Below are 115,343 nucleotides of genomic sequence, written 5' to 3' on the forward strand. Positions count from 1 at the left end.
TAATAAATAGTTTACATAATAAGACTATAGAAATTAGGAATAAGAAAAAGTGGCTTAGAAGAATTCAATCTAAAAACAAGATGCTAACGAGTCTCAAAAGTTAGTAAATTAGCATCATGAAGCCGTGGCGTGTTAGAGAAGAAGAGCACCGTATTTTGCTGGGTAAGCCTGATGAGTTTACTTTTAAAAGGTGGAAAAGAGGTAACGTAACAGCGCTAGAGTGTGATGTGTTAGTGCGAATTCCTTATGTCATTGGTATTTATAGAAATTTAGGAATACTCTTCTCTGAAAGAGCACAAGCCAAAATGGTTCAATAAGTCAAACGAAGCTTTTGGCGGCTCAACAGCGCTAGGTTTCATACTACTCGGACAAATGGAGAGTTTGCGCGAAGTGAGACATTATTTAGATGCGCAACTTTGATTTTATATGATCACGACACCTAGAAAGCCTGTATATCATTCAGCTTTGGAAGAAAAAATTATCGCACCTAACTCTCGTCCAAAACTCTCTGATCCAGCTATATCAGGCAGTCTATAACGCCTCATATGTGGCCCTTTATCATGTGGTCTTGGAGGGGCGATAGAGTTTAATCTATTAGCAAACGCCACCAATCTAGTTAAAACTATTATGTCAGGATTCTTTTTCCCTAGCTCTATGCGACCAACACGATTCGATGATTCAGAAGCTGATTCATATCCCCATTCCAAATTGAGTGAACGATATGAAAATTGTTATGGCACAAAACCCAATCAAAACCATTAGTAACTATGCCACGTACGCCATCCTCTAAATACTTCTCAATATGCTCCGGTGCAATGTTCTTATTCGCACGCTTTGCTTCAATCATAACGACTGGCTTTTCATTATCAAGTAATGCAATGTCAACAGACTGAGAAGTTCTATGCGCACTAGTCTGATTAAACTCAAAGTACGGTTCCAAATTAATTGCCGTGTTAGCAAAATCTACTATTGGAGCAATCACGCGGTACATAGACCACCTTTCTGATTTCTGTGGCTTTACGAGATGAGTTATTAGTGCTGAAATCAGTTCGTCTACGTTCTCCAAATTTTCGCCTTACTTATGTTGGGTTGCTTTATTTCTTTCTATTACTGGCATTAAGAAATAAGCACATTCAAATTGAATTTACAATAATAGCTTTATTACATAGTTATCAAGTAGTCCTGAAGAGTAGTCCACTCTAACCTCATAGTAACCGCCATTATTGTCACTTCTAGAAATTTATCATTCCACTTTTAAGAACACCTTTGAAAAAAGATAGAGCTTATTCAATTAACAAGAGCCACTGCTCAAATTGCTTAATAGTAGTTTCATGCTTTCTTTTTAAGCCCAATTCAGAGCACATCTCTTCTACTGGATTTGAGCTATTATTAGTTTTAGCAAAAGTAGCTAACCCAAGCGCTTCCTCATACGCAAGCTCTTTCCAGTTTCTCTCGTATCCAAACGCATTTAGACCTCGCCACTGTATTAATTCACACATATCCTCAGGTGATGGCCAAATCGTTGGTGAGTAGCCTTCATTTTCTTTAATTCCTGCCCATGGGGTTAAAAGCTCACGAATATAATCAACTTGCTTTTTACTTGTTCGGGTTAACCCATGTAAATTCGCAACCTCTAAAGCAAGCGTATGCAAGGTGATGCCCGGCCTTTCTTTTAAAGTTTCCTTCGCTATGTTTATTAAGCGAGCTTTATATTCCGTTTTAAAATAATTATTTGCATCGAATTCATTATTTACCAATTGTTCTGTGCTTTTAGATGAAAAACTTTCGTTTTCATTCGATATGGTGGTGCCGCTCTCCATTTTCATTTTTTCATTAAAATTAGGGTTCACTTCTGCTTCTACTTCTACTTCTGCTTCTGCTTCTGCTTCTGCTTCTGCTTCTGCTTCTGCTTCTGCTTCTGCTTCTGCTTCTGCTTCTGCTTCTGCTTCTGCTTCTAACAGTCTGTCTTTCTCTCTTTCAATATCAAGTATTTCTTTCAACTTAAAATCTAGTTTTTTAATAGCTGCTGCTGCATCAACAAAATAATCTGTCGACCATAGTCTAACGATATTCCAGCCTAAGCTTTCGAGTATAATTTTCCGAACTCGATCTCTATCCCTAGCAGCTGGGGAACTATGGTATGTATCACCGTCACACTCAACTCCAGAAATGTAGCAACCGGCTTTGTCTGGGTGAAGAATACCTAAATCAACTTTAAATTTACTGACACCAACTTGTGTTTGTACTTTCCAACCCAATTGCCGTAAGTCGTTTGCCACAGCTTGTTCAAAATCACTATCAAATTGATTAACTCCATATTGAGCAGTGACAGTTTCCGCAAGTGATATTGGGCCTCTTTCAGCAAACTCTAAGTAATGCTTTAGATGCTCAATGGCAGTGGAAGATGTACGGCTTAAATCAATCATTGAAGAGCTAAAGCTACTAAATACCACGACCTCTGTCGTTGCCCGAGTAATAGCTACATTTAGCCTGCGTTCACCACCTTGTTTATTTAGCGGGCCAAAATTCATACTCATAGTCTTCGCATCAGGTTCAGTAGGACCGTAACCTAAGCTAAGCATGATAATATCTCGCTCATCCCCTTGTACTGACTCTAAATTTTTAACAAAAACAGGTTCACTTATTTCTGATTCATGGAAAAACTTTTCAATATCAGGTTTTTTTCGCCTAGCATCATCTAACAAATCTTCAATAGTGCGTTGTTGCTCACTATTTAATGTTACGACACCTATTGATTGTTTTTGTAATTGCTTATCAAGTAAACGTCTTGTAATTTCGTGAACAACGGCTTGTGCCTCTTTAACATTATTTCTGCCTTTACCTTTTGCATATAGACCATTAACTTTATGCAAGGAGACTGCTGAATCTTTTGTTTCTGATGAGGGATAAGTCACTAATGAGTTTTCGTAATATTTACTATTTGAAAACGCAATAAGAGTCTCGTGTTTGCTACGGTAATGACCCATAAGCCTTTTGAGTGGTAATCGTGCAGCCAAAGCTTGATCTAAAATAGACTCAAGATCTTCTTCATCAGGGGCATCTGATGTACCAGCTGAGAAAAAATTTGTTGGAGGCATTTGCTTTGGATCACCAACAATAATAACATTACGACCTCTTGCAATAGAGCCAACTGAGTCCCATGTTGTCATTTGCGACGCTTCATCAAAAACAACTAAATCAAATCCTTTGAAATCTGCTGGCAAAAATTGAGCTACTGACAGTGGCGACATCATCATGCATGGTGTTAGCTCTAGCAATGACTCGCCTAATTCATTGATTAAAGAACGAATTGGGATATGCCGAGTTTTCTTCTGAATCTCTTTCGCTAACACACCAAAACGCTGATCATTTTTAGAATCTTTTATTTCCTTATTAGGTGTTCTGTTCGAAGCAAGTGCAATAATATATTCACTGGTTACCTTTGCTATTTTTTCATCTAACTTACAAAAAGCCTCAATTGTAGCTTCATGGGTTGAAGCTTTAAACTCTCTTAGTATATGACTTTCATCAATCATAAGCGGGGCCAACCAGCTATAATAAGCCAACTGAAATTGCTCTAATAACTCTGAAGGTGTTACAACACCGGTGCTTAATGCTTGCTCAACAGTCTCAAGACCAAGACTACAAACATCAGCTCGTGCGCTGACCCACTCACACCAGCTTTTTAACTTTGTTCGATTTTTGGTGACTGTAGCCAGTGACTGGCTCAGTTCAACCAAATTTGAATCCAAAGAAACGACAATATTAAAGTCGACTAAATCTTTTTGTACTTTTTCGAATTGATTATATGTCGAGTTAAATTCACCTAATGTTGAAGCCAACAGTGAATTATCTAAATAATCTCTGCCATCTACGAAATGTTTATTTATAAGGATAAGAATATTTGTTGGATCATTTGAAAGAGGAAAAACTTCATTTAACTTAGCTTTCACTAATCTACCAAATTCAGCTATAGTTATTAACTCTTCTGAAGTTGTTGACCAGCCTTTCCAAATATTCATATTTTCAAGCTCAGTTACATCTTTAATAATTCCTTCAGCAATATCTTTGGCTTGTAAGAGAGTCGGTAAATCAGATAAATTATTAAACTTATGAAATCCTAGGCTTTTTGCTTGCCCATTGATCTTCCACTTAGCAAAAACAGTTTTGAACCGACTATTACCCGCAGTCTCATATTTTGAGTTCCACTCTCTAATTGGGGCAGTTAATAATAGCTTTTCCGTTATCGAACTATCTTGTTTACTAATTAATTCATCTAGCTTTTCTTTGCGTGTAGCAATACTGTCTATTAACTGCAACCGTTCATTAAAACCCGACTTCAAAACAAAAGAAATATTACGGGCCTTAGCTAACTCTTTTAAATCATGTAATGACTTTAAGGCAGACAAGCTTTTACCGGTTATATCAGGAGCCTTTAATTCTAAAAGAGCTAAAATAGCATTAAATTGCGTGGAGATACCCCCAAACTCAGTGAACCATTCACCAATTTTTTGCACAAGCTGACTTTGCCAAGTATTTGACCATGAGGAAGCATTCACACAGGAAAAACTGGCAATATCAAGATCATGAATATCATCAAATGCAATTTTAAGCTGTAAAACTGCATTATCTAATGCATCTAGGTCATTTTCTAATGTTTTATCAGCACCTAGTTCAAGAGGCCAATCTAAGCTGAATTTAATATTATCTTTGTTCAAAGCCAATTTAGAAATTGCGTCACGAACAGAAATACCAGACTTGGATTTTTTATGAAGCTCCCTTACATAATCATTCAACTTTTCTTTTTTATTTTTTAGATCTGAAATATACGTAGCCCATATATGAGGGTTTAAGCCTTCTCTGAAATCCCACGCTTGACCCAGTTGATCTAATACAGCTTTTTTGTTCGCTTTATTACTATGTAACTCTAAACAAAGATGATCCAATCCAACCTTTTTCAGCCTTTTATATACAACGTTCAAGGCCGCCATTTTTTCGGCAACAAATAATACTTTACGTCCTTTACCTATATTATGAGCGATAATATTAGCAATGGTTTCTGACTTACCTGTTCCCGGAGGGCCTTCAAGAACAAAATCTTGCTCTTTTGCAGATGCATCAACGGCAACTAATTGAGAACTATCGCAATTTAAAGGGGTAAAAACTTCAGCAGGATCTATAGTATCGTCAATTTTATGCTGTTCAACAAACTCTGCTGTTTGAACATACGCTTCTTTTGGATTGTCGACTAAATGCTGAACAAATTGATTTTCTTTTAAAACTTCTAACCGATCTCTTAAATCTTTCCACATTAAATATTTTGCAAATGAAAAAGAAGATAGAACCAGCTCTTCGACTACTTCAAAACCTTGCTGCTCACTCACTGCTTGCCTGACTTTATACCAAATAAGAGGAACATCTATCCCGCTATCGTCTTCAGGTAAATCATTTTTAAATTCATTTAAGTTGATATCGTGCTCAGATAATAAAAACTCAATCAAAGTAAGATTAAAAATCGGATCTTCACCTTGTACTTGCTCTACATAAATAGGAGCTCGTGCACTTTTACGAGTTAAATTCACAGGTATTAATATCAATGGAGCTTTGAAACTTCGGCTATCATCCGCGTTCTCTTTCCATTTCAGAAAACCCAGTGCTAAAAATAAAGTATTTGAACCACTTTCTTCTAAATCATTTTTTGCCTTTCTAAAAAGCTCAATAGCACTCTTCTCAACTCGCTTCGGTGGCTGGTTAGCTAACAAAACTTTATTTTTTAACTGGTTTAAAGCGTATTCTTTATGAATCTCTGAACCTGTTTGGAAGCGAAATAGTTCACTGTCACGATCAGAGTCAAAATATGGGCTCTCTTGCGTTGATAAAAACTTAAATTTAGTCCCATCAGCTAACATATCTTCCATATTCGCTATGTCTGGACAAAATAATTTAATTGATACTGATCTCTCATTAAAGTTTAATAATCGGTTACGTTTAGTTAAATCAAGAAGTTTCCTACACCATGAGTCAATGCGTGTCTCTGGACTATCTTCAACTATACGTTCTTCAGCTCGCACTGGTGGTAAAGGAGGAATTTCAGGCAAAACAAGCTCTATACTTTCACTTGTAGATTCACTTTCGATTCGTGCCTCCTCGATTGTTGATAATGGCTTTATTGACTGCGATCTTGCTTGAGCAATATCTAAAACCATTACAAACTCTTCTTCTTTATCCTCACCGAGTAAATTACGGGCGTATTCTTTAGCCTGTTCAAAAGTTACAACAGAGGCATTTGTTACAAGCGTGGTTTCAAATAAAACCAAATCTCTATTATCGAAACGCTTTCTTATATCTTGAGGATCGTCATTACAAAGAACAGGAAGCTTTTCGTCGATAAGCCATGCACCAGCAAATGCATGCCCTTGAGTAATTGCAATTACTGGGTTTAAACCTATAGCCTCGATACAGCTAGCAAATAAAATCGACGAATCTAAGCACGCAGTCATTTTTGATTGACTTATATCAGCAGCTAGGCGAATTCGCTGACCCGTTTTAGCAAAACCTTGTGGTGGACTAACATATGCAATTTTTTCCTGAAAAATAACGTTCCAGAGTGCTGCCAGCATTAAATAAGGCTTCTCTCTAGTATTAGACTGATACCCATCTACAGAACGCCCATGGCCACCAGTCTCTAATACAGATGCAACTTTTCTAACTAAAGACTCTACATATAAACCATTTGGCTTAACGAAAGCAGCAAGTAAATCTGGTTGGCGTGTTTCACCCCCCCAAAAGCTCGCAGGTAAGACGCTTACGTTATGCACACTCTCACTTAATACTTGTCCATCACTATCCAATAATTCAAAATTAAGGTGTAAAAGGACTTCCTCTGTTAAGCCAAATAATGTCTCGAAAGGAAATTTGAGTTCTTTAGGTGGTAACTTAACTGAATGACCTGAAATGACTTCATCAATAAGCCATTCACTCGTAGTTAACCAGCCGTCAATAGCACATAATCTCAATTTGAGGTTTCGAAGAACTGATTTGTTATCAGACTCAGGTACCGTGATTTTGATGTCACGCAGCACTGAATATGCATTTTGCTGAGCAGCTAATGAAAATGTTGAAATAACATCAATATCTAATTCGATTTGCTCTGGTTTGAGTGTATCAATTTCTTCCATGAGTAGTTGTAATCCCTTGTTCTTACTTGAATAGCAATAGTATATTTAACCAATGTAACTAGAACATTGTAATTGGTCAAGAAGCGTGCGACATACAGACTGAATACTATCTCATAAGTAAAAAACAATAAAATTAATAAAATATTTTTTGGAATATAAAAACGTTTAGGAAAAGTAAGTTAGTCCAAAGTGCATAATGAATGATGTGATTTCATATGTAATTAATCGATTTAAGTCAGTTATATTAACTGCTGACTATTGCCTGAAATGTGTAGCTCCTAAGTGCCAATAGCAGACTTTCAAGATGTGCATCTGAAACTCTGTTGGCTGGGGCCTTCAACTTAACCAACTTTTTGACGTAGATCGGATAAGTGGTGAAGCCACGCCATCCGACAAAAATGATGAATTTACTAGAAATAATCCGACTTACCGCGTTACACTCTCACCGCTTTTTATAAATGGCGCCCGCTTTTTACGCGTCCAATCCAGTGGAGGCTGTTCTTTGCCAGTAATGATGTTTGATAAACTTGTTAGCATTCTATTTTAAGAGCTTTGAAAATAAACTTTTAAAGTCAGCATTGTTTGAATCAATGGCTGATTTAAGCTTGGTCGTACCTGAACCATCTCCGACTTCAGTGTTTATTAGTGTAATTATCTCATGCCTTATAGTATTAAGTTTAGAGCCAATATCTTCATCAATAAACCACCTTAACAATGATTTTTTATCTTCACTAAATTCTGTAGATTTAGCTCTAAAGTCCATCATTAACTTTATTACTTCAGCGTTTTTAATTTCAATTTTTTCAGATACTGAATCACTTGATACAACATGAAACTTATCTAGCGAAGCAACCATATTTTTGGTTGCATCCATTAAATTGGAATGAAAAAGATCATCTTTTACTGAGGGATCAATAAGGTTAAGTAAAGCTGAACGATATTCACTAAAATATTTAATATATTCTAAAGCCGCATCTTTTTTTCGAGTTAAATTGAGGTCATCTAAGTGCTTTAATCGATTTAAAGCGACTGCAATAAAACCTCCAACCATTGCCATAAAAGGAACTGCGTATTGTGGAATAGAAAGTTCGGCTAATTGGCTTGATATAAAACCACAAACAAAAATCAAAATCAGAACAAATAATATCTCTTTTGTCGACATTTTATAAATACTCTAAATTATGAGAAGCTTTCAAGAATGTTAACGCTTAAATAACGGGCTAAAAATAGTTGGTTAAAATAGCGAGGCACGAGCGAAGTCAACTGTTTTTAGTCCTGTTGATTTGCCTATATCACGATACGACACTACGTTATTGAATTAGTAAGACAAGGGTTGTCATCTACAACTTTTGAAAAACCTTTTAAATCATACTCATAGTATCTAACAGAATTTGGGTCTTTTATTTCAAGTAACATTGTCGTGCCATTAATCATTCCGTCAATAAATTGTTTATTAAACGATGAAGCTATTATATAGGTATTTTTTCCGGATGCTCCCCGAACTTCAAAAGCTTTTTCTTTATCAAACCGAACCATTGCTTTTGGATTCGATTTAGATAAGGCCGGCATATTTAGGAATAATATTCCTGCACTGTTAGCTCTGCATAATACAAATAAATTCTGACTTTTATTACTGTATATCACCTGCTTTTCATCAGTCATCTTATCTTCTTTATAGATGACTTCCCAAGTTGTTGCATACGATAAACTAGAGAATAAGATGCAAGTGGTGATAAATATAATTTTTCTATACATTAAAAACGTCCAAGTTTATTGAGTTGAAAATATGCAAGTAAAGCTCCGCGCATATTTCTGCCGACGCTACACTCATTTATCTACCTTACATAGTTTTAACAAATAACCTAAAGCATTGCTACCACTAAGTTTTTTAAAGCTTTAAAGTAAAGTTTAATAGAATAATATGCACGCGTCGCTTATTTTCCTGAATATACGCGTAAAGAGCAGTTTAACCAATAAATTAGCGACGATATTAAGCAAATATCAATGTCCGGTTATCGCTCGAGGCGGACTTCGCCAAAGTACCAGAAGCAGACGTTTAACAACTTTCTAAAAATTTGTTTTATGAAGTGCAGCAATTTCCCATCCAGAAAATTCAAGACCATCATCAACTAAAAAGCTGCTTGGCTCGAATTCCATTGGGTTAACACCTGACATTATAAGTTTTTGTATTTTATCTTTTTGTTCACTCGTTAACGTCTTCCACCATAAAGGTGAAGTAAAAGTATTTTCTGCTACTGCGAAAAAGAACCTAATTAGTGCGCTAAACATTTTACTTTCATCTATGGCCAATAGTGAATTAATGAAGCCTAAAACTTTTTTTGATTCTTTTACCCAACTAAAAACTACATACCCTTTCCCGTCACTAGAAAATGAATTGAAAATTAGTTGCTGAGCATCAACACTTAAATCTCCTAAATCTTGAATAAAGTTGCCAGAAAAATCACTTATTGGTGCAACAATTGATGAAACAGCCACAGGCATAGGTTCTGACGATTCGATAATCAGATGAGATAAATTACCAGTTGTGTTACCAAGAAGTTGATCATCAAGTTGATGCTTTAGCTCGGAAAGCTCCTTGATAGCAGCATTAATCCCCAGCTTTTGATCAGCTGCAAACTTCTGCAGGAACATCTGCTCTAATGGTTGCCTACCTCTATCACCACCTTTAATAAACTCAGATGTATTAAGCATGCTCTCTTTAGCATACAGCTCTTTTGCAACTGAACGGTACATCAGAGCTAAACATTGCTCTTCATCTCCAACAAACACCCTGTCTTCTATACAAGCAAAAAGCGTCTTATCATGAGTAGAACAAAACCCTTTAAACGTCGAAGCTTGATTAATTCCGATTTTCTCTGGGATTAATTTACCTTTATTTATCATTATATTTGGTAAGTTTATTTTTAAGCCCAATACATGGTTACTTTCATCTGCAATTTCTTTCAAGCTACCGCTTTTCGATATGGTATGAGCGTTAATAATTTTTTTACTACATTCATGTTTTAAATCAGGCGAAACGTAACATAATTTTCTTGATGAGTTTTTCTTTGTATGCCCAATTGCTTCACCTTTACTAATAGGAGCTTCATTTTCACGACCATAATGGCAATGTTTAAACTTCTTACCAGAATTACACCAACACTTTTCATTTCGTCCTATTTTCATGTATTCCCACTCACTTCCTGTCTGCTTGCAAAATATGTGATGATTGAACCAAATCTCTTACAATTTTAAAATGCGTAAATCGTACATATTTCTGCCGATATCACGCTCATTTTCTACTTTCTACAGTTTAAACAAATTACCTAAGATATTGCTATCAAATGCAATTTAATATTTACAAGTAAAATTAAGGATATAAGTACGCGTTTACTCATTTCTATGAATATGCGCAAAGAGCTGTTTAACCAATCAATTAACGACGATATTAAGCAAATCTCAATGTCCGGTTATCGCTCATAACGGCCTTACTACATTTTTAGTATCAGATAGCGTGGCTTTAAGGGCACTCTTTTAATATGTACTACAACAAAAAAGTGCTCTCCGTACTGTATTAAGTTCAAAAAAAAGATACTGGATTAACGTATAAGCCTTACTTAAATTCCAACACCTATGAGAAAAACACAAATTAGGTAAAAATCACCTCCTCTGTAGCCCTTGCCACGCATGGCTCTCCATTCCAGCTCTGTGAGAAACCATTCCAAACCCGAATGAGAAAGAACAAAAAAAAATTAAATTGTACAAAAAAATAGCAAAAAAAGGCTTGCACTAAACAACTGTATAAACTACTGTATATAGGTACTGTATATAAACCCAGTGAGTGAGATAACTATGTTACAGCCAATTACAATTAGAACCGTTAAAAGCTATCAACAAGACACGCAAAGTGAGTCTGTGAATTTGATTCAAATTGAAGATGAAATATCGGCAACGTTTGAATTATTAAAAGTGTTGCATCACTATAATAGTTCGAACGCATGGACATTACTTATAGCGCCGGACAATGTGCCTAGCAAGGCATTACTTGATTCGTGCTCTATTGATACCAGTAAGTTATTGGTGATTAGGCAAAAGCATTTAGTGAACTTAGAGTATGTATTAAATTCGGCATTAAATAATGGTAATTTTGCCGCAGTTATTACCTGGACAGACATAGTAAAAAATAATCAAATAAATAACTTATCGTTAAATTTAACTAAAAATAGCGCGAAACTTTATTGTTTTACAAAGCACGCTAAATCTCAGGCAATACCACTTACTCAATAAGCTTGATAAACTAGCGTTTTATTTAAAATAGTTAAATTATGACGCAACCATCGAACTCACTTTGTTTTTGTGGCACTCAGCACTCTTTTGCTGATTGCTGCGAACCTATAATTTTAAACAACCGCCAAGCAATAAACGCAGAACAATTAATGCGCTCTCGCTACAGTGCTTATGTGTTAGAAAATGCACAATACATTTATGAAACCTATGCCAGCACTGTTCAATCTGAAAACCCTATAAATGAAATAAACGACTTTGCCACAAGTTGTCGCTTTGTAGAATTAAACGTGATTAACGCTGAAGAAACCTCAGACACCACGGCTATGGTTGAGTTTAAAGCTTTTTACTTTTACGAAAACTTATTTTGCCAACTCCACGAAAAGTCACAGTTTATAAAAGAGCAATCGCAATGGCGCTATTTAACCGGTGAAATAATCCCCGTTGCAGATAAAAAAATTGGACGCAACGATAACTGCCCATGTAACAGTGGAAAAAAATATAAAAAATGCCACAGCCAATAAAACGTACTTTTTATAATGTATTTATACTTGGCATGCCCTTAGCGTTAATAACTTTATAGCCCATTTATTGCTTAGCATTATTTAAGTAAATACAGGCTTTTTATACTTAAAATAAATTGCGAGCATGATTATTTGCTCGTAAAAACCACAATTAGCGGACAAGTGTCCTTGTCAAGTGCTGCAAAAGCATATTTACCCTAGCCGATGCCATGCAATTGTTGTAAAATACGCGCGTTTCTAAGTAAGCACTAAGCAACTATTTTGAGGAAAACCTGTGAGCGAACAAAAACAGTCTCTAAGCTATAAAGACGCGGGCGTAGATATCGACGCTGGTAATGCACTTGTAGAAAGTATTAAAGGTGTTGTTAAAAAAACTCGTCGTCCTGAAGTTATGGGCGGAATTGGTGGTTTTGGCGCACTTTGCGAAATCCCTGAAGGTTATAAGCAGCCTGTATTAGTTGCTGGTACAGATGGTGTTGGTACTAAATTACGTTTAGCAATCGATCTTAAAAAACACGATACTGTGGGCATAGATTTGGTAGCAATGTGTGTAAATGATTTAATTGTACAAGGTGCTGAGCCTCTGTTTTTCTTAGATTATTATGCAACTGGAAAACTTGATGTAGATACAGCGGCCGATGTTGTTACAGGTATTGGTAAAGGCTGTGAAATTTCGGGTTGTGCGCTTATTGGCGGTGAAACAGCTGAAATGCCAGGTATGTATGAAGGCGAAGATTACGACATGGCTGGTTTTTGTACTGGCGTAGTTGAAAAAGCCAATATCATTGATGGCACAAAAGTAGCGGCTGGCGATCAACTTATTGCTCTGGCATCTAGCGGACCTCATTCAAATGGTTTTTCTTTAATTCGTAAAGTGCTTGAGGTTTCAAATGCAGACACGAATCAAGTAATTGACTCAAAAACACTGGGTGAGCATTTATTAGAGCCAACACGTATTTACGTTAAGCCTTTATTAGAATTATTTAAGCACGTTGATGTGCATGCCCTTTCGCATATTACTGGCGGCGGTTTTTGGGAAAATATTCCTCGCGTATTACCAGCATCGGCTAAAGCCGTTGTTAAAGGTGATAGCTGGCAGTGGCCAACCGTATTTAACTGGTTACAAGAAAACGGCAACATAACAACACACGAGATGTACCGTACATTTAACTGTGGTGTAGGTATGGTGTTGGTTGTTCCAGCAGATAAGTTAGAGCAAAGCTTAACTTTATTAAAAGAGTTGGGTGAAAATGCTTGGCATATTGGTGAAATACAAGATGCTGTTGCAGGCGAAGAGCAAGTTGAAATTGTAGGTGGTGCTAAGTAATGGCACCGACTCGCTTAGTTGTATTAATTTCAGGAAGTGGCTCGAACCTTCAAGCCATTATAGATTCCTGCAAAAATGGCGAGATAAATGCGCATATAGCGGCTGTGATCAGTAATAAAGCAGACGCTTATGGGTTGGAGCGTGCAAAAAAAGCGGGCATTCCAACTGCGGTATTAAGCCATAAAGATTTTGCAACGCGTGAAGCTTACGATGAGCAATTATTACATGTAATTGATTCTTTTGAACCAAATCTAGTTGTATTAGCTGGATTTATGCGTATTCTTACTGGTAACTTAGTGCAAAAATATGTTGGAAAAATGTTGAACATTCATCCATCTTTGTTGCCTAAGTACCAGGGGCTGAATACCCACCAAAGAGCAATTGATGCAAATGATGCGTTTCATGGTGTTAGTGTACATTTTGTAACGGAAGAGCTAGACGGTGGTCCGGTTATTCTGCAAGCAAAAGTAGCGGTGTTAGAAAACGATACCGCAGAAACACTTGCTGCACGAGTACATGAACAAGAGCATATTATTTATCCTTTGGTGGTCAAATGGTTCAGTGAACAACGACTTTCGATGGAAGCAGATTATGCAGTTCTTGATAAAAAACAACTTCCCGCCCATGGCGCGCACTACCCATAATAAAAAATTAAGTGCCTTGCTATTGTTAGCGGGCACTTTACTTCCAGGTAGCCTTATAGCAGGCGAATTAACACAATACGAAGCAAACTATGACATTTTACGCAAAGGAGAACGTCATGGTGAAGCAACTCGCGAACTAAAAAAACTGGCTGAGAATAACTATGAGCTTACGTATCATAGTAATATTGAATGGATGATCTTTTCAGATTCGCGCCAAGAAACATCACAATTTACTTTTACAGAGGGCAAAGTATCACCCTATCATTATTCTATGCTACGTACAGGCACAGGCCCTGACAAAGATTATGATATTAAGTTTGATGTTGAAAACAAAAAAGTTACCAGTTCAACCAGTGAATACCCTTTAAAATGTGAATGGACTGATGAGTTTCAAGATGCAATTTCGTATCAAGTTCAAGTACGTGAAGGCTTAAAAGCCGGTGAAACCAATTTTTCTTTTCCATTAGTTGATAAAAAAGGTAATCGTCGCGATTATAATTTTGAAGTGATTGGAACCGAAATGATTTCGTTACCTATTGGTAATATTGATGCTGTTAAGGTAAGGCGTTTATACGACAATGATAAACGCCAAGCAATTGCGTGGTTTGCCCCAGAAATGGATTACATGCTAGTGCGTATGTGGAAAGGTGAAAAAGGGGTTGAACAGTTTGAAGTACAAATGAATTCATTCACTGTTACATCAAATTCAGTAACGCCCTAATAGTTTTAAATTGTTATTATTTTGCAGCAAAAAACGCGATTTACATCGCGTTTTTTATGGGCGTTATATTAATTCACCCATTTTAAACAACGCAAACTCACCGGGCTCCATTTTTTGCCAACGCTCATCGTTTGTTAACGGACGCGTTGCGATGACAGTTACGACATCTTTTGGGGTTGTTTCTTTTTGAAAATCAATCACTACATCGGCGTCTATTAATGTTGCTTTGCCAAACGGTGCTCTACGAGTAATATGATGAAGGTTGTTAGTGCAATAAGCTAACACATATACCCCATCGCTCAGTAACATATTAAATACGCCCTTTTCTCTTAACGTATGAGAAAGCTTGGCAGCATAACGAAATACCGAGGCCATATTACTTGGCTTTTTAGGGTATTTTTCACGAATTTTATCAAGTAACCAACAAAACGCGAGCTCGCTATCTGTATTGCCTACGGGACGGTAATATTCGGGTTTTAAGTCGTGATAATTTGAAAGTTGCCCATTATGAGCATAAGTAATTTCACGCCCCCATAACTCACGTGTAAACGGGTGTGTATTTTCTAAACATACTCGCCCTCGATTGCCTTGGCGAATATGGCTAATAACCGACACACTTTTAATAGGATACGCTTTTACAAATTTTGCTATTTCTGACTCACAGCTCGGCTCAGGATCTTTAAACGTTCGACAACCTTTGCCTTCATAAAAAGTAATTCCCCAACCGTCTTTATGAGGACCGGTATTACCACCGCGTTCAAGTAGACCCGAAAAACTAAAACAAATATCTGTTGGTACATTGGCCGACATGCCAAGCAATTCACACATTAATTAATAAACCCATTAGCAAACCAGTATTAACTTAAAGCTATCTCTAACTTAGCTTTCATTTACAGCAGTGCAAAACTGCTCTTAATTTGCATTGTCAAACATAAACATTAGCAAGGCAAGAAGGCATATTAATTTGTTGCCTCGTTTTAATAAAATTTGTCTATTTATTAATAAATATTATGTGTAATCTACTTGAAAGTTACGCTTTGTGGCGCTACTCTAATCAAGGTGGTCTGACCTCTAATAAGGAATAAACAATGACACTCATATTTACACTCGGTTTAATCGCGCTGCTTAGTGCTGCGGTTTACCACAGAGCAAGTTGGAATACCGCGGTTGGTATTTCGGCAGCTACTCTATTAATAGGCACCTTTGCGGGTGCTTTTGGTTTTATCAGTTGGTTGATTTTTTTAATCATCGCAGTACCTTTATCTGTAACCGGTATTCGCCAAGAATATATAATTAAGCCTATTTTTAAAACATTCAAAAAAATTACACCGACCATGTCTGATACTGAAAAATCAGCAATCGATGCAGGTACAACCTGGTGGGAAGCTGATTTATTTTGTGGTAATCCTGATTGGAATAAATTACATCAATACCCAGTGCCTAAGCTTACGATTGAAGAAAAAGCGTTTTTAGACGGGCCTGTTGAGCAAGTGTGTGGAATGTTAGATGACTGGGAAGCAACCCATGAACTCACTGATTTACCACAAGATGTATGGCAATATTTAAAAGATAATAAATTCTTTGCCATGATCATTAAAAAACAATATGGCGGTTTAGAGTTTTCTGCTTTTGCTCAATCGTGTGTACTACAAAAACTAACGAGTAAATCGACACTGCTTTCATCTATTGTGGGTGTTCCAAACTCTTTAGGTCCTGGTGAATTACTACAACATTATGGTACCACTGAGCAAAAAGATCATTACCTGCCTCGTTTAGCAAGTGGCCAAGAAATTCCTTGTTTTGCACTTACCTCTCCAGAAGCGGGTTCTGATGCTAGTTCGATTCCAGATTATGGTGTCGTGTGTAAAGGACAATGGAATGGTGAAGAAGTTGTTGGTGTAAATCTAACATGGAATAAACGTTATATTACGTTGGCACCAGTGGCCACCGTATTAGGACTTGCATTTAAATTACAAGATCCCGATGGTTTATTAAGCGATAACAAAGAGCCGGGCATTACCTGTGCCCTTATACCTACCGACACACCAGGTGTTGAAATTGGTCGTCGTCATTTCCCATTAAATGTGCCGTTTCAAAATGGCCCTACACGCGGTAAAGACATTTTTGTACCACTTGATTACATTATTGGTGGCCCAGAAATGGCTGGTCAAGGCTGGCGCATGCTGGTTGAATGTTTATCTGTCGGTCGTGCTATTACATTGCCGTCTAATTCAACAGGTGGCATTAAAACAATTGCATTAGCAACCGGTGCGTATAGTCGTATTCGTCGTCAATTCCGTTTACCTATTGGTAAAATGGAAGGTGTTGAAGAGTCGCTGGCTAAATTAGCAGGATATGCTTATAGCTCAGATGCAGCAGTGAGTATGTCTACTGGCGCAGTCGATTTAGGTGAAAAACCGTCGGTTGTGTCGGCTATCATCAAATACCATTTAACAGAGCAAATGCGTGATTCAACCATGCATGCAATGGACGTACTTGGCGGTAAAGGGATTATGCTTGGGCCAAATAACTACCTTGGTCGAGGCTATCAAGGTGCCCCAATTGCTATCACTGTAGAAGGTGCAAATATATTAACTCGTAATATGATCATTTATGGTCAAGGTGCGATTCGTTGTCACCCATTTGTACTTACAGAGTTAGGTGCATGTGAGATTGAAGACCGTGAAGAAGCACTAAATGTATTTGATAAAGCGCTAACAGGTCATATTGGGTTTACTATTTCTAATTTAGTGCGTACCAAGTGGCTTGCGTTAACGGGTGCACGCTTTACCAGTGTTCCGTTTAACGATGACACGGCGGCATTTTACCGTATTGCTACCCGTTTTAGTGCCTCACTTGCGCTAATGTCTGATATTAGTATGGCTGTTTTTGGTGGCTCTTTAAAACGTAAAGAACGTATTTCAGCTCGCTTAGGTGATTTACTTAGTTACTTGTACTTAGTTTCTGCAACGCTGAAACGTTATAACGACGAAGGCCGTAAAGCTGAAGATTTACCTTTAGTTAAGTGGAGCTGTCAAGATCACTTATATCACTGTCAACGTGCATTAGCAGATTTAATAAACAATATGCCATCGGCACCACTACGTGCGGTATTAAAATTATTGTTATTCCCATTAGGTCGTCCAGTACGTAAACCCACTGATAAGCTAGAGCATAAATTAGCACAGTTATTACAAGTACCGAGTGAAACACGTAACCGCTTAGCTAGCTATGTTTACCTAAAAGATGAGCCACTTAACTTAGTTGGTCGCCAAGAGCAAACTCTTAAAGAGGTACTTGCTGTTGAGCCACTATTTGACAAAGTGTGTAAAGAAAAAGGGATTAAACTTCCTTTCTTCCAACTTGATAAAGTAGCGCAAATGGGCCTAGAGGCGGGTATTTTAAGCCAAGCTGAAGCTGATAAACTAGCCGCAGTAGAAAAAGCTCGTTTAGATGTGATTAACGTTGATGACTTTGACCCTGCCGATTTATTAGCGGGTAAAGCGGCTGTTAAAAACAGTACCGCAAACTCAGAGCCGGTGTAACGTTTTAAGTTACTCTCCTGCTTTGTAGTTAGTTATACTCATCAAGCCAGCGCTCTTTGCGCTGGCTTTTTATTTTTAGTTCATTATTAATTAAAACGTGATCGATCATGCAATACAATTTCGTTATTTAATGCAAGGCGTGCCCTTCTAATCGATGCAAACCTATTTAAACTCAAGATGACTGGTTTTATAAATTAATAATACGCGGCGTATGCCAATAACATGGTGGTTATTAGCATCCACACTAACCCATAATATCTAGGCTTTTTCACTGCAATGTATTGCTGTAGTAAACACCAAGTTAGTGAAAAAACTAACAGTAAAAAGTCAAAAGATTTAAACAACGTAAAAAAGCCAATAACAGTAATAAACTGCAATATTAAGCTTGGGATAAATTGACTAAAAAAGAATACGGACTGTTTATTTTGCATAGTAAAAAACAGTCGGTATCGTTTAAATAGTTCAGAGCAGTCGAACTGAAGTGAACTACTCAATAGAACCAAAAATGCAAGTGATACCATGCTAAATATTGCGGCTAAATCAAAGCGCTCCTGAAGCAATACCCTTGATGCCATAAATACACATATTAAAAATGTGCTACGCCAAACTAACACCCAACTATAATGAGCAAAATACAATAACCAAAATCCAAGTAACGAGTTAACACTTAACCTAGGGGTAAAAGAAAGCGGTGTAATAAAAAGGCTGAGGGTAAACAATGCTAAAAAGCCACACTGATAAATTAATGGATTTATATTAATTGGAATAACAACCCAAATTGCCGTTAATATAAAACCATAGGTTAATGCTTTAGATTTATATAAACACAACACACCCAAGGCACACTGTAAGAGTATAAATACAATAAAATGTGGCGCCCTTACCCACTGGCTTATATTAAGGTTAACAGCAATAACAAGGCTTACCACAAGTAAGTAGTGACTTAACAACAACAGCTTTAAATCCATAACGATAAGCCAGCTTTTTTTTACCAAGGTGAGTTGAAATGTACGTTGAGACGAGTTTTTTATGGCTGCTTTGACCACCGTTAACATAACACTTTGCAATAACAAATAAAGCCAAGCCATTTGAGCACCGTATTGGGGTGCATCTATGCTATCGATAATTTTTCCTAACCCCAGTAATAAGGTAAACACAATCCCTAATACCGAAGAGCCCAATACAATTAAAAATAATAGGCCAAAGCTTTTTAATTGTAATAGAAGTTGTTTAAGTTGCGTTGTATAGGCTTGATAGCGATAAGCCATAAAGGCACGATATTGCCCAAACAACTGTTTTTTATGCGCCATCATAGCGGCTCACATTTAAAACCATGTTCAATAAACACCTCGGGTTCATGGCAGGTAATAATAATTTGTCCATTAGGCTTATCAATCAAATAAACATCGAGTAAATTTAAAAGATACTCAATGCTATTTTGATCCATCGCCGCACTCGGTTCATCTAAAAATAAATAGGGCGCACCGCGCATAAGGGCAATGATTAACTGGCATTTTTTTTGATTACCCGACGATAATGCATCAAAACGCGTATTTAAAAATGCATTAAAGTTAAAACCTGTTATTAATGCTTGCGGCCATTCACATCCGATTGTATTTATAGACAATTCTATTATTTGTTTAGACGTTAAAAAATCAGGTAATGCAATACGATCACTCGCAATAGCCACTGATTTTGTAGGTTCAGTTAAAGCGCTACCCGAAAATAAAAAAGAGCCGCTTTGCGGTTTATCAAGCCCTGCTAATATCATAAGTAATGTCGTTTTACCGTGGCCATTAGGCGCTTCAATGCACACCTTTCTATCTGAAATAACCTTGTTGTAATTTTTAAAAACGACATTATTAGAAAACTGCTTATTTAAACCAATGACCTCAATCATAAAATACCCTTTTTAAATTAGTGCAATAAGCCCTGACACCCTCTGTGCCAATAACAGTGCTTTACTCTACATGAAACTACAATAAAGGTAAGTTTTAACAGCTACGGCACTATAATTTAGCCTCACAGCCTATAAACGGGGATAAAAAGTGATATTAACATTACTTTGGAATATTTGATGTATTTGCGACTAATCAGGTAAATTGTATCATTGCAGGTGCACAGGCAACTGCAAAAATACACATTCCACCTCCTTGAATAAAAAAAGTTTGGGAGGTTTTTTAAAAATTACGTGAGCCCACAAAGCTCTAGGCTCAACTAAAAAATTAAACTGCGTAATATTAACTTAAATACTTATTGCGGCTGGCGTGTTAACTTTGGCTCAAATACAGCGAGTACCAAACCAAATACAGCGGCAAATATGCCGATAAATTCAAGCCAACTATTGCCTGCATGTATAATGGTCCTAGGGAGTTTACTGGCATGATAAACACGTTTACCGCCCGCAACTTCTTCAACAAATGATTCACCAACATACTCATCCACTAACTTAAAAATCGGTACTCGCCTAGCCAACATTTCTCGCCCTTTTTTTTCTCTTTTCTCTGGGTTTGACTCAATAATATAATTACTCCAATGAGTAAAAACATTCAAAGGTTCATCTGCTTTGATCACACCGGTTGATTTGTATTCGTAAAAGTGTTCATTAAACAGATAATTTTTATGCCCTGCATAAAATAATGCACAGCCGAAAGATATTAAAAACATAGCAAGGTATATAGTTTTACGCTGCACGGCGGAGCTTTTTACGGCTTTAGTTTTAAACCATAGTTCTACATCGGGAATTTGCATGAGCCTTGTTTTGTCATGACTCGATACAAGGGGCTGCATAAACTCATCAATTGAAAGCCCTAGCGCAACCAATAAAGATCTAAAGATTTCATTTGAAGGGATTGATTTATCATTTTCAAGTTTTGATAAATAACTTTGCTCGATTCCCACTTGCACTGCAAACTCTGGCTGGCTTAATTGTTTAGCATGTCTTAATTGTTTTATCTGTTGACCTAAAGTACTCATTTCTACTCATCCTTTTAAAAGTGAGAGTCGATTCTTGGCTATTCATGTATAAATAAAAAGCTGAATAATAAAGAATATACAGGAATATTAATAGGTTAGTAAAATAGAGTAAATATGAAAGAAAATAGTTAAGACATGTTTAGTTTAAATAGATTTTTATTGCTTGTTATTGAGGAAATAACAAGTGGCGGAGTGGACGGGACTCGAACCCGCGACCCCCGGCGTGACAGGCCGGTATTCTAACCAACTGAACTACCACTCCGCAGTGGTATGTGCATGGGGTAATGCACTTACTAATTTTGTTACGATATCAAGTGGCGGAGTGGACGGGACTCGAACCCGCGACCCCCGGCGTGACAGGCCGGTATTCTAACCAACTGAACTACCACTCCGCAGAGATATCATATTACTTGCTATTACTTAATTTGTTGGCGGAGTGGACGGGACTCGAACCCGCGACCCCCGGCGTGACAGGCCGGTATTCTAACCAACTGAACTACCACTCCAGCATACAAATTTTGTAATATAACAGGGCTTAAATAGTTGGCGGAGTGGACGGGACTCGAACCCGCGACCCCCGGCGTGACAGGCCGGTATTCTAACCAACTGAACTACCACTCCAGCGCATATTTAAACTGTTATTTTTTCTTATTGGCGGAGTGGACGGGACTCGAACCCGCGACCCCCGGCGTGACAGGCCGGTATTCTAACCAACTGAACTACCACTCCATAATAAGAATATGTTTTACAACCATATGTTGTGTAAGCGTTGGCGGAGTGGACGGGACTCGAACCCGCGACCCCCGGCGTGACAGGCCGGTATTCTAACCAACTGAACTACCACTCCAGCTTATACTTACAAATTGTCGAAAATTGGCGGAGTGGACGGGACTCGAACCCGCGACCCCCGGCGTGACAGGCCGGTATTCTAACCAACTGAACTACCACTCCGCATCTTCGTTGCTGTTTAGGTCTCCCTTTGCAGCGGCGTGAATAATACGAACCAGCCCCTACTTCGTCAAGGGCTTTTTTGTTTTTTTATAGGTTTTTTAGTCATCTGACATCGAAAGGTTTAAAATTTCACCTGTTTTGTCATTTTTTGAGCCGTTTTCGTCTTTTTTAATTTTATCTTCAGCGAACAACTCAATTTCACTCTTTGGTTTTTTTGCCATAAATGGCAGTTTTATTTTAGGAAGTAACGTTTTTTTCATTACAAACTTTCTAATGACTAAGTAACCGATTAACAAAATCAGTAAATTACCTGTGACAATTAAGGTGATCATCAATGCAGTGGATATATTTTCAACCGCTTTGGTGTCACTCTTTTCGATGACGGGCGTTACTTGTTCATCAGGTAGGGTACTCACTGGTGGTGGTACTGCGATAATTGGACGGTCTATTTCAAATTTATAAGTTGGCAATGTCGCCATAAACTCTCGATTATTAATATTCGAACCAAATACCGATAATTCAACACTATATCTTCCCCAATCATAATTTTTAATCGCTAGTTGGCGCATAGCCGATGAATTTTCCTCTATGGTAAAGCCTTGTTCTTCATTATTGGGATAAAAAATGCGCCCCTGGATTAACACGGTTTCGGCTTTTAATACTTGGGTATCTAAGTTAATGGTTAAAATATGCTCTGGGGTGTCATTTTCGGCTAATGTAAGGTCATAACTAAACGGGGTGTCTAATAATACAACGGTCGGTTGCACTAGCCTACGCTGTAGCAAAGGGGTTGCGATATATAATTCTGGCGTCCAATGTCCCTCAGGCAAATTAAGTTTAAATTCGCCAGTGAACACACCATCTTTTGCGCGCTCATCAAAACCACGCCCATTATCTTTAAACTTTGCCACCTCTTGCGTGCTTGCACCAAAATTAGCATCACCATTTTCATTGGCGCTAACAAAATCAACCTCTAAGGTAACAACCTCTTGAAATAGGTTAGATTTTACAGGCTCCCCATCATTAAACACTTGCCCTGTCACTTTAACGGTTTCACCACGAAATAGCATGGGAGGCAGGTTTTGCGCTTTTAATGTAATATCACCTAATACAACAATCCGACTGTTAGGTAATATACGCCCTATAACTTGCCAAGGCCCTGCCATTGGTTTGGTAATAGTCACTAAATCGTAACTAGCTTCATCGTACCATTGCAAATTAGGGTTTCTTATAGCTTCGGTTGCAAAATACTTTGTGCCATCAGGGCGAACCAATACAACGGCTGGTGAGCCTGGCTTTCGAAAAAATATTAATGTGATTTCGTCAACTTCACCATCAATACGAAAACGATTATCTAATAAGGGAATTTCATTCTCATGACCTTGGCGCTTTAGCAGCTCTATTTTGGGTGCAGCGGTACTGCTGTTAGAGAACAAGCTAACCAACAGCCAGATCATTATTAAATATATCGATTTCATTTTTTTCCCTTATTCAGTACGCCACAAACATGGGCTACCTTCGTTATTAACGATGTCTAATCTGGCTTCATGCGCTTGAAGTTCTTCAGCACTGGCATGAACAACCACTAATGGTGAGCGGTCACTGCTTAAGCGTCGAATCCCATCTTGCTGTTGTTCTGAGCCATCGCCTTTATTTTGATTTAAATTTAGCTTAGTTTGCCCGCCGGTCATCGCCAGATAAACGTCAGCTAATATTTCAGAATCCAGTAAGGCGCCGTGTAAGGTACGCTTAGCGTTATCTACATCATATCGGCGACATAACGCATCTAGATTGTTCTTTTGACCTGGATGCAAGTCACGCGCCATTTTAAGGGTGTCGAGAACTTGGCAAAAAGTATCCGTTTTTGGATAACCCTGATTAAGTAACGAGAATTCATTATCCATATGGCCAATATCGAACGCGGCGTTATGAATAACTAACTCGGCCCCTTTTATATAGTCAAAAAATTCTTGCGCTATTTGATGATAAAGCGGTTTATCTCGTAAAAACTCATTGGTAATACCATGAACATCAATCGCCTCTTCTTCGATACTGCGTTGCGGATTAATATAAACATGAAAGTTATTACCTGTTAAGCGTCGATTAACCAACTCTACACAGCCAATTTCTATAATGCGGTGCCCTTGTTTTGGGTCTATACCCGTGGTTTCTGTATCTAAAACTATTTGTCTGTGTGCCATATCGAATTTTGCCTGACTCTGGTATCTTTCTATAATCACTTTATTGTACATAATATCAAGGTAAAACAGTGCAAAAAACCGTAGAGATTTATACCGATGGGTCATGTTTAGGTAATCCAGGCCCCGGCGGGTATGGAATTTTTATGATTTATAACGGCCATGAAAAGAAATTAAGCCAAGGTTATAAGTTAACAACCAATAACAGAATGGAAATGATGGCGGCCATTGTCGCGCTAGAATCACTCAATCGTGCATGTACTGTCAATTTAACAACCGACAGTCAATATGTAAAACAAGGTATTGAATCTTGGATTGCTAATTGGAAAAAACGAGGCTGGATGACATCAGCAAAAAAACCCGTTAAAAATGTAGACTTATGGAAACGATTAGACAAAGCCTGTAGCGAACACACCGTGACCTGGAAATGGATTAAAGGCCACAGTGGACATAAGTACAATGAAATTGTTGATGACTTAGCACGCGATGCAGCCGGCAGTAAAGATTTATTAGACGATACCGGCTATCAAGCTTAACGGTTATTTTTTTGCTCACACGGGTTAAAGTGCTGTTTTGACGTTTGTCTAAGCCCTGCCCCCTTTATCGGTGAAAACTGCGGGCGAGCATGCCATTTAGGTTTTATTGGTGTAAGAGGGGCTACTCGTTTTCGGGCTACAAGCATATAAACACTGCCCATTGGTTTTAAGTATTGCTTAGTAAAACTGCGCCAAAATGCAAACCTCGACAACCGACTACCTCTTGCTAGTGATGAGTAAATAAATCGCTCATCACTGATAATTTCAAACCCTAATAAATTTAACCAGTCTTTAACCCTTGCAGGGGTAAAAAATCGTCCAGTCCACGGAAGCTTTTGCTGGCTAAAAGGTAAAAGCTGCGCTAAACCACACAAACTAAATGGATTAAAACCTGTGATCACCATATATCCACCGGGTAATAACGTACGGTGGGCTTCGCGTAATATATGATGCGGATCACTGTGGTACTCTAAACAATGATTTAAAATGCAAGCATCGACACTGTGCTCATAAAAAGGCAGTTCGTCTATATCGGCGATGACTCCGGTATATTCACCCGCTTGAGCAACACAAACTTGGTGTTTAATAGTACTCGCATGCGTGTTTATTTCGGCACTTAAACTCCCCAGCTTTAACATATGGTAACCAAACATACGAGGCAGCCAGCGCTGCATCTTACGCTCTATACCGCTACGTAAATAATCTCCATGCGGAAACTGCTGCCACGACAGTGGCTTTGGACCATCTTGGAAATTCAGGGCTGGTTTCATTTCATTCACTCGTTATACTATGCATAATTTATTACTGTATAGGCCTACTTACCATGGTGCAAGTTAAAGCTATTAAAGCATTTTCCGATAATTACATTTGGTGTTTAACTCACAATGCAGACAATCAAGCTATTGTGGTTGACCCAGGCCAAGCACAACCTGTAATTGATGAATTAACTAAAAATAATTTAACGTTAGAGGCGATTTTAATTACTCACCATCACTATGATCATACTGACGGTGTAAATCAGCTGATTAAATTATTTCCTCAATGTAAAGTATATGGGCCTAATAACAGCCCTTTTAAAGGTATTACACACCCTTTAACAAATAACGATACCATTACGGTGCTCAATACGACTTTTACCGTGTTAACGACTCCTGGGCATACGTTAGATCACATTTGTTACGTTAACGAGGCGATTGCATTTACTGGCGATACATTATTTAGTGGTGGATGTGGTCGGTTATTTGAAGGCACAGCGCAACAAATGTGGCAATCATTTAACGCCCTTGCTGAACTTCAACCCACTTGCAAAGTGTATTGTACCCATGAGTACACTCAAGCTAACCTGGCCTTTGCCAAAGCAATTGAACCCAATAACGAAGCACTAAAAGCTTACAGCGCAAAGGTAGATGATTTACGTAAGCAAAATCAAATAACTTTACCTACCACTATTGCCCAAGAAATGAAAATAAACCCCTTTATGCGCAGTCAATTAGCGCATATCACTCACACCATACCCGAAGCCTTTATTCATCAAAGTGATGCTAATGAGCCCTGGGCTAATTTTGCCAGCATCAGACGCTACAAAGATAACTTTTAACCAATAACCGCCTGATAAAATACATAAAAATGGGTTTAAACACCCATTTTTATAACTGCGATAACAGGGCTTGTAGTGTGTTTTGTTTTGCTAAAATATCACGATAAAGCGCAAATTGATTTTGTGCGCGCTGCAGGTTGTGTTGTTTATGCTTAACACTAAAGTAACTATCACCATCGAGATAATCTGTTAAAAAGCGTAAACCAATCATAAAGGTCATCACCTTAGTACCTACCCAAAAGCTGTGCTTTTCTTGTGGTGTGATTATCCCTTTTAATGGGGCTAAATACCCTTTAGCTAAGGCTAAAAATATATCTTCTCTAATTTTTACCTTGGTTAAATTAAGTGAGTCTTCTTGCTCTGGCGAGCAAAATGTCCGTACCATATCACCAAAATCATATAGCCAATAACCCGACATACAAGTATCTAAATCAATCACAGCGCTGGCGTTGTCAGTATGATTACAAAACAGCATGTTATTTATTTTTGTATCGTTATGGCATACACGCACAGGTAATGACGCTTCAATTGCCTCTAATTCTGTAATTAAATTAAACTGTTCAAAGCAAAAATCAATCTCAGCTTGGCACTGAGCAACCCGATTAAATGCATTGCTATTAACTACATTTTTAAATTGCTGTGCACGCATAGCAAGATTATGAAAGTCAGGAATAACAGCGTGTAATTGTTGTGCATCAAAATCGGCCAGTGCCGCCGCAAATTGCCCAAAAGCATTAGCTGCGGTATAAGCTTGCTCTGCATTATTGACCACATCTTCGCTATAAGTATGTTCAATTAAACCTAAAGCACGCCAAGTGCCGCCATTGTGTTCTACTAAGTAGTTTTCATCACAACTAATAATATGGCGAATAATATTAAGGTTATAGTTCCCTATCGCTTTTTTAGCCGATAAATGCTGTTCAATTAAACGGGCATTTTTAACCAACGAGGTTAATGAGGGAAAGACCTGGTTATTTAATTGTTGTAGCACCAAGGCATGCTTAGGTGTTTTTAACAGCAATGTACTATTAATATGACCATTGCCTATCGGTGATATCGATGCTTGCAAAGCATCACTTAAGCCAAACTGCTTAGCTAAAATAATAGCCGTTTGTGTTGAGTTCATTTGTCGTCGCTTACATTTTCCCACTATAAGTGAGTTACGTTACTACTTTTCGATGGTGTTTAATCATAATTGAGTCATAAACTACGCTTGTAATTTATTTAGCCATGAATTTAACCATGGCTGGGCAACTGGTAAAGGGTCATAATCAACACTGGCATCAATTTCTAATCGACTGCCAACCGGTTTTGCTTGTAAGTCACGTAATAATTCATCAAAGCTGCGCCCTGCACCGCAAAATGTATCGCCATAGCATCTATCACCCATCGCAATAATGCCAAATGGCTTATCTGTTAACATAGGAAAAGTGCTATTAAGTGCAAAATAAAGGCCGGCTAAATTGCTAGGAATATCTCCTTGCCCGGTCGTTGAGGTGATCACTAATATGTTTTTTGCATTTTTTATATCATCAACGGAAGCATCCATGATCACTGTTGACTCGTGCCCCGCTTGATCAAGTTGTTTAGCGATATCGACACTCAAGCGTTCTGCGCCACCGTTTACACTACCGACAAAAATACTAATATGAGCCATTAATAATCCTCTTCTTGATGTGGCCACCCCAGTTGCTGACATATATTTAACATGGCAGCGCCCAGTGGCGCTTTAATTGTAATGTGTTGCTTTGTATAAGGGTGAACAAAGCTTAATTGCGTAGCAAATAACATTAAGCGTCTTAATGCAAAATGCTCTCTAAAAAATTGGTTATGTTGATTATCACCATGATTTACATCACCAATAATAGGTAACGATAAATGCTTTAAATGGCGGCGTATTTGATGTTTTCGTCCAGTTTTTGGAAAACACTCAACTAATGAGTAACGCACCGTCGGGTACTTCCCAATCGGAATAGGCAAACTAGCTTGGTGCAAACAATTAAATTGAGTTTGCGCTGATTGCGCTGCTTTATTCTGATCAGCAAATTTGTCGGCTATTTTATCGAGCTCTTCTTTAAGTGGTTTATCTAAAAATACCGACTCAGGCGCAAACCCTCTCACTAATGCTAAATACCGTTTGCTAATCGTTCCATCAATAAATAATTGGTTCATGTCGCGGGCTGCTTCAGAGCTTAAAGCAAATAATAGTACCCCAGATGTTGGCCTATCGAGCCGATGAACTGGAAACACATGTTGCCCTAGCTGGTCGCGCAACATTTGCATAGCAAATTGCGTTTCGTGTTTATCTAAAAATGAGCGATGCACTAATAACCCCGACGGTTTATCAATGGCTACATAGTTTTCATCTTGAAATAAGATGTTTAGTTCACCGTACTCAATAGCCACTGGGCGCTCAGTCATTTTCATCACCTAACAATGTATCTAATTGGTTTAAAACATCAATAATATCAGCACTGCCCGGTTGATTTGCCAACATCATTTGCGCCATTGGCGCAATCGCAAAGTTGCGAGGTAAAGGCTGCTTTTGATCAATTATATATTGTATTTTTTCTATAAAAACAAACTGCAACCACTGCTCAAATGCCATCGTATCATGACAAAATGGGACATTCGATTGTAATGCACATGGTGATATTGGCGAAGTTTGCCAAAGTTTATGCTGCTGTAAAAGCGAGGTTAATCGTACAATATAAGCGTGAGTTTGTTGATGCATAACCGGTCTCAAAAAAATAATTAGCGCAATTATACCCTGTTCCCTCAATGCCTGCTATGGCGTATAATTAACATAATTTTGCAGTAAAAACAGTTGAGAACACAATGAGTGAGCAAATAGCCACACTAGGGCAACTTTTAGATGGTGCGGGTACGCAATGGCGCGCTTTCGATATTGGAAGACACATCACTAAATTAGATAAAAAACAATTTTTAGCGATTGAGCAAACGCAAATACCTTACCCTTATCCGCTGTCAGGCCATGCGTGGTTAGCCATTCAATTTTGGGATGCTAAAGCCAGTAAAGAACCTTATGTCTGGTTTTTAAAGTTTCCAGTTGATGAGCAAAGTAAATTGGTCAGTGCAACGCGCGATCATTTCGCTAATATGGTTATTGAAGCCCTCGGGAGTGAAATAACCGGTGAGCAAGCCGATGGTAAATTAGATAATAATCCATATGTTTTTACCCCAAACGCCAATAAGCTCGCTGCTTTTAATGCCCAATTAAAGGTTTTGTTAAAACAACCCGCCTCACAGCATTATGAACATACACAACTTTATTTTACTGGAAAAATAGGCTTAGAGTGCTGGCAGCATGTTGCTCTACAAGGCCTAGCTGATTTTGCCATGCGATTAGAGCACGATAATAACTTAGCAATGTTGAACCAAGCATGGCCTCATTTACCGGTTGAGGTATTAACACCATTGAGCGCGATGCTTGAACATGTTGAGATCCCAACCTCATTAAGTGAGCAACTTTTTAACTACGCTCAACACGGTATTAAAAACAACGATGCGATTGCAACCACTGCCGCACTGCGTGCAATGTCTAAAGCACAAGCGCAAGGATTAACTGCACAATTAGTTGATGATATTTTAAGGTCAGAATTAGCATTAAATTCTGATCTACTTTTAACCATTGCAGGGCGCTGTTTTAATCAATTAGAAAACCCCGAACGTTTGCACAGCTTTATGGAATGTTGTGCACAACATAAAGAAATTGATGAACTTTTTGTTAGTATTTTTGCTGATTTAGTTGCAATTCCTACAATCCGCCCACATTTATTAGCTTTATTACGTAAAGAAAACCGCAGCGAAGCACTTGCTCGGTCAATTGGAAGGTTATTTTCTTAAATGGCAAGTTTATGGACATTTATACTCATTGGCAGTGTAATTTATTTATTTTGGCTGAACCGAAAAATAGCTGAAGCTGCAAATGTACACGCTAAACGTCAAAGTGAGCAGTTACAAGTGCAATTAATGAGTGTGGCTTGTTCTAAACGTCGATTTGGATTTTTAAAAAATAGTAAACCGGGTATTAAAAGCGAGTTTATATTTGAGTTCTCTAGTGATGGCGAAAACGCTTATCAGGGAGTGTTAATTATGGAAAATGAATATTTAAAAAGTGTGGTTGTGCCCCCCCACAAAATATAAGTCTGTATTTTTGCTAGTTAAAAAACGACATAATTATATTTTTATACTGCACAAAAAACTAAGGCGTAACTTATAGTTACGCCCCAATTGGACTGCATCCATTGCTAATAAATCCTTTTACTCTTCCCTTTTATCATCCATTGAACGAGTTCAAACTTGAAACCCTCACATCGCCACCTTGCGATATCCTTTAAACCACCCTGGCTATTCCTGCGTAAACTAACGCTCCACTACATCCTGTAGCATCGTCCTTGGTTATTATTCCTTTTAGTAGCTCCAAGCTACTTATGTGCTCCATGCACTTCCTTATCTTTCCTTGTATCCTTTTTAACTTGTCCTTTTTGCTTCCTGCGAGCTTCTTGCTATGTGCCTATTCCATAATCCTTGGCAGTAACTCATCCTTTGAGCCATGTCGTCTTGACAAGGTAAAGTTTAAAGCAAAAGCGTAGAGAGGATAGTACTGAAAAAAAACATACAAACAGTCACAAAATGTTAAAAAACGTTAACTACATTTGAAACAATAGGTTAGATTAAATATGGTTACCTTTAACTGGCAAATTACTATAAACACCTACACCAATGTAAGAGATATCTCACGGTCAATTGTCCGTTTTGATACTGAAAATTAATGTATTTCATCTTAATTTTTTGTCACTTTACCGATTTAAACAACAATTGCCCTGATACATGATTAAATTCGAGCTTTTTAATATACTCAAATCCTTCACTCGCAAAAAAAGCGTTGTGTTCGTGACGTGTTACAAAAACGGCAAAACCAGATGATGTTGGATTTGTGTTTAGTAAATCATCGAGTGCTTGTAAAAGCGCACGCCCATAACCTTGACCTTGAAAATGTGGGTCAACTGCGATGAATGCTAAGTAATAATAATTACCAAAACGATTCAGTTCGTCTCTAATGGTTTTTTCTTTTTTTATTAATTGATTGGTTTGTATGTAACCGGCGCTGAGCATTAACTTTAAACGCCAATGCCAAAAACGCTCTGCTTGTAACTCACTATTTGCAGAAAACAGACACGTTACAGCCTTTAACCTTTCATTATTATACAAACCAATTAGCGGCTGCTTTTCTTGCCAAAAACTATTTAACTCTTCACGAATTAACGAGCGTAGTTTTTTTTCATAATTTTTGGCCGTATCTGGCTGGTAATTGAAAAGTGTCTGTAAAATAGGATCATCATGATAAGCCTGATAAATAAGGCTTGCTGCGATGCTAATATCTTCAGCAGTTAAATTTTTTACATGTAATTGTTCCACTTTTTTATCTATCATGGCACTTCCTTTAACAGAGGGTCATAGGGATTACTCAATTAAAACTTTCACGTCGTAAGTAGCCTACTTACTATATACCGCTGTTCACAAAATGTATAATTTAGCTAATTCAGCGCCAGTTAAAGTAAATTCAATTAGTGTTATTCATAGAATTAACGTAATTCAACATAGGAGTCACACCATGGATTTGACCCAGAACAACATCAATACATTATTTGCACAACTTGGTCTTGCAAGCTCAGATGCACAAATAGATGAATTTATCGCCACTCATAAGATCCAAGATACGACCTTGTTACAAGATGCTCCTTTTTGGGACGAAGCTCAAAAACACTTTTTAACTGAGTCTCTTAACGAAGATGGCGCATGGAGTGAAGTGGTTGATGAGCTTGATGTTAGGTTACGCCAAGGTAAATAAACATATTTAATGTGCCCTTCTAAATTTATTGATATTATATCCCACACGCACCATGTACATGGTGCGTTTTATTTTTTAAAGAGTTAACAATCTAATGAATTCAATCGTTTTCGATGCAATAAAAACCCTTCTTGATGAAGGAAAAACACCTACCGTCGCATTAACCAAAAGTCGCTTAGCACAAAACGTGCCTATGCCAGTGATTATTGCAGCGGTTAGTCAGTATAAAAATAACCCAGATTCAATTCATAATTTTGTAAAAAACCCACATAGCGAAACAACGCCCCCCGTCACTGACTCTCAACTAGGCAGAATAGAGCAAAAGTTAGACCGCTTACTCACACTACTTGAAAGTAAATAACTAGAGAAAATAAATGTTTGTCGTTGATCTGACTTTTGATTGCTACCAAGATACAACGTTATCGCAAGCTGAGCTTGCGATAAATCGTGTTGTTAATGCCCTGCGCTTTAATGGGCAAATAATGGGTGAAGAATTCCCTACTGTGTTAAAAGATGGCTTTTTTATTACACGAGTAATGTGTCCTACAGAAGATGCCATGCATCCGTTAAATAATAGCCCGTTTGTAAAGCACAGTATTGAATTACTCCATAGCGCGGGTTTACTTGCGCCGAAAGTAAAAATTGTCGGTCAAGACATTCATTCAAATGGCGCTGATCGCTGTGAAAGCCCTTCTAGCTATATTTTGTATACAACCTATGTACATACTTGCAGCCCATTGTATTGCGGCGATGATTTTTTACCCGTACCGTTATTTAACATTCCAGCGATTGCCAATGGTGACTATAAAACCTTAATAAAATGGCAAGAAGATTGGCAAGCATGTGACCAAATCCAAATTAATGGCGCTACACGTTGTGAATTTCCAGCCCTTGAAGAGATATCAAGTACACAAAGTGACTTATATCGTCGTGGAAAAGACATTACTAAACGCATTAGTTTTTTAACCAAGAAACCGGTGTACTATTACTTATACCGTGTAGGTGGCACTGATAAAGCGTCTGAACTTGAGCGAAAATGCCCCAGTTGTGATGGTGAATGGAAATTACCTGAGCCTTGGTTTGGGCTATTCGATTTTAGATGTGAACCTTGTAGCTTGGTATCAAATGTGTCGTGGGATTTTCAATAAATCCCACAGTGCTAGAACAAGTAGTTCTAGCGCGTTATGTCATAGTTTAAGTTGGCTTAAAAAAGAATTCATGTCTGGTGCCAAAACATGATGTGTTTTTTTGCCAACAAATTCTAAGCACACTTCACCCGTATGTACTAATACACTCACCAGTAAATCTTCTTGTTCAGTTAATCCAATAAACACGGTTTCGGGCTGCTTAAGCTTTTGTTTCATTAAAATATGGCCTGTAATATTTTGTTGTAACAACTCAAAATCATCACTATTCCATGTTTGTAAAAGCTCAATATCATGCCCTTCGATACTTGCAAAAATATTACCACCATACACACTGCCGTAAAATTCACTTAATGTCTTAGGAAAGCTCAGTGATAACGCATTAGCTAAATTATCTAATGTACCGGTTGGGTTTTGAGTAACAGCTTGCCATTGAATATAACCTTGGCTATCAACGGGGGCTATTTCACAATCGCTTGGCCATTGCGCGTCGTGTAAAATAACAGGTAACTGACCCGTATTTTGTTGTACTTTTTGGCTATAGTCGCGATGTAATTGTTCTAGCTGCAATTTAACTGACATACTGTGAAACTCGTTTAAATTAGATATAATAGCGTTATTGTAACTACTTAAGAGCAAACATGACAGATTACAACGACTCCCCTGAGCTAAAAGGCAGTGTACTTGGTCAATCTACCGAGTATGTCGATGTTTATACACCGAGTTTACTTTACCCAATTGCACGAAAATTAAACCGTGACGTGTTAAATATTGACGAATCAGAACTACCGTTTAAAGGTCAAGATATTTGGACTGGTTATGAGTTATCGTGGCTTAATAGTAAAGGCAAACCACAAGTTGCGGTGGCTTTATTTACGTTCCCTTGCCAAAGTAGCCATATTATAGAGTCTAAATCGTTTAAGTTATATTTAAATAGCTTTAACCAATCACGTTTTGCAAGCGCTGAGGTTGTAAAGCAACACTTGATAGACGATCTATCAAATGCAGTAAACAGCACTGTTAAGGTAACACTTTATTCGGCCGATGATTACAATTGCCTAGCCTGTACACCACTACCAGGTGAATGTATTGATGAGTTAGATATCGAAATTAATAATTATGATATTGATGCTTGCTCTTTAAATGCTTGCAGCAGCAAGGTCGTGACCGAAACACTACATAGCCACCTATTAAAATCGAACTGTTTAATTACCTCACAACCCGATTGGGCCAGTGTGATTATACGTTACACCGGTGAAGAGATTTGTCGAGAATCCTTGCTACGCTATTTAATATCATTTAGAACACATAATGAATTCCACGAACAATGTGTAGAGCGCATTTATAGTGATTTAACAACTCAGCTCAACATTAAAGAATTAGAAGTGTATGCGCGTTATACACGCCGTGGTGGGCTTGACATAAACCCGTATCGGTCGACACATTATAATGACACGCCGTTTAATGTAAAAATTAACCGCCAATAGTTATGAGTTAAATAAAATAGCATTTAAAAAAGGAACATAGGTTCCTTTTTTAAATTTATTGTACGCGTTGAGTTGGTATAGGCACCGCACATACATCAATATAATTATGTTGATATACAAACCATTCTTCATAACGATTTTTACGTGCTTGTATTAATGCTTTAAATGCTGAAGAATCTGTTTTTAATACCCTAAACACACTGTTATCTGAGGGAATATCACTTAGTATTTGTACTTTTTCTATTGGGTTAACGGTTTGATTATTAACCACATCTCGCTGTAACCGATTAAAGTGTTGCATCCCTTCAAGGACTCGGCCAAACACCGTTATATTTTTGTCTAAATAACGTGGCCCCTGCCCAATGGTGACATAAAACTGCGTACTCGCACTGTTAATATTATTATCTCGTGCCATTGCAAAAACACCGTTACAATGCACTTGCCATGTTTGTGTACCTTGCTTATTTTGTGCTATAGCAAAACTATTTAAAAACCCTGTTTGAGGAGCATACCCATCCCCGCCTATTTCTGTGATTTTAAGTGGACTTGTGCTTGTTAAGTAAAATTCAGCAGGGATTGTTTTATTGGCTGTTTTTATATTTTTAATGCCCGTCGCATCTCCTCCTTGCGCTACAAACCCCTCAACAACACGATACATGTTTGTGCCTTCATAAAATCCCTCTCTAGCTAAGGCCTTAATTTGCTGAACGTGCTGGGGGGCTAATAATGGATTAAGCTGAATGTACGCAGCCCCCGTTGGTAGCGTAATTTTTACGATATCGTCAGAGCGAACACGTTGCCACTGCGACTGTGGTGCATTTTTTATAATATCGTGAGTACTTAATCGTGTATGTTTGTTTACTTGCTCTGGTTGACTAAAACTGACAGAGCAACCACTGAGTAATACAACTATAACAACGATGGCGTAGCGTAAATTCATGCATTATCTCTTTTTATAAATGAAAGTATTAATTCCAGTCAAATTTATACAGTATGTCTAAATTTTGATTTAGGCCGCTGGTCGCTTCTATATAAAGCTGCGAAAGTAATTGATAACGCACTGCAACTTCACTTAATGAGTCAAATACACCCACGCTGTATTTCACTTGTAAGCTAGGCGCAATATAACCTGATATTTCAACTTTAGTGCTATCTCCCGACCCCGATGAACTTAAACTAACATCAGATAAACCAATTGTTTCGCCAACTTTTGATACCACGCCTTCACTTCGGCTTACTCCTTGTGAAAGTAACAGTTGAGTCAGCATTTCACTTTTTGAAGAGCTTTCACCTTCGCCTAACGGTTGGCCATTAAGTAAATATGCTAAAGCTTGAGCCTGATCCATAGCCGGCTCAGAAAAGACGGTTAACGTTGGCTCTTCTACATTTCCGGTTAAGGTAATACCGGCAATAACATCATCAGCTGTATTATCTGGGTTTCTGATTGCTTTTATATTTAAATACGGTTGTTCAATTGAACCACTAAACCCGACCTGCCCTGTACTAATCACTAAATCTTGTCCAAAGGCTAGGTATGTTCCATTGACTAAATTAAGCTCACCAGTTGCTAAAATAGGCGTACCTTGTGCCATTTTAATCGCTAAGTCACCTTCTACATTTGACTCTAAGCCAAATGACTCAACTTTAACGTCATTTTTTACAATGACCTTTAAATCAACCTTATAATCAAATGGAACAGCGTCTTCTTTTTCGCTTGATTGATCGATGATCACAGCATCATCACTCATTTGCACGGCACCTTCTGGCAATTCTTCAATCATAATACGGCCATAAGGAACCACAACTTGCCCAGCAAGCGTTAATGCGTTGTTAGCCACGCCAATGTTAAGATCGGGTGAGACTTTAAAATCAACCCCTTGCTGCGCACGAACAAAAAATTGCTCGCCTAACACAGCCACATTGATAACGGGCTGAGCATTACGCCAATCAATATCACCCGATAGTTCAACACTCCCTCCGACTTGATCGTTTAATTGCCCTGTTAACGTGGCCGTTGTTTGATCAAAAGCAATATTAATATTTGATTGCTGTAAGCTAATCGGTAGCGTTTCGCCTGTTAAGCCTATGTCAGCAATGCTTAATTGCCCATTAATTAAAGGCTCTTTCACCGAACCCGATAGCGCTATTGCGCTATTAATATTCCCTGTAAATTGCTCAAAGCCATCTATAAAAGGTTGTAAATTGGCAAGTAAAACCTTGTCTATCGTAATATCTCCGCTTAAGTTTTGCTGAGCTTGGATATCACTTATGTTTACATCGGCATTTAATTCACCAAGTACACTTGAGGCTAACCGAGCAGTTAATTGCCCAGTTGTTGCATCTGCACTGGCAGTGATATCAAGTGTTTCGATAGGTAATTTAATACGTTTTTCTTGTGAAATGAGTGTCGCAGATATATCGCTAGAACTAATATGCGTGTTTAAAGTATTAAGTGCTCCAGCGTGCCATTTAACCAAAGCATCAGCGGTTATAGCTCCTTTGGTTTTAATATTTCTTGGTAATAGGTGCTGTAGTTCTTTAAGTGCTAAATTATTTAGCGTCGCTTTAAGTTGCCCTTGGTTATTAATTTGCGCTAACTTATCGATACATAAGCGGCTATCATTTGTTGCCCAACAGTGGGCACTAACATCAAAATCGCCGGTTTTAGAGTTAAACATCACGGCTATATTTTCATTGTTCGCGATTTTTACTTTGCTATCATTTACCGTTAAGTTGGTAATTTCACCTAACCATTTAGTGTCTTCGATGCCACCGTTAAGGGCTAAGTTGAGTTCGCCACTATGCGCATCAAGCGCAACATTTAATTGATGCTTTGTTTTATTACCCATTGCATCAACTGTAATACTTTTAATAACCTGATCCGCAACGTTAACTGCACCCGTTTTTACCGATAACTGGGTTTGCCAGTTAGTCGCACTATCAAGCTGTCCTTTTATCGCTACATCCTGCACGCTAGTATCATTAAAGTTGGCATGATGTACCATAAAATCAAGAGCAACAGCAGGTGTTAAACGCTCTCCCGTTACTTCAAAGTGACCATTACCTTGTGCAATAACAGGTAAATTAGCCTGTTTATCTGCTTGTAATACTAACTCACCAGCTAATTGCCAGCGCTCATCCACTTGACCACTTATATTTAATTTACTATCACCACTGATCAAGTAAAAGCTATCTATGTTTGCTTTAAAATTATTATCAATACTTAAATTTGATGCTAACTGCAAAGGGATTTGATTAACTGTACCAACGAGTTCAGTGTTGCTCATTTGTAATTGCCAATCGGTATTTTGGGCATTAAATGTACCGTTAAACTCTCCAGACAAATCGCTGGTTACTGCTTGAGTTAAATATTGGGCTTTTAGGTTATTAAGTGCACCGTTAAAGCTTACATCAATGGCGTTTTGCCAATTTACTTTAGCTGATATCGTTGCTTGGCTATCTTTTGCTTTTATATTAAAGGTATTAAGCTGTGCTTGCGTTAACCCGCCTGTTAACTGAGTGTTTAGTGTAACTTGTGGGTAATCATCTAATTGACTATGCGCGACGATATTTAAATTGTAATCATCGGCATTACCAGTAGCAGATAAAGCCACATCTTCTATTTTTAATATTTGTGCAGAACGATTAATCGACCAACTATTTATTTCTCCCTTTAATTCAAAAGGGTAATTAACTTTTTGTAAATTGGTGTGGCCTGTTAACGTTAACGGGTATTGTCCTTGGGTAGTTAACTCTAAATTTAAATCAGACAAACTCCCATTAAGTGCGAGTTGCAGTTGATTTTCATTGTTTTGCACATCAATATTTGCAGTAAGTGGTAAATTATCAGCTAACGTCCCGTTAAAGTGAGTGCTTAGTTGCCACTGTTGATAATGCGCAGCTAACTGCTGCACATTTACTTGAGCGCCTTTTACCTGAGCTTGTATAGCAATGTTTTTAACAGTATAACTTTGCTCGTTTTGTAAAATAGTCGTATTCGCAATTCTAAATTGCTCTATGACGACATCTAAAGGTGAAACAAAATTGATGTTAGGTAAAGCGGGCAATTTTGACAAAATAGCGGAGCTGCTTGGCTGTTTGCTGGGCGTTTGTTGCTTTAATTTAATGCTGATATCAGGAATTAATAAACGCTTTAACCTAAGCTCACTTTCGTGCAATTTAGCCGTTAAATTAAAGTTTTTAACACTGACATCGGCACTTTCATGATTTAACTCAAAACGATTAATCGCGACATTTTTTATCGCAATATTAAAAGGTAACTGTATTTTTTCAAGAGGTGCAGTTACGGTGTCATCGCTCGTTTGTGCTGTTTTAGGCAATGTTAACGCAATAGATTGAGCACTTAAATTATCTATACACAGGCCATCACACTGCAAAAAATAAAGATTTAGCTTTAGTTGCTGAGCGTTAAAATCAATTCCATTATTACGATACGTTATATTAAATTCGTCATTATAAATAAAACGACCATTTTTAAGTTCAATGTGTAAGCCTGCCACTAAGTTATTTGCACTGTATGCTATAAATTGATTACCGGGCGCGGTAAATAATAAGCAAAAAACAGTGGTGACTAATAACAATACGATGGTCGCTAACGTAGCGCCAATTTTTTTAAATAATGACATTAGATTTCTGGCCCTATGGTAATACTTAATCGTGTACTTTTACTTTCTTTGGTTACACCCCAAGCATGATCAATCCTTACGGGCCCCACTGGCGTGATATAACGTAAGCCAAAACCAGCACCGACTTCATAATCATCAGAAAAATCATTGGTGGCTGTCCCCGAGTCTATAAATAATGCAGCACGCCAATTAGTGGCAAACTGATAATTATATTCAAGGGTATTAGTGAACATATATTTACCACCTATCGCGTCACCGTCGTCATCTTTTGGTGAGATAGATTGATAGGCAAAGCCACGGACACTTTGATCGCCACCGGCATAAAAACGCAAAGAATAAGGAACATTACTAATATCGTTAACTAACATGGCACCTAAACTGGCTTTTGCAAAGAACATATGACGCTGTGCGTATGTATTTAACCATGCATACTTAAGTTGCACTCTGAGAATGTTAGTCGAAGAGAAAACATCATCTAAACCAAACTCAGCAGATACTAACCACTGCTCCCCTTCATAAGGTGTTGCACCGCCTTTAGCTTGCTTACGTGCGTAAGAAATACCAGGCATTAACATTTCAGTATTTTGCTCTTCGTCATCGCCTATCCGATAAACTTCTTCATCTCGGCGAATAAATGCTGTGCGTACCCAATTATCTTGTGTTAACCACTGACGTTGTAATTGTGCTGTTAATATTTCACTGTACACGCCTTCAGTTAATTCATCTTCTAACTTATAACCACCATTTAAGCGCCATAAGTCATTATTAGGATCATCAACCGGCACAGTGTATGACATTGAAATATCTTGCTGTTTTTGAGATATATTTAAATTACTTTCTAAAAAATGGCCATCTTGTGTGATCCAAGGTTTAGTCCATTTAAAGCGAACCTTTGGCCCTAAGTCAGTGTTAAACCCTCCACCAATTTCAAAACTGTTATCAGGTTTATGAACAACGTCAAGCTCGACGGGAACTTGTCCATTTTTTCTCGCTGCAATATCGGCATAAACACGCACACTGGAAAAATAAGGCATACTCGATAATGCTAAATTATAGTCTGAGATAAGGGTGGCTTTATAAGGCTGTGCTTTTGAAAATGGAGAAATTGAACGAATATAAGCATCGGCAGGCGTATCACTGGCAATATTTATTTCGCCAAAGGCATAACGTACGCCAGAATCGATTACAAATGTAACATCTGCAGTATTATTTTTAACCGAAATGGCTAATTCTCGGGTAGGCCAATTGGCATCAAAATAGCCTAGATTTAATAATTGTGAGGCTATTTTTTTATGCGCAGACTCGTAAGCGCCATGATTTAATACATCACCTTGTTTTATTTTTATATCTTTAATTACATTGAGTATGGCTTCATCATTTTTTGCATCACCATTTATTTTAATATTAACCGCTTTAATATGAGTTGCAGGGCCTAGATTTATATTAACGATTAAATCATTTGAATCACGCTCGTAATTCACTTCAACATCAGCGTTATAATAGCCTAACGCTTTAACACTTTCTAAAACCTGTTGTTGGGCATAACGACGAACCGTAGGATTAGGTTTTTCACCCACTAATTGTTTAAGGTAGAGCGAAACATTGTTTTTTAAGTCTCCACTGACACCGTCAATTTCAATATTTTTAATAAGTTTACTTTGAGCATAACTATGCATCGCTAAAAATAAACACACAACATAGAAAACATTTAAAATCTGTTTAAACAAGTAAATACCCTTACACCTAGCGCTAGAATCATATTTTTATCATACCGATTATTCTATCATAGCCATAATGAGCGACACATTAACTTAATGACTTAAATCATCCATAGTGATTGATATAAAATCCCAGTCTTTAAAAAATTAGTACGTGTTTAAGCTAGATTTTAGTTACAATAGGCAATATAAACGCAAATTAATTTTAAATGAGTATTTAATGCAATTCCCTGATGATGATAATGGTCAATTACTAGCTGAAATAGCACAAGCTGGTGTCGATTTAACACAAATGCACCAAATAGACTTTTACATATTATTCGAACAACAAGATGATGCAAAAAAGTTTGCTAAAGACATTGTTTTAGATGCTTTAGTACAGCATGCCGAAGTTGAAAAATGTAAAGATACTGGTGTGTGGGAAGTGATCACACAAGTAAAAATGGTACCTCAGCACACTTTATTAGGGCAAGCTGAGCAATATCTTGAAAGCATCGCTAATAATGCAAATGGCTATGGTGACGGCTGGGGCTTAATGGAGCCACAAGACACTTAAAATGCTTTATCAGTTAAGTCTACTGACTTAACTGATTTGCCTTTCTGAAGCGACCTGTATAATCAAATAACTTATCGGCTATTTTCCATCCATACTTTTTATTTTTCCTAGCAATAACAAAGTCTGGTGCTATTAATTGATATTGTTGTGCAATAACCTCCTCTGCACTAGAAAATGTCATCGGTGCTTGCCCTTGGGCTACCCGCTTGCCAAAATGTTTATTAAATACAAACTGCCCACCTTTGCTAGCTAAATTATACACCTCATCGCAACTGGTTCCATCTTCATCAAAGTAGCTTATTTTTATCAGCTCATCTTTTAGATGTGTCACATTTAACCCACTGCAGCGAAGTACTAATGCATCTTTTAAGTTAAGTGCGTTACGAAGCTTGTCATCAGGGTCGGCCATCACACCCCCACACTCATGACACTGACGTGCAGCGATATCATTTTGTGCGCCGCATTGTTCACACTCTTTAAACCTGAAGCGATAGTCGCATTGAATTTGCTCTGCATCCTCCTCCCCAAGTAAACCTTGGCAGCGCCTGCCAAAATGTTCTATCACTTTGTTATTAGAATCAGTTTTCCCCCAAAATGTATTTGCAAACCCGCAACCAGGACATAACACTTGTACGGGTTCGTTATCACTATCGCCTTTTTTAACACCGACCTCAGGGTGAAATAGATCAAATCCATTTGCGGCATAGTCGATTACTAAACACTCTTTTTTGCCGGGGCTTAACCTTAAACCACGCCCCACTATTTGTTGATACAAACTCACTGACTCAGTCGGGCGCAAAATAGCAATGAAATCAACATGTGGGGCATCGAAGCCTGTGGTTAATACCGATATATTTACCAAGAACTTAATTTTTTTTTCTTTAAACTGCGCAATTATATTATCGCGTTCGTGGTTTTTTGTATCACCTGTAATTAATGCACTGTTTGCTGCAGGCAAGTAACTTAAAACCTCTTGTGCATGCATCACCGTCGCCGCAAAAATCATGACCCCTTGTCGCTGCTTACTGTTGTCAATAACATGCGCTAAAATTGCTTTTGTAGCACGCTGACTACTTTTAAGTAATGTATTCAAATCAGCAGTCGTGTATTGACCGAAAGCATTGGTATTCAAAGATGAAAAATCATAATGGCTTATTGCCACATCCATTTCGTTAGGTGGAGTTAAAAAGTTATTTTTTATCATGTATCTAAGTGGCAGTTCAAATATACATTTTTTAAAAGAGCTATCATCACTGCCTTTAACAAAGCCATGATAATGATGATGGTAAATCCACCCCAATCCTAAACGGTAAGGAGTCGCTGTTAAGCCTAAAATTTTTAATTGCGGATTATGCTTTTTTAGAGCATTAATAACTTTTGCGTACTGACTTTTATCATCACCATTAACACGATGACATTCATCAATAATTAGCAGCGAATAATGCTCATTTAATTGTTCTAAATTGCGAGACAGGGATTGAACGCTAGCAAAGGTCACTTGATTACTTAATGATTTTTCTTTGAGGCCTGCTGAAAATATACTTGCCTCTAAACCAAAGCTTTTATATTTTTGCGCGTTTTGCTCAACCAATTCTTTAACATGTGCAAGCACGAGAATTTTTTGCTTCGCAATGCGCGCAAGTTCAGCAATTACGAGGCTTTTCCCCGCTCCTGTCGGTAATACAATAACAGCAGGATCATTGGTTTGCCTAAAATGTAAAACGGTACGTTCAACCGCTTCTTGCTGGTAGGGTCTGAGTATGTAAGACATGCTTATAACAGTAAAAACTTAATGTTAAATAATAACAAAATAGTACACTAATTTACTATAATTTAATTAACTATAGCTCACTCTACTTGCGCCCTTTATACAAAGTTCCTATTTTTTCTTTATTATTATCAATTAAATACGTTTTCTCTACATTTTGACAATGTAACAATAATAACTCATGTACACATGCACTATTTTGGGCTGCATGTTGTAGATCATTTAGACGATAAATAAGGCCTTCTAACTCTTGTTTGAACAAAGAAAAAGCTTTATTTAAATCTATTTTTCGGTTTTTTAGTAGAAAAGAAAAAAACGCGGGCATTTGTGTCGCATTAATCGCCAAAGCATGAATTGTTTTTTCTTCTATTAATAAGTCATCAATAACAGCTACTTTTGATTGAATATCCGCTTCATCGCTTGTTGCTAATATTGTACTAACAAGGCTTTGCAAAGGCGTTAAAAAATTATTTTTTACTCTTAATGCTGATTCTAAAATTTGAATATTTGGCAACACAATGTCAGAGTTCACATCATGGCAAATTAATTGAAATTGCCCCCCGCTTGTTAAAACCCTAAACAACTCATTTATACTTAAGGTAATGTCGCTATACTCTAATGCAAATTGCGAAATAACAGCATCAAATTCATTATCTTTAAATGGCATTTTTTCTGCTTTAATATTAGAAATGAATTGCCCTTTAATTGTTTCACTGACATTTTTATTTATTGTCGCGCTATCAATACCTACAAATTGATATTCTGCTTTAGAGCCTGTTTGAATAAGTTCTATTAACGCTCCATTTCCCGTACCAATATCAAGAATACGACTATTTTTTTCTAGCGTATCAGTAAATTCAAGCCAACAGTTTTTAAGTAAACCAGTATAGTTACGTTTTATATCTTGGCCAAAAGAAGTAATAAAACCTTGTGACCAATACTCACTCCAATAATCTTTCATATAACCTCTAACAATAAAAAAGGGCTGAATAAATTCAGCCCTTCATCATTAATATTCTAAGTTAATTAAAGCTTAGAAACTAATCGTGTAGTTTAAGCGGTAATCACGACCGAAGTTATTGTAAAGGTCTTGGTTATCCCACGTACCTGATGAAGAAAGAACTGGGTCTTCATCAGTTAAGTTACTTACTGTAAATGTTACTGCACCGTAAGCACCAGCGTTGTAGCTGTATGTTAAGTTATGGATTAACCAGCTATCAAGGTCACCTGATTGCTCGTAGTAACCGTCACCGTCAGTATCAACTTCAACTTCTGAAGTACTTGCTGTGTAAGTAGAGTTCCAAGAAACTGTATGGTCATCTAATGTCCAAGAAAGTGTTGCTACAGACTTAAGATCTGGTTGACCAGACCAACCAGCTGTATCTTGTACTACACCACCAACTTCTGAATCGTAAGACAATGTTACACTGTTTACATTCTTGAAGCGGAAATCACCAAAACCTGTTTCAAGGTTTGCAGCAACAGTGAAATCGAAACCTTCAATCTCAAAACCAGCACCATTGAAGTAAGAAGTACCTGCTTCAATAAGCGTACCTGAAGCAGCACGTTTTAGGTAGAATGTTTCATTAGATGTATCTGCATCAACACCAACAGCGGTAATTAGACCTGCTGATTCGTCAGATAAAAGACCTTGTAAAGACTTAGATTGAATTACGTTATCAATTGATAACTGGAAGTAATCTAATTTAAGGTTTAAGTTATCGTTTACATCCCATGCAACACCTAAGTTGATGTAATCTGAAGTTTCAGCTTCTAGATCAGCGTTTGCAGTGTAGTAAGTATCATACTGACGTGAAGTTGTTGAACCATTAGCGTAATCAATTGCTGATTCAGCAGAGAATGTACGAGCAGCATTTAATAAATCAAGGCCTGGAGCACGGAATGATTCAGAGTATGAACCACGAATAACTACGCCTTCAGCTACTTCCCAACGTGCAGATACAGCTGGAGCAACGTTATCACCAAAATCTGAGTAGTCATCGTAACGTGCTTTAATGTTTAATTCGAATGTTTCAGTAATTGGTAATACTGATTCGAAGAAAACAGCAGTTACATCGCGCTCACCCATTGAAGAGTTACCCGCTGAACCACCAACTAAACCAGCTTCAGACTGACCGTCGTATATATCTGCATAAGTTTGTTCAAAGTATTCAACACCAACGTAATGAGCTACAGTGCCACCAGGAAGTTCGAATAAATCAAAGCCGATACCACCAAAGAATTGGTCAAATGTAGATGATGAGCTCTGTAAAGTAGTTGCTTTCATGTTAGCAATACCTTCATCAGAACCAAGATCAATATCATTTTGTTCGTTGTATGCTAAACCGCTGTAAGAAAGGTAGTACTCACCAACAGATTTGTTATCTGCTTTGTTATGGTGATAGTAAACTTCCCAAGATGCGTTATTCCAATCTAAATCACCACGTAAACCCGCAGTTAAATCTTGGTTGTAATCGTCAACATTACCGTCACGAGTACCGATACCTACCCAACGGAATAAACCGTATGCACCGTCTTCACCGTATGGGTTATGCTCATTATCTGCAGACATGTCAGTCCATGCTGCAGCAGGTGGAGCATAACGACCGAATGAAGAGTTTTGTACAAACATAGTTTGTGCGAAGAATTCAACGCTTTCGCTTAGTTCATAGTTAGCACTTACATATAAAGTGTTACGGTCGATTGAAGCAGTGTTGTATGCAACATTTGCATATGCATACATACAGTATTCAGAACCTGGGCCCCAATCTTCGTTCGCATCAACACGGCGGAAAGTATCTTCACCGTATTCAGCAATTAAATCATCACATAATAAAGATGCAGAAGCTGTTGAGAAATCAGGAGACAGTACAGTAGCACCGTAGTAAGACCAACCAATAGTATCAGCAGTGTATGCTTCGATATCGCCATCATTATCTAAATCACCAATTTGTGCTTTAGTGTAATCACGGTCAGCATCTGAAATGCCTTCACGAGTTTGGTGATCGAAAGAGAAAGTAATATTACCTTTATCGCTAGAAACACCACCAACTACAGAAAATTCAGTTGAAGTAGTTCCTTCGTCTTGGTCACGGTGACCCGCACCAATATTGAAAGTTAAACCTTCAAAGTTATCTTTTAAGATAACGTTAACAACACCAGCCATTGCATCAGAACCATAGATAGAAGATGCACCTTCTGTCATGATATCGATACGCTCTACCGCTGCCATAGGAATAGCATTAAGGTTAGCAGAAGCACCACCTAAAGTAGGTGAACCTGGGAAACGACGACCATTTAGAAGAACTAAAGTACGACGAGAACCAGCACCACGAAGGTTAATAGTTGCTTGAGATTGCGCTGAACTACCTGAACGCTCAGAGAAAGAACCGAAAGAGTTTAAAGAGCTTGAACGAAGTGCATCAGCTACAGTGTAATCACCTTCAAGTTTAATGTCAGCTGAAGTGATAGATACTACTGGTGAAGCGCCTTCAAGGTCAGTACGTTTGATGCGTGAACCAGTTACTTGGATACGTTCAACTTTTTCTGCGCCTTCTTCTGCTGCAAATGAACTAGCTGAGAAAGCAGCTGTTGATGCTGCACCAAAAGCGATCGCTAAGCGAACTGCTTTTGAAACTTTATTATTTAACATTTGATTCTCCCTGGAATACATTGTTATTAGTTATAATTATCAGTTATGGCGAAATAATTTGTTACTAAACGACATAACCGTGTGATGAATAATAATACCTCTGCAACAAAAAGGTCAACAGACAATTAACTTTCATCCACCTTATTTTACACTTTATATAACAACAAATCGGTTAACTGACACAACAAGCGCACAAAAAACAAAATAAACCATTGATTTATATGGCGTTAATTAAAAATGAAAAAAGTTCAAAAAAAAATAAAAAAATTAGCAAATTAGAGCATTTAATCTAATTAAGTACTTAGTTTATGGTTAAAATTAACACTAATCGACTTATCTACCTTAATAACTACCTAGTTTTAGCGAATATTATCCCTGCCTAGCAGCATGTTTACAGTGACATAAATAACATGTGTTAATAAGGCGTAACGAAAATAGATTGTATTTACACTCAAAACTTAATAATTGATTAGATTTTTCTTATTAAGGCGGTGAAATTAGATTATTTAATTTTTTTAAATGTATAATATCGATTACACACATATAAATACCCTAAAACACGCCTATTATCACAGTTTTATGTAAGTATTATAAAAAACTTAATTGTGTGCCTTGAATATCTACATCTTGTAATTCAAGGGTTTCAAATATCATTTGAGCAATGGGTGTGAGTTGCTTTTCGATGTAAATTGGGTAATGAAGAGTGTTATCGCCTGTCGCTATTTCAGCGCCATCGAGGGTATATACATACTCAATAACTTGCCCTCTTTGTACATCAAAATGTGGGTTGATTGCTTGGTATTTTTTGATTGCTTGTACATGAGGAGGAATATTTTTTATATAATCATGTAAATGCTGGCCTAGCCGCTTTTTATATATTAACTTTTTATCAAACTCTCCTTTGTAAAGCGCAGAGGTGTAATGTTTCAAAATAGGAAAAATATCTGTAGGTTTAAAATCTAATTTAAACAATGTCGTAAATAACTCTTTTTGAAATTCTTGTGCAAATACAGTCCAATCACTACGAACGGTTTCCATTCCCTTAAATATTAGTTGCGCCTTGTCATTTTTAATTACCTGACCAACATAACGTTTTTTAGAGCCCGTTTTTTTACCTCTGATCGTTGGCATAAAAAATGGGCTGTAGTGAGTTTCAAATTCTAGCTCTAAGTAACTGATTAAATTAAAACGCTGTTTTATGTTTTCTTGCCACTGACTATTAATTGTTTTTGCTAGTACATTACCTATTTCATTACACTGCTCAGCATCGAGTTCATCATCTACTTTAATAAAAGTAGAGTCGGTATCACCATATATTACCTCATACCCCATTTCTTCTATCCATTTTCGGGTTGTTTGCATTATTTCGTGCCCACGTAATGTAATAGAACTTGAAAGCCTAGGATCGTAAAATTTGCATCCTTTTGAACCCAAAACACCATACAAACTATTCATTATTATTTTAATTGCTTGAGATAGCATAGGTTGATGTGTGTCTTTTGCTTTTTGCCGGGTATCAGTTAAATGCTGAATAAGTTTAGGTAAGTGGTGATGAGTACGTGAAAAAAATGCATTATTAAATCCTGGTATCGCCTCTTCTGAGTTATTTAGTCCGTTAATTAAGCCTAATGGGTCTATACAAAATGTACGCATTATTGAAGGATATAAGCTCTTAAAGTCGAGCACTAAAATATTTTTATATAAACCAGGAGTCGAGTCCATAACATAGCCCCCTGGGCTTTCAAATGACAAGCCATGATCGCCTAAATTTGGAGCTACATAACCACTTCTATGTAATAAGGGTAAATATAGGTTGGTAAATGCAGCAACCGAACCTCCCATTTTTTCCAGCTCTAACGCTGTTAACTGTGTCCGTACTACGGCAAATTCAAATAAGTTAAGCTTTGCAAAAATACGATTGACTAAAATGCAGTCTTGTCGGTTATATTCAGCTAAAGCAAGTTTATCTTGATTAAACTGACGAATAATTTCATTAAGCCTATTATCACTTTGAATTAACTTACTTTCGCCTAATATTTCTTGTGCAACATTCGCTAATGAATAACTTTCAAAACGATAAGTTGCATTTTTAAGCATATCAATGCCGTCTATCACACACCGACCCGGTAAAATAAGCCGAGTAAAGTGCCCTGTTCGTATGTTTAGTGGCTGCTTATCTCGTCCAAAGTTTAGCGTTAGTCCTAATGCCTGCGCCCGTGCGTTAATAACATTAAAGTCAAACTCAATAACATTCCATCCTACAATAACATCAGGGTCACTTTGGCAAAGGTAATAACTTAACTTTTGTAGTAAGTTAATTTCGTCATAACACCAATCAATGTTCAGTGCATTATGTACCGTTTGGGGTTCCCCAATCATCATCACAACATCTAGACCATGACCGACTAAAGCAATTGAAAATAGTACCCCTTGTGCATCACATTCAATATCTAAAGAAACAGAGCTCAAGCTGGGGGTGTAATCGCTATTTGCCTTTAATTTTGCTTGTGTGATTAATGTATAGCCTGTTTTATGCTCTACTTTTCCACTAACCCACACACCGCCTTTAATAAAACGCTCCATTAAAAAGCGATCACTGTGACGTATGTCACCTTCAAATACCGTCACTTTATTGTCAAATAATTGTTTGGCTTGGTAAAAGCTGTGATTGTTCTTAAAATAGCAACCGGTGCATACCTCACCACCAAAATGGCGCAGTGCTAGTGGCTTAAATTCAACGGTGATATTAGCTTGCTGACATAATTTTTGTGCTAATAATTGTGCTGATTGTGGGATAAAAAAAACAGCACTTTCATTTTCAATTAACACTTTTATCGGACCATTCTCACTGCTAAGCCAATAGCACAGCGTGATACCATGTCCATATTTAGCTTGGTACTGTTGGCGCGATAAAATAAAGCCTTGATAGATTGCTTGTGTCAATGTGAGATCCCACTTAATATATACACTGTAATTATATACATACTTTAGGTAAATCACGCCATGCTTTCTGACTCACTCAAAAAAACAATTAGACAAGTGCATCAGCACGTGGCCGATAATTTAAACGATTACCGCCCTCGCAGTTCACAAAACTATTTAGTAGCCGAAATAGCCAAAACCTTAGCGGGTGAGTACCACAAACAACAACGCATTTGTGTTATAGAGGCAGGAACGGGTACCGGTAAATCACTCGCTTATTGTTTAGGTGCTTTACCCTTAGCCTTAGCGCAAAAGAAAAAATTAGTCATTTCTACTGCCACGGTCGCTTTACAAGAACAATTAATAAACAAAGAACTCCCCTTTTTTAAGGCTCATTCCAAACTTGATTTTAAATTTGATTTAGTGAAAGGCCGACAACGCTACATATGTGCGCATAAACTGCATAATGCATTAAACAGCGATAGCCAAACCCAAATGGAATTTATGCCCACGCTTACTTCACCATTGAGTGATATGGAAACACAATGTTTAAAGCAGCTATATGATGCATACACAAATAAAAAGTGGGCCGGCGATCGTGATAGTTGGGCTGATACGATTCCAGATCGAGTGTGGGGGTTAATTGCCTGCGATAAACATGCATGCCAACGACAAATGAAAGCGCATCAAACGTGCCCATTTCAGCTAGCGCGTAATCAATTAATGCAAATGGATGTGTTAGTGATCAACCATTCTTTATTACTTGCTGATTTAGATTTAGGAGGCGGTAAAATTTTGCCAGAACCTGATAACACTATTTATGTTATTGATGAAGCACACCATCTTGCTCATATAACGCGTGACTTTTCATCTGCCGCAGCAACCATTAAAGGCACTATCGATTGGTTAGATAAGCTTACTAAATTTAGTGGTAAAATGGCCAAAGTTTTAGTTGGACAAAAAGGCATTGGGCAAAACTTTAAACTGTGCGATAGCATTAACGATGCGAATAAAAATTTAAAAGTAGTGCGCGACATTCTTGATAACGCTAATTTTGAATATTCAAAAGACGATACCTACCGTTTTGAACATGGTGAAATTCCTAAATCATTACACAGTAAAGCAAAAGATATTAGTGAAGATACTCAAGATGCTTTGCGCTGCTTAAATAAAATGCACGACACGCTCACCCAAGATGTTAGTGATGGCGACATAAAACCATACGTAGCAGACCCCGTATTAGCCGAAAGCGGACAATATATTAATCGCTTAGAGCAACTTAATAAACTATGGTATAGCTATGCAAACAAAGGCGAAGGCACACCCCATGCGCGTTGGATAAAGCGCCTTGAGTATAAAAATCATCATGATCACTTACTCAGCGATTGCCCTATTGAAGTGGGTTATTATTTAAAAGATAAATTATGGAATGAATGTGCCGGTGCTGTTTTATGTTCGGCCACATTAAGTGCTTTGGGCTCATTTGATCATTTCGCTTACGAAAGCGGATTAGCAAAAGAACCCGGTGTTAAGTTTATAAAAGTGCCCTCACCTTTTGATTACCCAAAACAAGCCACCTTGCGTTTACCTGCATCAACTATAGAGCCTACGCATAAAGAGTTTAGCGATCATATCGCCAGCTGTTTACCTGAGCATTTAAACACTCAAAAAGCTAATCTTGTGTTATTTGCCTCTTATTGGCAAATGGACCATGTTGCCAAACTGCTTAGAACAAAAGGTTTTAACTTATTAGTACAAGGTGAAATGTCACGGGAATCATTGCTTAAAAAACATCACAAAAATATTGATGAAAATAAAGGAAGTATTTTATTTGGTACTCAAAGTCTTTCGGAAGGTCTTGATTTGCCAGGAAAATATTTAGAAAATTTAATTATTACAAAAATCCCTTTTGCCGTACCAACATCCCCTATCGAAGAAGCGCAAGCTGAATTTGTGCAAAGTAAAGGCGGCAATCCGTTTTTATCGATTACTGTGCCCGATGCAGCAAAGAAATTAGTACAAAGCTGTGGTAGACTGCTGCGAAAAGAAAGCGACCATGGTCAAATCACCATTTTAGATAGACGCCTAGTAACAAAACGCTATGGCAAAGCCATGCTCGACACCTTACCACCTTTTAAAAGACAAATAGATTATTAATGTTTGAACTTGCGCTTGACCCTTCAACTTGGGCTATTTTATGTGCTGTTGCACTCGCCGCTGGCTTTATAGACGCTATTGCTGGAGGGGGCGGATTATTAACTGTTCCCGCTTTATTAACAGCTGGCTTACCGCCTCATTTAACCCTGGGGACAAATAAATTAGCAGCCAGCTTTGGCTCTTTTACCGCTAGCTTTACTTACTACAAAAAAAATCTTTTTAGTCCTAAGTTTTGGGCTAGTTCTATTATTGCAACAGCGATTGGTGCGATGATTGGTACCTTAATCGTTGATCATTTAAGTATCGGCTTTTTAAATAAATTATTACCCATCATTGTGATTATAGTCGCCTGTTACAGTTTGTTCGGTAGCTTAAGCACCACTGAAGATGACGCGCTTCCTGCTGTCACCCGTAGTATGAAAATAAAGCAATGGTTACAAGGGTTAAGTTTAGGCTTTTTTGACGGATTAGCAGGACCTGGTACGGGGACTTTTTGGACCGCATCAAACAGCTTATTTTATAAAATGAACTTGTTGCTTAATTGTGGCCTAGCGCGGTCAATGAATTTTGTATCTAATTTTATTTCCCTTATCACATTTGTTGCCCTGGGCCATGTCAATTTTTTTCTGGGCCTGACCATGGGAATGTTTATTATGCTAGGTGCATGGCTTGGCGCGCATTCAGCGATACGTTTTGGTAGTAAGTTTATACGCCCCGTATTTAATACGATGGTGATATTACTTGCATTAAAGTTAATCTACGAGGCTTACCTATAGCATGTCAACTCCAGCCTATAACAAACTACAGCAGCAAATAGACATACTTAAACAACAAGCCTTAAAGTTTGATGGTGCTAAATTATTATCTAAAAATCGTTATATGCAAGCTCAACCTAGTTTGTTTGACCGTTGTGTATTTAGTACAAAAAGCATGAACCTTGCCGATTATGTCATTGAAATAGAAGAAGAGTTAGCACGACTTCCTGATAGCAGTCATCGCCATGCTTATGCTTACGCACTTGAGCGAATAAGTAATCAAGTACACGCTGTTTTTAATGTAATAAAGTCAACTCCAATCTGGGAAAAAGAAAATAAAAGCCAGTATAAACCACGTGCTAAGCAAAAAGTATTTAAACAAGTGGTTAATAAAGCCATGCAGTCATCCCACGAGCTTTATGATGAACTAAAGCAAAACCACGAGTTTGAACGCCGACTTATACTCATGATAGAAGAGCGTAAATTACAAATAAAAACAGCATCTTCAGTTCAAGCGCAAAAAATTAATCAAGAAATATTAACCACTCATGCTCGCCTAGGCCGATGCCGAAAAGCCATTTCAGCCACTGAAGATAAAATACAACAATTAGAAAAACAGCAACTGCGTTAAATACAAAAAGCAGATATCGATTTATTTCGCAGGTTGGTATACACTCGAATTAACCTTACAACGATTTAGGTAAAATCATGCGATTACATGACGACATCCATAATTATTACGAAAAAATTGTCACCGATCACATTAGTAAATTAAAGTTAGACAGTGTTTATAACGATGATATTTTGGCCGATTTATGTTGTACGGTTTTAAATCAATTACCACCTCGGTATATTCGCTATGAGGTTGATATGGCTTTTTATCTTACGTTGGCTGAACGCAATAAAATGCAACAACAAGTCGAACAAGCTATTGATATTGCAATTAGAGAAATTTCAAAAAAGAAAGCTTTATCATGAATAACACCTTAGATAACGCCCCAGAGCATATAAAGTTAGCCGTCGACCTTATAATGTTATTAGAGGAAAATGAATTAGCGCCCGCCGATGTCCTTAAAGCCCTTGAAATTGTAAAGGCTGATTTTGAGAAAAAAACGGCAGCTTAAATTTAGCCTCATTATTTATACATGCCCGGTTTTAGCATTTAGCATTTAGCATTTAGCATCACTAAGTTAACGCCTTCATAAATATGATAACAATGTATTTAATCTGTCTCGTCATTTATAATGAGTCTTATTTTTGAGTATAATTTATAGGTTTTTAGCTACGGCTTTATATTTAAATAGCCAGTACTAATATAAAATTTACTTAATAAGAATATTAATCGTGTTACTAACAGCCTTTCGATTATTCAGCTTTAATATTTTTGTTTAGGTACATAACTTGCTGCATTGAACAATATATGATTTAGCAGTGAGTATTAAATGATCGAACATCCCGTTTTAGAGGCTGTTATGCAGCCTTGGTTCTTTATTCCATTAGCACTTACACTTTCAGCTATAAGCTTGTTTTTATTTAGGTTTATAATCTTACACTGGCTAAAAAAGTGGACTAACTCGACTCATTTTATTTTTGATAGTTTATTAGTTAGGTCCATCGCTGTCCCTTTAACATTATGCACTGTTATGGTGCTTTTCATTATTTTAGAGCAGTTATTACAGTTTGTAGAAGCCCCACATACTGAACTCATTCCTTTTCGCGGTGTGAAAATTATTTTGGCTGTGAGCTCTATTATTTATTTTATTGATCGTTTTCTATTTGGCGCAATTGGCTACTATGCTAGCAAATCAGCCGTTGTATCAAATTCACAAAGTATAGTCAGAGGAATTACGCGCGCAGGTGTACTTTCAATAGGTATTTTAGTGCTACTTAGCTCATTAGGTATTTCTATTACTCCTATACTCGCCTCCTTAGGGATCACTTCATTAGCGGTTGCATTGGCATTACAACCTACACTTGAGAACTTTTTTTCGGGAGTACAATTAGTTGTAGATAAGCCTATTCGAGTTGGAGATTTCATTGAACTCGAATCAGGCGAGCAAGGTTTTGTAGAAAAAATAGGATGGCGTTCAACATGGTTAAAAATGTTACCCAATAATATGATTATTATTCCTAATAGCCAGCTTTCTAAATCACGGATAATTAATTATTTCTATCCAAATAAAGAGCTCAGTGTCCCCGTTGAGGTTAATGTGCATTACAGCTCAGATTTAGAATTTGTAGAACAAGTTACCTTGGAAGTTGCACGAAAAATTTTAATTGAACATGAATGGGGAGTTGATGATTATAACACCTTTGTTATTTATCATACCTTTGATAACTCAAGCATTAACTTTACTGTGATGTTAAGAGCCAAAGAGTATTTTAATAGATTTTGGGTTAAATCCGCCTTTATAAAAGCACTACATAAGCGCTATAACGAAGAAGGTATTGTGATCCCGTTTCCTATTACCGCTATTAATACGACTCAAGAAACAGCACAATTTAATAACACTCAATAAAAAAGGGGCTTGATGCCCCTTTGTAAGTTATTAAGTTAATCAATGAGTTAAAATTGGTAACTTAGTTGCCCAACTATCTCACGCGGACTACCCGGGAAGTGACCATTGCGCTCACTAAAACCACTGACGGCATACTCTTTGTCAAATAAGTTATTAACGTTAACTCGCAGTAATATATCATCCCATTGAGTTGTCCAACTCATATCAAACACAGTAAAAGGTTTTACAATTTGCCCGTCTGAACTCACTTGCTCACTGACATAATTAACACCAAATGCAATGGATGAATCAATAGTATTAAAAGCAAAACGAGACCATAAACCCGCTTGATGTTTTGGTGCATTCGCAAAACGTGTTCCATCACCGAATGTATCTGAAATCGTATCTCCCATCACACCTTCGACTACCTTAGTATCGTTATAAGCGTAATTTGCAGTTAAGGTCCAATATTGAGTTAAATCCCCGACTAACGTTGATTCAAAACCTTGGCTTTGTACTTCCCCTATATTTAATAGGGCCGCAATTCCATCACCTTCTCCGGTATCATCAGGGTTGCTCATTACTACATTTTGCTTATTAATTTTATAAACAGCAAATGTGCTCATGATTTTGCCATCAAGCCACTGTTGCTTCATTCCTAATTCAGTTTGCTTTCCTGTTTCGGGCGCTAAATTACCTTCAGTCCCAACATCTTCTTGATCCTCTGAAGAGGTTGGGTTAAAGCTTTCTGAATAGTTAACATAAAATGAGGTATCACTGTACGGTTGATACGATAATGCCACGCGCGGTGTAATATCATTATCTGAATAACTAAAGCCTGTTTCTTTATTTAATTCTTTAAAATTGTCATAACGCAAGCCTGCAATCAGTGTCCACTGCTGTGCAATACTCACTACATCCTGTATGTACAAGCCAAAACGATCTGAATTAATACCATCACGGTTTAAGTCGGTTAAGTTATAAGTACTTGGATCTGTTTCGCCATAATTTAAATCAAAAATATTTAAATTGGCAACTCCATCTGCTTCATAACGAGCGCGTAAATAATCATATTCTGTATCTGTGGTATGAAAATCACCGCCAAACAAAATTTGATGCTCTACTTGCCCAAATCCTAAGCTGTAAACAAAATCAGTTGTTAAACTTACTTCTTCATTAGCGCGGTATTGATCACGATACTCTCGCTTTATTGTTTCATCTTCTATGTTTGCTTCACCATCGCCATTAACATCAACCCAGCTTTGCGACTCATGATATGCTTGATCTCGTTCGTTATTTAAGTAACGTAAGGTCGTATTAGAAGTTAAATTATCACTAAAGTTATGAGTTACATTGGCTTGTAAAACAATAGCCTCCATATCTTGATAATCAAACGATTCATTCGCGTTATAACTTGGAGACACAATAAAGTTACCCGCATCATCAACCGGTACTCCACGCAGTCTGTTACCACCTAAGTCTTGTTTAATATAATCAATACTGGTGGTTAAAGCTGTATCGTCGCTTAAATCAAATAATAACCCACCCGCTAGCTCAATATTTTTAGCATCTGCGTTATTACGAAAACTATCTTGTTTTTCATAAAAACCACCTAAACGGTAGGCCACTGTGTCGCTCAACCCACCGGTCATATCTATTGAAGCACCATGAGTATTATAATTACCCAAGGTTAATTTTAATTCGCGCTTTTCGTTATAACTCGGTTTTTTGGTTACATAATTAATCATGCCACCCGGCTCTCCACCGCCATATAAAGCTGAAGCAGGCCCTTTTAATACTTCTACTCGCGCTACATTAAATAGTTGAGGAACACCAAATCCTGAATAGGGGTCGCCTCTAACACCGTCGTAAAACACATTCTCGTCATCTCTAAAACCACGAAAAGTAACGCCCGAATAACTATATTCGCTCACACCGGCAATAGAGCGATATAGGTCGGTAATATCTCTCGCCGCTTGGTCAATAATAAGTTGTTCAGTTAATACTTGTGCTGATTGCGGTAGTGCAATCAATTCTAGGTTGGTTTTGGTGCCAATTGTACTGTCGGTTTCTAAATAAAACTCTTGAGCGCGCCCTGTCACTTCTATTTTTTCTATCGATTCTGATTGTTGAGCAACGACGTTATTTGAAATAGTAGACAACAGCGCTGTAATACACAGCGCTAGGTATGATGGTTTAAACATGAATAACCTGCAAATAAAACAAAGATTAGCAAAAGAAAATGATAACCCTTATCATTTGTATGTACAACATTATTTTTGCACGTTCAAAATGAATTTATTCACTTAAGATTCGATTTTAAGTAACTCGACATCAAATATTAGTAATGACGCCGCAGGAATGCTGCCCACTCGTTTTGTTCCATAAGCAAGTTGATGTGGGATATAAAACCGATACTTATCGCCTTCACTCATAATCTGTAACCCTTCAGTCCAGCCTTTAATTACTTGGTGCAAACCAAAGCTGATTGGCGTATTTCGCTCAACGGAGCTATCAAATACACTCCCATCAATTAAACTGCCATGATAATGCACATTTACGCTGCTTGTAGGTTTTGGAGTTTGAACATTTTCGCTTTTATGTATTATTTCATATTGTAAGCCAGATGCCGTTTCGATAATCTCTTCACGTTGCGCATTCGCTGCTAAATAATCCGCTTCAATTTGTGCATTTAGCACTGCTTGCTGCTTAGCTTTTTTACTATTTTTAAATATAAAAATACATAAAGCTAAAATAATTAAAGCTAAAATAATATTAATCATGAGTTGTCCTTTTCATCTTCCACTTCATCTTCATCTTCATCTTCATCAGCGGTATCACCATTAACAATATCTGCAATCTCTTTAAGTCTTGTTAAAGCAATCGAATTCACCGAATCATCAGGGTATTGATTATCGATTAACTCTCCCGCTTCGCACTGAGTTAATAAGCTTAAAGCTTGATCAACGGTCTCTACCGCGTAGATATTAAACATTCCACGTTCTACGGCATCTAATATTTCATCATCAAGTACCAAATTAACTTGATTAGATTTAGGGATAATAACGCCCTGCTTCGCAGTTAATCCTCGCATTTTGCATAATTTAAAAAAGCCTTCTATTTTTTCGTTTACACCACCAATGGCTTGTACATCACCATGTTGATTAATTGAGCCAGTTAACGCAATTGATTGGCTCAGCGGTATTTGTGTAATAGCCGAAATTAATGCACACAATTCTGCAAGCGATGCACTATCGCCATCGATATAACCATAGCTTTGCTCTATCGCAATGTTAGCACTGAGAGTAAGGCTAAATTGTTGCGCATATTTATTCCCTAAGTAACCTGTTAAAAGCATCACACCTTTCGAGTGAATCGCTTTACCAAGTTCAGCCTCGCGCTCAACATCTAAAACGCCATCAGCCCCAGCGTATACCGTGGCCGTGATACGTGCAGGTGTCCCAAATGAAGTGTCACCAATATGCAGTACGGTTAAGCCATTTACTTTACCAACAGCATAATCTTGGGTAGCAATTAAGGTATGCCCTTCTTTTATATCACTGAGCATATTTTCACTAATTTGCCCAGTGCGATATTGCTTACCGACAATTGCTTCATCGATATGATGCGCATCAATCAGCGTCACGTTATCTTGTTTTGCATAAAAACTAGCTTCAGCCACCAGCTCTAACACATCAGCAAAGCGAGCAGATAATTTGTTATGATGCTCTGCTTGTCGGTAACTAAATTTTAGTAACCGAGCCATCGCTGCACTGGTAGTTGTGCATTTCAGTGTGGATTGGCAATATTCATTAACCTTCGTAATAAACTGATACTGAAGTTTGTCACTGCTTGGTAAGTAATAATCAAAATCGGCAAGCACTCTAAATAATTCAGCAAATTCTTCATCGTATTCACCTATGGTGTAATACAAATCGCGAGACCCTAATAAGATTATTTTTACATCAAGTGGGATCAATTGTGGTTTAAGCGTAAAGCTACTGCCAACAGAGCTATCTTGGTATGGTAAATCATTTTTTATTTGATGCGTTTTAAGCGATAATTTTAAACCGTCCCACACTTGAGGGTTTGCCATCACTTTTTCAGCATCCATTATTAAATAACCCCCATTAGCGCGGTGCAATGCACCAGGCTGAATAGAGCGATAACTGGTTATCAGTGAACCTTGTGACGTCGAGTATTCTATTTTACCAAATATATTACCAAAGGTTGGGTTCGGTTCGTACACCACAGGGGCTGCTGCATCTTCTTTAAACTCAACTAATATGTTGGGTGCAAAAAAGTCGGTTAACATGCCTTTACGATCAAAGTCTTCCTTGTTTTCTTCGCTTTCATCTTCGTCATCTAGCCACTCTAAAACGGCATCAATAATTTCTTCACGAATATCTTTTAAATAACGCAGCACACCAATATGCGTTGCATATTTATGCTCTAAGTTTTTTAATAAAGGTTTAGTGGCTTGCTCTGCGGTGGCTTTTTTTAAATTACGCAGTTTTTCGGATGACTCGCGTTTCCATCGTGGTAATTCTATTAGTGCTTCTATAAGGGCATCTTCAAGCTTTTCTATTTTTTCAAAGAACTGCTCACGTAAGTCCTCTTCAAGCTCGGCAAATTCGCTATCGCTTAATTGTTTTCCATCTATGAGTGGAGCAAAACCTACCGCATTTTTTTCTTCAATTAATGCCACACTTTGTGCAAAAGCCGCTTCTTCAACGTCGGTGATTGCACTGTCGTAAGCATCATTAAACTCTCGGTCAATCGATTTCTTTTTGCGCTGATAAGCTGGATTATCAAAAGCGGCTGGGAAGGTATCAAGTACTTCATCTAAAAACGAGTCAATATCGTCACTCAGTTTTTTACTTTCACCTGCTTGCATAAATAGTGCAATTGGCTCACGGTGGTCTTCATAGTTATTTACATACAACCACTCGTTTGGTGTAGGGCGCTCTTTGGCATGCTGCATTAATTTATCTTTAACAAGCGTAAAACGCCCATGTGCAGCTTCGCCCATTACGTAAACATTATAACCTGGCAACTCCATACCTAACGAAAAATCGAGCGCACTTTGCGCTCGTTGTTGGCCAATAAAATTAAGAGGCTCTGGGTATGGGTTAGTCATACACGATGTTACGTGATTAATACAAACACTTGGCGCTAAGGCCGATACAGGTAGTGGCAACAATTTTTTCGTCATTCTAACTTCTTTGTTTACCAGTTCGATACTGGCTTGGGCGTATATTCAGCTTACCCCCTTTATTCGCTTAATAGCGTAAATTAAGGGTGCAAAGCCTTACGGCTAAAATAAATGCCATCACATTTTGGGCAAGAGCGTATCTGCGCAGTATGGAAAACATCGTAACTATGCGTGCAATTCTTACATACTAATGTGCCCATGGCTATCCATTCGCCTGTAAGATAATCACCATTATGTTTTAAATCTTCATTTATCGCATGCCACTCTAATTGAGTTTTATCCTCAATATGGGCTATTTCGTACCAAAACGTTTCTTTGAGCTCTTCCCAAGCTAATGAGTTGTAATGGCTTTGATGCGCGGTAAAATGCGCTAAATCTCGTTCTAAATAACTACGGTATAAATTAAGCTTTTCACTCCCTATATTTTTAAGCGCTTGCTCTGAATCAATAAACCTAGTTACAGCGCCTTTAACTTCGTGTTCATTTACATCTTTTAACCAATCCGTCAGTGTGTTTAACCATGTTTTATAATCAGTCATTATTCTTTCCTTAAAAAAATAGATAATTTAGGAACAAGGCTATAAAAGTATAGGTTAACCTCCACTGAAAGTAGAATTTTATAAAACCGCATTTTGACGCTGTGATTAGCGATTTATTTGGGGTATCCTATCGGCAATTTTTTATTAGTTTGCAATAAGTCTGGAACCATTGATGCAAGAGCAATATAACCCGCAAGATATAGAGTCGAAAATCCAAAGCTATTGGGAAGAAAACCAAGTATTTAAAGTAACTGAAGATGAGAGCAAAGAAAAATATTACTGTCTTTCTATGTTTCCTTATCCAAGTGGTCGACTCCACATGGGTCATGTGCGTAACTACACTATTGGTGATGTTGTTTCACGCTTTCAACGCCTTCAAGGTAAAAATGTAATGCAACCTATGGGTTGGGATGCATTTGGCTTGCCTGCTGAAAACGCGGCCATTAAAAATAAAACAGCGCCCGCAAAATGGACCTACGAAAATATTGATTACATGCGTAACCAACTTAAACAACTTGGTTTTGGTTACGACTGGGATCGTGAAATTGCCACCTGTCACCCAGAATACTACAAATGGGAACAATGGTTTTTCACCAAGCTTTATGAAAAAGGCTTAGTTTACAAAAAAATGTCTACTGTTAACTGGGATCCGGTTGACCAAACAGTACTCGCTAACGAACAAGTCATCGATGGCCGTGGTTGGCGCTCAGGCGCTGTGGTTGAACAAAAAGAAATTCCACAGTGGTTCATCAAGATTACTGATTACGCGCAAGAGCTGCTTGATGACTTAGACAAGTTAGAAGATTGGCCTGAGCAAGTAAAAACCATGCAACGTAATTGGATTGGCCGCTCTGAAGGTTTAGACATTGAATTTACTCGCACCGATAATGACGAGAAATTTAGTGTATATACCACTCGCCCAGATACATTTATGGGTGTGACGTACCTTGCTGTTGCAGCAGGACATCCTATTGCCCAAGAAGCGGCAAAAAACAGCGATGCAATCGCGATGTTTGTTGAAGAGTGCAAAAATACCAAAGTCGCCGAAGCAGATATGGCTACGATGGAGAAAAAAGGCATTGCAACAGGGTTGTATGCTACCCATCCATTAACTGGCGAACAAATTCCTATTTGGGTTGCTAACTTTGTATTAATGCATTACGGCTCTGGCGCGGTAATGGCAGTGCCTGCACACGATCAACGTGATTTTGAGTTTGCAACAGCCTACGGCCTTAACATAAAGCAAGTTATCGCTCCTCAAGCCGATTGCGAAACAGCGCTTAATTTAGACAATGAAGCGTTTACTGAAAAAGGCTTATTAGTTAATTCTGGCGACTTTGACGGACTTGATTTTAAAGCTGCCTTTAATGCTATTGCCGATAAACTAGAAGCATTAGGTATTGGTGAGCGTAAAGTAAATTTCCGTCTTCGTGATTGGGGTGTAAGCCGTCAACGTTATTGGGGTTCTCCAATTCCAATGTTAAGTGACGAAAATGGTAACGAAATAGCAGCATCACAAGAGATGCTTCCAGTGCGCTTGCCTGAAGATGTGGTTATGAATGGGGTTACCTCACCGATTAAAGCGGATCCAAAGTGGGCACAAACGACGGTAGAGGGTGTACCTGCAACGCACGAAACAGATACATTTGATACCTTTATGGAATCATCTTGGTACTACGCCCGCTACTGTAGCCCGCGCCATGATGAGGCAATGTTAGACCCTAAAGCAGCTAACTATTGGCTACCTGTAAACCAATATATTGGTGGTATTGAACACGCTATTTTACACTTACTATACTCGCGTTTCTTCCACAAATTATTACGCGATTTTGGTTTAGTTGAATCTGATGAACCCTTTGACCGTCTCCTTTGTCAAGGTATGGTATTGGCAGAAACGTTTTATCGTAAAGATGAAAAAGGCGGAGACATTTGGATTTCACCAAGCGATGTTAAAACTGAAACCGACGAAAAAGGCCGCGTCACTAAAGCATGGCATATTGAAGATGGTGAACCCGTATTCTCATCTGGCATGAGTAAAATGTCTAAATCGAAAAACAACGGTATTGACCCACAGCAAGTTATTGCTCAATACGGCGCGGATACTGTACGTTTATTTATGATGTTCACCGCTCCACCAGAGCAAACTCTTGAGTGGTCAGATTCTGGCGTTGAAGGTGCACATCGTTTCTTAAAGCGTGTATGGAAATATGCTGTAGACGTTAAAAACGCAGGATTTAAAGCTTTAGATAAATCGGCCCTTAGTAACAATCAAAAAGTATTGCGTCGTGAGTTACACAAAGCCATTGCAAAAGTAACTGATGATGTTTCACGCCGTCAAACCTTTAATACCGCTATCGCAGCAATCATGGAGCTTTCGAATAAATTAATTAAAGCGCCATTAAACGATGAACAAGATATCGCGATTGCTAACGAAGCATTAGAAGCGCTTATTATTATGCTTGCACCTATCACGCCGCATTTATCGCACCAGTTATGGCAAGATTTAGCCAAGCAAGGTGATGTAATTGATGCAGTATGGCCTTTAGTTGATGAGTCAGCATTAGTAGAAGACGAAAAGCTAATCATTGTACAAGTAAATGGTAAGTTGCGTGCAAAGTTAACGGTCGCTGCTGATGCAACTAAAGAGCAAGTAGAAGCTCTGGCTTATGCTGAGCCTACAGTCGCTAAATTTACCGACGGCGTTACTATTCGAAAAGTAATTTATGTCCCTGGTAAATTACTTAACGTGGTAGCTAACTAATATGGCGACTCTAAACGCCATTAAACACACATTAGCGCTTGCGCTAATGTGTGTTTTATTAACTGCATGTGGGTTTCACCTAAAAAAAGCATCAAGCTTGCCCGAAGATTTAATGCATTTAACGTTAAAAGGTGATGACGAAAGATCGGTATTATTCGAAAATCTTAAAAAAGAGTTACTCGCTAGCAACGTTGAGCTAAAAGAGCCCAGTAAACAGGTTTCTCAGCTTTACTTATATAACGAGCAGCTAGAGCGTCAAACCTTGTCTTTATTTCAAAATGGGCAAGTAGCCGAGTACGAGCTAGCTTATAGTGTATCTTATGTTGTTAAGCGCCCCGGAAGTGACCCTGTTCGTAAAAGTTTTGAACTATACCGAAATTATCAAGATGACCCTGATCATGCACTTGCAAAAGCAAAAGAGTTAGAGTTATTACTTGGTGAGATCCGTAAACAAGCAAGCCGAAAAATTGTCAGAGAGCTGTCTCAACTCTAATGCGCTGTTATGCTAATCAATTACCTAACGAACTAAATAAAACGCTAAAACCTTTTTATTTAGTCTTTGGCGAAGAGCCATTTCAAGAAGCCCAGTGTGTAACACAAATAAAACAGGCCGCTAAGGCGCAAGGCTTCGACGAAGTTATTAAATTTACTTTAATGCAAAGCTTTGACTGGCATGAAATCATTGCACAATATCAAAGCATGTCCTTATTTAGTGCCCGCACAATAATAGAACTTGATTTAAACCAGCAAAAGCCCGGTACTATTGGTAGTAATACATTTAAAAAATTAGTCGATTTAATTAACCCTGACACTTTATTAATCGTTAAAGGCGCCAAAGCAGGACAAGATGTGCAGCGCAGTGCTTGGTTTAAAGCACTTGATAAACACGGCCTATTCATCCCATGCTACCCATTAAATGGCAATCATTTAAGCCGCTGGTTAGATGAACAATGCAAACGATTATCGCTAAACATGCTACCTGATGCCAAACGTTGTTTAATTAATGCAACCGAGGGTAATTTACTCGCCTGTTTTCAAGAACTCGAAAAGCTGTCGTTACTTCATGGTGACTCTACCATTAGTGAGTCAATAGTATTACAAGGGTTATTAAACCAAGCTAAATTTGATATTTTTGATTTATCTGCAGCACTTCTCAATGGACAATCTCAGCAAGGCATAAAAATACTGACCAAGCTTGCAAACGACAACACCGAAGTGGCCACTATTTTATGGGCCATTAATAAAGATCTCACAACCTTAAAGAGTATTTCGCAAGGTTTGTTGCGTAATCAGCCTTTAGCGTCATTATTTAAACAAAAAGGGGTATGGAAAAACCAACAAGCCAGTGTGCAGTCAGCCATAAACAGGCTTAAAATCGAAAATATTGAGCAAATAAGTAACGATTTAGCATTATTTGATAGCCAATATAAACAAGGATTATTAGTCGCACCTTATCAGGCTCTGGCTCATATATGTATTAAGTTTTGCCAACCCGTTTCAATTCCTCTGCCGCATCACAACGATAATTAACCGATAGAAATGAGTATGATTGCAATTTTTGGTGGTACTTTTAACCCCGTCCATTTAGGCCATTTAAATATGGCCAAGCGATGTGTCGCTAAATTTAATTTATCAACATTGTATTTTATGCCCTGTGCAATCCCTGCACACAAAGCGGCGCCGGGCATCAGTAACACACATCGTATTGAAATGCTCCGACAAGCAACAGCCTCTTACCCTTATTTTAAATTAGATTTGCGCGAATTACAGCGCAGTGGGCCATCATACAGCTTACTTAGTTTACAAGAGTTGAGAGCTGAGCACCCTACTATGCCCATTTTATTTCTCATTGGTATGGACTCATTTACTAGCTTAGCTAATTGGTATGAATGGCAACAGGTTACTTCGTTATGTCATATTGTGGTTTATCAACGCCCTGGGCAGCCCTGTGAGGTTTCAGATGAACTTGCTGAGTACTTTAATAAAGCACAAACGAATGATATTGCTTCACTGCAAAAGACATTAGCTGGCAAATTATACTTTTTATCGGGTGAGCAACATCCAGCGGCATCAAGCCTAATTCGTAGTGAATTAAAAAAAGGGGATAATCGTAGTGAACTTCTTTGCCCATCGGTTAGTCAGTACATAGCACAGCATAAGCTGTATCAAAGTGATGATTAAAACCTGAGTGCGTGTTAAAATGCGCGTTCTTAACTTTTTAAACGAGACACGACCTTGGATACAAAACAATTACTTGCTTTTGCGCTAGATAAAATCGACGATATGAAAGCACGTGACGTTATCGAACTTGACGTTAGAAATACCTCAGATGTAACTGATTACATGCTAGTTTGTTCGGGCAATTCAAAGCGCCATGTACAATCAATTGCCGATAACCTAGCAAAAGAAGCACGTCATGCTGGTGAAGAACCTTTAGGTTACGAAGGACAAAACGAAGGCGAATGGGTATTAGTTGATTTAGGCGATGTAATTGTACACGTAATGCAAGACTCAGCTCGCAGTTACTACGACTTAGAAAAACTTTGGGGCTAATAGCGCCATCACTATAACGTTTGGAAGTATTACGTGAAAATTCAAATGATTGCTGTTGGTACGAAAATGCCAGCATGGGTAGAAACAGGTTTTGCTGAATATCAACGTCGTTTTCCTCGAGATATGACGCTTGAATTAATCGAAATACCCGCAGGAAAGCGGGGGAAAAATGCAGATATAAAACGCATTTTACAACTCGAAGGCGAAAAAACGCTCGCAGCTATCCCCAAAAGCAACCGAATAGTGACCTTAGAAGTAACAGGTAAACCACTTGATACTCACCAACTTGCTAAAAGTATGCAAAAATGGCAACTTGATGGTCGCGACGTAAGTTTGTTAATTGGCGGTCCAGAAGGGTTAGCACCTGAATGCATCGCTGCTTCTGAACAAAAATGGTCATTATCAAATTTAACCTTACCGCATCCTTTGGTACGTATTATTGTAGCCGAAAGCCTTTATCGAGGCTGGAGCTTAAATAATAATCATCCTTATCATCGCGAGTAACGTTAGTTTATGCTAAAACAAAGACCCACTATTCGTGACCATTCAGCAGAGGCAAATTTATTTGCCCGCCGTGCGTTTGTGGGCTTTGTTTTTGTATTAATTTTAGTTGCATTATTACTTTCAAATTTGTATTCGATACAAGTTGAACATCATCAAGATTATCAAACCCGCTCAAACGACAACCGTATAAAAGTCATTCCTATTGCGCCTAATCGCGGGCTTATATATGATAGAAATGGCGTTTTACTGGCCGAAAACAAACCTGTTTACAACCTTGAAGTAACCCCTGAAGATGTAACCGATTTAACGTCATCACTTAATCAAGTAAGTAAACTCATTGGCATTAGTGAACAACAAAAAGCCGATTTTTTAGATAGTATTAAACATACTCGACGTTTTAAAAGCCAAGTATTAAAAGGGCGATTAAACGAGCAAGAAGTCGCTATTTTTTCAGTGAACCAACATAAGTTCCCGGGCTTTAGTATCGAAGCCAGACTTGCGCGTTTTTACCCTTATGGCGACACCCTCACCCATGCCTTAGGTTACGTTGCAAAATTAAATAAAAAAGAGCTCACCAAACTAAAACAACAAGACTTAGCCACCAATTATCGCGCGACTCATGATATAGGTAAACTTGGCATTGAAAAATACTATGAGCAAATGCTACATGGCCAAGTAGGCTCACAAAGTGTTGAGGTAAATAACCGCGGACGTATTATTCGTACTCTTAGCTCAACTCCTCCCGTGCCAGGCAGTGACTTAGTGTTAACCTTAGATATTGGATTACAACAAATTGCTCAGCATGTATTAAAGGATATGCGTGGTGCGATTGTTGTAATGGATGCTAAAGATGGTGGGATATTAGCGCTGTATTCAAACCCAAGCTACGACCCTAATTTATTTGTACATGGCATTAGTTCTAAAAATTATAAAGCCTTGTTAAATCCAGACCGACCGCTTATTAATCGTACGACACAAGGACGATATGCGCCGGCCTCCACCGTTAAACCGTTAATGGCGATTCTCGCGCTTGAAGAAGAAATAGTAACCGAAGCAACAACTATGTGGGATCCTGGCTTTTTCCAAATACAAAATGTTGAACATAAATGGCGTGACTGGAAACGCTGGGGGCATGGTCATGTGGATGTCTATAAAGCAATTGAAGAATCGTGTGACACTTACTTTTACGATGCCGCATACCGTTTAGGTATTACAAAAATTAGTAATTTTATGAATCGCTTTGGCTACGGTGATTTATCGGGTATTGATATACACGAAGAAACGACAGCTATTTTACCTTCAAAAGAATGGAAAGAAAATCGCTTTAAGGAATCGTGGTGGCGTGGTGACACGATTTCTGTGGGTATTGGCCAAGGTTATTGGACTGCAACACCAATACAAATTGCGAATGCAACGAATATATTAGTCAATAAAGGGATTAATCATCCACCTCACTTAGTCCAAGTAGCCAAAAAAGAAGATGCAGTAGAGCAAATAAATAACGACGAAAAGCCGCCCGTTGTCCTCAAAAACCCTGATAATTGGCGCATTGCGCTCGATGCGATGCATAATACCGTTAAAAAAGTAACAGGGACTGCCCATAAAGCCTTTAAAGGCGCAAATTACGATCCTGCAGGAAAGACAGGGACGGCGCAAGTGGTCAGTATTGCTCAAGGTGAGCGCTATGATGCACAGTCACTAAAAGAACGCCAACGCGATAATGCGATTTATATTGGCTTTGCTCCATTTAACGATCCGCAAATTGTTGTTTCGATTGTAGTAGAAAACACTGGGGGCGGAAGCAGTGTTGGTGCCCCCATTGCTCGCCAGTTAATGGACTATTATTTTGCTGCAAATCCTTTACCTATTGCAAAGAATGACTCCCTATGAATATGCTCCACGATAAGCGTAGTATTTGGATGCGCATGCATTTAGATCTCCCCTTGTTAATTGCCTTGTTGCTCATGATGGCTGGCAGTATTGCTGTTGTATACAGTGCCAGTGGTCAAGAAAATGCGATGATGATGCGTCACTTAACACGTATGGGCAGTGCATTTATAGCCATGGTATTTTTAGCGCAAATTTCACCAGCGACCCTTAAACGGCTTGTTATTCCCATGTACTGTGTCGGTTTATTAATGTTAGTTGGCGTATTGTTATTTGGTGTCAGCTCAAAAGGGGCTCAGCGCTGGTTAAATCTAGGTATTACGCGATTTCAGCCCTCAGAATTAATGAAGCTGGCTGTACCGATGATGATTGCTTGGTATATAGGTCGGCAAAATCTACCACCAAGGCCATTACATTTAATTATTGGCTTTGCCATTGTGATGCTCCCTACTCTATTAATTAAAGAGCAACCCGATTTAGGTACATCTATACTAATTGCAAGCTCAGGCATATTTGTCTTGTTTTTATCTGGTTTAAGCTGGCGCCTGATTGGTTTTTTAAGCACCATCGTCGCCATGGCAGCGTGGCCATTTTGGCATTATGGGATGCACGATTATCAAAAACAACGTGTACTCACTTTTTTAGATCCTGAAAGTGATCCACTGGGCTCGGGTTATCATATTATTCAATCTAAAATAGCGATTGGCTCGGGAGGTATCGAAGGAAAAGGTTGGCTGCAAGGGACCCAATCTCAACTCGAATTTTTACCCGAGCGACACACTGACTTTATATTTTCTGTACTCAGTGAAGAGTTTGGCTTATTCGGCGTGTGTGTGTTATTGAGTTTGTACTTATTTATTATAGGCCGAGGCTTGTACATCGCAGTCAACGCACAAGATGCGTTTGGCAAGCTATTAGCAGGTGCACTTACTTTGACATTCTTTGTTTACATATTTGTAAATATTGGCATGGTATCAGGACTCTTACCCGTCGTGGGTGTACCGTTACCTTTAATTAGTTATGGCGGTACCTCTATGGTGACATTAATGGCAGGGTTTGGCATTATAATGAGCATAGCGACAGACAAAAGGATGCTATTAAAATAATGCGCTTTATCTATATTTTCACCATGTTATTGCTGCTAAATGCATGTAGTAGTGGCAGTACAAGCCGTTATAGTATGGAACATGACGCGGCACCTGTTCGTGCTCCCACTGCACTTGAGATGCAAGATGCCAAAGTCGTGCCCGTTATAAAAAGTGCCAGCGCAGGTCGTCCATATACAGTATTAGGTAAAAGCTACACCCCTATGCTTGATGAAACAGGGTACAGCGAATATGGTATCGCTTCTTGGTATGGTCGAAAGTTTCATGGCCATAATACGTCAAATGGTGAAGTTTATGATATGTTTGCCATGACCGCAGCACATAAAACACTCCCTTTGCCTAGCTTTTTAAGAGTAACCAATACCGCAAACGGAAAGTCGGTGATTGTACGCGTAAATGATCGAGGCCCCTTTCATCAAGACAGACTGATCGATTTATCGTATGCTGCTGCCTACAAGTTAGGCTATTATAACCAAGGTACAGCGAAGGTTAAGTTAGAAGCGATTACCTTAAGTAATTCAGCTAAAAAAACCTATATTCAAGTAGCTGCTGGAAGCAAATTAACAAATATACAAGCATTGGCTGCCCAATTAAGGCAACAATATAAAATACCCACAAATATTATTCGCAAAAACAATTTATATAAATTGCACTTAGGGCCAATAAAAAATGCTCAACATGCACAAACAGTATTAAATAAATTAAAACAAAGCCAATATAAAAACGCGTTCTTGCTTTACACACAATAACGCCTTTAAAATAGGCTAACGCGTAATTTTCACTTTAACTATTAATGAGTATGATGAAATCAATAAAACATAAAATTATTCACCTCGTATCCGGCCTAGTCTGCTCTGTTGCCGTATTTTCTGCCTCTGCCCAAATTATGCCGGCCCCGCCGCAAATTAATGCAAAAGGTTATTTTTTAGTCGACTTTACAACCGGTAAAGTAATTGCCGAAGGTGAAGCAGATACTAAATTAGCACCCGCTAGTTTAACAAAAATGATGACCAGTTATGTAATTGGCACAGAAATTAAAGCGGGTAATATTGCCACCACCGATATGGTAACGATTAGTGAAAATGCATGGGCGAAAAACTTTCCTGATTCGTCAAAAATGTTCATCGAAGTGGGTAAACAAGTCAGTGTTGATGAATTAAATCACGGTATTATCATTCAATCAGGTAACGATGCGTGTGTTGCTATGGCAGAACATATTGCGGGTAGTGAAGGTGCCTTTGCCGATTTGATGAATGCTCATGCCGAAAAGTTAGGGTTAAGTAATAGCCATTTTATAAACAGTCACGGTTTAGATACTAATGAGCATTACACTACACCACGTGATATGGCTACACTTGCTGCTGCAATCATCCGTGATGTACCCGATGAATATGCGCTGTATAAAGAAAAATCTTACACTTACAATGGTATAAAACAGCCTAACCGTAACACGTTATTATGGGACAAAAGCTTAAATGTTGATGGTATGAAAACCGGACATACTTCAAAAGCAGGGTATAGTTTAGTGTCATCGGCAACCAAAGACGACATGCGTTTAATTGCCGTTGTAATGGGTACGTCAAGTGAGCGTGCACGAAAGGTTGAAAGTAAAAAGCTACTTAATTACGGGTTTCGCTTCTTTGAGACAATTACACCTTACAAAGCAGGCGATAGTTTTGCACAGCAACGTATTTGGATGGGCGACAAAGAAAACGTATCGCTGGGTATTTTAAATGATACGCCAATTACGATTCCTCGTGGCCAGCATAAAAACTTAAAAGCTAACTTTGAGCTAGATAATACCTTAGAAGCTCCCTTAGCAAAGGGAACGACTGTAGGTACTTTATTCTTACAACTTGAAGGCGAAGATATTGCTACTTACCCGCTAGTGACTTTAGAAGAAGTGGGCGAAGGTAGCTTTTTTAGTAAAATATACGATTACTTACTTTTACAAATACAGTGATTAAATAAATTAAAGTAAGCGCCTCTAACCTAGAGGCGTTTTTTTTTGCTTGAAAAATGCTAGAATGCGCCCCATATAGGCAAGATTAAGCTGTAACAACAGCTATCCGTAAAACGCTAACACATTTGTATAAGGAGTCACCATCGTGGTTCAACCTGTTAAAAATACTAAGTTTGATGAGTATTTAGAATACCCCTGCCCTTTCACCTTTAAAATTATGGGCTTAGCTAATGTAAATTTAACAGAGCAAGTGTTAGCTAAATTGCAGCCAATTGCACCGGGCGACTATGCTCCAAAAGTGAAACCAAGTAGCAAAGGTAATTATGAATCGGTCACCCTGGTTGCTACTGTCACTAGCGCGAAACACATTGAAGAAATTTACAACGTGATCAGTAATATTGATGACGTACGCCATATGCTATAACGCTTAGAGAGCTAATGTGATTGAAAACACTGTAATTATTCGCCAATTAGGAAGACAACGCTACTTACCTATTTGGCAAAAAATGCAAACGTTCACTGATACTCGTGATGAAAATTCAGCAGACGAAATTTGGTTAGTTGAACACGAGAGTGTATTCACTCAAGGGCAGGCAGGTAAAGAAGAGCACTTACTCGCACCGGGTGATATTGAAGTGATTAAAGTTGACCGTGGAGGGCAAGTAACCTACCACGGCCCAGGCCAGCAAATGATGTATGTGCTTTTTAATCTACGTCGCTTAAAAATTGGTGTGCGTGAATTAGTTACTTGGCTTGAAGAGTGTATTATTGACACATTACAAGAATACAACATCAATGCGTACGCTAAGGCAGATGCTCCAGGTGTGTATGTAAACGATAGCAAAATAGCCTCTTTGGGCTTGCGTGTTCGCCGAGGTTGCTCTTTCCATGGTTTAGCACTGAACGTAAATATGGATTTAAGTCCATTTTTACGCATTAACCCATGTGGCTATGCCGGTATGAACATGGTGCAAACAAAAGAATTAAACGGTCCACAAAACCTAGCTCAAGCGGGTCAAGGGCTGATAAAACACATGATAAAAAAGCTTAATGCAACAACGGTTAAGCATACTGAAGGGTTTGAAAACGAATGAATAAGCCAGTCAAAATGGAACCAGGAATAAAACTGCGTGATGCAGAGAAAATGGCCCTGATCCCAGTAAAAGTTTTACCAACAGAAAAAACTGAAATGTTGCGCAAGCCTGAATGGCTAAAAATACGCTTACCAAAATCAACTGAACGCATTGATGGTATAAAACAAGCTATGCGTAAACACGGGTTACACTCTGTGTGTGAAGAGGCATCATGCCCTAACCTTTCAGAGTGTTTCAATCATGGTACTGCCACGTTTATGATTTTAGGTGCTATTTGTACACGTCGTTGTCCATTTTGTGATGTTGCACATGGCCGTCCATTAAAGCCAGATGCAGCAGAGCCTGAAAAGCTCGCTTTAACCATTAAAGACATGAAGTTAAGTTACGTCGTGATTACTTCGGTTGACCGTGATGACCTACGTGATGGCGGTGCTCAACATTTTGCTGATTGTATTCGTGAAATTCGTAAACACAATCCAACCATTACCATCGAAATTTTAGTCCCTGACTTTCGTGGCCGTATGGACCGTGCACTAGAGATTTTAATAGAGACGCCACCTGATGTGTTCAACCACAATCTCGAGACAGCGCCACGCTTATACAAACTGGCCCGCCCAGGTGCAGATTACAAGTGGTCATTAGAATTACTTCGTCGTTTCAAAGAGGCGCACCCAGATGTTAAAACTAAGTCTGGCTTAATGGTCGGTTTAGGTGAAGAAATTAGCGAAATCGAGGAAGTACTCCGTGATTTACGTGCACATAACGTCGATATGCTTACAGTAGGCCAATACCTGCAACCTTCAAAGCATCATTTACCCGTTAAACGTTATGTTCCACCAGCAGAATTTGATGCACTTAAAGAATATGCTGATGAAATTGGCTTTACCCATGCCGCGTCTGGTCCATTTGTACGCTCAAGCTACCATGCCGATCAGCAAGCTGCAGGCAAAGAAGTAAAATAACCGCTGAGTAAAATGAATAACAAAGCCGTATGTATTATACATACGGCTTTTTCTTTGCTGTAAAAACTATTGCGCTAACATCCCTTTTTTAATTGAAAAATTAGCAAACCTGACTTGCTCTTCTTCTTCTCTTAAACTATCTGTTTCAACGATTGAACGATATATACCCCATTTAGGTCGAACAAAATCTTGTGCCTGTACACCACGCCACATATCAATATTTGACTCAGAAATATTAATAACCTTAGTGTCGTCACTCAAACGTGTCAGGGTCATATAAAACTGACCTTGCTCAGCAAAGGTAGCTTGTACAAATACCTCAACCCATTCATCAGTAATTAATGACCAATCTACCTCGGCCAAGTTTTTATCAAGCCCGGTACTATCGCCATTTTCATCAAACCCTGCACTGTAACGCACTTGTAATTGATTACCAGTACTGTTTTTTTCAGCACCAGATAAAGTAATAATAGGTTGGGCATCATTACCATTACTGTTATCTTCATTATCATTTCGGGCTTTGAGTTGGAAGAAATGGCTAAATTTACTGCTTAACGCTAACTCACTGCTGACTTTAAACTTCCAACTAAATTGAAAACTATCCCCTTCATAGGCCAAAGTATCGTCGGGTGATTTATCGTATGCTTTAATCTCATTTCGCTGTCTGTCGGTCACACCGTTGTCTTTATCTTGATCAATATCTCGATGTGCTAAAAACACAAAATGATTACCTATCTCTTGATCAAAGTCTTCAATAATATGCACAACATCTTCATGGTTTCCTTCATACATATCTGGCGATTCTATCGCCCCAGATGAAAAGACATTTTCAATTAATGTATAAGCGTCTAAACCGATGTCTGCGCCATCTGCATTAAGTGTTGTTTCAGCACTGAGAATAAATGCGCCAGTTTGCTGCTTACTAACACCTTTAATTTCAATAGTTACCAGCGCCGTTGTCCCATCTGCTGAAATGACAGTGACAACATCAGTTAATAGCTCATCATCCTCAAGTGCTACGACCTGCGTATTTGTTAAATCTATTAAATAGGACCAATTTCCCTGCTGATCTAAATCAAAAAAGCCAAAATCAGTAGGGTTATTTACTTGTTGTTGAAAAACGGCTTCGGCTGTTTGATCGTCTTCTATAGTGAGCATCCCTGTAATAGCAACATTTGAATCACTCAAGAGACTGCCAAATATATCACCAGCAATCACTGCTGGAGTTTGCACAATGGTGATACTAAGCCCTTGCTCATCTTCAGCAGAGCCTGAGCTTCCGCAACCAAGCAACGAATAGCACAAGGCTGATAGAATAAAGATGCGGTAAGATTTATCACTGTTTTTTAGCATAATAGACTCTTTATAAGTAAATAATGTGTAGTGTGTGTTAAAGCTAAGTTACCAATTGTTCTACTTTAAGGCCAGAATTAACTTATAAAATGTCATTACCAATAAGTTATTTTGGTTATAACCACCCCCGCTTTATGCGATACATGATTAATACTTTTATTTTAATAAAAAATGGAAACCTATTTTTGTACTCAGGTGCTGCACTTGAAATTACTAAAAATTTATCGGGGGTTATGTTTCTGTTTGGCGTATTAAAGCGGATACCTCGCCCATTTAGGGACTTTTTTACAAAATGTTTGCCCGCCATCGAATAACGCTTTTTGGTGATACAAAGCAATGTAAAAACCTTAAAGGAATATACTAAAACGATTTAAAGGACTAAATGAAGAATAAGAAGTTCATTTTTCGCCTTAATAATAACGCCTTATAATATTTATTTTTTAATCTAAGGGTAAATCAACTCAGTCCTTCCTTTAAACGATAAGTATAATGCCCTATTACTTTATTACTCAGCAATCACCGAATGACTCTTCTCATTGGTAATTTATTACTAATACATATGATTTTTAAAGATTAAAAGATTGATTTTAATCTAGGTTCCACTACATTTAAGCTAATGTTAAATCAGCCATACCCAGTACCTGGAGAAAATGATGCCCCACTTAGTTAAACTATCCTTATTTTTTATATTAATACTATCGCACAATGCCTTTGCAGCAGCTGAAGCAACGCACATTCCTGGCGTGTTCATTGGTGCAACTCATGCACAAGATGAAACCGAATTTACCTATGGCATTGAATACGAATATAAATTCACTTCGCAATGGGGAGCTGGTGTTGTGTACGAGCGCGCAGATTCCGCGCATCACGATGATGGTGTCAGTGTCCTACTTGCTTCTGTGTATTATCACCCAACAAAATCTATTCGCTTAGGAGTCGGTTTTGGCGAAGAGCGAATTGGTGGCGATCACCCCCATGAAGAGGATTTATATCGTGTTAGTGCCGCTTATGATTTTCATATTGGCAACTTTGGTTTAGCGCCCACACTCGCGGTAGATTTTATAGATGATGAAGAAGCGGTGGTTGTTGGCGTTGCCCTCACTCGTCCATTTTAAAAATAATTAGGTTAAATGTCGTTTAGTTGAGATAATACCCGCTGACATTATAAATTAGGTTCATTATGAAACTATTAGTTCGTAACTTATCTCGTAGCACGACAGAGCAAGATCTTCGTACACTGTTTTCAGCTCATGGAAAAGTTATTACATGTAATTTAGTACTAGATAAAGACACCGGCCAATCAAAAGGCTTTGCTTTTATTGAAATGCCAAATGAGATTGAAAGTCGAGGTGCTATAAAGGCACTTAACCAATTAAACGTTGATAAAAGTAAAATACGCGTAAAGTATGCTGATGTATAAATAAGCAATAAAAAACCAGCCGATGCTGGTTTTTTATTGCCTGTGACTTTAACCAATTTTAATGTTTTGCTAAACAGCATGATTCACCGCAAAAATTAGACATTGATTTAACACCTATTTATATTAACGAACACCTTAAATATTAATATGAATTTTATGTTATCTACTTTTATAAAATGTGTAAGTGCAAGCATGCTAATTTTGTTAATTAGTTGCTCCGATGCAAATAATGGACACATACAACTTAAAGACACCCCCACTGTTAGCCTTGAAAATATAAAACAACATATAGAAACATTAGCGTCTGATGACTTTGCCGGCCGAGGTCCTCTAACGCTTGGCGAAGTTAAAACAATAAACTATTTACAACAACAATATAAAGCAATCGGCCTTACTGGTGCTTACCAAGGTGAATTTTTACACCCTGTAAAAATGGCCATGGTGACGGCAGATCAAACTATGCAGCTAAACATAGGCGACTTGCAGTTTAAAGCCGGTACCGACTTTACTGCTCGCACTGAGCAGCTTCACCCTCTTATTGACTTACGTAAGTCTGAGATTGTATTTGTAGGCTATGGTATTAATGCGCCTGAATATAATTGGAATGATTATGAAAATGTTGATGTAAGCGGGAAAACAGTCATTATCTTAGTGAACGATCCGGGGTTTGCCACTCAAAATGATTCACTCTTTACAGGTAATGCCATGACCTATTATGGTCGCTGGACTTATAAATACGAAGAGGCCGCTCGTCAAGGTGCAAAAGCCGTGTTTATAGTACATGAAACAGCCCCCGCAGCGTATCCTTGGGGAGTGGTCGAGAGTTCAAATACCGGGACCAAATACACCTTAATGGATAACAATTTAAATAATTCTAAATTACCGATTATGGGGTGGCTAACACTCAATGCTACTGAGCAGATATTTAATTTAGCTAAAATGAATTATCACGATTTAAAAAAAGCTGCATTAAATGATGATTTTAAAGCGACTGCGCTTAATTTAAATGCAAATCTTGCGTTTAAAAATGAAGTATCTCATGCCAAATCGCACAATGTCGTTGCGCAAATTACGGGCAGCGAAGCACCTGATGAATTTGTTGTAATTAGCGCTCACTGGGATCATTTTGGTACAAAACAAACACCAACAGGCCCTAAAATTTATAATGGAGCTGTTGATAATGCTTCTGGTACAGCCGCAACGCTCGAAATTGCGCGAATCATGAATAAAATACATCAGCAAACCCCTTTTAAACGTTCAATTTTATTCGCTAATTTTACAGCAGAAGAAACTGGATTGATTGGTTCAGAAGAATTTGCCAGTGGTACAGTCGTTCCCACCAAGCAAATGGTCGGTTTGCTCAATATTGATGGTATGAATGTACTCGCAGGTACCGATTACATACTGCAATATGGTAAAAATTTATCGACCATGGAAAACTACTTAGAAAAGGCCGCTAAAGCACAAGGACGAGTCGTGAAAATGGACCCTCGTCCGCAAAATGGTTTATTTTTCAGATCAGACCATTTTTCACTCTCAAAACAAGGTGTACCCAGTTTATTATTTATGAGTTTAGGTGATACAGATCCTGACTACATTACACATAAATACCACAAAGAAACCGACGACTATTCGCCACTTTGGCCATTAGGTGGTGTAAAGCAAGATATAGAACTTATAATCGACATTGCAACACAACTTGCAAATAATGGCGACTGGCCTAAATGGACAAGCGAGTCTGACTTTAAAACCAAGCGTGATCAGGATATGCAGTAACAAAGTCACTGCTTAAAAACCCTCTTATTTAGAGGGTTTTTGCTTTAAACGAGCCTGCATAAGCAATATCTCGGCCTTTGAGCCAAAATATACATAAACAGCTAACGCAATTAATAGACCGACTACTGCTAACATCATCGCAACCGCTGGCAGTAAATATTCAGATTGCCCCAACGCGGCTTTAAACATAGTTAACAGTGCTTCGATTGAGATAGCAATCAGTACCGTTGATATAAATCGCGTTATAGTTCGACGCGTAGAGCTATGTCTAAAGATATCTTTATGCATTAATATCTCTTCTTCAAGTATGGTTTTACCTAAATCAAACACAGCTAAAGCCAAAGTAATATATATAATGATGCTAAAGGGCTTTAGAGGGTCGGCATTGCTACCTAGCTCTTGTATCAAAGTATAAATATCTTGAAATACGATACTTAATAAAAACAATACCAACGTAAATAAACATCCAACTATGAGCCCATACCCTGCTTTAAAAAACGGCACCATACTGGCTCTGGCTGTATCACCCATTAAAAACTCGATTAACTGAGTAAGGCATACATCAAGGACTAAATACTTTTGAGCAGCTTCACTATTTGAAAGTTTTTTTGTCACACTAATGCACATATGATTAGTTGCAATAGAAATATAAGGGTCGGTAAAATGGATATCTTGGCCATTATGACAACGTTGAAAATAAGGTCGTTCACTTAAATCTTGATGATCACCATGTGCGCCCAGTGTTTTTAAATACTGGCGTTTAAAGCAAACATTATTACCAATTTGAAGACCTTTTTCGTCTAAGCAATATTGCAACTCTAAAAATGGATAACGTTTTATTAAGTAACCCATATCGCGCTTTTTATATACGCCATCTTCTATGCTCATCACAATCGAGTGTAGTAAGCTTTCAATTACACGTTGGTATTCTTCATAACGCTCAACACAGCTTATATAGCTCATTCGTGCCATACTTGCGTCCCCCAAAATATTGCGATGCAATTAAGATTGCAAGTTTAAAACCACATTTTAGTTCATTAAATTTCAACAACTTAAAACAAACACATCGTTTTCAATGCACTATTTTGGTCATTATTTTTGAAGAATGCACTATTGCTAGCCCAGTATTGTTATTATTGTAGTGACCGAATATAGCCTCAAAATTTTAAATATTGTAGACCTGATCATAAGCTATCAGCTCATTGAGAAAGTAATGTAATTAAAATTGAAAAATTATCAAATGGCTAAATTTTCTGTGCAATAAGGTGAATTTAGTCTTAGTGCATATTAAATTGGGTTAATTGGAGAGCTTAATCTCAAACACATTACAGATATAGAGATTGTATAACTGGCAGGTTGGATACTAATATTTTTATCATCATCGGTCCAACATCCTTGAACCAATACACTAAGCAACACTAATATCCATTTATTCATGCTCAATCTCTTATTCGATATAAACAGTAAAACATATCTATATCAAATAATAAGCGAGCTTCTTGTACCTGTAAAGCAAACATTAACATCCTGTTAAATCCTTATTTAACAAAATGCTACTTATTTTACAGCTGGTATACTAATTTTTCATAAAAATAAAACACATAAGCATAATTACTTACCTTGTTTGTAATTTAATCTTTCTCTATTTTATCGAGACCTTTGGTCTCTTCCGTAGCGTTTAATTTATGATGTAATGCCGATTTAATAAGCATGTAACCACTGATAGGTGCCGTAATTAATAAAAATACGGTGATCAATATTTCTTTAACACTTAACCCATGCTCAGAGTTAGCAAAAAATACCATAGCTGCAATTAAAATACTTGCCATACCCAACGTCGTCGCTTTGGTTGGGCCATGCAAGCGCATATAAAAATCAGGAAGCTTTATTAAACCAAGCGACCCTATAAAAATAAATAGGCCACCAAAAAGTAAAAATGCCGAGACAATCCATTCGCTTATCATTATACTGTTACCTTATTCTATAATATCGCCACGCAGTAGGTATTTACATACCGCCACCGTACTAATAAACCCAAGCATTGCAATGAGTAATGCAGCTTCAAAATATAAACCTGTGCCCATACTAATACTATATAGGATAATTAAAGCAATCACGTTTATATACATAGTATCTAGCGCTAAGATACGATCAGGAACAGATGGGCCTTTCATTAAACGCCAAAAATTTAACATGATAGACAACCCTATCAAGGAAAATACAATAAGTAATACAGTGTCTAACATTGAAAAATCTCCTTTAAAGGCATTTCATAGCGTTGTTTTATTAATGTAATAAGCGCCTCTTCATCATCTAAATCTAGAACATGTATTAACAAATAACGCTGCCCTATTTGCTCGCCTTCGAGAAGATTTTCTTTGATAGGATATACATCAGCACTAACCGTACCAGGAGTTAATGACACACAACTGGCTAAAATAGTAATCGGTAAATCATGAGTTAAATCGATTGGTACTTTTATAAATGCAGGCCGTAATTTTTTATTGGCGCCAAGTATTAATAATGCAACTTCTATATTAGCGACAACAATATCGTAAAGTACTATAAATAGTTGCTTAAGTGCCAAACTTGGTTTGATAATAGTAGGTTGTCTATCACGAAATGAAAATGTTATCAGTGGAATACTTAATGCCAAAATAGTCCCTAATAAAATATGCCCAATAGATGCACTATTATTTAGTAATAACCAAACCACAAATAAAAAGAGACTAAATATAGGGGTAGGTAACCATTTAAATTGCCCTTGTAAACGCATTATAAACCTCCTTTAATAACGGCTTTAATACCACCACTTATATCGTGCAACTGGTGTGCTGCATTTTGCATATAATCACTTATTGGCTGGGCAAAAATAACTAATAATGGCGAACACGCCAATAAAGAAATAATCGCAATGATATGTAGGGGATGCGCATTAGGGGCATCGTTTAATTCGTTACTATTTTTATGTCTTCTTTCCCAAAACAAACTTGCTCCAGCACGCGACATAGCAACCAATAAAGCTAAACTTGTTAGCAAGTACACAGGCCAAAAAAACATAGCTTGACCGCTATTTAGGGTGCTTTTCAATATCCAAATTTTACCTATAAAACCCGACAAAGGTGGCATACCAATCACGCTAAGTGTTGCAATAATAAAACAGGTGCCTAATAAAAAAGGTTGTTTAACCCCTCGCCCTGCGGTTAGTCGATCGGCTACTTTGCCTCGTTGCAGCGAAATTAAATCGGATAATAAAAATAGTGCAGCAGTAACCACTGTAGAATGTACTAAATAATAAAGTAACGCGGCGGTGGCCTCTTCATTTTGTAACGAAATTAAGGCCACTAATGTCCCTACCGATACAATCACTAAGTTTGAAGTTAACTTGCGTAAATCCTGAGCAGCAAGTACACCAATAGCGCCTACTATTATAGTTGCAATTGCTAATCCCCATAGCCAAGGTTGCGCCATATGTGCAAGCTCACCCGCTTCATCACCAAATACAACCGTATACACACGAAGCATGGCATACACACCGACCTTTGTCATAATGGCAAATAAGGCTGCTACGACAGGCTTTGCATTTGAGTATGTATTTGCCAACCACAGATGCAATGGCAATAAAGCGGCTTTTAAAGCAAACACAACTAATAATAAAAGCCCGCCAGCCTTAGCAATATAAATATCATCACCTTGAAGTTGTGGTACCTTTTGCGCCATATCGGCAATATTAAGGGTTCCTAGCACACCATATAAAATACCTAAACCAATTAAGAAAACACTTGAACCAACTAAATTTAAAATGACGTATTGTAGAGCAGCACGTGTACTGTGTTTATCACCTGCATGCATAAGCAATGAATAAGAGGCAATTAGTAATACTTCAAAAAATACAAAAACGTTAAATAAATCACCAGTTAAAAACGCGCCATTTACACCTAATATCAAAAAATGGACTAATGGATGAAAAAAATTACCTTTTTTGTCATCTCCAGCAATGCTGTAAATAACCACTGCCACACCCAGTAACGAGGTTAAACTCACTAATAATACCGATAATAAATCAGCAACAAGCACTATTCCAAATGGCGCAGACCAATTACCTATTGCATAAACGCTAATGCCATTATTAGTCACCTGTACTAACAGCACAATGCTTACAACTAATGTGATCACAGCCATAATTGCAGAGGCAATACGGCGCATAAAAAGGCTTTTTCCACACGGTGGCAGTAATAAAATAACCGCCGCTAACATAGGCAGTAAAATAGGTAAAACAGCCAAATGCTCAATCATGACTGTTCCTTTTTATTTGCTGAAAGTTCGGGAATATGGCCATCAACATGGTCATTGCCTAAATCCGCACGACCACGTATAGCTAAAATAACCACAAATGCTGTCATTGCAAACCCAATTACAATGGCGGTTAATACCAAGGCTTGAGGAAGAGGGTCAGCATAATCACTAGAAGTACCTAGCACCACGGCTTTATTAATAGTTAGACGCCCAGCCGAAAACAAAAATAAATTGACCGCGTAAGAAAGCATGGTTAAACCTAATACAACGGGAAAGGTACGTGCTTTTAATAATAAAAAAATACCGCAAGTAACTAACACACCAACGCATGACGCGTATAATAATTCCATTAAATTTTTACCTCTTTACTAACCGTAGTCCCACTCATGTTACCTAAACTAGCTAAAATCATTAAGGTTGCACCGACCACTGTTAAATAAACACCTAAATCAAATACAATGGCACTTGCTAGCTCCGTTTTGCCAATAAGTGGTATCGCAAAATAATCAAACCAGGTTGTTAAGAATGGACGGTCAAACAACCAACTTCCCATGCCGGTAAATAAAGCGATACCGATACCACTGGCAATAATTTTGCGATAATTCACATCAAACCGTTCATTAATCCATGTTGTTCCGTGCGCCATATATTGCAAAATAAAGGCAATAGAAGTAACAAGCCCTGCAATAAATCCACCTCCGGGTAGGTTATGACCACGTAAGAAGATATAAGCTGAAACAAGAAGTGCTAACGGCAATAAACTTTGCGAAATACTCGCAAGTAATACTGGATGTTTATCTTTAGCCCATTCACGCCCCTCGCCATCTTTAGTGGGAGAGAAAATGGGAATATTAGAAAGCACTTTATAAATACCGAGCGCCGCAATACCTAATACCGTAATCTCCCCAAGTGTATCAAAGCCCCTAAAATCAACTAAAATAACATTAACCACATTAGTACCGCCTCCACCTGTTTTGGCATTAGCAATAAAGAATTCCGAAATAGATTCAAGTGGGCGTGTTAATAGTGCATAACAAATACTAGCAACAACCACTCCCACTGTTGAGGCAATTGATAAATCTCGTAATACACGTAATGAGCTTGATTCTTTTGGTGTATGTTGAGGTAAAAAATAAAGCGCAAGCATTAACAAAATAACCGTGGCTACTTCAACTGTTAATTGCGTTAACGCTAAATCTGGCGCAGAGAAACGCGTAAACGCCACTGAAACCATTAATCCTACAATCGATAACATAAGTAACGACACCATCCGTGAGCGATGCCATATGACAGTTGCGATAGCGCCAATAATTAATAATCCAGCACCAATAGCATTATGAATATCGATTGGTGCCAATGGAGCACTTCCTGCCAATTTTTGCATTTCAAATAGCGGCCAACCGGCGCATAGCAAAACAACAACAAGTAATACAACGATATACCGTTGTAATGAGCCATTTTCAATATTACTAATATTAACTTGGCTCCACTGTACTAAACGATAAACTACGCGCTCGAATAATTTTTTCGCATTAAGTGGCGGTAACGATGCTTGAAATTTAAATAGGTATTTACGATTCATATAAATGAATACACCACCCACGACGGCAATTGCACTCATTAATAATGGTAAATTAAAGCCATGCCAAATTGATAAATGATATTCGGGTAAATCTTTCCCTAATACAGCCATTGAAGCGGCAGATAATATGCCATTAACAACAAAATGCGGGAAAATACCCACCAATATACATAACACAACCAGTACTTCAATCGGAACACGCATAAAGCGAGGCGCTTCATGTGGAGTGCGTGGTAAATCTATCGGGTCGCCATTAAAAAATACATCATGAATAAAACGCGCAGAATAAGCAACCGAGAGTGCTCCTGCAATAGTAGCCAGTACGGGTATTAACCAAGACATAGAGCCGAGTACTTCTGAAGAAAGTGTTTCAGTAAAAAACATCTCTTTAGATAAAAACCCATTAAGTAATGGCACCCCCGCCATCGCGGCAGCTGCGACCATAGCAAGTGTTGCTGTATAAGGTAAATACCGCCACATGCCATTTAACTTACGCATATCTCGGGTACCCGTCTCATGATCGATAATACCCGTTGCCATAAATAATGATGCTTTAAACGTCGCATGGTTAATAATATGAAAGATTGCAGCCACAGCCGCTAAGTCAGTATCTAAACCCAGTAATAATGTGATTAGACCAAGGTGGCTGATCGTTGAGTATGCAAGCAAACCTTTAAGGTCATGCTTAAACAATGCAACATAAGCACCAAATAATAAAGTCGCTAATCCAGTCAGACCCACTAATATAAACCAAATATCAGTACCTGCAAGTGCAGGGTAAAAACGAGCGAGTAAAAATATACCCGCTTTTACCATCGTAGCTGAATGTAAATATGCACTGACAGGGGTCGGTGCAGCCATCGCATGGGGTAGCCAAAAATGAAAAGGAAATTGAGCCGATTTGGTAAAGGCACCTAATAATACGAGCACTAATGCCACTTCATAAAGGGCATCAGATTGAATTAATTCTTTACTTGCTAAAATAGTATCGAGGTCGTAACTGCCAACAATATTGGCAATAATCATTAAACCAGCTAATAACGCTAAGCCACCTGCACCAGTCACAGTTAATGCCATTTTAGCACCGCGACGTGCTTCAGATTTATGCCACCAAAAGCTAATTAATAAAAAAGAGCTAATACTGGTCAATTCCCAAAACAGCCATAATTGAATTACATTATTCGACATTACAATGCCAAGCATCGCAGTCATAAACAGCATTAAATAACTATAAAGTTTTGCTATAGAGTCTTGAGCACTGACATAAAAACGAGCATATAAAATAACTAAGGTACCAATGCCTAAAATCATAAACATAAATAATAAGCTTAAACCATCCAATCGAAATGATAAGTCTAGCCCGATTGCAGGTACCCAAGTGACTGTATAACGTAATGTTTCTCCAGCAAGAACCGCCGGTGCATGATACGCAGTAATTGCCAATGCAATTAAAGGAGCAATCAAGGTAAGTGTGGCAGTGGCATTTCGAGACAATTTTGCGGTGCATGAGGAAATAACACTGCCAATTAAGGATAGCAAGGGTATCCAGAGCAAAGTCATGATGAAGAACCTTTTATAATCATTATTGTTATATCAATACACAAAATTACACGTGATAGTGATGCTTTTACTGTCTGTTTTTAAACGACATTAATATGTATAGTTATACTGAAAAACGGCTATTTTGTCTATAGATAGCGGTATTAACTGAACAAAAACAAAACAATTTAATGATATCTTAAACGCCACAATTAAATTGTTTCATACTAATCTCGCACTCGTGAATTAGACGGAGTCGTTAAGTTATTAGTCTCTAATTGTTTTAACCATAGTTGACGATACTGCTCGCTTAATTTTATTTGCTGATACTGCATGATAGATAATTGTACGCTTGGTTTATATGCTTCGTACCCAATACGGCAACTTTCACTTTTAACCCAACCTTGCGGCGGTGAAACACCATTTGTAATAAATAGATTAGGGGCAACATAACCCGATTTAAAACATAGCCACTTTTGCTTACTGTCAGGCAACACGTATTCATCTTCAAAGCCACTAAAGTGCATTAATTCATGTAAAAAAACCTGATAACTTGCTGTGGAATTTATTTGCATAACATTATTAACAACATTAGCACTTCCAGATTTCCCCATCATCACAATAAAGTTAAATCCCTTCTTTAAATAGTGTTGGTAAACTTTTTCGACCACATCGCATTTAGCTGCTTTACTTGTTAGTTTACACAGCATTTGGCCTGCTGCATAAACGGGGTTAGAAAAACAAAACACCCCCTGCTTAGGTTCTGGTTGTTGATTAAACACTGCTTTAAACTCAGCCAATTTATTTAAACCCGCTCTATGTTCAGTTAATAAAAGCACATTAAATCGACACTTGTTATCAATAATCAGATCATCGCCTAATTTTGCAAATTGCATCGCTTGCAAAAAAGCCTCACTCACAAAGTAATAAGGTTCGCTGTTATACAAATAAAGTTCATTAAGTACGTTCCCCTGCGGCAGCGCCTTAAGGTGATATAATTGATTAAGCTGATCCCAACGCTTTAGGTCAAATAGTTTAGTTGCAAGCTCTGTACGCTGCACTAAAGATAGCCGATTTAGTACAGGTAGCCAAAATAACCTTGCTGTATCGGCTTTACCTTGCGAAAGGTGCATCATTGCATATAACCACTGGGCACTGGCAATACGATTACGCGCAAGTATCGCAATTGAGTCAGGTGAAAGCTGAGATAAATGCTGATTAAAATATGTGGGAAAGTGGGTATATAAAGCTAAAACTTGGTTTTTTTTATGCGTAGCATGCCAAAAACCAAGTTCATAATGTTGATTAGTTGAGCTGGTAAGTAATAAGCTTAATAATAAAAAGCCAGCGAGCTTAGTTAAATTAACTTGCGTCAGCACCGTTCATCAGTTCAAGCTCTAAACGCGCATACTTATATTCTATAAACTCGTGCACATTTGTTGCTAATGCCAATCTAAAATAATCGGCTGCAACATAATCAAGGCCTTTCGCTTGATATAGTTTAGCTAAATAAAAATAAGCTTCACATAAACGATGAATATACTCTTGTTTACTTTTAACGCCTTCACTAATTGTTTTTAAAAACGCTTGCTCAGTGGTATCACCAAGATATAACGCGATTAGTTGAAATGCCCATTGTGATTCATCTAAAGCCTGTGCGTTTTCTTTTAACTGGATTAAAGCTTGTTGCTGATTTTCATTTACCTGAGATAAATACAACCATAAAACACGATACGGATCGTTAGGAGAGCGTGCTAAAAATGCGTTAAAGTCATCACTAGCCAATGCGGCTCTATCACCATAATAAAGCGCAATTCCTCTATTTAAATAGGCATATTCATGCTCGGCATCAAGCTCTAGTGCCGAGTCAAAAAATTCATACGCTTTTTCGTATTGTTGCATTAGCGTATGTTGAATACCTAAAAAATTATATACTTCGGCTAAATCAGGCTTTAACGTTACCGCTCGATTAAAATCAATACGCGATAATGTTGTCATACCTAAACTATCAAATAATACACCACGGTCATACAACAACTTTGCTTGTTGCTCAGTACTCAGATCGGTTCTATTAAGTAGCTCTGAAAAACGAGCTATGGCAATTTCACTTCTGAAATCACTCGCCATAGGTTCTGTAAAAGGCACATTTACTAGCGGCATAGGAGATGGCTGCGAAGTTGACTGACAGGCGCTAAGAGACAAAATAGCAAACGATGCTAGCGCTAAATGTTTGAGTATCATTAAAATCCTTATTACCAAAATTATCAATATGAGACTTTTAAAAGCTTAAAAAGGTTCATTCCTATTTACACGATAGTTTATTAAAGCATAAAAAAAGGGGCTAAACAGCCCCTTTTTTAGTATCTAACAAATATTGTTAGATTAATAAGTTAGCAATTACGCGTCTTTTGACTCATCAGCTGCAGGCGCTGCTGATTCCATTGCTTCTTTAATACTTAAGCGTACACGGCCTTGGCGGTCTACTTCAAGTACCTTAACTTTGACTTCTTGACCTTCAGATAGGTGGTCTGAAACATTATTCACACGTTCAGTACTGATTTGCGAAATATGTACTAAACCATCTTTACCAGGAAGAATATTTACAAACGCACCAAAATCAACAATACGTACAACTTTACCATTGTAAATAGTCCCTACTTCAAGCTCAGCCGTTAATTGCTCAATACGTTTAATTGTATTTGCAGCGCTTTCGCCATCTGTAGCAGCAATTTTGATTGTGCCATCATCTTCGATTTCAATCGTTGTACCTGTTTCTTCAGTAAGTTGACGAATAGTTGCGCCGCCTTTACCAATTACTTCAGCAATTTTCTTCTGTGGTATCTTCATTGTATAGATACGTGGAGCAAACATTGAAAGCTCTTCAGAAGGCGCAGAGATAGCCTCGTCCATCACACCTAAGATGTGTAAACGTGCTGCTTTTGCTTGAGTTAAAGCAATCTGCATAATTTCTTTAGTGATACCTTCAATTTTGATATCCATTTGTAGTGCAGTGATACCATTAGAAGTACCCGCTACTTTAAAGTCCATGTCACCTAAGTGATCTTCATCACCTAAAATGTCAGAAAGAACAACGAATTTTTCGTCTTCTTTAACTAGACCCATCGCAATACCAGCAACAGATGCTTTAATTGGTACACCTGCATTCATTAATGCTAGTGAAGTACCACATACTGATGCCATTGAAGATGAACCATTTGATTCAGTGATTTCAGATACAACACGAATTGAGTATGGGAACTCAGTTAATGTAGGCATAACCGCTTGAATACCACGTTTTGCTAAGTTACCGTGACCAATTTCACGACGCTTAGGAGAACCTACAAAACCAGTTTCACCTACACAGAATGGAGGGAAGTTATAGTTAAGCATAAAGTGGTTTTTATGAGTACCGGTTAAATCATCAATTAATTGTGAATCACGTTCTGTACCTAGTGTAGCTGTCACAAGTGCTTGTGTTTCACCACGAGTAAAGATAGCAGAGCCATGAGTACGTGGTAATACACCCGTCATTACATCTAGCGCACGAATCATATCTGGTTCACGACCATCAATACGTTTTTCACCAGCGGTGATGCGGCCACGAACGATTTTCTTCTCTAAAGAACCAAAAACTTTACCTACTTCTTGAGTATCTAGTTTTTCATCTTCAGCAAGCTCTTCAGTTAATGCTGTGATAACAACGTCTTTCGCTGCACTAAGTGCTTCTTTACGTGCTACTTTATCAGTAATACGGTAAGCATCACCAATGTTGTCAGCAGCCAATTGCGCTACTTTTTCTTCAAGCGAAACGTTTTTCTCAGGTGCAGTCCAATCCCATGTAGGCTTGCCTGCTTCTGCTTTAAATTCGTTAATTGCATTGATGATAGATTGAGATTGCTCATGGCCGTAAACAACAGCACCTAGCATTATGTCTTCAGCTAATACGTCAGCTTCTGATTCAACCATTAATACAGCGTTATCAGTACCGGCAACAACTAGATCTAGTTGGCTTTCTTCAAGTTCTTTTAGTGTCGGGTTAAGTACATACTCACCGTTGATGTAACCAACGCGAGATGCACCAATTGGACCGCTAAATGGGATACCAGAGATAGCAAGTGCTGCTGAAGTACCTATCATTGCAACCATATCAGGTTGAATTTCAGGGTTTACAGATACAACGGTCGCGATTACTTGTACTTCGTTTACAAATCCATTAGGGAAAAGTGGACGAATTGGACGGTCAATAAGGCGAGCGATTAGTGTTTCACCGTCGTTTGGACGACCTTCACGCTTTAAAAAACCACCTGGGATACGACCAGCAGCGTACATACGCTCTTGGTAGTTAACCGTTAATGGGAAGAAATCTTGACCTGGTTGTGCTTCACGCTTACCAACAACAGTAACTAATACTGATGTATCACCGATGCTTGCTAAAACAGCACCATCTGCTTGACGTGCGATTGCACCTGTTTCTAGGGTGACTGTATGTTGACCTAGTTGAAACTCTTTAATAATTGCTTGCACTTAAAATATTCCTTAAATGTTTTTATATTTCATGAATTTAAGTTGTTATTAAAGTACCAATTACAGTACATAATTGTATTCAGTTGGAAATCAATTAAGTACTACAATTGGCAATAATTTTAATAACGATAGATAACCTATTTATCTACGCGCATAGTATATAACAAAGCCACTACAAATTGCGAGCCTAGTTATAATTGCTTTAAATTAATTGGGTTGTTTATTAAAAGATAAAAAAGCATCGTAGGATATATATACAAAAAGGGTCAAAAATTCATTGTATTAAATAGTAGATAATAACTTAGGTGCATGTTTAGAGAATAAGAAATACCTTAAAGATATTCTCATTAACCATTAAATTAGAGGCACAAAAAAAGGAGCTAAATAGCTCCTTTTTTCGAAATCAAGTGCTTAGCGACGTAGGCCAAGTTCTTTGATTAGTGCAGTATAACGCGAGATATCTTTACCTTTAAGGTAATCAAGCAATTTACGGCGAGTGCTAACTTTACGAAGCAGACCACGACGAGAGTGGAAATCGTGCTTGTGATCAGCAAAGTGACCTTGTAGCTTGTTGATATCAAAAGTAAGTAATGCTACTTGTACTTCAGGTGAACCAGTGTCGCCTTCTGCACGTGCAAATTTAGCAATGATATCGATTTTTTCTTGATTGCTTAGTGACATAGTAACTCCAAAATTAAATTTAAAAGGTGCTTTAGCCGATCACTAATTCAGCCAAAACGATTAAGCGGGCGTATTCTACCAAGTATAAAAATAACTACAAGTTAAACTTTACTCTGGAAGCTGATTTGCCAAACCACGTTTTGATTTTAGGTGGCCATCAGGGTTACGTTCACCTGTACCAATAAACACACCATCGGCTAACACTTTAATTGCACCATGAGGTAATTCTGTACCTAACACAATAGCTTGGCCGTGGCTAAATGACATCCCTTGCTCTTTTGTGATTTCAACTACAGGTAAATCAACAAGTGCAGAGTCCATTGGCAGCAGCAATTCATCTAAATATGTACTTGGTTCAATCTCTTGTTCTTTAGCTGAGTCAAGCAATGCCTGAATATGTTCTAACGTAACCATTTTATCTGCAGGGTAATGCCCTACTGCGCTACGATGCAACATAATAACGTGCGCACCACAACCAATGTTTTCACCTAAATCGTCCACTATCGTACGAATGTAAGTACCTTTAGATACATGTGCCGTCATCTGAATTTCGTTGTTTTTCTCATCGAACTCATCGAGAGTTAAACTAAATACATTAATCTTCCTACATTTACGAGGAACTTCAATTCCTTCTCGTGCATACTTATATAAAGGTTTACCTTCATACTTTAATGCCGAATACATAGAAGGATATTGGTCTGACTCACCTAAAAAAGCAGCAACTTCGCGTTCTAATTGCTCCATTGTCACATTTACCGCTTTTGTACTGACTATTTCACCGTCAGAGTCAGAAGTGGTTGTACGTTCACCTAATTTAGCGCGAACGACATAGGTTTTGTCAGTGTCTAGTAGAAACTGTGTAAACTTAGTCGCCTCACCAAAACAAATAGGTAACATACCAGTTGCTAAAGGGTCTAAGGCACCCGTGTGGCCCGCTTTTTGGGCAAAATATATGCCTTTGGCTTGTTGCAGTGCTTTATTTGACGAAATGCCTTCAGGTTTGTTTAACAACAAAATGCCATCTATTTGACGGCCTTTACTGCGTCTTGCCATTAGTCTTTGTTGCCTTCTTCACTTTGGGTTTCATCATCAACATGTTTCGCGTTATCTTCGCGAATAACCGAATCAACTAAATTAGAGATTCGCATCCCTTCCATTAGTGAATTATCAACCACAAATTTAAGCTCTGGCATAATACGCGCACGAATACGTTTACCTAATAAAGAACGAATATAACCCGTTGCTTCATTAAGAATTTTTGCGCTTTGTTTAGCACTGTCTTCATCTTTAGTATTAAATACCGTGATAAATACTTTTGCGTATGATAAATCGCGCGATACTTCTACCGCTGACACTGTGACCATACCTAAGCGTGGATCTTTAATTTCGCGTTGTAATATAACCGCAATCTCTTTTTGAATTTGCTGAGCAACACGATCAGTGCGAGAAAATTCTCTCATTTATATTATCCTAAAATCATAACTTATTGAAAAATAATAATAAGTTAATTAAGTAATGAATACACAAATGGGGGCAAAGCCCCCATTTACAATCTTAGTTTACGAGTAATTAAAGTGAACGTTGCACTTCAACTGTTTCGAATACTTCGATTTGGTCACCAACTTTAACATCGTTGTAGTTCTTAACGCCGATACCACATTCCATGCCGTTACGCACTTCTTGTACATCATCTTTAAAGCGACGTAATGACTCAAGTTCGCCTTCGTAAATAACCACGTTTTCACGTAGTACACGAATAGGTGCACTGCGTTTTACAATGCCTTCAGTTACCATACAACCAGCGATAGCGCCGATTTTAGGTGACTTAAACACATCACGTACTTCAGCAAGACCAATGATCTCTTGCTTGAACTCTGGCGCTAACATACCTGACATTGCTTGCTTAACTTCTTCAATCAAGCTGTAGATAACGCTGTAGTAACGTAAATCAAGGTTTTCAGTATCAATCACTTTACGCGCCGATGCATCAGCACGTACGTTAAAGCCAACCACAATCGCGTTTGAAGCAGCAGCAAGTGTTGCATCAGTTTCGGTAATACCACCAACACCAGAACCCACAATCTTCACTTTTACTTCATCAGTAGAAAGTTTCGTTAGTGAATCTGAAATTGCTTCGATAGAACCTTGAACGTCGGCTTTAAGTACTACGTTAACTTCAGAAACATCACCTTCAGCCATGTTAGTAAACATGTTTTCAAGTTTTGCTTTTTGTTGACGAGCTAATTTAACATCACGGAATTTACCTTGACGATAAAGAGCTACTTCACGCGCTTTACGCTCATCTTTTACAACAGTCGCTTCATCACCAGCAGCCGGAATACCTGAAAGACCTAAGATTTCAACTGGAATAGAAGGACCTGCTGACTTAATATCTTTACCATTTTCGTCTTTCATTGCACGAACACGGCCGTATTCAAGACCACATAGTACGATATCACCTTGATTTAGCGTACCTGACTGAACAAGCACTGATGCTACTGGACCACGGCCTTTATCAAGGCGTGATTCAATTACAACACCTGCAGCCATACCTTCACTAGGCGCTGTAAGTTCTAATAACTCAGATTGCATTAGAACAGCTTCTAGTAAGTCATCAATACCTAAACCTGTTTTAGCTGAGATGTGTACATATTGTGTATCACCACCCCAATCTTCTGGAATAACATCAAGCTGAGCTAATTCATTTTTAACACGATCGGGGTCTGCACCCTCTTTATCCATCTTGTTTACAGCAATAATTAAAGGAACGCCAGCTGCACGAGCATGCTGTACGGCTTCTTTAGTTTGTGGCATTACACCATCATCTGCTGCAACCACAAGGATTACGATATCAGTCGCTTTAGCACCACGAGCACGCATTGATGTAAACGCGGCGTGACCTGGTGTATCTAAGAACGTGATCATGTTGCCATTGGTTTCAACATGGTATGCACCAATGTGCTGAGTAATACCACCGGCTTCACCCGATGCTACTTTCGCTGAACGAATGTAATCAAGTGTTGATGTTTTACCATGGTCAACGTGACCCATTACAGTTACTACTGGCGCACGCGGCTCAGACTTACCATCTTCATGACGGTCATTTAGTACTGTTTGCTCTAATTCATTTTCTTTAACGATGATTACTTTATGGCCCATTTCTTCAGCAACAAGTTGTGCTGTTTCTTGGTCAATAACTTGGTTAATAGTAACCATGTCGCCCATTTTCATCATTGTTTTAACAACTTCAGCGCCTTTAACAGCCATGCGTGATGCAAGCTCTGCTACTGTAATTGTTTCACTAATACGCACTTCATTTTTAACATCAGCTGTTGGTTTTTGGAAACCATGCTGAAGTGATGTAGGTGCTTTTAGTTTGCCTTTATTACGGCCTTTACCTGCAGCAAATTTATCTTTTGCTGGGGCTTTTTTCTTTTTCTTCGCACGGCGTGTACCTTGCTCATCACGAGCATCAGCAACATCTTCTGCTTCACGTGCGTAAGTTGAAGTCGTAAGGTGGTGATCCGCAGTTTCTTCGCGTTTCTTACGTTCTTCTTCTTCTTTCTTCCAGCGTGCAGAGTTTTCTTCTGCTAGCTTTCTTGCCTCTTCTGCTTGACGTTTCGCTTCTTCTTCAGCTTTCTTCAATGCGGCCTCTTCTGCTTCTTTTTGCAGACGCTCAGCTTCGATGCGATCTTTCTCAGACTTAGCACTTTGCTCTGGGGTCATCTGCTGTTGTTTCGCCTTACGCTCTGCATCAGCTTTGCGCTTGGCTTCTTCTTTCGCTTTACGGTCAGCGTCTTCTTTTGCTTTACGTTCAGCGTCTTGCTTTGCTTTTAATTCGGCGGCTTCTTGTGCAGCTTTTTCTTGCTCGGCAACACGTGCAGCTTCTTCTGCGGCTAAACGTTGTTGCTCTTGCTCCTGCTCAATGGCGCTTTTCTTCACGTAAGTACGTGTTTTACGCACTTCTACTTGCACAGCTTTAGCTTTACCCGTAGAGCCTGTCACACTCAAAGTGCTTTTACTCTTACGTTGTAAAGTCATGCGTGCTGGCCCATCTGAACCAGTACCACCATGTGATTTACTTAAATGATCAAGTAACTTTGCTTTTTCAGCTTCTGTTACATTATCGCCAGCTTTTTTTGCAATGCCTGCTTGATCAAACTGCTGTAGTAACTTATCAACAGTTGTACCTATATCGCCGGCTAGTTTTTCAACATTTACTTCTGCCATAGTGTGTAATACCTCCGTTAATAAATTACTCGTCTGCAAACCAACAAATGTTACGTGCAGCCATAATTAGTTCACCAGCTGTTTCAGGTGATACTTCTGTGATATCAACTAATTCGTCGATACCTTGCTCTGCCAAGTCTTCAAGTGTTACTACACCTTTACTTGCCATAACAAATGCTAAATGACGCTCTAAACCTTCAAGTGCAAGTAAATCTGCAGCCGGTTCAGCACCTTCTAGGCTCTCTTCTGTTTTAAGTGCTTTCGTTGTTAACGCATCTTTCGCGCGTGAACGCAATACATCAACAGTTTCTTCATCTAAACCATCAATTTCTAAAAACTCTGAAGCTGGAACATACGCAACTTCTTCAAGTGTAGAGAAACCTTCATTAATCAGTAGTGAAGCAAACTCATCATCAATGTCTAAGTTTTCAGTGAATAAGTTAAGTAACTTATCTGATTCAGCTTCATTTTTCGTGCGCATGTCTTCTACAGTCATTACGTTTAGTTCCCAGCCAGTCAACTGACTTGCTAAACGAACGTTTTGACCGTTACGACCAATAGCTTGTGCTAGGTTATCAGCTTCTACTGCGATATCCATTGAATGAGTATCTTCATCCATTACTATTGAAGCCACTTCTGCAGGTGCCATTGCATTAATAACAAACTGTGCAGGGTTATCATCATAAAGTACAATGTCAACACGCTCACCACCAAGTTCTGATGATACAGCTTGCACACGTGCACCACGCATCCCCACACACGCACCAACAGGATCAATGCGCTTGTCGTTAGATTTAACAGCAATTTTAGCACGTGAACCCGGATCGCGAGCTGCTGCACGTAGTTCAATCATCTCTTCGCCAATTTCTGGCACTTCAATGCGAAACAGTTCCATTAGCATTTCAGGCTTAGAACGTGTTACAAATAATTGTGCACCACGCGCTTCAGGCTTAACTTCGTAAAGTAAACCACGAATACGATCGCCTGGGCGGAAGTTTTCACGTGGTAGCATATCATCACGGTATATAACGGCTTCTGCGTTATTACCTAAATCAAGCACAATTGCATCACGTGTTGCTTTTTTAACAACACCCGTTACTAATTCGCCTTGTTGATCTTTATATGCTTCAACCACTAATGCTCGCTCAGCTTCACGTACTTTTTGTACGATAACTTGCTTTGCCATTTGCGTAGTAATACGGTCAAATTTAATTGAATCAATTTGTTCTTCAACAAAATCACCTAACTGCAACTCTGGCTCTTCAACCTGAGCAGCTTCTAAAGTAATTTCACTGTAAGGATTCTCTAATGAACCATCTTCTTGCACTTCTGCAATTTGCCAACGGCGGAATGTATCGTAATCACCTGTTTTACGGTCGATAGATACACGTACTTCTATTTCGCCATCATGCTTTTTCTTTGTTGCTGTTGCTAATGCAAACTCTAACGCTTCAAAAATCTTTTCTTTTGGAACCGCTTTCTCATTAGAAACCGCTTCAGCAACTAATAATATCTCTTTTGCCATAGGTAATGCCTCGCTGCCCTATTCCTTCGCACTCAAATTAAAACTTTGCAATTATGTTCGCACGTTCGACATTGCTGAGCATGATTAAATGCTCTTCGCCATCGCTTTTCAATGTGATCATATCGCTGCTAACTGCTATTAAATCGCCTTTAAAATTTCGACGACCGTCTTGTGGAAGCTTGGTACGAACACGTACTTCCTCTCCTTGCGCCTTCTCGTAATGATCTTGTTTGAATAATGGGCGATCAACACCAGGAGACGACACTTCCAAATCATATTCATTTGTAATTGGGTCTTCGACATCTAAAATTGCGCTGATTTGTCGACTTGAATCGACACAATTATCAACACTGATCCCATTCTCATGGTCTATATAGACCCTTAGTGTAGAATGACGACCGGCTTGCACAAATTCAAGACCATGCAGTTCAAAGCCTAACATTTCTACTGCTGGCGTTAACATGGTAACTAAATCTTGTTCAAGTTTTGTCACAAAAATCCTCCATACAAACAAAAAAAGGGCTTAAAGCCCTAAAATACTGAGTTTAAAATTTAATTTACTGAACAAACAGTAAATTAAGGTGCAGATGCAACAACGCCCCGAACCAAGCGGGGCGTCACATAAAACTGGAATGTGTGGCCATAGGCCAAGCTTGGTTGCGAGTCATGATCTGACCAAATTAAACGGTAAAGCTTAAACGCAAAACGCGCATTACTATGAATGCGCGGCATATATTAGTAAGTAATACTTACTACTATGTTTGGCTTAAACATTAACTATAGCCAGTTAATGTTTCCAATTAACGTGTAATTGGTTGCGGGAGCCGGATTTGAACCGACGACCTTCGGGTTATGAGCCCGACGAGCTACCAGACTGCTCCATCCCGCGCCAAAAGTATCAAACTAAATCTGATACCATCGTTAGCAATATAAACATGCTAAACAATGGCCGTCATTATAAGGTTCTAGATGGCAATAAGCAACCTTATTCATCAATAATGATTGAATTAATAGATAAATATTATAAGCCAAAGAGGACTTAAACAAACCACACAAAGGCTATGGTTCAATGCAATTAATTGAGTCCCGTTTGTTTAGCTTATTTTTAAAAACGAAAAAGCCAGTAACAAAACTGTTACTGGCTTTAATTGTATGGTGCGGTTGGGGGGACTTGAACCCCCACGCCCTAAAGCACTACCCCCTCAAGGTAGCGTGTCTACCAATTCCACCACAACCGCATTTTAAAAGCTTTCGCTTGTTGTTAAGTTTTGCATTTACTTGAGGAAGTAAACCACTTAACTATTTTCCTAAATATTTAGTTAGGAACGTCTGAATTATTTTGTTTAGCTGGTACAACCGGAACATCATCAGCAGCTGGAGCAACAGTTTCTACTGCTGGAGCTGCTTCTAAATTTTCCCACTCGTCAGTCTTTTTAATTTGACCCGCAGTAAGGTTACCTAACACGATACTTAGCACAAAAAAGATAGTGGCTAGTATTGTCGTTGTTTTTGTCATGAAGTTACCAGCACCTGATGAACCAAACACTGTACCTGAAGCGCCTGCACCAAATGATGAACCCATGTCTGCCCCTTTACCTTGTTGGATTAAAACCATACCAACTAAAGCTAAAGCGACTACTAAATAAATTACTAATAAAATTTCGTACATCTTATACAGTTCCTTTTGCACTATTACAAATGGCAATAAATGAGTCAGCTTTTAAGCTAGCACCACCGATTAATCCACCATCTATATCTGCTTGTGCAAATAATGATTCGCTATTTTTTTCATTAACGCTACCACCGTATAAGATGGTAAGCCCTTGTGCTAAATTGCTATCTAATGCAGCAATTTTATCACGGATAAATTTATGCACATTTTGTGCTTGCTCTGGCGAGGCAGTTTTACCTGTGCCTATAGCCCAAACGGGCTCGTATGCTATCACAGAATCTTTCAGTGCGGCTACACCTAATTTTTCGATAACAGCATCAATTTGTGCTGCGACCACCTGCTCTGTGAGTGCATTTTCTCGCTCAGATTCACTTTCGCCAACACATAAAATAGGCGTCAGTCCTACATTTTGTGCTCTGGCAAATTTATTCGCTACCGTTGTACTATTTTCTTTATAGATACTACGTCGCTCTGAATGACCTACTAAGGTATATTGAGCGCCTAAATCTTTAATCAATTGTGCATCTACTTCACCAGTATAAGCGCCAGGCTCATTTTCACAAATAGTTTGTGAGCCACTGATGACACCTGCTTTTAACATAGCAGGTATTAGTGGAAATGGAGGAAATAAAACAATATCCAGTTCAGCTGACTTTGTTTCATTTATTGCATCTGACAATTGTTCAACTAAAGCCAAAGAGCCGTTCATTTTCCAATTACCAGCAACCATAGGTTTACGCTTAGTCATTCTTCCACTCCTTATAGAAAGCGGGCGAGATATTAACTCGCCTTGTAACAAGATACAAGAGGTTATTGTTATCAATCAGTTTATTTGCTCACAGATTCAACAATATCAGCAATTTTTCGTGCACTATCTAACACGACTTTCTCTTGCTCAGCTTCAACCATCACTCGTACAACAGGTTCAGTCCCTGATTTACGAAGTAAAACACGCCCTTTATTGCCTAACGTTTTTTCAACTTCACCTACGGCAGCTAATACTTCAGGTGCTGTCGTTGGATCAGTGCCAGCGGTATAACGTACATTAATCATTTTCATAGGGTATTTAGTAAAGCCAGTACCTAAATCCTGCAGGGTTTTATTTTGTGCAACCATTGCCGCTAACACTTGTAAGCTTGAAATAATACCATCACCCGTTGATATTAAATCCAGGTTCAATACATGCCCTGAACTTTCACCGCCAATTTTCCAGCCTTTTTGCTGTAATATTTCCATGACATAACGGTCACCCACTTTACTACGGGCAAAATCAATCCCTTTTGCTTTGAGTGCATTTTCTAAGCCCATGTTAGACATTACAGTCCCGACCACACCACCGCCTAGCATATCATCTTGGGCAGCTTGACAAGCTATAATATAAACTAAGTCATCACCATCAAAAACTCGGCCGTTATGGTCGACCATCATTACACGGTCGCCATCACCATCATAAGCGATACCCACATCGGCATTATGTTCAAGGACTTTACGCTTTAACGTATCTACATATGTTGCGCCACATTCATGATTAATATTTACACCATTTGGCTCACATGCGTGCGGAATAACCTCAGCGCCCAACTCACGCATTACCGAAGGCGCAATATGGTAAGTCGCGCCATTTGCGCAATCAACAACAATTTTTAACCCTTCTAACGAAAAGCCTTGTGGAAACTGGCTTTTACAAAATTCAATATAACGCCCATCTGCACTGGGAAGCCTGCGGGCTTTGCCTAATTTATCAGACGCTACACAGGTCATAGGTTCATCCAGTAACGCCTCTATTTCTAATTCAACGCTATCGTCTAGTTTAAGACCCTGGCCGTTAAAGAATTTAATGCCATTATCATAATACGGGTTATGAGATGCGCTAATCACAATACCCGCTTCAGCTCTAAATGTTTGTGTTAAATAAGCCACTGCAGGCGTTGGCATCGGCCCAAGTAAAACAACATCAATACCGGCGGCAATTAACCCTGACTCCAAAGCGGTTTCCAGCATATAACCTGAAATACGTGTGTCTTTACCGATGATTACTTTTTTCGTGCCGTTTTGTGATAACACACGCCCTGCTGCCCAGCCTAGCTTCATTGCAAATTCGGGGGTTATTGGGTTCGTGCCGACTAAACCACGAACACCATCAGTGCCAAAATATTTTCTTGTTTTCATAATTACATTCCTTTTATACATGCTTGATATACATCAAGCACATCTGCTGTGTCTTTTACATCATGCACACGAATAATCTGTGCATTATTTTGTGCTGCAATTAGTGCACCCGCTAAGCTGCCTGCTAAACGCTCATCTATTGTTCTATCTAATAGCTCACCGATCATTGATTTTCTTGATAGCCCAGCTAATAACGGCAGGTTAAATACGTTAAATTCATTAAACTTAGCAAGTATCTCATAATTATGCTCAAGTTGTTTACCAAAACCAAAGCCAGGGTCGAGTATAAGTCGCTCTCGCTTAATCCCCGCTTGCTCACAGGCTTTAATTCTTTCATTAAAAAAATGATTAATCTGATCAATAACATTATCGTAACTAGGTGCAACTTGCATTGTTCTTGGCTGCCCTTGCATATGCATTAAACACACTGCGACCTCTGGATACTTTGCCAATACACTTAATGCATCGGGTTCTTGCAATGCCCTTACATCATTAACAATATCAGCACCGGCTTCAATTGCTTGTTCCATAACTTGCGCTTTACTGGTATCAATCGAGATCACACAATCACTTTGCGCTCTTATTGCCTTGATGACAGGTATCACTCTATTTAATTCATCTTCAAGGGTAACATTAGGTGCACCGGGTCTTGTTGACTCGCCCCCAATATCAATTATCGTAGCGCCCTCTGTTAATAGTGTTAACGCTTGCTTTAGTGCTATATCAATGGCACAAAATCGCCCTCCATCTGAAAAAGAATCAGGTGTGACATTTAAAATCCCCATAATTATTGGTTTTTCTAAATTAATTGAGCGATTGCGAGGAAGCTTAAGCGTTCTTATCATTGCTATTTACTCATTTTAACAAACATACAAAAAAGCCCCGAATATCGGGGCTTTTGGTTATATCTATTTTAACGATTATTCAGCTTTATCATCAAGGTTTGTTTCATCTTTTTTAGATGAATCAGGTGTTGCTGATTTTTCTGCTGGCTCTGTTGGCTGAACCGCTTCTTGAACTGGGGCATCGTCTTTGCGATCGTGTGCATCACGAGGCTCACGTACCGGTTGGCGGGCCATTAAGTCATCAATTTGTTTCGCATCTATTGTTTCATACTTCATCAATGCGTCTTTCATTGCATGTAAGATATCTATATTTTCTTTTAAGATATCTTCGGCACGCTGATAATTTCTATCAGAAAATAAACGAACTTCAGTATCAATAACTTTCGCTGTTTCATCAGACATGCTCATAGCACGGCCACCGCCGCCACCCATGTACATTTCGCCTTGTTCTTCAGCATAAAGTAACGGACCTAATTTCTCACTTAAACCCCATTGAGTAACCATTTTACGAGCAATGTCTGTCGCACGTTCAATATCATTACTGGCGCCTGTCGTAACTTTATCTTCACCATAAATAAGCGCTTCTGCGATTCGGCCACCATATAAGCTAGAGATCATAGACTCTAATAACTCTTTTGAGTGGCTCACTCTATCTTGCTCTGGCAGATACATTGTCACACCCAAAGCGCGTCCACGAGGAATGATTGACACCTTGTAAACAGGATCATGCTCAGGAACCATTCGCCCAACAATAGCATGGCCTGCTTCATGGTAAGCCGTCATTTCTTTTTCTTGCTCACTCATCACCATGGTTTTGCGCTCTGCTCCCATCATGATTTTATCTTTTGCAGCGTCAAATTCTGCCATGCTAACGACACGTTTATTGCTACGTGCGGCATATAATGCAGCTTCATTAACTAAGTTAGCTAAATCTGCACCAGAGAAACCAGGTGTACCTCGCGCTATTACAGCGGCTTCAACATTGTCACCAAGTGGTACTTTTCGCATGTGTACTTTTAGAATTTGTTCACGACCACGAATATCAGGTAAACCAACAACCACTTGACGGTCAAAACGACCAGGACGAAGTAATGCAGGGTCTAATACATCTGGACGGTTAGTCGCGGCTATAACAATAATACCTTCGTTGCCTTCAAAACCATCCATTTCTACTAGCATCTGATTGAGTGTTTGTTCTCGCTCATCATGCCCGCCGCCCATACCAGCACCACGTTTACGCCCTACGGCATCAATTTCATCTATAAAGATGATACAAGGTGCTGCTTTTTTGGCTTGTTCGAACATATCACGAACACGTGATGCACCCACACCGACAAACATTTCAACAAAGTCTGAACCTGAAATTGTAAAAAATGGGACTTTAGCTTCACCAGCCACTGCTTTTGCCAGTAATGTTTTACCAGTACCCGGTGGACCAACCATGAGTACGCCTTTAGGAATACTGCCACCTAGTTTTTGGAACTTAGAAGGATCTCTTAAGAAATCAACAAGCTCGGTAACATCATCTTTTGCTTCATCACAACCGGCAACATCTGCAAACGTTGTTTTGATTTGCTCTTCGCTCATCAAGCGGGCTTTGCTTTTACCAAACGACATGGCCCCTTTTCCGCCGCCGCCTTGCATTTGGCGCATGAAGAATATCCATACTCCAATCAGTAACAACATTGGGAACCAAGAAATAAAGATACTTGCTAAGAATGATTGTTCTTCAGGTTGAACCCCTTTAACAATTACATTATTTTTAAGTAAGTCATTAATTAAGTCTTCGTCGTACAGTGGCATAATCGTTTTAAACTGCTCACCACTGCTTTTAGTACCGACAATAGTGCCAGTCCCACGATCGATTTCTACTTCTTGTAAAGAGCCATTACGTACATCTTTTACAAATTGAGAGTAACTTGTTTGACGATCAACTTGATCGCCGCCATTAAAGCTCTGAAAGACTGACATCAGCACAACTGCAATGACCAGCCATAGTATTAAATTTTTCGCCATATCGCTCAAGGGGTTAACCTCTTGTATCCAATTAATTTTAAATTCAACTAAACGCCTAGCAACTGTACTACAGTTTGTACCCAGTCGCTACTATATATACTTCCCGAGAACGGGCACGTGAGGCATCAGGTTTGCGTATTTTCACTACATTAAAGCTATTACGTACATCTTGCAGATATTGATCAAAGCCTTCGCCTTGGAAAACCTTTACAATAAATGCACCATTTTTTTTCAGAACTTGATTACACATATCAAGTGCTAACTCAACCAAATACATGCTTCCTGCCTGATCCACTGAGCTATTTCCACTCATATTCGGTGCCATATCAGAGAGTACCACATCCACATTTTTACCATCAATACGTTTTAATAACGCATTTAATACCGCTTCTTCACGAAAGTCACCTTGTAAAAAGTCAACGCCCGCCAACGAATCCATAGGTAGAATATCACATGCAACCACTTGTCCTTTGTCACCGACTTTTTCGGCTAGATACTGCGACCAACTTCCAGGCGCAGCGCCTAAATCAACAACCGTCATTGCTGGTCGCAGCAATTTATCTTTGTTTTGAATTTCGTCTAACTTAAAAACGGCACGTGAGCGCCAGCCTTTTTTTTGCGCTTCATGAACATAAGGATCATCAAAATGTTCTTTCAACCAGCGCTTAGAACTGGCCGAATGTTTCTTATTTGCCATAAATTAACACGTAACTAATTAGTAATATTGATTAGATGGCGGTAGAATACCCTTAATTCAAGCCATATTCAGTAAAATTTGTATAAACATGACATTATCTAACAAACAAAAGCAGTTTTTAAAAGGCCAAGCACATAGCCTTAAACCCGTAGTATTACTAGGTTCTAACGGTTTAACCGAAGGCGTAGTTGTCGAAATTCAAAGTGCATTAGAAATTCACGAATTAATCAAAGTTAAAGTCCCAACCGATGACCGTGAAACTAAAAAGCTTATTTTTGATGCAATTGTTCGCGAAACAGGTGCGGTTAAACTTCAAACAATTGGTCACACAATTGTACTTTACCGCCAAAGTGAAGAAAGAAAAATACAATTACCGCGTGGTTAATTCACCCGGTAAATAAAAAACCAGCTTCGGCTGGTTTTTTTATTTTATTAATAAGCTTTAAAAGTTCATCTTCTGTTTTTTTACACTATATTGGCTTTTATGTTCATAAGCCTTCAACTGTAAAATATAATATTCATTAAAATTATCTTCTGCCATTTTCTCTATTTCTTCGTTAGACAGAAGCTGTGCAAGTTGTGGCGTTGTATTACTATGACCAATCACAACAACGGTATTGTTTTGTTGTATTATTCTTTGTTTAAGTTTATCTAAGGCGCGTGCGTTATATATTTGAACGGGAATATTGAAAAAATCGGATAGAGGAGCCGCCGTTTCTCTTGTTCGTTTATAATCAGTGCTAAATAAGCTCACCGTGTCGTCTGCGCTAATTAAATCAATTAACCTATTTGCTCTTTGTTGCCCTTGTAGTGATAAACTAGGATTTTGACCTAGCTGTTTCTCACTGTGTCGAAATAAGTAAATCGTTTTAGGCGAAGCCATTGCATACTGCATCGTAACAATTAATAATAAAATGATTGCCATCAACCAATAAGTTATTTTCATCCCCATTTAATTGCCTCTCTTATATGCTAAAACCTTATCGACAAACTCAGTAGTGAGCTCATTAATTAAGCCCGTTTCAGCATTCAAAATAAGGCTAAAACCAATATTTAAATGCGGAAAGATCACTAAATCACTACGATAGCCTTGCACCCAGCCACTATGATAAAAAATCGTTTCATCGTCATAATCATATATACGCCACCCTAAACCATAATAAGCATCTTTTAGTTTTTTTCGCCAAACCCTGCGGTACTTTTCTTTTTTAGTATGCGTATATGTTCGAGTTTGTGCTGACAATGTATCAAGCGATAATACGTCAGGATATTGACCTAACTGTGCTTTAAGCCAAATTGCCATATCAGATGCACTCGCATTAACACCGGCTGCGGGTGGGACTTTGTAATAGTTATTTTTTAGCTTAGCTGTATACCAGCGGGTTTTACCACGCACATGAGGGTGTGCATAATTATCATCTTGAGTCATATTGTCATAACCCACACTGGCATTATTCATTTGTAATGGCTTAAAAATGGACTCGTTAAGCCAATACGCATAATCTTCGCCGGTCGTACTTTTTATTACATCACCAATAACACTAAACATCACATTTTGATAACCATAGCATTGGCTTGGTCTACATATAGGCTCTACATTTAGTAATTGCTTTACTATTTTTGGATAAGCGGTACGGGATTCTATTAAATTATCATAAGCATTAGGGACTAAACCACTTGAGTGGCTCAGTAAGTGATAAATTTTTAGCTCATTTTTATAGCGACTCAAACCAAAATCAGTAATGTATTCACTCACAGGATCATCTATTGCAAATACCCCTTGTGTAGCCAATTTAGCAGCAAGTGTGCCTGCAAATGTTTTAGATACAGATGCTAGGCGAAAACGCGTATGTTGATTTACCACTAAGCCATGTTTACTTTTAGTGCGGCCAAATGCCTTTATATAATCTGCTGATTCGGTATTTACAATGGATAAAGCTGCCCCTGGAATGCCTTTACTCGTTAATTTTTTTTCGACGTAACGCCCATAATCTTTCACAAACGGCTCCCACTGTGGATCGACGTTTTTCGCTTTTACAGTGTAAGACGTAAAAAGGGATAAAATAAACAGTGAGGGGAGTAAAAAAATAAGATACGGCATTGTTTTATAAATATTATCTTTTAAAACGATTGATAATGAACATAATATCATGAACTTTTGATTGGACTATCGTACAATAAGCATAATATTGATTTTTTTATTAGGTTTTGGATATTTATGCGTTTATTTGCAATTTTACTTTTTATTTTATTATCGGTCGGGTGTACATTAACAAAACAACCTGCAGCACCTTTACCTATACCGTTAAAGCCAACGTTAAAAAGTGAGACTTATCAATTAACTTACCAAACAGAGCTTTCTCTTCCTAAAGTTAAATCGGTACAATTACCTGCGCATGATGTTTCTAGAAATCAGACTGTTTTTATCGCAACCGATAAAGCAAGCGTCACTGATAAACTATTAGAGCAAATCAGTGACAGTCTCACTGAAAAACACTTAATTGTGAGTGAAAAGAAAAATAGCGATTATATTTTAACAATTCACCAGCTCGACTTAAACTTTATTGACGATACTAACTATGTATTGGTAAAGCCAAAAACGCCATACCCTTTATTTGATACTGTTGCCAAGCAATATCCTACTCAGCAATGTGCAACCTTATTTGCTAAGGTAAGTATGCGCTTAACACATACAGCGTCAGGAGATGTCGTATGGTTTGCGCAATCATCAATCGATAGTGCTAGTTTTCACCAAGAACCAATTGTATTTAAGTTTTCTCAAGAACAACGCATCACGAATGAGTTAGAAGTCGTTACCTTTATCCACCAACAAAACACCGAAGAAGCTCGCCTTGCCAGAGCGGAGTTAACAGAGCAAGTAAAAGTACCTGAATATAAAACCTTATCAAAACTGTCTAATCTTACGAAAGTGCAAGGTCCATGTAATCGTACCGAAATAAGCGCTTTAACACCGATGATGCAGTATTATCTTAGTAGTATTTTAATTGATAAAATTAAAGTGCAATAATAACAATGTACTGCGGTGTAATCGTATTCATTACACTTTTTTACAGATACTTTAAATAAAATCACAATATACTACAGCATATAAATTCGAAAAATCGGAATATTGCTTATGATGCGCTGCGCTCTTGTAAAGAAAATAGCACCATACATTCTATTTTTAACCGCTGTTTACACGTCGCAATCATTAGCGAGCAACCGCTACTATGCTGATAACACGCTCGAGCCCACTCATGGTTTTGCCTGGGACTGGAGTGTTGGAGCGAGTTACTATGTAGAAGATACCTATTTAATTGGTATGTCTTCGTATGATGATGGGGTCGAGTTAGATTTAAATTTAGCCGTTTCGTATAATAAGTTTTACCTAGATATCGATCATCATCAACTCAGTGGCGGGCTAATTATAGGTTATAGCTTAATCGATAAGTATGACTGGGGGCTCGACATTTTAGCCACTAATGTGCAGGCTGGGCTCGATGAAAAAGGATTAAAACGCTACAATGGCAACAAAATAGAAGCACTGGTTAATATACAGCCACGTAATTACGATTTTGATGCGGGATTACGCCTATCTCGACGCTTCGACAACTCACAGATCTCATTTGAATACCTATATGATATTTCAGGTTCACATAATGGATGGGTATTTAACTCATTTGTTAGTCAAATTATACCTTGGCGTAATTGGGAATTGCGAACAGGTATAGGCATCAGCGCCTACTCAGAGAAGTTTACCAACTACTATTTTGGTATTAACGCACAGGAAGCGACTTTAAAGCGAGCAGAATATTCAACCGATACAAGTAGTAGCGTTAAATTTGAAATCCACGGTGAATACCCATTAAATCGTAATTGGGTCTTTTTAACTGGTTGGCTATCAACCTGGTTTTCTAAAGAAATTGAAAATAGCCCTATTATCAAACAAGGATATCAACATAAAGTAAAAGTAGGCGTACGTTATGTATTTTAAGTGGCATTGCTTACTGCTATTGTTTTTTCCTCTTTGGGCTCAGGCAGAGTCCGAAATACTCACTTCTTTGATAGCAAAGCCAGATACATGTGTTGCGCTACGTGAAGGAAGAAATTGTTATACTGATGTTATTCTTACCTGGCAACAACCAAAAATTGGCAATTACTGCCTACGTAACGCCACGACCAAATATATTATGCAATGTTGGTTAAAGCAACGCACAGGGAGTTTTAACTATTCGTTTGACTCAGCAACAAGTATCACGTTTGAAATATACGATAGTAATACTTCTAAAGTACTCTCAAGTGCCGAGGTAAAGCTGCAATGGGTATATCAAAATCGACAAATAAAACGCCGCTGGCGACTGTTTTAATCTAACGAAATCAGAGGATATATGGATAATTACGGCCGTATTTTATTAGTAGAAGATGATCATTCTCTTGCACAATGGGTAGGCGAATATTTAACCGAGCAAGGTTATGCCATTGATATATGCCACCGTGGTGATGAAGTGGTAGAGCAAGTGAAAAAATTAAACCCTCACATTATTTTACTCGACATTATGCTACCCGGTGAAGACGGAATAAGTGTGTGTCGTAAGCTAAGAACTTTTTATAAAGCTCCCATTATCATGCTAACAGCGCGTGATGAAGAAATGGATGAAGTTATTGGCTTAGAGGTCGGTGCCAGCGACTATATAATGAAACCTATTCGCCCTAGAGCTTTACTGGCCAGAATAAAAGCCGCACTTCGTCAACCTATAGAGTCACACACTCAACTTAGCACAGAAAAAATCATTCAAATTGGTAAGTTAGAAATCAATACTGACTCGCGTAATATATTAATCGATGGCGAAAATATAAATATATCAACGGCTGAATATTTATTGTTGCATTATTTAGCTGCAAACGCTGGGCATGTTGTTTCTCGTGATGCTGTTTTTAAAGCGACTAAAGGCAGGGAGTACGACGGTTTAGATAGAAGTGTTGATGTGTTAATTTCAGCTTTACGAAAAAAAATTCATGATGATCCCCAGCACCCAGAAAAAATTAAAACTATCTGGGGACGCGGTTATTTATTTGTACCAAGTGCATGGTAATACATAGAGCATAAAATAAATGAAGAAATTCTATCTCTCTTTTATCAGCTGCGCCTTACTCTCTATAGTCATGCTTGGTTGGTTAATTGATACATTTAGCCAACACACTCATCAAACTAAAGATGAGTTTAGTGTGCAAAGTAAATTAATCGCCGGGTTCTCTAAGCAATTAGCTAACGTCCCTACTTCGCAAAGAGAACACTTTGTAACTCAATTAGCGAATGACTTTAAGTTACAGCTAGATTATAAAGCGAATTCAACCTTAGCCCTTCCTCCTTCACTTTTGTTACAAATGCATTCGGCCGATGGACTTATTTTACAAGATAAAAAAGGGTTTTATATGCTCTACAGTGATGAGCTATTACACCCTTATCACTTAAATATGCGTTTAGATAAAGTACGAGAAACACAACAACGTAATGATGTACTACTCACCTTAATATTTTACAGTGGTTTGTGCTTATTAATGGGTTTTATTGTATACCCGTTATCAAGGCGATTAACTGTTTTAAATAATACCGCTAAAGCATTTGCTACTGGTAATACGCAAGCACGTATCAAAGTGTCGCATTTTACATATATTAAAGACGTTGAATTAACATTTAATAAAATGGCAAGTCAAATTGAAAAACTCGTCGCCGAAAATAAATTGATTGCCTCCAGTTTATCCCACGATATTCGAACTCCTATTGCTTGTTTACGATTCGGCGTTGATGCTGCATTAGCGACACAAGACGTTAAAAAAATTAAACAATATTTATTTCGTATGGAAACCGATCTAGACCAAATGGAGTCTATGTTAAAAAGTTATTTAGCCTTTGCCACCCTTGAGCAAAACGCGAATAAACTGACATATTCAACCACCAATATTAATGATTATATTGAACAAATAGTTCAACAGTTATCACCTAAAGTAAATGCAGAAGATTTAAAAATAACAGTATCTGCGTGCGATGCTGACATAGAGGCCGATTTACATTGGTTAGCAAGGGCCATTACCAACTTAATATCAAATGCATGTGATTTTGCTCGTACACAGATTCATATTAATATCAAAATAAATGATTATTTTTTAGTAATCAGTGTCGAAGACGACGGTCCTGGTGTTGATAAAGAAAACTTTAAAAATGTCTTTAGTCCTTTTTTTAAAGAACAAACTCATCGAAATAGATCAAATCAAAGTTATGGCTTAGGATTGGCTATCGTTAACAAAGTAGCTGATTGGCATCAAGGTAAAGTCTGCGTAGAACAAAGTAAACGATTAAAAGGCGCATGCTTTAAATTATATATTGCATTAAATAAAACGTAATAGTGCCTTGTTTTAGCCTTTCACATTTAAATTTGTGCTGATGTTAACATTAATCGACTTATTTATTGATTCTGTTGTAATAAGCGCTTTTTATTTCGCGTTATTTCCAGTAAATTATCAGCGCATAAACACTACAAGAGAATAAATATGAGTGCAGTAAGAGGCGAGTTTAGCTCACGCTTTGGTTTTATTATGGCAGCGGCTGGCTCTGCCGTCGGATTAGGCAATATATGGGGCTTCCCCACCCAAACAGCCAGTAATGGAGGCGCTGCATTTTTAATTGCCTACCTTGTACTTGCATTCTTTTTAGCTTACCCAGCATTAATGGCCGAATTAATAATAGGTCGTCATGGTCAAGCGAATGCGGTTACCTCATTAAAGAAAATATCGGCACATAAATGGCAAAAGCATTTTGCTTTTATGGTTGGTTTCGGCGGTATTTTATGCGCGGGCTTTATTTTGAGTTTTTATGCTATTGTTGCAGGTTGGATGCTCAGCGCGACTTTAGAACCCATTGCCTCTGTTGTCGGTTTAAATCAAACAGCCACCTGGCTTGGTGAACAGTCGTTAATACGCAATGTATTATTTACTCTTATTTTTATAGCTTTGACTATTTTAATCATTAGCCGTGGTGTTGAAAATGGCATCGAAAAATGGTCAAAACGCCTAATGCCTGCACTTTTGCTAATTTTATTTGCATTAATTGCTTACGTTATGACTCAAGATGGCGCTATTGAAGGCTTACAAGCTTACTTAATACCCGACTTTTCATCAATTTTAGATGCTAATTTGTTAGTGAGTGCTTTAGGGCAAGCATTTTTCTCATTATCATTAGGTACCAGCGTGATGATCATTTATGGCTCTTATATCAGTAAAAAAGAAAATCTCGTATCACTGGGCGCTTATGTCACGCTGATCGATGTATTTATCGCTTTTGTTGCGGGTTTATTAATTATACCAGCAATGTATGTAGCGCAAGCTCAGGGCGTAGAAATATTTTCTGCAACAGGTGAGCTACTCTCAGAAGACACATTAGTTTTTCAAGTGCTCCCAGCTCTATTTGACGGCATGGGTAACGCAGGGCTTTACATCGGCTTTGCCTTTTTTGCACTTATGAGTATTGCCGCTCTTACATCGTCTATTTCAATGCTTGAAGCGCCTGTTTCATACACTGTTGAGCGTTTTTCTGTAAAGCGCCTTCATGCCACCTGGCTCATTGGGGCGCTCATTGCCCTTGTCAGTGTTGTCATTGTGTGTAATTTGGGCTCACTATTTGGTTTAGTGATCACGATTACCACAAAAATAGCACAACCATTACTTGGATTAATGTGTTGTTTATTTGTAGGCTGGATTTGGTACAGAAGTTCGTTATTAAAAGCGATTCAACAAGGTAACCCTAGCGTGCATAATACTTTGTTTTGGAAGATATGGCCTTGGTATACAAAGTTTGTATGCCCATGCGCCATTGGCTTGGTATTTTTACACTCGCTATTAAGCTAATGAATCAATGAAATAAAAACCCGTTATTCGGGTTTTTATTTCATGTTTAAAATCATATCTTGGTGAGGTATTCCATCTTCTAAGTAGTCATTCCCCGTCACCGTGAAACCAAATGATTTATAAAAATCAATTAAATAGGTTTGAGCGCCAATATAAATGTCTTTATCCGGCCATTGTTTTTGACAACATTCAATCGCCTGTAATACCAGCTTTCTGGCTAATCCTTTATTTCTAAATGGCTCGCAAACCAGTACACGCCCAATTGCACTATAACTCACATTCTTATCATAGCAGCGCGCATAAGCCCCTATCTTACCTTCTTCTAACCAGTAAATATGTTGGGTATTAATATCAATATCTTGATCGTCTAATTCTGGATAAGCGCAATTTTGTTCAACTACAAATACATCAACTCGGCTACGTATAATATTAAACAATGTATGGTTGGTTAATTGGTTAAAATTTTGACTGTGAAATGCCATCATTATTGTCTCGTCATTAAAAAACCCAGCTTTCGCTGGGCTATCTCTTTAAAATAGCAGTCGCTTAAGCGAATAACCGCTCTAGCTGATCACACAGTTGCGATAAATTAACGTGATCATGCTCAATGGTTAAATCGACATATCCATCACTTCTAAATGCTCTATCAAGTTCAATTAAAACGTGAGTTTTATGTGCTTCGGGAACAAATGACAACTCAATTTCTTGAATACCAAATAAACTACGGCTATTGGGTCTATATTCTAACTCTTGATAACACCCCGATACCGATTGGAAAGTACTTGCTTTTAGATAGCCTTTCTCAACATCGGCTTTGACTAAACTAAATCCGAGTTTCTCCATTGCTTGCATACAGGTATTAACCGCATCGTTCGGATAAATATGTAAATGGTCTTTATCGGTAGGATCAAGAGCTAAATCAATATCTAGGCCTGTTTCAAGCCAAACATGTGATTGGTTGTAACCGGCATTAATTTCAGTGATTGGGGTTTCTGAATGAAGTCTAGCTTCAAAAGGAATTGTTTTAACATCACCAGGCTCAATAGACCCAATATCAGTAATACGCCATTGATCTATTACTTGATTTGTAAAATAATCACCATCCTCTGATTGTACTTTAACCCGAGTCATTAGAAGTAAATCTAAACCCGCAATTTCTTGTGCCACATCGCCTGCACTAATTACTATTTGGGCATTAAATAACTGCCCTGGTTGCAAATGCTCTGTTTCTAAAATGGTATCTACTTTTGCTGCACCGATACCAACTGATGCAAGAAGTTTTTTAAACATTTATTTCCCCTTAAGCAGGTTTTTCTACCTTTTAACCCACCTAAAATACGTCGTTATGGCATCTTAACCACATTTAAATGCTAATGTCAGTGAAAAAATTGTATTTATCACCCTTTTTATAGCGAACACATCTTTACTGCTGATTATTTAACCACTCAACACAACAATTTAATCTAAATCATCATCGCCGTATTTATATATTTTCAAACACCGTTGTTTTTCGCTACACTGAGCACCACCAACACGCAAATATATCTATTATGGAACTTATTTATTTTGCTAGCGCATTTATATGTGGCTTTGCAGTTTACCAACTCAGACTACCTCCTTTAATCGGGTTTCTATTAGCGGGCTTTGCATTAAATTTAGCGGGTTACGATAGCACCGAACTATTAGATAAAATCGCTGCCCTAGGGGTTACATTATTATTATTTAGTATTGGTTTAAAACTCAAAGTTGCTAATTTAATTAAACCGCAAGTATGGGCCCCTGCCACCCTACATATTGTATTTAGTAGTGCATTATTTAGTGGCTTTATGCTGCTACTAGGTATGTTTGCGCTCCCTTTATTTGTTGATTTAAGTTGGCAAAGTGCATTATTAGTTGGGTTTGCACTTAGCTTCTCCAGTACAGTTTTTGCTGTAAAAGTACTTGAAGAGCGCGGTGAAATGGCAAGTTTACACGGTAAGGTGGCTATCGGCATTTTGGTCATGCAAGATATTTTTGCCGTAATATTCTTAGCTATCAGCACAGGTAAAGTACCCAATATATGGGCGCTTGTTTTATTAATCGCCCTTCCACTACTTCGCCCTGTTTTATATTGGGTACTAAATCGCTCAAAGCATGGTGAACTATTACCTTTATTTGGTTTTTTCTTTGCCTTGGTAGCCGGTTATCATGCGTTTGAATTTGCCGGTTTAAAAGGTGATTTAGGTGCGCTGATTATAGGTATGATATTTGCGCCTCATAAAAAAGCAGGTGAGTTATCAAAGTCTTTGCTTAACGTAAAAGATATTCTATTAGTGGGTTTCTTTTTAAGCATTGGCTTAAATGCCGAATTAACAACACACTCTTTGTTAGTCGCACTGATATTAATTTTAATATTACCCATTAAGGTATTATTTTATTATCTATTTACCAATATGTTCAAATTAAGAGCTCGTACTTCATTACTCACTTCCTTTAGTCTATCAAACTACAGTGAATTTGGACTTATCGTTTGCGCCGTAGCAGCAACAAACGCTTTAATAACGTCTGAGTGGCTAGCCGTTATGGCCATTGCTGTGGCGATCACATTTATTATCGCCTCGCCAATTAATAAACGTTCAAATGAGATCTATGTAAAAATAGAACACTGGTTACTAAAATTTGAGAGTAAAACACGATTAGCTGAAGAACTACCTGTTAACCTCCATAACACAAAGATAGTTATTTTTGGCATGGGTCGAATAGGGACTGGTGCTTATGAAACGATTAATATTTCACACCCAGGTATTGTTGCCGGTATTGATATTAAGCCCGAAGTTGTCGATAAGCATATAAAACGAGGGCGCAAAGTCTTACTTGCAGATGCCACCGATCC

The 115,343-nt window shown here is 38.2% G+C and carries 103 protein-coding genes and 9 tRNA genes (1 of these 112 running past the window's edge); 46 read left to right on the forward strand and 66 right to left on the reverse strand.

From position 1 onward, the window contains the following. The first annotated feature begins 116 nt into the window (after window positions 1-116). Window positions 117-317 carry a hypothetical protein gene (locus J8L70_RS00005; protein WP_211053430.1) on the forward strand — a complete coding sequence of 67 codons (201 nt, stop codon included), beginning with the start codon at window positions 117-119 and terminating at the stop codon, window positions 315-317. Window positions 318-652: 335 nt separating this feature from the next. Here J8L70_RS00005 and J8L70_RS00015 read toward each other — a convergent pair whose 3' ends face one another. The 5 genes from J8L70_RS00015 to J8L70_RS00035 all read right to left on the reverse strand — a co-directional run bounded on the left by J8L70_RS00015 (window position 653) and on the right by J8L70_RS00035 (window position 10,364). Next, window positions 653-991: a type I restriction enzyme HsdR N-terminal domain-containing protein gene (locus J8L70_RS00015; protein WP_211053431.1), complete on the reverse strand. Its 339-nt coding sequence runs from the start codon at window positions 989-991 to the stop codon at window positions 653-655. Between the two features lie 292 nt (window positions 992-1,283). Further along, window positions 1,284-7,178 (reverse strand): DUF4011 domain-containing protein, encoded by a 5,895-nt coding sequence (locus J8L70_RS00020; protein WP_211053432.1) that lies wholly within the window; start codon window positions 7,176-7,178, stop codon window positions 1,284-1,286. Between the two features lie 538 nt (window positions 7,179-7,716). Then, window positions 7,717-8,340 (reverse strand): hypothetical protein, encoded by a 624-nt coding sequence (locus J8L70_RS00025; RefSeq protein ID WP_211053433.1) that lies wholly within the window; start codon window positions 8,338-8,340, stop codon window positions 7,717-7,719. 143 nt (window positions 8,341-8,483) lie between these two features. Further along, window positions 8,484-8,840, reverse strand: coding sequence for a hypothetical protein (locus J8L70_RS00030; protein WP_211053434.1), 357 nt, complete (start codon window positions 8,838-8,840; stop codon window positions 8,484-8,486). A gap of 405 nt (window positions 8,841-9,245) precedes the next feature. After that, complete coding sequence (locus tag J8L70_RS00035) at window positions 9,246-10,364, reverse strand: SEC-C domain-containing protein (protein ID WP_211053435.1); 1,119 nt, start codon at window positions 10,362-10,364, stop codon at window positions 9,246-9,248. Window positions 10,365-11,030: 666 nt separating this feature from the next. On the opposite strand from J8L70_RS00035, the gene J8L70_RS00040 reads away from it, so the two are divergent. From J8L70_RS00040 to J8L70_RS00060, 5 genes are all read left to right on the forward strand, one after another. Next, the gene (locus tag J8L70_RS00040; protein ID WP_211053436.1) at window positions 11,031-11,465 is read left to right on the forward strand and encodes a SulA-like leucine-rich domain-containing protein; all 435 of its coding nucleotides are present in this window, start codon (window positions 11,031-11,033) and stop codon (window positions 11,463-11,465) included. Between the two features lie 38 nt (window positions 11,466-11,503). Further along, window positions 11,504-11,986, forward strand: coding sequence for a YchJ family metal-binding protein (locus J8L70_RS00045; RefSeq protein WP_211053437.1), 483 nt, complete (start codon window positions 11,504-11,506; stop codon window positions 11,984-11,986). 274 nt (window positions 11,987-12,260) lie between these two features. Then, window positions 12,261-13,313 carry a phosphoribosylformylglycinamidine cyclo-ligase gene (purM, locus tag J8L70_RS00050; protein ID WP_211053438.1) on the forward strand — a complete coding sequence of 351 codons (1,053 nt, stop codon included), beginning with the start codon at window positions 12,261-12,263 and terminating at the stop codon, window positions 13,311-13,313. Beyond that, window positions 13,313-13,957: a phosphoribosylglycinamide formyltransferase gene (purN, locus tag J8L70_RS00055; RefSeq protein WP_211053439.1), complete on the forward strand. Its 645-nt coding sequence runs from the start codon at window positions 13,313-13,315 to the stop codon at window positions 13,955-13,957. Before purM ends, purN begins: the two co-directional genes overlap by 1 nt. Continuing rightward, window positions 13,938-14,678, forward strand: a complete 741-nt coding sequence (locus J8L70_RS00060; RefSeq protein ID WP_247664655.1) for a DUF3108 domain-containing protein — start codon at window positions 13,938-13,940, stop codon at window positions 14,676-14,678. The genes purN and J8L70_RS00060 overlap by 20 nt, the downstream gene beginning before the upstream one ends. 63 nt (window positions 14,679-14,741) lie before the next feature. Here the strand turns inward: J8L70_RS00060 and J8L70_RS00065 are convergent, their stop codons facing one another. Continuing rightward, complete coding sequence (locus tag J8L70_RS00065; protein WP_211053441.1) at window positions 14,742-15,506, reverse strand: class II glutamine amidotransferase; 765 nt, start codon at window positions 15,504-15,506, stop codon at window positions 14,742-14,744. A gap of 260 nt (window positions 15,507-15,766) precedes the next feature. On the opposite strand from J8L70_RS00065, the gene fadE reads away from it, so the two are divergent. Next, window positions 15,767-18,223, forward strand: coding sequence for an acyl-CoA dehydrogenase FadE (gene fadE / locus J8L70_RS00070; protein WP_211053442.1), 2,457 nt, complete (start codon window positions 15,767-15,769; stop codon window positions 18,221-18,223). Between the two features lie 194 nt (window positions 18,224-18,417). On the opposite strand, the gene J8L70_RS00075 is transcribed toward fadE, so the two are convergent. From J8L70_RS00075 to dnaQ, 12 genes are all read right to left on the reverse strand, one after another. Then, window positions 18,418-19,536: a DUF6136 family protein gene (locus J8L70_RS00075; RefSeq protein ID WP_211053443.1), complete on the reverse strand. Its 1,119-nt coding sequence runs from the start codon at window positions 19,534-19,536 to the stop codon at window positions 18,418-18,420. After that, the gene (locus J8L70_RS00080; RefSeq protein WP_211053444.1) at window positions 19,533-20,123 is read right to left on the reverse strand and encodes an ATP-binding cassette domain-containing protein; all 591 of its coding nucleotides are present in this window, start codon (window positions 20,121-20,123) and stop codon (window positions 19,533-19,535) included. Before J8L70_RS00080 ends, J8L70_RS00075 begins: the two co-directional genes overlap by 4 nt. A 353-nt stretch (window positions 20,124-20,476) precedes the next feature. Next, entirely contained in the window at window positions 20,477-21,199 is a 723-nt protein-coding gene (locus J8L70_RS00085) for a helix-turn-helix transcriptional regulator (protein WP_211053445.1), read from the reverse strand. 185 nt (window positions 21,200-21,384) lie between these two features. Then, a tRNA-Asp gene (locus J8L70_RS00090) sits at window positions 21,385-21,461 on the reverse strand. 53 nt (window positions 21,462-21,514) lie between these two features. After that, window positions 21,515-21,591, reverse strand: a tRNA-Asp gene (locus J8L70_RS00095). 37 nt (window positions 21,592-21,628) lie between these two features. Further along, window positions 21,629-21,705, reverse strand: a tRNA-Asp gene (locus J8L70_RS00100). 38 nt (window positions 21,706-21,743) lie between these two features. Continuing rightward, a tRNA-Asp gene (locus J8L70_RS00105) sits at window positions 21,744-21,820 on the reverse strand. 31 nt (window positions 21,821-21,851) lie between these two features. After that, window positions 21,852-21,928, reverse strand: a tRNA-Asp gene (locus J8L70_RS00110). A 41-nt stretch (window positions 21,929-21,969) separates the two neighbouring features. Further along, window positions 21,970-22,046, reverse strand: a tRNA-Asp gene (locus J8L70_RS00115). A 27-nt stretch (window positions 22,047-22,073) separates the two neighbouring features. Further along, window positions 22,074-22,150, reverse strand: a tRNA-Asp gene (locus tag J8L70_RS00120). Between the two features lie 98 nt (window positions 22,151-22,248). After that, entirely contained in the window at window positions 22,249-23,628 is a 1,380-nt protein-coding gene (locus J8L70_RS00125) for a TIGR03503 family protein (protein WP_211053446.1), read from the reverse strand. A gap of 9 nt (window positions 23,629-23,637) precedes the next feature. Further along, window positions 23,638-24,351 (reverse strand): DNA polymerase III subunit epsilon, encoded by a 714-nt coding sequence (gene dnaQ / locus J8L70_RS00130; protein ID WP_211053447.1) that lies wholly within the window; start codon window positions 24,349-24,351, stop codon window positions 23,638-23,640. A 68-nt stretch (window positions 24,352-24,419) separates the two neighbouring features. On the opposite strand from dnaQ, the gene rnhA reads away from it, so the two are divergent. Next, on the forward strand, window positions 24,420-24,884 hold the full coding sequence (gene rnhA, locus J8L70_RS00135) for a ribonuclease HI (RefSeq protein ID WP_211053448.1): 465 nt from the start codon (window positions 24,420-24,422) through the stop codon (window positions 24,882-24,884). Here rnhA and J8L70_RS00140 read toward each other — a convergent pair. Continuing rightward, window positions 24,881-25,654 carry a class I SAM-dependent methyltransferase gene (locus J8L70_RS00140; RefSeq protein WP_211053449.1) on the reverse strand — a complete coding sequence of 258 codons (774 nt, stop codon included), beginning with the start codon at window positions 25,652-25,654 and terminating at the stop codon, window positions 24,881-24,883. The genes rnhA and J8L70_RS00140 overlap by 4 nt on opposite strands. 53 nt (window positions 25,655-25,707) lie before the next feature. On the opposite strand from J8L70_RS00140, the gene gloB reads away from it, so the two are divergent. After that, the gene (gene gloB / locus J8L70_RS00145) at window positions 25,708-26,481 is read left to right on the forward strand and encodes a hydroxyacylglutathione hydrolase (protein WP_211053450.1); all 774 of its coding nucleotides are present in this window, start codon (window positions 25,708-25,710) and stop codon (window positions 26,479-26,481) included. A 49-nt stretch (window positions 26,482-26,530) separates the two neighbouring features. On the opposite strand, the gene J8L70_RS00150 is transcribed toward gloB, so the two are convergent. The 4 genes from J8L70_RS00150 to J8L70_RS00165 all read right to left on the reverse strand — a co-directional run bounded on the left by J8L70_RS00150 (window position 26,531) and on the right by J8L70_RS00165 (window position 29,215). Further along, the gene (locus J8L70_RS00150) at window positions 26,531-27,607 is read right to left on the reverse strand and encodes an aminoglycoside phosphotransferase family protein (RefSeq protein WP_211053451.1); all 1,077 of its coding nucleotides are present in this window, start codon (window positions 27,605-27,607) and stop codon (window positions 26,531-26,533) included. Window positions 27,608-27,688: 81 nt separating this feature from the next. Further along, on the reverse strand, window positions 27,689-28,138 hold the full coding sequence (locus tag J8L70_RS00155; protein WP_211053452.1) for a flavodoxin domain-containing protein: 450 nt from the start codon (window positions 28,136-28,138) through the stop codon (window positions 27,689-27,691). Beyond that, on the reverse strand, window positions 28,138-28,902 hold the full coding sequence (truC, locus tag J8L70_RS00160) for a tRNA pseudouridine(65) synthase TruC (RefSeq protein WP_211053453.1): 765 nt from the start codon (window positions 28,900-28,902) through the stop codon (window positions 28,138-28,140). Before truC ends, J8L70_RS00155 begins: the two co-directional genes overlap by 1 nt. Further along, window positions 28,895-29,215, reverse strand: coding sequence for a YqcC family protein (locus tag J8L70_RS00165; protein WP_211053454.1), 321 nt, complete (start codon window positions 29,213-29,215; stop codon window positions 28,895-28,897). Before J8L70_RS00165 ends, truC begins: the two co-directional genes overlap by 8 nt. A 104-nt stretch (window positions 29,216-29,319) precedes the next feature. Between J8L70_RS00165 and J8L70_RS00170 the strand changes: the two genes are divergently transcribed. Together J8L70_RS00170 and J8L70_RS00175 are read left to right on the forward strand one after the other, a co-directional pair. Further along, window positions 29,320-30,348, forward strand: a complete 1,029-nt coding sequence (locus J8L70_RS00170; protein ID WP_211053455.1) for a DUF3549 family protein — start codon at window positions 29,320-29,322, stop codon at window positions 30,346-30,348. Then, the gene (locus tag J8L70_RS00175; protein ID WP_211053456.1) at window positions 30,349-30,648 is read left to right on the forward strand and encodes a DUF3301 domain-containing protein; all 300 of its coding nucleotides are present in this window, start codon (window positions 30,349-30,351) and stop codon (window positions 30,646-30,648) included. It abuts the gene before it with no gap. A 651-nt stretch (window positions 30,649-31,299) separates the two neighbouring features. On the opposite strand, the gene J8L70_RS00180 is transcribed toward J8L70_RS00175, so the two are convergent. Beyond that, a complete protein-coding gene (locus tag J8L70_RS00180) occupies window positions 31,300-31,938 on the reverse strand; it encodes a GNAT family N-acetyltransferase (RefSeq protein WP_211053457.1) in 639 nt (212 codons plus the stop codon). 181 nt (window positions 31,939-32,119) lie between these two features. On the opposite strand from J8L70_RS00180, the gene J8L70_RS00185 reads away from it, so the two are divergent. The 3 genes from J8L70_RS00185 to J8L70_RS00195 all read left to right on the forward strand — a co-directional run bounded on the left by J8L70_RS00185 (window position 32,120) and on the right by J8L70_RS00195 (window position 33,504). Next, window positions 32,120-32,356 carry a DUF2789 domain-containing protein gene (locus J8L70_RS00185; RefSeq protein WP_211053458.1) on the forward strand — a complete coding sequence of 79 codons (237 nt, stop codon included), beginning with the start codon at window positions 32,120-32,122 and terminating at the stop codon, window positions 32,354-32,356. A 94-nt stretch (window positions 32,357-32,450) separates the two neighbouring features. Further along, entirely contained in the window at window positions 32,451-32,717 is a 267-nt protein-coding gene (locus tag J8L70_RS00190; protein ID WP_211053459.1) for a hypothetical protein, read from the forward strand. Between the two features lie 13 nt (window positions 32,718-32,730). Next, entirely contained in the window at window positions 32,731-33,504 is a 774-nt protein-coding gene (locus tag J8L70_RS00195; protein WP_211053460.1) for a Zn-ribbon-containing protein, read from the forward strand. A 39-nt stretch (window positions 33,505-33,543) separates the two neighbouring features. On the opposite strand, the gene syd is transcribed toward J8L70_RS00195, so the two are convergent. Further along, window positions 33,544-34,083, reverse strand: coding sequence for a SecY-interacting protein (gene syd / locus J8L70_RS00200; protein ID WP_211053461.1), 540 nt, complete (start codon window positions 34,081-34,083; stop codon window positions 33,544-33,546). Between the two features lie 59 nt (window positions 34,084-34,142). Here syd and queF point away from each other — a divergent pair, with 59 nt between their 5' ends. Next, window positions 34,143-34,988 carry an NADPH-dependent 7-cyano-7-deazaguanine reductase QueF gene (gene queF / locus J8L70_RS00205; RefSeq protein ID WP_211053462.1) on the forward strand — a complete coding sequence of 282 codons (846 nt, stop codon included), beginning with the start codon at window positions 34,143-34,145 and terminating at the stop codon, window positions 34,986-34,988. Between the two features lie 55 nt (window positions 34,989-35,043). Here queF and J8L70_RS00210 read toward each other — a convergent pair whose 3' ends face one another. Genes J8L70_RS00210 through J8L70_RS00220 form a run of 3 tightly spaced genes read right to left on the reverse strand, consistent with a single transcriptional unit; the run spans window position 35,044 to window position 41,310 of the window. Then, window positions 35,044-35,928, reverse strand: coding sequence for a peptidylprolyl isomerase (locus J8L70_RS00210; RefSeq protein WP_211053463.1), 885 nt, complete (start codon window positions 35,926-35,928; stop codon window positions 35,044-35,046). Between the two features lie 28 nt (window positions 35,929-35,956). Continuing rightward, window positions 35,957-39,634 carry a translocation/assembly module TamB domain-containing protein gene (locus tag J8L70_RS00215; protein ID WP_211053464.1) on the reverse strand — a complete coding sequence of 1,226 codons (3,678 nt, stop codon included), beginning with the start codon at window positions 39,632-39,634 and terminating at the stop codon, window positions 35,957-35,959. Beyond that, on the reverse strand, window positions 39,634-41,310 hold the full coding sequence (locus J8L70_RS00220) for an autotransporter assembly complex family protein (RefSeq protein WP_211053983.1): 1,677 nt from the start codon (window positions 41,308-41,310) through the stop codon (window positions 39,634-39,636). Before J8L70_RS00220 ends, J8L70_RS00215 begins: the two co-directional genes overlap by 1 nt. Window positions 41,311-41,572: 262 nt before the next feature. Between J8L70_RS00220 and J8L70_RS00225 the strand changes: the two genes are divergently transcribed. Continuing rightward, entirely contained in the window at window positions 41,573-41,908 is a 336-nt protein-coding gene (locus J8L70_RS00225; RefSeq protein ID WP_211053465.1) for a ribonuclease E inhibitor RraB, read from the forward strand. A gap of 19 nt (window positions 41,909-41,927) precedes the next feature. On the opposite strand, the gene J8L70_RS00230 is transcribed toward J8L70_RS00225, so the two are convergent. The 4 genes from J8L70_RS00230 to J8L70_RS00245 form a co-directional block, all read right to left on the reverse strand. Beyond that, complete coding sequence (locus tag J8L70_RS00230) at window positions 41,928-43,679, reverse strand: DEAD/DEAH box helicase (protein ID WP_211053466.1); 1,752 nt, start codon at window positions 43,677-43,679, stop codon at window positions 41,928-41,930. 82 nt (window positions 43,680-43,761) lie between these two features. Then, complete coding sequence (locus tag J8L70_RS00235) at window positions 43,762-44,637, reverse strand: class I SAM-dependent methyltransferase (protein WP_211053467.1); 876 nt, start codon at window positions 44,635-44,637, stop codon at window positions 43,762-43,764. Between the two features lie 72 nt (window positions 44,638-44,709). Then, a complete protein-coding gene (locus J8L70_RS00240; protein WP_211053468.1) occupies window positions 44,710-47,328 on the reverse strand; it encodes a TonB-dependent receptor in 2,619 nt (872 codons plus the stop codon). A gap of 588 nt (window positions 47,329-47,916) precedes the next feature. After that, window positions 47,917-50,271 carry a DNA polymerase II gene (locus J8L70_RS00245; protein ID WP_211053469.1) on the reverse strand — a complete coding sequence of 785 codons (2,355 nt, stop codon included), beginning with the start codon at window positions 50,269-50,271 and terminating at the stop codon, window positions 47,917-47,919. A 60-nt stretch (window positions 50,272-50,331) separates the two neighbouring features. Between J8L70_RS00245 and dinG the strand changes: the two genes are divergently transcribed. From dinG to J8L70_RS00275, 6 genes are all read left to right on the forward strand, one after another. Next, window positions 50,332-52,407 carry an ATP-dependent DNA helicase DinG gene (gene dinG, locus J8L70_RS00250; RefSeq protein ID WP_211053470.1) on the forward strand — a complete coding sequence of 692 codons (2,076 nt, stop codon included), beginning with the start codon at window positions 50,332-50,334 and terminating at the stop codon, window positions 52,405-52,407. After that, window positions 52,407-53,183, forward strand: coding sequence for a TSUP family transporter (locus J8L70_RS00255; RefSeq protein WP_211053471.1), 777 nt, complete (start codon window positions 52,407-52,409; stop codon window positions 53,181-53,183). The genes dinG and J8L70_RS00255 overlap by 1 nt, the downstream gene beginning before the upstream one ends. 1 nt (window position 53,184) lies before the next feature. Beyond that, a complete protein-coding gene (locus tag J8L70_RS00260) occupies window positions 53,185-53,793 on the forward strand; it encodes a primosomal replication protein (RefSeq protein WP_211053472.1) in 609 nt (202 codons plus the stop codon). Between the two features lie 77 nt (window positions 53,794-53,870). Beyond that, window positions 53,871-54,140, forward strand: coding sequence for a late competence development ComFB family protein (locus tag J8L70_RS00265; RefSeq protein ID WP_211053473.1), 270 nt, complete (start codon window positions 53,871-53,873; stop codon window positions 54,138-54,140). Then, the gene (locus J8L70_RS00270; protein WP_211053474.1) at window positions 54,137-54,286 is read left to right on the forward strand and encodes a YbaM family protein; all 150 of its coding nucleotides are present in this window, start codon (window positions 54,137-54,139) and stop codon (window positions 54,284-54,286) included. The genes J8L70_RS00265 and J8L70_RS00270 overlap by 4 nt, the downstream gene beginning before the upstream one ends. 318 nt (window positions 54,287-54,604) lie before the next feature. After that, entirely contained in the window at window positions 54,605-55,681 is a 1,077-nt protein-coding gene (locus J8L70_RS00275) for a mechanosensitive ion channel family protein (RefSeq protein ID WP_211053475.1), read from the forward strand. Between the two features lie 47 nt (window positions 55,682-55,728). Here the strand turns inward: J8L70_RS00275 and J8L70_RS00280 are convergent, their stop codons facing one another. The 4 genes from J8L70_RS00280 to J8L70_RS00295 form a co-directional block, all read right to left on the reverse strand. Further along, complete coding sequence (locus J8L70_RS00280; protein WP_211053476.1) at window positions 55,729-57,864, reverse strand: TonB-dependent receptor; 2,136 nt, start codon at window positions 57,862-57,864, stop codon at window positions 55,729-55,731. Between the two features lie 102 nt (window positions 57,865-57,966). Beyond that, window positions 57,967-58,443, reverse strand: a complete 477-nt coding sequence (locus J8L70_RS00285) for an FKBP-type peptidyl-prolyl cis-trans isomerase (RefSeq protein WP_211053477.1) — start codon at window positions 58,441-58,443, stop codon at window positions 57,967-57,969. Next, complete coding sequence (locus J8L70_RS00290) at window positions 58,440-60,875, reverse strand: ATP-binding protein (protein WP_211053478.1); 2,436 nt, start codon at window positions 60,873-60,875, stop codon at window positions 58,440-58,442. Before J8L70_RS00290 ends, J8L70_RS00285 begins: the two co-directional genes overlap by 4 nt. A gap of 80 nt (window positions 60,876-60,955) precedes the next feature. Next, window positions 60,956-61,414 carry a hypothetical protein gene (locus tag J8L70_RS00295; RefSeq protein WP_211053479.1) on the reverse strand — a complete coding sequence of 153 codons (459 nt, stop codon included), beginning with the start codon at window positions 61,412-61,414 and terminating at the stop codon, window positions 60,956-60,958. 172 nt (window positions 61,415-61,586) lie between these two features. On the opposite strand from J8L70_RS00295, the gene leuS reads away from it, so the two are divergent. The 13 genes from leuS (at window position 61,587) to lipA (ending at window position 74,244) form a co-directional block, all read left to right on the forward strand. Continuing rightward, window positions 61,587-64,175, forward strand: a complete 2,589-nt coding sequence (gene leuS, locus J8L70_RS00300; RefSeq protein WP_211053480.1) for a leucine--tRNA ligase — start codon at window positions 61,587-61,589, stop codon at window positions 64,173-64,175. A 1-nt stretch (window position 64,176) separates the two neighbouring features. Next, window positions 64,177-64,668, forward strand: a complete 492-nt coding sequence (lptE, locus tag J8L70_RS00305) for an LPS assembly lipoprotein LptE (RefSeq protein WP_211053481.1) — start codon at window positions 64,177-64,179, stop codon at window positions 64,666-64,668. After that, window positions 64,668-65,705 (forward strand): DNA polymerase III subunit delta, encoded by a 1,038-nt coding sequence (holA, locus tag J8L70_RS00310; protein ID WP_211053482.1) that lies wholly within the window; start codon window positions 64,668-64,670, stop codon window positions 65,703-65,705. The genes lptE and holA overlap by 1 nt, the downstream gene beginning before the upstream one ends. 15 nt (window positions 65,706-65,720) lie before the next feature. Continuing rightward, on the forward strand, window positions 65,721-66,356 hold the full coding sequence (gene nadD, locus J8L70_RS00315) for a nicotinate-nucleotide adenylyltransferase (RefSeq protein WP_211053483.1): 636 nt from the start codon (window positions 65,721-65,723) through the stop codon (window positions 66,354-66,356). Window positions 66,357-66,410: 54 nt separating this feature from the next. Then, on the forward strand, window positions 66,411-66,728 hold the full coding sequence (gene rsfS, locus J8L70_RS00320) for a ribosome silencing factor (RefSeq protein ID WP_211053484.1): 318 nt from the start codon (window positions 66,411-66,413) through the stop codon (window positions 66,726-66,728). Window positions 66,729-66,761: 33 nt separating this feature from the next. Next, window positions 66,762-67,232 carry a 23S rRNA (pseudouridine(1915)-N(3))-methyltransferase RlmH gene (gene rlmH, locus J8L70_RS00325; RefSeq protein ID WP_211053485.1) on the forward strand — a complete coding sequence of 157 codons (471 nt, stop codon included), beginning with the start codon at window positions 66,762-66,764 and terminating at the stop codon, window positions 67,230-67,232. A 9-nt stretch (window positions 67,233-67,241) separates the two neighbouring features. Continuing rightward, the gene (gene mrdA / locus J8L70_RS00330; protein WP_211053486.1) at window positions 67,242-69,122 is read left to right on the forward strand and encodes a penicillin-binding protein 2; all 1,881 of its coding nucleotides are present in this window, start codon (window positions 67,242-67,244) and stop codon (window positions 69,120-69,122) included. Beyond that, window positions 69,119-70,225 carry a rod shape-determining protein RodA gene (rodA, locus tag J8L70_RS00335; protein WP_211053487.1) on the forward strand — a complete coding sequence of 369 codons (1,107 nt, stop codon included), beginning with the start codon at window positions 69,119-69,121 and terminating at the stop codon, window positions 70,223-70,225. Before mrdA ends, rodA begins: the two co-directional genes overlap by 4 nt. Then, a complete protein-coding gene (locus J8L70_RS00340) occupies window positions 70,225-70,974 on the forward strand; it encodes a septal ring lytic transglycosylase RlpA family protein (RefSeq protein ID WP_211053488.1) in 750 nt (249 codons plus the stop codon). Before rodA ends, J8L70_RS00340 begins: the two co-directional genes overlap by 1 nt. Before the next feature lie 53 nt (window positions 70,975-71,027). Continuing rightward, the gene (locus J8L70_RS00345) at window positions 71,028-72,188 is read left to right on the forward strand and encodes a serine hydrolase (RefSeq protein WP_211053489.1); all 1,161 of its coding nucleotides are present in this window, start codon (window positions 71,028-71,030) and stop codon (window positions 72,186-72,188) included. Window positions 72,189-72,333: 145 nt separating this feature from the next. Further along, window positions 72,334-72,612, forward strand: a complete 279-nt coding sequence (gene ybeD, locus J8L70_RS00350) for a DUF493 family protein YbeD (protein ID WP_211053490.1) — start codon at window positions 72,334-72,336, stop codon at window positions 72,610-72,612. A 16-nt stretch (window positions 72,613-72,628) separates the two neighbouring features. Next, window positions 72,629-73,282, forward strand: a complete 654-nt coding sequence (gene lipB / locus J8L70_RS00355; protein WP_211053491.1) for a lipoyl(octanoyl) transferase LipB — start codon at window positions 72,629-72,631, stop codon at window positions 73,280-73,282. Continuing rightward, entirely contained in the window at window positions 73,279-74,244 is a 966-nt protein-coding gene (gene lipA, locus J8L70_RS00360) for a lipoyl synthase (RefSeq protein ID WP_211053492.1), read from the forward strand. The genes lipB and lipA overlap by 4 nt, the downstream gene beginning before the upstream one ends. A gap of 66 nt (window positions 74,245-74,310) precedes the next feature. On the opposite strand, the gene J8L70_RS00365 is transcribed toward lipA, so the two are convergent. Next, window positions 74,311-75,597, reverse strand: coding sequence for a VCBS domain-containing protein (locus J8L70_RS00365; protein ID WP_211053493.1), 1,287 nt, complete (start codon window positions 75,595-75,597; stop codon window positions 74,311-74,313). Between the two features lie 653 nt (window positions 75,598-76,250). Here J8L70_RS00365 and J8L70_RS00370 point away from each other — a divergent pair. The 3 genes from J8L70_RS00370 (at window position 76,251) to J8L70_RS00380 (ending at window position 78,793) form a co-directional block, all read left to right on the forward strand. After that, a complete protein-coding gene (locus J8L70_RS00370; protein WP_247664636.1) occupies window positions 76,251-76,712 on the forward strand; it encodes a hypothetical protein in 462 nt (153 codons plus the stop codon). Between the two features lie 65 nt (window positions 76,713-76,777). Beyond that, window positions 76,778-77,017: an RNA-binding protein gene (locus J8L70_RS00375; protein ID WP_211053495.1), complete on the forward strand. Its 240-nt coding sequence runs from the start codon at window positions 76,778-76,780 to the stop codon at window positions 77,015-77,017. Between the two features lie 156 nt (window positions 77,018-77,173). After that, on the forward strand, window positions 77,174-78,793 hold the full coding sequence (locus J8L70_RS00380) for a M28 family metallopeptidase (protein ID WP_211053496.1): 1,620 nt from the start codon (window positions 77,174-77,176) through the stop codon (window positions 78,791-78,793). A gap of 24 nt (window positions 78,794-78,817) precedes the next feature. Here the strand turns inward: J8L70_RS00380 and J8L70_RS00385 are convergent, their stop codons facing one another. From J8L70_RS00385 to rlmE, 25 genes are all read right to left on the reverse strand, one after another. After that, entirely contained in the window at window positions 78,818-79,765 is a 948-nt protein-coding gene (locus tag J8L70_RS00385; RefSeq protein ID WP_211053497.1) for a PDC sensor domain-containing protein, read from the reverse strand. A 315-nt stretch (window positions 79,766-80,080) separates the two neighbouring features. After that, a complete protein-coding gene (locus tag J8L70_RS00390; RefSeq protein WP_211053498.1) occupies window positions 80,081-80,230 on the reverse strand; it encodes a hypothetical protein in 150 nt (49 codons plus the stop codon). A 194-nt stretch (window positions 80,231-80,424) separates the two neighbouring features. Beyond that, window positions 80,425-80,757: a Na+/H+ antiporter subunit G gene (locus tag J8L70_RS00395; protein ID WP_211053499.1), complete on the reverse strand. Its 333-nt coding sequence runs from the start codon at window positions 80,755-80,757 to the stop codon at window positions 80,425-80,427. 12 nt (window positions 80,758-80,769) lie between these two features. Beyond that, a complete protein-coding gene (locus J8L70_RS00400) occupies window positions 80,770-81,039 on the reverse strand; it encodes a K+/H+ antiporter subunit F (protein WP_211053500.1) in 270 nt (89 codons plus the stop codon). After that, window positions 81,033-81,569, reverse strand: coding sequence for a Na+/H+ antiporter subunit E (locus J8L70_RS00405; protein ID WP_211053501.1), 537 nt, complete (start codon window positions 81,567-81,569; stop codon window positions 81,033-81,035). The genes J8L70_RS00400 and J8L70_RS00405 overlap by 7 nt, the downstream gene beginning before the upstream one ends. Further along, window positions 81,569-83,089 (reverse strand): monovalent cation/H+ antiporter subunit D, encoded by a 1,521-nt coding sequence (locus J8L70_RS00410; protein ID WP_211053502.1) that lies wholly within the window; start codon window positions 83,087-83,089, stop codon window positions 81,569-81,571. Before J8L70_RS00410 ends, J8L70_RS00405 begins: the two co-directional genes overlap by 1 nt. Continuing rightward, a complete protein-coding gene (locus J8L70_RS00415; protein ID WP_211053503.1) occupies window positions 83,086-83,439 on the reverse strand; it encodes a Na+/H+ antiporter subunit C in 354 nt (117 codons plus the stop codon). The genes J8L70_RS00410 and J8L70_RS00415 overlap by 4 nt, the downstream gene beginning before the upstream one ends. Then, the gene (locus J8L70_RS00420; protein WP_211053504.1) at window positions 83,439-86,231 is read right to left on the reverse strand and encodes a monovalent cation/H+ antiporter subunit A; all 2,793 of its coding nucleotides are present in this window, start codon (window positions 86,229-86,231) and stop codon (window positions 83,439-83,441) included. The genes J8L70_RS00415 and J8L70_RS00420 overlap by 1 nt, the downstream gene beginning before the upstream one ends. A 206-nt stretch (window positions 86,232-86,437) precedes the next feature. Next, window positions 86,438-87,589, reverse strand: a complete 1,152-nt coding sequence (locus J8L70_RS00425) for a hypothetical protein (RefSeq protein WP_211053505.1) — start codon at window positions 87,587-87,589, stop codon at window positions 86,438-86,440. Continuing rightward, window positions 87,573-88,451 carry a lipoprotein NlpI gene (gene nlpI, locus J8L70_RS00430; RefSeq protein ID WP_211053506.1) on the reverse strand — a complete coding sequence of 293 codons (879 nt, stop codon included), beginning with the start codon at window positions 88,449-88,451 and terminating at the stop codon, window positions 87,573-87,575. Before nlpI ends, J8L70_RS00425 begins: the two co-directional genes overlap by 17 nt. A gap of 156 nt (window positions 88,452-88,607) precedes the next feature. Then, a complete protein-coding gene (gene pnp, locus J8L70_RS00435; RefSeq protein WP_211053507.1) occupies window positions 88,608-90,734 on the reverse strand; it encodes a polyribonucleotide nucleotidyltransferase in 2,127 nt (708 codons plus the stop codon). 411 nt (window positions 90,735-91,145) lie between these two features. Next, complete coding sequence (gene rpsO, locus J8L70_RS00440; RefSeq protein WP_006793376.1) at window positions 91,146-91,415, reverse strand: 30S ribosomal protein S15; 270 nt, start codon at window positions 91,413-91,415, stop codon at window positions 91,146-91,148. A gap of 108 nt (window positions 91,416-91,523) precedes the next feature. Beyond that, window positions 91,524-92,468, reverse strand: coding sequence for a tRNA pseudouridine(55) synthase TruB (gene truB / locus J8L70_RS00445; RefSeq protein ID WP_211053508.1), 945 nt, complete (start codon window positions 92,466-92,468; stop codon window positions 91,524-91,526). Continuing rightward, window positions 92,468-92,875 (reverse strand): 30S ribosome-binding factor RbfA, encoded by a 408-nt coding sequence (rbfA, locus tag J8L70_RS00450; RefSeq protein ID WP_211053509.1) that lies wholly within the window; start codon window positions 92,873-92,875, stop codon window positions 92,468-92,470. The genes truB and rbfA overlap by 1 nt, the downstream gene beginning before the upstream one ends. 109 nt (window positions 92,876-92,984) lie before the next feature. Next, window positions 92,985-95,645, reverse strand: a complete 2,661-nt coding sequence (gene infB / locus J8L70_RS00455; RefSeq protein WP_211053510.1) for a translation initiation factor IF-2 — start codon at window positions 95,643-95,645, stop codon at window positions 92,985-92,987. 25 nt (window positions 95,646-95,670) lie between these two features. After that, window positions 95,671-97,170, reverse strand: a complete 1,500-nt coding sequence (gene nusA / locus J8L70_RS00460; RefSeq protein WP_211053511.1) for a transcription termination factor NusA — start codon at window positions 97,168-97,170, stop codon at window positions 95,671-95,673. 37 nt (window positions 97,171-97,207) lie between these two features. Beyond that, a complete protein-coding gene (gene rimP, locus J8L70_RS00465; protein ID WP_211053512.1) occupies window positions 97,208-97,663 on the reverse strand; it encodes a ribosome maturation factor RimP in 456 nt (151 codons plus the stop codon). Window positions 97,664-97,982: 319 nt separating this feature from the next. Continuing rightward, window positions 97,983-98,059: transfer RNA gene (locus tag J8L70_RS00470), tRNA-Met, on the reverse strand. A gap of 264 nt (window positions 98,060-98,323) precedes the next feature. Continuing rightward, window positions 98,324-98,408: transfer RNA gene (locus tag J8L70_RS00475), tRNA-Leu, on the reverse strand. A gap of 77 nt (window positions 98,409-98,485) precedes the next feature. After that, window positions 98,486-98,839 (reverse strand): preprotein translocase subunit SecG, encoded by a 354-nt coding sequence (gene secG / locus J8L70_RS00480; RefSeq protein WP_211053513.1) that lies wholly within the window; start codon window positions 98,837-98,839, stop codon window positions 98,486-98,488. Between the two features lies 1 nt (window position 98,840). Beyond that, a complete protein-coding gene (tpiA, locus tag J8L70_RS00485) occupies window positions 98,841-99,590 on the reverse strand; it encodes a triose-phosphate isomerase (RefSeq protein WP_211053514.1) in 750 nt (249 codons plus the stop codon). 80 nt (window positions 99,591-99,670) lie between these two features. Then, complete coding sequence (glmM, locus tag J8L70_RS00490) at window positions 99,671-101,011, reverse strand: phosphoglucosamine mutase (RefSeq protein WP_211053515.1); 1,341 nt, start codon at window positions 101,009-101,011, stop codon at window positions 99,671-99,673. 2 nt (window positions 101,012-101,013) lie between these two features. Further along, on the reverse strand, window positions 101,014-101,856 hold the full coding sequence (gene folP, locus J8L70_RS00495; RefSeq protein ID WP_211053516.1) for a dihydropteroate synthase: 843 nt from the start codon (window positions 101,854-101,856) through the stop codon (window positions 101,014-101,016). 75 nt (window positions 101,857-101,931) lie between these two features. Beyond that, window positions 101,932-103,872, reverse strand: a complete 1,941-nt coding sequence (ftsH, locus tag J8L70_RS00500) for an ATP-dependent zinc metalloprotease FtsH (protein ID WP_211053517.1) — start codon at window positions 103,870-103,872, stop codon at window positions 101,932-101,934. A 67-nt stretch (window positions 103,873-103,939) separates the two neighbouring features. Further along, window positions 103,940-104,569, reverse strand: coding sequence for a 23S rRNA (uridine(2552)-2'-O)-methyltransferase RlmE (gene rlmE, locus J8L70_RS00505; RefSeq protein ID WP_211053518.1), 630 nt, complete (start codon window positions 104,567-104,569; stop codon window positions 103,940-103,942). An 88-nt stretch (window positions 104,570-104,657) separates the two neighbouring features. Between rlmE and yhbY the strand changes: the two genes are divergently transcribed. Then, window positions 104,658-104,954, forward strand: coding sequence for a ribosome assembly RNA-binding protein YhbY (gene yhbY / locus J8L70_RS00510; RefSeq protein ID WP_211053519.1), 297 nt, complete (start codon window positions 104,658-104,660; stop codon window positions 104,952-104,954). A gap of 57 nt (window positions 104,955-105,011) precedes the next feature. Here yhbY and J8L70_RS00515 read toward each other — a convergent pair whose 3' ends face one another. Next, the gene (locus J8L70_RS00515; RefSeq protein WP_247664637.1) at window positions 105,012-105,515 is read right to left on the reverse strand and encodes a phosphoglycerate mutase family protein; all 504 of its coding nucleotides are present in this window, start codon (window positions 105,513-105,515) and stop codon (window positions 105,012-105,014) included. Window positions 105,516-105,521: 6 nt separating this feature from the next. Next, complete coding sequence (locus tag J8L70_RS00520) at window positions 105,522-106,670, reverse strand: serine hydrolase domain-containing protein (RefSeq protein WP_211053521.1); 1,149 nt, start codon at window positions 106,668-106,670, stop codon at window positions 105,522-105,524. Window positions 106,671-106,787: 117 nt separating this feature from the next. Between J8L70_RS00520 and J8L70_RS00525 the strand changes: the two genes are divergently transcribed. The 6 genes from J8L70_RS00525 (at window position 106,788) to J8L70_RS00550 (ending at window position 112,471) form a co-directional block, all read left to right on the forward strand. Beyond that, the gene (locus J8L70_RS00525; protein WP_211053522.1) at window positions 106,788-107,597 is read left to right on the forward strand and encodes a hypothetical protein; all 810 of its coding nucleotides are present in this window, start codon (window positions 106,788-106,790) and stop codon (window positions 107,595-107,597) included. 108 nt (window positions 107,598-107,705) lie between these two features. After that, window positions 107,706-108,563 carry a MipA/OmpV family protein gene (locus J8L70_RS00530; RefSeq protein WP_247664638.1) on the forward strand — a complete coding sequence of 286 codons (858 nt, stop codon included), beginning with the start codon at window positions 107,706-107,708 and terminating at the stop codon, window positions 108,561-108,563. Further along, window positions 108,553-108,936 carry a DUF3019 domain-containing protein gene (locus tag J8L70_RS00535; RefSeq protein ID WP_211053523.1) on the forward strand — a complete coding sequence of 128 codons (384 nt, stop codon included), beginning with the start codon at window positions 108,553-108,555 and terminating at the stop codon, window positions 108,934-108,936. The genes J8L70_RS00530 and J8L70_RS00535 overlap by 11 nt, the downstream gene beginning before the upstream one ends. A 21-nt stretch (window positions 108,937-108,957) precedes the next feature. Further along, window positions 108,958-109,662 (forward strand): response regulator transcription factor, encoded by a 705-nt coding sequence (locus tag J8L70_RS00540; protein WP_211053524.1) that lies wholly within the window; start codon window positions 108,958-108,960, stop codon window positions 109,660-109,662. A 19-nt stretch (window positions 109,663-109,681) separates the two neighbouring features. Further along, window positions 109,682-110,971: a HAMP domain-containing sensor histidine kinase gene (locus tag J8L70_RS00545; protein ID WP_211053525.1), complete on the forward strand. Its 1,290-nt coding sequence runs from the start codon at window positions 109,682-109,684 to the stop codon at window positions 110,969-110,971. Between the two features lie 147 nt (window positions 110,972-111,118). Further along, window positions 111,119-112,471 carry a sodium-dependent transporter gene (locus J8L70_RS00550; protein ID WP_211053526.1) on the forward strand — a complete coding sequence of 451 codons (1,353 nt, stop codon included), beginning with the start codon at window positions 111,119-111,121 and terminating at the stop codon, window positions 112,469-112,471. Window positions 112,472-112,506: 35 nt separating this feature from the next. Here the strand turns inward: J8L70_RS00550 and J8L70_RS00555 are convergent, their stop codons facing one another. Continuing rightward, on the reverse strand, window positions 112,507-112,953 hold the full coding sequence (locus tag J8L70_RS00555; protein WP_211053985.1) for a GNAT family N-acetyltransferase: 447 nt from the start codon (window positions 112,951-112,953) through the stop codon (window positions 112,507-112,509). Window positions 112,954-113,017: 64 nt separating this feature from the next. Further along, window positions 113,018-113,761: a sporulation protein gene (locus tag J8L70_RS00560; RefSeq protein WP_211053527.1), complete on the reverse strand. Its 744-nt coding sequence runs from the start codon at window positions 113,759-113,761 to the stop codon at window positions 113,018-113,020. Window positions 113,762-114,021: 260 nt separating this feature from the next. On the opposite strand from J8L70_RS00560, the gene J8L70_RS00565 reads away from it, so the two are divergent. Then, window positions 114,022-115,343, forward strand: the 5' portion of a protein-coding gene (locus J8L70_RS00565) for a cation:proton antiporter family protein (RefSeq protein WP_211053528.1). Its footprint extends 247 nt past the window's final position; the window shows 1,322 of its 1,569 coding nt (coding positions 1-1,322); its start codon is at window positions 114,022-114,024; the stop codon falls past the right edge of the window.

Source organism: Pseudoalteromonas sp. MMG010, assembly GCF_018100905.1.
Classification (GTDB): Bacteria; Pseudomonadota; Gammaproteobacteria; order Enterobacterales; family Alteromonadaceae; genus Pseudoalteromonas.

Excerpts from the sequence above, each read along its gene's own strand:
- J8L70_RS00065 (WP_211053441.1), bottom strand. The coding sequence starts at position 15,506 with ATGTGTGAATTGCTTGGCATGTCGGCCAATGTACCAACAGATATTTGT.
- J8L70_RS00075 (WP_211053443.1), bottom strand. The coding sequence starts at position 19,536 with ATGATGGCGCATAAAAAACAGTTGTTTGGGCAATATCGTGCCTTTATG.
- folP (WP_211053516.1), bottom strand. The coding sequence starts at position 101,856 with ATGATAAGAACGCTTAAGCTTCCTCGCAATCGCTCAATTAATTTAGAA.
- J8L70_RS00155 (WP_211053452.1), bottom strand. The coding sequence starts at position 28,138 with ATGGCTCATATTAGTATTTTTGTCGGTAGTGTAAACGGTGGCGCAGAA.
- fadE (WP_211053442.1), top strand. The coding sequence starts at position 15,767 with ATGACACTCATATTTACACTCGGTTTAATCGCGCTGCTTAGTGCTGCG.
- J8L70_RS00375 (WP_211053495.1), top strand. The coding sequence starts at position 76,778 with ATGAAACTATTAGTTCGTAACTTATCTCGTAGCACGACAGAGCAAGAT.
- ftsH (WP_211053517.1), bottom strand. The coding sequence starts at position 103,872 with ATGGCGAAAAATTTAATACTATGGCTGGTCATTGCAGTTGTGCTGATG.
- J8L70_RS00150 (WP_211053451.1), bottom strand. The coding sequence starts at position 27,607 with ATGAACTCAACACAAACGGCTATTATTTTAGCTAAGCAGTTTGGCTTA.
- J8L70_RS00535 (WP_211053523.1), top strand. The coding sequence starts at position 108,553 with ATGTATTTTAAGTGGCATTGCTTACTGCTATTGTTTTTTCCTCTTTGG.
- J8L70_RS00520 (WP_211053521.1), bottom strand. The coding sequence starts at position 106,670 with ATGCCGTATCTTATTTTTTTACTCCCCTCACTGTTTATTTTATCCCTT.
- nusA (WP_211053511.1), bottom strand. The coding sequence starts at position 97,170 with ATGGCAAAAGAGATATTATTAGTTGCTGAAGCGGTTTCTAATGAGAAA.
- J8L70_RS00210 (WP_211053463.1), bottom strand. The coding sequence starts at position 35,928 with ATGAATTTACGCTACGCCATCGTTGTTATAGTTGTATTACTCAGTGGT.
- J8L70_RS00560 (WP_211053527.1), bottom strand. The coding sequence starts at position 113,761 with ATGTTTAAAAAACTTCTTGCATCAGTTGGTATCGGTGCAGCAAAAGTA.
- mrdA (WP_211053486.1), top strand. The coding sequence starts at position 67,242 with ATGCTAAAACAAAGACCCACTATTCGTGACCATTCAGCAGAGGCAAAT.
- J8L70_RS00540 (WP_211053524.1), top strand. The coding sequence starts at position 108,958 with ATGGATAATTACGGCCGTATTTTATTAGTAGAAGATGATCATTCTCTT.
- nlpI (WP_211053506.1), bottom strand. The coding sequence starts at position 88,451 with ATGATACTCAAACATTTAGCGCTAGCATCGTTTGCTATTTTGTCTCTT.
- J8L70_RS00175 (WP_211053456.1), top strand. The coding sequence starts at position 30,349 with ATGGCAAGTTTATGGACATTTATACTCATTGGCAGTGTAATTTATTTA.
- purN (WP_211053439.1), top strand. The coding sequence starts at position 13,313 with ATGGCACCGACTCGCTTAGTTGTATTAATTTCAGGAAGTGGCTCGAAC.
- infB (WP_211053510.1), bottom strand. The coding sequence starts at position 95,645 with ATGGCAGAAGTAAATGTTGAAAAACTAGCCGGCGATATAGGTACAACT.
- secG (WP_211053513.1), bottom strand. The coding sequence starts at position 98,839 with ATGTACGAAATTTTATTAGTAATTTATTTAGTAGTCGCTTTAGCTTTA.
- J8L70_RS00285 (WP_211053477.1), bottom strand. The coding sequence starts at position 58,443 with ATGATTAATATTATTTTAGCTTTAATTATTTTAGCTTTATGTATTTTT.
- holA (WP_211053482.1), top strand. The coding sequence starts at position 64,668 with ATGCGCTGTTATGCTAATCAATTACCTAACGAACTAAATAAAACGCTA.
- J8L70_RS00550 (WP_211053526.1), top strand. The coding sequence starts at position 111,119 with ATGAGTGCAGTAAGAGGCGAGTTTAGCTCACGCTTTGGTTTTATTATG.
- rbfA (WP_211053509.1), bottom strand. The coding sequence starts at position 92,875 with ATGAGAGAATTTTCTCGCACTGATCGTGTTGCTCAGCAAATTCAAAAA.
- J8L70_RS00165 (WP_211053454.1), bottom strand. The coding sequence starts at position 29,215 with ATGCATCAACAAACTCACGCTTATATTGTACGATTAACCTCGCTTTTA.
- glmM (WP_211053515.1), bottom strand. The coding sequence starts at position 101,011 with ATGAAAACAAGAAAATATTTTGGCACTGATGGTGTTCGTGGTTTAGTC.
- J8L70_RS00125 (WP_211053446.1), bottom strand. The coding sequence starts at position 23,628 with ATGAAATCGATATATTTAATAATGATCTGGCTGTTGGTTAGCTTGTTC.
- lptE (WP_211053481.1), top strand. The coding sequence starts at position 64,177 with ATGGCGACTCTAAACGCCATTAAACACACATTAGCGCTTGCGCTAATG.
- tpiA (WP_211053514.1), bottom strand. The coding sequence starts at position 99,590 with ATGACTAAGCGTAAACCTATGGTTGCTGGTAATTGGAAAATGAACGGC.
- J8L70_RS00220 (WP_211053983.1), bottom strand. The coding sequence starts at position 41,310 with ATGCATAGTTATGCTCAAAGTAAACTTATTAAAAATATTGAAATTGAC.
- syd (WP_211053461.1), bottom strand. The coding sequence starts at position 34,083 with ATGTCAGTTAAATTGCAGCTAGAACAATTACATCGCGACTATAGCCAA.
- J8L70_RS00370 (WP_247664636.1), top strand. The coding sequence starts at position 76,251 with ATGCCCCACTTAGTTAAACTATCCTTATTTTTTATATTAATACTATCG.
- J8L70_RS00555 (WP_211053985.1), bottom strand. The coding sequence starts at position 112,953 with ATGGCATTTCACAGTCAAAATTTTAACCAATTAACCAACCATACATTG.
- J8L70_RS00020 (WP_211053432.1), bottom strand. The coding sequence starts at position 7,178 with ATGGAAGAAATTGATACACTCAAACCAGAGCAAATCGAATTAGATATT.
- J8L70_RS00030 (WP_211053434.1), bottom strand. The coding sequence starts at position 8,840 with ATGACTGATGAAAAGCAGGTGATATACAGTAATAAAAGTCAGAATTTA.
- J8L70_RS00005 (WP_211053430.1), top strand. The coding sequence starts at position 117 with ATGAAGCCGTGGCGTGTTAGAGAAGAAGAGCACCGTATTTTGCTGGGT.
- J8L70_RS00280 (WP_211053476.1), bottom strand. The coding sequence starts at position 57,864 with ATGTTTAAACCATCATACCTAGCGCTGTGTATTACAGCGCTGTTGTCT.
- J8L70_RS00195 (WP_211053460.1), top strand. The coding sequence starts at position 32,731 with ATGTTTGTCGTTGATCTGACTTTTGATTGCTACCAAGATACAACGTTA.
- rlmE (WP_211053518.1), bottom strand. The coding sequence starts at position 104,569 with ATGGCAAATAAGAAACATTCGGCCAGTTCTAAGCGCTGGTTGAAAGAA.
- J8L70_RS00255 (WP_211053471.1), top strand. The coding sequence starts at position 52,407 with ATGTTTGAACTTGCGCTTGACCCTTCAACTTGGGCTATTTTATGTGCT.
- truB (WP_211053508.1), bottom strand. The coding sequence starts at position 92,468 with ATGGCAAGACGCAGTAAAGGCCGTCAAATAGATGGCATTTTGTTGTTA.
- J8L70_RS00410 (WP_211053502.1), bottom strand. The coding sequence starts at position 83,089 with ATGATTGAGCATTTGGCTGTTTTACCTATTTTACTGCCTATGTTAGCG.
- J8L70_RS00415 (WP_211053503.1), bottom strand. The coding sequence starts at position 83,439 with ATGGAATTATTATACGCGTCATGCGTTGGTGTGTTAGTTACTTGCGGT.
- J8L70_RS00170 (WP_211053455.1), top strand. The coding sequence starts at position 29,320 with ATGAGTGAGCAAATAGCCACACTAGGGCAACTTTTAGATGGTGCGGGT.
- J8L70_RS00400 (WP_211053500.1), bottom strand. The coding sequence starts at position 81,039 with ATGTTAGACACTGTATTACTTATTGTATTTTCCTTGATAGGGTTGTCT.
- yhbY (WP_211053519.1), top strand. The coding sequence starts at position 104,658 with ATGACATTATCTAACAAACAAAAGCAGTTTTTAAAAGGCCAAGCACAT.
- J8L70_RS00215 (WP_211053464.1), bottom strand. The coding sequence starts at position 39,634 with ATGTCATTATTTAAAAAAATTGGCGCTACGTTAGCGACCATCGTATTG.
- gloB (WP_211053450.1), top strand. The coding sequence starts at position 25,708 with ATGGTGCAAGTTAAAGCTATTAAAGCATTTTCCGATAATTACATTTGG.
- J8L70_RS00025 (WP_211053433.1), bottom strand. The coding sequence starts at position 8,340 with ATGTCGACAAAAGAGATATTATTTGTTCTGATTTTGATTTTTGTTTGT.
- J8L70_RS00390 (WP_211053498.1), bottom strand. The coding sequence starts at position 80,230 with ATGAATAAATGGATATTAGTGTTGCTTAGTGTATTGGTTCAAGGATGT.
- J8L70_RS00290 (WP_211053478.1), bottom strand. The coding sequence starts at position 60,875 with ATGACGAAAAAATTGTTGCCACTACCTGTATCGGCCTTAGCGCCAAGT.
- J8L70_RS00015 (WP_211053431.1), bottom strand. The coding sequence starts at position 991 with ATGTACCGCGTGATTGCTCCAATAGTAGATTTTGCTAACACGGCAATT.
- J8L70_RS00190 (WP_211053459.1), top strand. The coding sequence starts at position 32,451 with ATGAATTCAATCGTTTTCGATGCAATAAAAACCCTTCTTGATGAAGGA.
- dinG (WP_211053470.1), top strand. The coding sequence starts at position 50,332 with ATGCTTTCTGACTCACTCAAAAAAACAATTAGACAAGTGCATCAGCAC.
- J8L70_RS00230 (WP_211053466.1), bottom strand. The coding sequence starts at position 43,679 with ATGTCTTACATACTCAGACCCTACCAGCAAGAAGCGGTTGAACGTACC.
- J8L70_RS00240 (WP_211053468.1), bottom strand. The coding sequence starts at position 47,328 with ATGTTAAATAATAAAGTTTCAAAAGCAGTTCGCTTAGCGATCGCTTTT.
- J8L70_RS00085 (WP_211053445.1), bottom strand. The coding sequence starts at position 21,199 with ATGAGTACTTTAGGTCAACAGATAAAACAATTAAGACATGCTAAACAA.
- J8L70_RS00295 (WP_211053479.1), bottom strand. The coding sequence starts at position 61,414 with ATGACTGATTATAAAACATGGTTAAACACACTGACGGATTGGTTAAAA.
- J8L70_RS00235 (WP_211053467.1), bottom strand. The coding sequence starts at position 44,637 with ATGAAAGATTATTGGAGTGAGTATTGGTCACAAGGTTTTATTACTTCT.
- J8L70_RS00365 (WP_211053493.1), bottom strand. The coding sequence starts at position 75,597 with ATGCTAAAAAACAGTGATAAATCTTACCGCATCTTTATTCTATCAGCC.
- J8L70_RS00260 (WP_211053472.1), top strand. The coding sequence starts at position 53,185 with ATGTCAACTCCAGCCTATAACAAACTACAGCAGCAAATAGACATACTT.
- J8L70_RS00545 (WP_211053525.1), top strand. The coding sequence starts at position 109,682 with ATGAAGAAATTCTATCTCTCTTTTATCAGCTGCGCCTTACTCTCTATA.
- J8L70_RS00340 (WP_211053488.1), top strand. The coding sequence starts at position 70,225 with ATGCGCTTTATCTATATTTTCACCATGTTATTGCTGCTAAATGCATGT.
- J8L70_RS00185 (WP_211053458.1), top strand. The coding sequence starts at position 32,120 with ATGGATTTGACCCAGAACAACATCAATACATTATTTGCACAACTTGGT.
- J8L70_RS00035 (WP_211053435.1), bottom strand. The coding sequence starts at position 10,364 with ATGAAAATAGGACGAAATGAAAAGTGTTGGTGTAATTCTGGTAAGAAG.
- J8L70_RS00180 (WP_211053457.1), bottom strand. The coding sequence starts at position 31,938 with ATGATAGATAAAAAAGTGGAACAATTACATGTAAAAAATTTAACTGCT.
- dnaQ (WP_211053447.1), bottom strand. The coding sequence starts at position 24,351 with ATGGCACACAGACAAATAGTTTTAGATACAGAAACCACGGGTATAGAC.
- J8L70_RS00380 (WP_211053496.1), top strand. The coding sequence starts at position 77,174 with ATGTTATCTACTTTTATAAAATGTGTAAGTGCAAGCATGCTAATTTTG.
- J8L70_RS00140 (WP_211053449.1), bottom strand. The coding sequence starts at position 25,654 with ATGAAACCAGCCCTGAATTTCCAAGATGGTCCAAAGCCACTGTCGTGG.
- queF (WP_211053462.1), top strand. The coding sequence starts at position 34,143 with ATGACAGATTACAACGACTCCCCTGAGCTAAAAGGCAGTGTACTTGGT.
- J8L70_RS00045 (WP_211053437.1), top strand. The coding sequence starts at position 11,504 with ATGACGCAACCATCGAACTCACTTTGTTTTTGTGGCACTCAGCACTCT.
- J8L70_RS00040 (WP_211053436.1), top strand. The coding sequence starts at position 11,031 with ATGTTACAGCCAATTACAATTAGAACCGTTAAAAGCTATCAACAAGAC.
- truC (WP_211053453.1), bottom strand. The coding sequence starts at position 28,902 with ATGACTGAGCGCCCAGTGGCTATTGAGTACGGTGAACTAAACATCTTA.
- J8L70_RS00060 (WP_247664655.1), top strand. The coding sequence starts at position 13,938 with ATGGCGCGCACTACCCATAATAAAAAATTAAGTGCCTTGCTATTGTTA.
- J8L70_RS00265 (WP_211053473.1), top strand. The coding sequence starts at position 53,871 with ATGCGATTACATGACGACATCCATAATTATTACGAAAAAATTGTCACC.
- nadD (WP_211053483.1), top strand. The coding sequence starts at position 65,721 with ATGATTGCAATTTTTGGTGGTACTTTTAACCCCGTCCATTTAGGCCAT.
- J8L70_RS00270 (WP_211053474.1), top strand. The coding sequence starts at position 54,137 with ATGAATAACACCTTAGATAACGCCCCAGAGCATATAAAGTTAGCCGTC.
- lipA (WP_211053492.1), top strand. The coding sequence starts at position 73,279 with ATGAATAAGCCAGTCAAAATGGAACCAGGAATAAAACTGCGTGATGCA.
- J8L70_RS00530 (WP_247664638.1), top strand. The coding sequence starts at position 107,706 with ATGATGCGCTGCGCTCTTGTAAAGAAAATAGCACCATACATTCTATTT.
- J8L70_RS00405 (WP_211053501.1), bottom strand. The coding sequence starts at position 81,569 with ATGCGTTTACAAGGGCAATTTAAATGGTTACCTACCCCTATATTTAGT.
- leuS (WP_211053480.1), top strand. The coding sequence starts at position 61,587 with ATGCAAGAGCAATATAACCCGCAAGATATAGAGTCGAAAATCCAAAGC.
- J8L70_RS00345 (WP_211053489.1), top strand. The coding sequence starts at position 71,028 with ATGAAATCAATAAAACATAAAATTATTCACCTCGTATCCGGCCTAGTC.
- J8L70_RS00515 (WP_247664637.1), bottom strand. The coding sequence starts at position 105,515 with ATGAAAATAACTTATTGGTTGATGGCAATCATTTTATTATTAATTGTT.
- J8L70_RS00420 (WP_211053504.1), bottom strand. The coding sequence starts at position 86,231 with ATGACTTTGCTCTGGATACCCTTGCTATCCTTAATTGGCAGTGTTATT.
- J8L70_RS00525 (WP_211053522.1), top strand. The coding sequence starts at position 106,788 with ATGCGTTTATTTGCAATTTTACTTTTTATTTTATTATCGGTCGGGTGT.
- J8L70_RS00080 (WP_211053444.1), bottom strand. The coding sequence starts at position 20,123 with ATGATTGAGGTCATTGGTTTAAATAAGCAGTTTTCTAATAATGTCGTT.
- J8L70_RS00385 (WP_211053497.1), bottom strand. The coding sequence starts at position 79,765 with ATGGCACGAATGAGCTATATAAGCTGTGTTGAGCGTTATGAAGAATAC.
- J8L70_RS00395 (WP_211053499.1), bottom strand. The coding sequence starts at position 80,757 with ATGATAAGCGAATGGATTGTCTCGGCATTTTTACTTTTTGGTGGCCTA.
- rodA (WP_211053487.1), top strand. The coding sequence starts at position 69,119 with ATGAATATGCTCCACGATAAGCGTAGTATTTGGATGCGCATGCATTTA.
- J8L70_RS00275 (WP_211053475.1), top strand. The coding sequence starts at position 54,605 with ATGATCGAACATCCCGTTTTAGAGGCTGTTATGCAGCCTTGGTTCTTT.
- J8L70_RS00225 (WP_211053465.1), top strand. The coding sequence starts at position 41,573 with ATGCAATTCCCTGATGATGATAATGGTCAATTACTAGCTGAAATAGCA.
- rpsO (WP_006793376.1), bottom strand. The coding sequence starts at position 91,415 with ATGTCACTAAGCAATCAAGAAAAAATCGATATCATTGCTAAATTTGCA.